Origin of the sequence: Nocardioides sp. GCM10023255 (assembly GCF_042653125.1) — a bacterium.
Lineage (GTDB): Bacteria > Actinomycetota > Actinomycetes > Propionibacteriales > Nocardioidaceae > Nocardioides.
On sequence record NZ_JBHSHU010000009.1, the window covers coordinates 109,636 to 219,476 of the forward strand.

Below are 109,841 nucleotides of genomic sequence, written 5' to 3' on the forward strand. Positions count from 1 at the left end.
CCGGGGATCGACTGCAGGCCGCCGAGCAGCGCCACCATCATGAAGGGGACGCCGAGCCAGACGTTGGTGGTGATGGCGGTGAAGAGCGAGGTCCAGCGGTTGGAGTACCACTCCACGGGGTCCACGCCGAGGTGCGGCAGCACCGCGTTGATCAGGCCGAACTGCTGGTCGAAGAGGAACCGCCAGGCGAACGCCGCGACGAACGCCGGCACCGCCCACGGGACGATCAGCGCCACCCGGTAGAAGGCCCGGCCGCGCATCCTGCGGTTCAGCATCACCGCGAGCCCCAGGCCGATGCCGAAGTGGAGGACCACGCAGCTGACGGTCCACACGAGCGTGTTGGTGAACTGCAGCCAGAACTCCCCGCGCTGGCCGGTCAGGACGTCGACGTAGTTGTCGAGCCCGACGAACTCGGCCGCCTTCGGGTTGGGCTTGCAGGTCTCCTCACCGCCGAGCACCTTGGTGCAGATCTCGCTGCGCTGGTTGGACTCGTTGAGGTTGGTGAACGACTGGTAGACGCCCTGCGCGAGCGGGAACAGGACGAGCACACCGAGCACGGCCACGGTGGGCAGCACCATCGCCCAGGCGTACCAGTACCGGTCGAAGCTGCGGCGCAGCCGGCCGGGCGTCCGGGTCGGGCGTCGCAGGTCGTCGGGTTCCGACGGGGCGGGTGCGGGGCTGACGTCGGTCGCGGACATCGGTCCTCCAGGGGACTGCTGGGTGAAGACGAGCAGGCGCAGGCTACGCCGGCGCCGGGGCGCCGTCCGCGGGGCCGGGTCGAGTGACCCGGCCCCGCGGACGGCGGCGGTGGATCACTCCTGGGAGTAATCCGGGACGACGTCGGACTTGAAGGTGTCGGCAGCCTTGTCGAGCGCCTTCTTCGGGTCCTGGCCCTGCACCATGATCTCGGTGCCCATCACGTCGAGCGGCGTGAAGAACAGGCCACCCTCGGGGATCCACGGACGGGCGTGGGCCACGTTCATGGCGTCCTGCCACATGGAGACCTTCTCGTTCGAGACCTCGTCGTACGCCGAGTCGCGGGTGGGCAGCGTGCCCAGCTTGTCGGCGGTGTAGGCCTGCGACTCCGCGGAGGACATGAACTTCACGAACGCGATGGCCGCCTCCGCCTTGTCGTCGCTCATGCCCGAGTAGATGACGTAGTTGTGGCCGCCGACCGGGGCGCCCTGGCCGGCCGAGCCGGCGGGCACCGGCGCGACGCCGAGGTTGTCGAGACCGCCGAAGTCGGGGCTGCCCTCGACCGCGGAGACGGTCCACGGACCGTTGATCATCATGGCCACCTTGCCCTCCTGGAAGAGGGTCTGGATGGTGGCGTCGGCGTCGTTGGCGACCGGCTTGACCGAGGCACCGCTCTTCACCAGGTCCTGGGCGGTCTGCATGCCCTTGACGTTGGCGTCGCTGTTCACGGTGATCTTCTTCGCGTCGGTGTCGACCAGGTCACCGTCCTCGCCGTAGATGAACGGCAGCAGGTAGTAGCCGCCACTGCCCAGCGCGATCGCGTCGGCGCCGGTCTTCTGCTTGATGGTCGGCGCCACCTCCTTGAGCTCGTCCCACGTGGTGGGGACCTCGACGCCGGCCTCGTCGAGCAGCTTCTTGTTGTACATCAGGCCGAGGGTGTCGGTGACCTGCGGGACGCCGTACGTCTTGCCGTCGAAGACGTTGCTCGAGAGGGGGCTCTCGAGGAAGTCGTTGTCCTCCAGGAGCGGGGTGCCGTCGAGGGCGTAGAGGTAGCCCAGCGAGGCGAACTCCGGGGTCCAGGCGACCTCGGCCCGCAGGATGTCGGGAGCACCGGAGCCGGACTGCGCGGCGGTCTTGAACTTGCTCTGCGCCTCACCGAACGGGACCATCTGGTGGTCGATCTTGACGTTCGGGTACTCCTCGTTGAACTTCTTGATCAGCTCGTCGTAGACCGGGCCCTCGTTGGCCGGGTCCGAGGTGTCCCACCACGTCAGCTCGGCCTTGAGGCTGGCCGGGTCGACGCTGCTCTCGGACGAGTTCTTGGGGGTCTCCGCCGAGCTCTTGCTGTCCCCGCCGCCGCAGGCGGTCAGGGTCAGGGCGAGCGCGGCGGCGCCAGCGAGTGCAGGCAGGGTGCGGCGCATGATGCTCCTTGAGGGTTCTCTGTGATGCGGGCCACGGGAGGCTAGCAAGAACCTTGCAAGAATTGAAAGCCCTTGCACAATGCGTGACGATCGCGTTACATACGCCCGTGGCAACCCTGGCCGACATCGCCGCCGAGGCGGGCGTGAGCGAAGCGACCGTGAGCCGTGTCCTCAACGACAAGCCGGGCGTGAGCGACGGCGCACGGCAGTCCGTGCTGGTCGCCCTCGACCTGCTCGGCTACGAGCGCCCGGCCCGGCTGCGCCGGCGCAGCGCGGGCCTGGTGGGCGTGGTCGTCCCCGAGCTGGAGAACCCGATCTTCCCCGCGTTCGCGCAGGTCATCGACGACGCGCTCTCCAGCCGCCGCTACACGCCCGTGCTCTGCACCCAGTCGCCCGGCGGCATCTCCGAGGACGAGTACGTCGAGTCCCTGCTCGACCACGGGGTCGCCGGGATCATCTTCGTGTCCGGACGCCACGCCGACCGGGCCGCCGACCAGGAGCGCTACCGCGCGCTGATCGCCCGTGGGCTCCCCGTGGTGTTCGTCAACGGCTTCGCCCCCGGGCTCGATGCGCCGTTCCTCTCCACCGACGACCACGAGGCGATGACGCTCGCCGTCTCCCACCTCGTGCAGCTCGGCCACACCCGGATCGGGCTGGCCACCGGGCCGAACCGCTACGTCCCGGCGCTGCGCAAGCGTGAGGGGTTCGTGGCCGCGCTCGGTCGGTCGCTGGGCCTCGCGCCCGCGGAGGCGGAGGGCTGGATCGTGGAGGCGCTCTACACCCTCGAGGGCGGGGCCGCCGCAACCCGGGACCTCCTCGAGCGGGGCGCCACCGCTGTGGTGTGCGGCTCGGACCCGATGGCGCTCGGCGCGGTCCGGGCGGTCCGCGAGGCGGGCCTCGAGGTGCCGGACGACGTCTCGGTGATCGGCTTCGACGACTCCCGGCTCACCCAGTTCTTCGACCCGCCGCTCACCACCGTGCGCCAGCCGGTGCAGACGATGGGCCTGGCCGCCGTGGCGGCGCTCGCGGACGCCATCGAGGGCGAGCCGAGCCCCCCGCACGAGTACCTCTTCCGCCCCGAGCTGGTCCTGCGCTCCTCCACCGGCCCCGCGCCCACCCGGTGAGCCGGGCCCGGGGTCGGCGGGGTCAGCCGATCTGGGTGCCGAGCGCCGCGCCGATCACGTAGGTGACCGCCATGGCGAACAGGCCGCCGCCCACGTTGCGGTAGACCGCGCGGCGGGTGGGGCCGTAGCCGAACTTCGCGCTGGCCCACCCGGTGATGCCGAGCGCGATGACGACCGCGACCACCGTGACCGGGACCCGGAGGCCGGCGGTGAAGAGCACGATGGTGAGCAGCGGCAGCAGCGCCCCGACCGTGAACGCGAGCATCGAGGCCCACGCGGCGTGCCAGGGGTTGGTCAGGTCGTCGGGGTCGATGTTGAGCTCGGCCTCGGCGTGCGCTCGGAGCGCGTCGTGCTCGGTGAGCTCCTCGGCGACCCGGAGCGCCAGCTCCTCGCTGAGCCCCTTGTCCCGGTAGATCCCGGCGAGCTCGGCCAGCTCCTCCTCCGGGTCCTGGACCAGCTCGCGACGCTCCTTCTCCAGCAGGGCGTGCTCGGAGTCGCGCTGCGTGCTGACCGAGACGTACTCCCCGGCCGCCATGCTCAGCGCCCCGGCGGCCAGCCCGGCGACGCCCGCGACCAGGATCGCGGTCCGGTCGCTGGTCGCGCCGGCGACACCGACCACGAGGCCAGCGGTCGACACGATGCCGTCGTTGGCGCCGAGGACGCCGGCACGCAGCCAGTTGAGGCGGTTGCTGATCCCGCTGGTGTGCGGCTCGTCCTCGTGCGGTCCCACGGGTACGTCGACATCGCTGGCGTCGGTGCTCATGGTCCGATCGTCATCGTCCGGGGGCGGTTGCTGCAAGGAAGGCAAGGCTGCGCTCACCCCGTGGCCGACCGGGCCCTCACAGGCCGAGGTCGCGGCCGATGAGCATCTTCATGATCTCGTTCGAGCCGGCCCAGATCTTGGTGACCCGGGCGTCGCGCCAGGCGCGGGCCACGCGGTACTCGTTCATGTAGCCGTAGCCGCCGTGCAGCTGCACGCAGTGGTCGAGCACGTCGTTCTGCACCTGGGAGGTCCACCACTTGGCCTTGGCGGCGTCGACCGGCGTGAGCTCGTGGCGGGTGTGCTTCATGATGCACTGGTCGACGTACGCCTGGGTGACCTCGACCTGGGTCACCAGCTCGGCCAGCAGGAACTGGTTGTGCTGGAAGTTGCCGATCGGCTGGCCGAAGGCCTTGCGGTCCTTGGCGTACTGGACCGTCTCCTCGAGGATCTGCGCCGCGTGGGCGAGGTTGGTGATCGCCGAGCCGAGCCGCTCCTGCGGCAGGAACTGCATCATCGAGATGAAGCCGGTGTCGAGCTCGCCGATCAGGTCGTCGTTGCTGACCCGCACGTCCTCGAACGCCAGCTCGGCGGTGTCGGACTCGTCCTGGCCGACCTTGTCGAGCACCCGGCCGACCGAGAAGCCCGGCAGCGAGGTGTCGACGCCGAAGAGCGAGATGCCCTTGGCCTTCTTCTCCGGCGAGGTGCGCGCGGCGACCACGACGAGGTCGGCGCTGCCGCCGTTGGTGATGAAGGTCTTCGAACCGTTGATGACCCAGTGGTCGCCGTCGCGGACGGCGGTGGTCTTCAGGTTGGCCAGGTCCGAGCCGCCACCGGGCTCGGTCATGCCGATGCCGGTGAGCAGCTCGCCGCTGCAGAACCTCGGCAGCCAGCGCCGCTTCTGCTCCTCGGTGGTGAGGTGCACGAGGTACGGCGCCACGATGTCGGCGTGGATCCCGACGCAGCTCGGGAGGGTCATGTTGACCTTGGCCAGCTCCTCGGTGAGGACCGCGTTGAACCGGTAGTCCCCCGCCTCGGAGCCGCCGTACTCCTCAGGGATCTCGAGGCCGAGGAAGCCCTGCTTGCCGGCGGCGGTCCAGAAGTCCCGCGTCAGGCCGTGGTTCTGCTCGTACTCGTCGAGGTGCGGGACGACCTCGCGGTCCAGGAACTCCTTGACGGAGGCCCGGAAGGCCTCGTGGTCCTCGTCGTAGATCTCACGCGTCATGAGCCCGATCCTACTGCCGGGTAACCACGTGGCACAGGACTGGTGGCCGGTCTCACGTCGCACTCCCGGACGGTCAGGCGCGCGGGTCGTCGACCCGGCCGAGGAACAGCGGGGTGCCGTGCTGGACGTCGTGGACGACGAACAGGAACGGTCGGTTCACGTACACCTCCTCGACCGGCACCTGGGCGGAGGTCGCGCCCATGACGATCGCGGTGGCGGCCGCGGCCTCCGTGCCGTGCTCGTCCACGGCCACGAAGGTCTCGTGCAGGACGGCGTCGACGTGCAGGCGCTCGTCGCGGGTCATCCCCGAGAAGTCCGCCCGGCGCGGGTCGAACGCGCTCGGCATGCCCATCCCGGCCAGCACGTCCGTGAGCGGCGTGGTCGACCGGAACGTCCAGCGTGGCAGGCCGAGCTCCAGCGGCTGTTGCTCGACGGAGGCGAGGATGCGGGGCAGGCCGCCGCGGAGGACCAGCTCGGTCACCTCGCCCTTCCGGCCGCGGTCGGGCAGCACGATCGTCATCGCCAGGCCGCCACCGGCGTACAGGAGGCGGATCGCCTGCCAGCCGTCGCCGGCGCCCAGCGCAGCCGAGGTCAGGGCGCCCGACATGGTGGGCACGGCGGTCACGGTGCCGTCGTCGAGCTCGAACGCCCGGTCCCCGGACCGTGCTTCGTTGAAGGGCTCGGCCCACGGCGCCTTGAGGTAGAGGGCGTCGACCAGGACCAGCCGGGTGAGCCTGTCGACGGCGCCGGCGGGGAGGATCTCGGGGATCCGCTCGTGGGTCTGCTCGGCGGTCCAGCCGTTGACCAGGCCCCGCGCCGCCTCGGGGTCGCGCCCGTAGTCGACCAGCCGCACGCCGGCGCCGAACCAGCGGGCCAGCGCGTCGAGGAAGGCCTCCTCCCAGTCGTTGCCGACCTGGGCGAAGAGCTCGTTGGCGGCGGTCAGCTCGATCTCGGGCGGGTGCTCGCTGCCGTCGTCGACCGGGCCGGCCAGGCCCTCCACGTGCTGGGTCAGCGCGGCCAGGCCCTCGTCCAGGCCCTCGATCCCGCCGGAGCCCCTGCCGGACCCGAGCACGTCGAGCATCTCGGCGGCGGTCCGCCCGCGGGCTCCGTTGGCGGTCATGGCCAGCGCGACGGCGACCGAGTAGGGGCTCAGCGCGATGTTGCCCGGGCCGGCGACCACGGCGTCGAACAGGCCTGCGGCGAGGGCGTGCACGGACGCGGCCGCGGCGGGAGCCGCCTCGGGGTCGCCCGGGGAGCGCCCGACGACCGAGCGGGCCAGCTCGAGGCGGACGGGAGCCATCCGCGGCGGGACCGACGGTGGATCGTGGTCGCAGGCCGCGAGCGGGACCAGGGCGCCGAGCAGGGCGGCGAGCCGGAGGGCGTCACGACGACTGAGGTCCACGACGGGTTGGACGTGCCGTCGCCGCACCGGGTTCCCGGGCTCAGCCTGGAGCCACCGATGGCCGCCCTCGCGAGCGTCGCCAGCCGGGGGCGATGGCAAGGCGCCGGCGCGAAGGCATACCGGGCGTCTGATGAGCGTCGGCAACGCCGCCAGCGCGCCCGGATGGTGGCGCGCAGCAGGCGGAGAGCGGTGGATCCAGGCTCAGCCTGGAGCCACCGATGGCCGCCGTCGCGAGCGTCGCCAGCCGGGGGCGATGGCAAGGCGCCGGCGCGAAGGCATACCGGGCGTCTGATGAGCGTCGGCAACGCCGCCAGCGTGCCCGGATGGTGGCGCGCAGCAGGCGGAGAGCGGTGGATCCAGGCTCAGCCGGTCGGCTCCTCCACCCGACGCGGCATCGCGACCCCCACGACGAGGAGCAGCAGCGCGAACACCGCCGAGGCGACGAACACCGCGTGGATCGCCGGGTCGAGGACCGAGCCGGGCAGCTGCTCGAGGTCGGGCACGCCGCCCGCGACCCGGGCCGCGACGACACCGTTGGCGATCGCGCCGAACGCCGCCACGCCGAGCGCGCTGCCGACCGAGCGGGCGAACATGTTCGCGGCGGTCGCGACGCCGCGGTGCTCCCACGTGACGGCCGACTGGGCGGCGACGACGGCCGGGCTGGCGACGTACCCGAAGCCGATGCCCATCACGAAGCACGGGGCGGCGAGGTGCAGCAGCGAGCTGTGCGGGCCGACGGTGAGCAGCAGGGCGCCGCCCGCCACGGCGAACGCGGCGCCCAGCAGCGTGGTCACCCGGAAGCCGAGGGAGAGGTAGAAGCGACCGGAGGTGGTGGCCGCGATCGGCCAGCCGATGGTCATGGCGGCCAGTGCCAGGCCGGAGGTGACCGCGTCGTGGTGGAGCACGGTCTGGGCGTAGAGGGGGACGTACGACGTGAGCCCGAGCATCAGCACGCCGACGACCAGCGACCCGGCCGAGGACGCGTTGAGCACCCGGTTGCGGAAGATCCAGGGCGGGAGCACCGGCTCGGCCGCCCGACGCTCCACGACCGCGAAGGCGACCAGCAGCACGACCGCGGCCCCGAGCACGACGAGGCTGGCCGGCGAGGTCCACGCCCAGCGCACCCCGCCCTCGAGGAGCCCGAGCAGCAGCAGCACCCCGCCGACCGTGAGCAGCGCCGAGCCGGCGTAGTCGATGCAGTGCCGGCGCCGCTCGACGCGCTCGGAGAAGTGGCGCACGAGCATCCAGCCGGCGGCCAGGCCGATGGGGAGGTTGACGAAGAAGATCCAGCGCCACGACAGGTAGTCGGAGAAGACCCCGCCGAGCGTCGGGCCGACGACCGCGGACATCGCCCAGACGCTGGCGATGTAGCCCTGCACCTTGGCCCGCTCCGCCATCGAGTAGATGTCTCCGACGATCGTCATGCCGATCGGCTGGACGGCGCCGGCACCGAGGCCCTGGAGCGCGCGGAACGCGATGAGCGACCCCATCCCCCAGGCGACTCCGCACAGCAGCGAGCCCACCACGAAGAGCCCGACCCCGAGGAGCATCACCGGCTTGCGGCCGAACTGGTCCGCGACCTTGCCGTAGATCGGCACCGCCACCGCCTGGGCCAGCAGGTAGACCGAGAACAGCCACGGGAACTGCGTGAAGCCACCGAGGTCACCGACGATCGCCGGCACGGCGGTGGCCAGGATCGTCGAGTCGATGGCGACCAGCCCGATGCTGAGCATGACCGCCAGCAGCACCGGTCCGCGCTCGCTGCGCAGCCCGACGCTCGCCCGGGAGATCTCGGTCGCGGGCGGGGTCGACGACGGGGAGGAGGTCACGTGTGACCCGAACCCCACGAGGCCGGGGGTTCATTCCCGGGCCCCGCGGGTACAGGCTGTCCAGCGCAGGTCGGCGTACCTCCCGTCCTGTGCTTTGATCGTTCCAATGAGCCTCGCCCCCGGGGCTCCGACGTTCGCGGAGGACCGCATGGAGACCTGGCCCGGGCACGCCTACCCCCTCGGGGCGACGTTCGACGGGAGCGGGACGAACTTCGCGCTCTTCAGCGAGGTCGCCGAGCGCGTGGAGCTGTGCCTCTTCGAGGTGGGCTCGCGCGGGAAGGTCACCGAGACCCGCGTCGAGCTGACCGAGGTCGACGCCTTCGTGTGGCACTGCTACCTGCCGTCCGTGCAGCCCGGCCAGCGCTACGGCTACCGCGTGCACGGCCCGTGGGACCCCGAGAACGGCCTGCGCTGCAACCCGAACAAGCTGCTCCTCGACCCCTACGCCAAGGCCACCACCGGCGAGATCGACTGGGACCAGTCGTTGTTCGGCTACAACTTCGGCGACCCGGACTCGCGCAACGACGACGACTCCGCGGCGCACATGACCCACGGCGTCGTGATCAACCCGTTCTTCGACTGGGAGGGCGACCGCCGCCTCGACATCCCCTACAACGAGTCGGTCATCTACGAGGCGCACGTCAAGGGCCTCACCCAGCTGCACCCCGACATCCCCGAGGAGCAGCGCGGCACCTACGCCGGGCTCTCGCACCCGGCCGTCACCGAGCACCTCACCAAGCTCGGCGTCACCGCCATCGAGCTGATGCCGGTGCACCAGTTCGTGCAGGACAGCACGCTGTTGGAGAAGGGGCTGCGCAACTACTGGGGCTACAACACCCTCGGCTTCTTCGCGCCGCACGCGTCGTACGCCGCCACCGGCGAGCGGGGCCAGCAGGTCCAGGAGTTCAAGTCGATGGTGAAGTCGATGCACGCCGCGGGCATCGAGGTGATCCTCGACGTGGTCTACAACCACACCGCGGAGGGCAACCACCTCGGCCCGACGCTGAGCTTCAAGGGCATCGACAACCCGGCGTACTACCGGCTGGAGGAGAACGACCGCCGCTACTACACCGACTACACCGGCACCGGGAACTCCCTCAACGTCCGGCACCCCCACTCGCTGCAGCTGATCATGGACTCGCTGCGCTACTGGGTCACCGAGATGCACGTCGACGGCTTCCGCTTCGACCTCGCGGCCACCCTGGCCCGCGAGTTCTACGACGTCGACCGGCTCGCGACGTTCTTCGAGCTCGTGCAGCAGGACCCGGTCGTCTCGCAGGTGAAGCTGATCGCCGAGCCCTGGGACATCGGCCCCGGCGGCTACCAGGTCGGCAACTTCCCGCCGCAGTGGACCGAGTGGAACGGCGCCTACCGCGACACCGTCCGCGACTTCTGGCGCGGCGAGCCGTCGCTCGGCGAGTTCGCCTCCCGGCTGGCCGGCTCCTCGGACTTCTACGAGCACTCGGGCCGGCGCCCGGTCGCCAGCATCAACTTCGTCACCGCCCACGACGGCTTCACGCTGCGCGACCTGGTCTCCTACAACGAGAAGCACAACGACGCCAACGGCGAGGACAACAACGACGGCGAGAGCCACAACCGCTCCTGGAACCACGGTGTCGAGGGGCCGACCGACGACCCCGAGATCCTCGCCGCGCGCGCCCGCGAGCAGCGCAACTTCATCGCGACGCTGCTGCTGAGCCAGGGCGTGCCGATGATCCTGCACGGCGACGAGCTCGGCCGGACCCAGGACGGCAACAACAACACCTACGCCCAGGACTCCGAGATCGCCTGGGTGCACTGGGACCGCGCCGACACCCCGCTGGTGGAGTTCACCGCGGCCGTCGCCCGGCTCCGCAAGGACCACCCGACGTTCCGCCGCAAGAGGTTCTTCACCGGCACCACCGTGCGCACCGGCGACGGGGAACGGCTCAACGACATCGTCTGGCTGCACCTCGACGGCCGGCCGATGGAGGACGACGACTGGCAGGGTGGCTCGCAGGCGATCGGCATGTACCTCAACGGGAACGGCATCGCCGGCCTCGACGAGCGCGGCCAGGCCATCACCGACGACCACTTCCTGCTCTACTTCAACGCCGACGGGCCGGCCGAGGTGACGCTCCCGCCGGACGAGTACGCCGAGGCCTGGGACGTCGTCATCGACACCGGCGGCGCCGCGGACGACGAGACCACCCACCGGGCCGGCGGGAAGCTCCACCTCGAGACCCACAGCGTCGTGGTGCTGCAGCAGCACTCGAAGCCCGAGGCCGAGGTCGACCACTCGGTCGCGGCCTCCGTGGCCGCGCAGGCCAAGCAGGGCTGAGGGAACCGCATGCGCACGCCGACCAGCACCTACCGGCTCCAGATCACCCCCGAGCTCGACCTGTTCGCGGCGGCCCGGCGGCTGCCGTACCTCCACGAGCTCGGCGTGGACTGGGTCTACCTGTCGCCGATCCTGGCGGCCGAGCCCGGCAGCGACCACGGGTACGACGTGGTGGCCCACGAGCGGGTCGACCCGGCCCGCGGTGGTGCCGAGGGGCTGGCCGCCCTCTCGGCCGAGGCCAGGCGCCTCGGGATGGGGGTGCTGGTCGACATCGTGCCCAACCACGTCGGCGTCGCCACCCCGGCCGAGTCCGCGTGGTGGTGGGACGTGCTGCGGCTCGGTCGGGAGTCGCCGCACGCGCCGGCGTTCGACGTCGACTGGACGGCCGGCGAGGGGCGGCTGCGGATCCCCGTGGTCGGTGACGACGACCTGCTGCCCGACGGCCGGATCGCCCACCTGGCGGTGGTCGCCACCGACGACGGCCCGGAGCTGCGCTACCACGACAACCGCTTCCCGGTGGCGCCCGGGACCGCCGACGACGGGGCCGACGCGGACGCCGTCCACGCCCGACAGCACTACGAGCTGGTCGGCTGGCGCCGCGCCGACGCCGACCTCAACTACCGCCGCTTCTTCGCGGTCAACACCCTGGCCGGGATCCGGGTCGAGGACCCCGAGGTGCTCGCCCGGTCGCACACCGAGATCCGGCGCTGGTTCGACGAGGGGCTGGTCGACGGGCTCCGGGTGGACCACCCCGACGGCCTGCGGGACCCGAAGGGCTACCTCGACGACCTGGCCGCGATGACCGGCGGCGCCTACGTGCTGGTCGAGAAGATCCTCGAGCCCGGGGAGGAGCTGCCGACCTCCTGGGCCACCGCCGGCACCACCGGCTACGACGTGCTCGCGCACGTCGACCGGCTGCTCACCGACCCCGCCGGGCAGGAGCCGCTCGACGTGCTCGAGGCACGGCTGCGCGGCGGCCCGGTCGACTGGCACGAGATGGTGCACGGGACCAAGCGGGTCGTGGCCGACACGATCCTGCAGTCCGAGGTCCGCCGGATCGTGCGGGAGGTGGTCTCGTCGGGCTCGGTCGCCGACCCCGACGAGGAGGCCCTCCGCGACGCGGTGGCCGAGCTGCTCGCCTGCTTCCCGGTCTACCGCTCCTACCTGCCCGAGGGCCGCGAGCACCTCGAGGCCGCCTTCGCGGCCGCCCGGCAGCACCGTCCGGACCTGGCCGGCACCCTCGCCCTGCTCGAGCCGGTCCTCGGCGACCCGTCCCTGGATCCGGCGAAGCGGTTCCAGCAGACCAGCGGGATGGTGATGGCCAAGGGCGTCGAGGACTGCGCGTTCTACCGGTGGTCCCGCCTCACCTCGCTCAACGAGGTCGGCGGCGACCCGAGCGTGTTCTCGCTCGTTCCGGACGCCTTCCACGAGCAGATGGCCGCCCGCCAGGCCGGCTGGCCGCTCGCGATGACCACCCTGTCCACCCACGACACCAAGCGCGGCGAGGACGTCCGCGCCCGCATCACCGCCCTGGCCGAGGTCCCCGGCGAGTGGGCGGCGACGCTCGAGCGGTTGCTCGATCTCGCCACGGTGCCCGACCCCGGCTTCGGCAGCCTGCTGTGGCAGGCCGCCGTCGGTGCCTGGCCCCTGGACCGCGAGCGGTTGCACGCGTACGCCGAGAAGGCGATGCGCGAGGCCGGCGACCGCACCACGTGGACCGACCCCGACGAGGCGTACGAGAAGGCCGTGCACGCGGCCGTCGACGCGGCGTACGACGACCCGGGCGTCGGCGTCGTCCTGACCGGCATGGTCGACCGGCTGGCAGCGCCCGGCTGGAGCAACGCACTAGCGGCGAAGCTGCTCTCGATCACCGTGCCGGGCGTGCCGGACGTCTACCAGGGCAGCGAGCTGTGGGAGCAGAGCCTGGTCGACCCCGACAACCGGCGCCCGGTCGACTTCGACGACCGCACCGACCGGCTCGGGGCGCTCCGCGAAGGTGCGGGCACCACGCTGACGGGGGCGGCGAGCGACCCGGGGACGGCCAAGCTGCAGCTCGTCCGCACGGCCCTCACGCTGCGCCGGGACCGGCCCGCCCTGTTCACGTCGTACGCCCCGCTGCGCGCGAGCGGACCGGCCGCCGACCACGCGGTCGCCTTCGACCGGGGCGGCGCCGTCACCGTCGTCACCCGGTTGCCGATCGGGCTCGAGGCCCGGGGCGGCTGGGGCGAGACGCTGCTGGACCTGCCCGACGGGACCTGGACCGACGCCCTGTCCGGCCACCGCGCGACGGGCCAGGTGCGCCTGGCCGACCTGCTCGCCGACCTGCCCGTGGCCCTGCTGGTGAGGGAGGACTCCTGATGCGCGGACCCTTCGACGTCTGGGCGCCCACGCCCTCCCGGGTGCGGCTCTCGCTCGGCGGCGAGACCCTCGAGATGGTCCGTGGGGCCGACGACTGGTGGACCCCCGCCGAGCCGGTGCCGGACGTGTGGGACCAGGACGTCGACTACGGCTACCTGCTCGACGACCGGGACACACCGCTGCCCGACCCGAGGTCGCGCCGGCAGCCGGACGGCGTGCACGCGCGGTCGCGCACCTACCGTCCCGACTCTTATCCCTGGACCGACCGCGCCTGGACGGGACGCCAGCTGGCCGGCTCGGTGGTCTACGAGCTGCACGTCGGCACGTTCACCCCCGAGGGCACCCTCGACGCCGCCCTCGACCGGCTGGAGCACCTGCGCTCGATCGGCGTGGACTTCGTCGAGCTGATGCCGGTCAACGCGGTCAACGGCGTGCACAACTGGGGCTACGACGGCGTGCTGTGGTCGTGCGTGCACGAGCCGTACGGCGGCCCCGCGGCGTACCAGCGCTTCGTCGACGGCTGCCACGCGGCGGGGCTCGGCGTGATCCAGGACGTGGTCTACAACCACCTCGGCCCGTCGGGGAACTACCTGCCCCTGTTCGGCCCGTACCTCAAGGAGGGCGCCAACACCTGGGGCGACCTGGTCAACCTCGACGGCGAGGGATCGGCGGAGGTCCGCCGCTACATCCTCGACAACGTCCGGATGTGGCTGTCCGACTACCACGTCGACGGCCTGCGGCTCGACGCCGTGCACGCCCTGTCCGACACCTCCGAGGTCCACCTGCTCGAGGAGATGGCGGTCGAGGTCGCGGCGCTCTCGGCCCACCAGCGGCGGCCGCTGACCCTGATCGCGGAGTCCGACCTGAACGACCCCGTGCTGGTCACGCCGCGCGAGGCGCGGGGCTACGGTCTGGACGCCCAGTGGAGCGACGACTTCCACCACGCCGTGCACGTCGCGCTGACCCGGGAGACGTCGGGCTACTACGCCGACTTCGAGCCGCTCGGCGCGCTGGCCAAGGTCTGCGAGAAGGGGTTCTTCCACGACGGGACGTTCTCCTCCTTCCGCGGCCGCGACCACGGCGTCCCGGTCGACACCGACGCGATGCCCACGTGGCGGCTCGTCGTCTGCAGCCAGAACCACGACCAGATCGGCAACCGGGCGATCGGCGACCGGATCACCGACGCGCTCGACGACCACCAGCTGGCGTGCGCCGCGATGCTGACGCTGGCCGGGCCGTTCACCCCGATGCTGTTCCAGGGCGAGGAGTGGGCGAGCTCGTCGCCGTTCCAGTTCTTCACCTCCCACCCCGAGCCGGAGCTGGGGCGGGCGACCGCGGAGGGCCGGATCAAGGAGTTCGAGCGGATGGGCTGGGACCCCGCCGTCGTGCCCGACCCGCAGGACCCGGCCACGTTCGAGCGCTCCCGTCTGGACTGGTCGGAGCTGTCCCGGGGCCGGCACGCCCGGATGCTCACGGTCTACCGGCAGCTGGCCGAGCTGCGACGCACCCGCGAGGAGCTCACCGACCCCGCCTTCGCCTCGGTTTCGTGCACCGTCGACGAGGACGCCCGGCTGTTCCGGATGCGCCGCGGCGAGCTCGAGGTGGTCGTGAACTTCGCCGACGCGGCCACCGACGTCGACGTACGCACCCCCGCGGACCTGCTGTTCACCACCGGCGACGACGTCTCGCTGGACGGCGGGCGGCTGGTCCTGCCCGCGCACGCCGGCGCCATGGTGGCCCCTGCTCCCTGATTCCACGGATAGTCCGGCACGTTTCGTCACACCGGCGGTGTGAAACGTGCCGGACTATCCCAGGAGCTCGTCCACCCAGGCGGGGACGAGGTCCCCGGCGAGCCCCTGGCGGGACTCGTGGAAGACGTGGCTGAGCTCGCTGGGCTGCAGGTTGAGCTCGAGGGTGCGGGCGCCGTGGGCGAGGGCGTACTGCACGAACCCCGCGGCCGGGTACACGGCGCCCGAGGTCCCGATCGAGACGAACAGGTCGGCCTCCTCGAGCGCGTCCTGGATCTCGTCCATGCCGTAGGGGATCTCGCCGAACCACACCACGTCGGGCCGCAGCGCGCTGACGCCGCACGACGGGCAGGGCGGGAACTCACCGAGGTCCGCGACCCAGCGGACCCGGTCGTCACAGGCCCGGCAGAGCGCCGACAGCAGCTCGCCGTGCATGTGCAGCACGCGTCCGGAGCCGGCGCGCTCGTGGAGGTCGTCGATGTTCTGGGTGACGACGAGCAGGTCGTCACCGAGGTGCTCCTCCAGCCGGGCCAGGGCGTGGTGGGCGGGATTCGGGTCGACCGCGGCCAGGGCGGCACGGCGGGCGTCGTAGAAACGGTGGACGACGTGCGGCTGGGCGACGTACGCCTCCGGGGTCGCGACGTCCTCGACCCGGTGGCCCTCCCACAGCCCGTCGGCGTCGCGGAACGTCGGCACCCCGCTCTCGGCGGAGATGCCGGCTCCGGTCAGCACCACGATCCTCATCGGCCCCAAGGCTAGGACGCGACCGCCCGGTCGCCCATCGGCACCTCGTGGTCGTGGACGCCGCTGCCGCGCGGGCCGGAAATCCGTCTCACATCGCGATACGGGATGCGACAGGCGGCTGCCCCTGTGGGAGAGGGGTACGGACCTGATGAGTCGCGGGGCCTACACAGCATGGTTCCCGCACACCCGTGGACGTTCTCGTGCCCTGCGCACCGTCCACCCCACCCACGACTGACCCGCGCGTCACGTCGAGCCGTGCCCCGAGCCCTTTCGACGACGCACGACCACAGGAGCAGCACATGACTGCAGACCAGCCCTTCCAGACCCCGCCGACCGGCCCCGCCCGCAACGGTCACCCGACGCACACGGCCACCGACACCACCACCAGCGAGCACGCAAAGGCCACGGCCGGAACGGCCGCGGACGAGGGCAAGCACGTCGCCGGCGTCGCCCGCGACGAGGCCCAGCGCGTGGCCTCCGAGGCGAGGTCCCAGGTGACCCAGCTGATGAGCGAGGCGACGACGCAGGTGGAGGAGCAGTCGCGGACGCAGCGCGACCGCCTCGTCGACACCCTGCGCACGTTCAGCGAGGACCTCGACCAGATGGCCTCGCAGCGCGACGGTGGCCTCGCCGTCGACCTCGCCCGCGAGGGTGCCGCCCACGCTCGCTCGCTGTCGTCGCAGCTGGACGGTCGCGAGCCCCGCGACCTGCTCGACGACGTCAGGGGCTTCGCCCGCCGCAAGCCCGGGACCTTCCTCCTCGGCGCGCTCGTCGCGGGCGTGGTCGCGGGACGGCTGACGCGCGGGGCCAAGGACGCCGCCAGCTCCAGCCCGTCCGTCGCGACCACCGGGACCCCGGTCCCCGCCCCGCGCCCCGCCCAGGACCTCGGCGTGCCGATCGACCCGCCGTTCCCCACCCCGGTCACCACCCCCGGTGACCCGAACCTCTCCCCGTCACCGACGAGCGGAGGTCTCTCGTGAGCACGACGGACGGCTACCGCCCCGACACCCCCACCCATGCGGGCGAGACGCGGTCGATAGGCGAGATCGTCGGTGACATCAGCACCGACATGAGCACCCTCATCAAGCAGGAGATGGACCTCGCCAAGTCCGAGCTCAAGCACGAGATCGGCAAGCTCGGCAAGGGCGCGGGCATGCTCGGGGGCGCCGGTCTCGCCGGCCACTTCGCGCTGTTCTTCCTGTCGTTCGCGCTGACCTTCCTGCTGGACGACTGGATGCCCGTCGAGCTCGCCGCCCTGATCGTGGCACTCGTGTGGGGCATCGCCGCCGCCGTCCTGGCGTCGCGCGGCCGCAAGGAGATCAACGAGGCCAACCCGCAGCTGCCCACCACCCAGCAGACCATCAAGGAGGATGTCCGATGGGCAACCACACAGAAGAACTGACCACGACCCCGGCCGACATCGCGGCCACCCGCACCAGTCTCACGCGTGACATCGACGAGCTGACGGACAAGGTCAGCCCGGCGCGCGTGATGGACCGTCGCAAGGAGGCCTCGAGGAGCCGGCTGGGATCGATCCGGGACCGCGTGATGGGCTCCGCCTCCGACGCCGGCGGCACCCTGGGTGACGCCACCTCCGGTGCCTCCGGAGCAGTCTCGGACGCGACCGGTGGCGTTGTCGGCGGCCTCGAGTCGCGCACGCAGGGCAACCCGCTGACCGCCGGTGTCGTGGCGTTCGGCGCAGGCATGCTGCTCTCGGCGCTGATCCCCTCCAGCGACAAGGAGGCCCAGGTGGCGCATCGGTTGACCGAGGTCGCCAAGGAGCAGGGTCAGCCGCTGCTCGACGAAGCGAAGTCGGTGGGCAGCGAGATGGCTGCCGACCTCAAGGAGTCGGCCGGTGACTCGGCCCACCGGGTCCAGGCGACCGCCCAGGAGTCGGTGGACACCGTCAGGACGGAGGGCCAGTCCTCCGCCCGGACCGTGAAGGACGACGCCACCCCCTCCTGACCGCTGATGCCCGGCCGGCCGGCGCGACCAGCCGGCCGGCCATCCGGTCAGGTCACGGTCGACAGGGCGTCGGCGATCACCCCGGCGACCTGGTCGGGGACCTCGTCGGGGAGGAGGAACACCGAGCCCGGGACCGTCACCAGGGTCACGTCGGCCGCCGCGTCGAGCACGGCGCGCTCCCGGTCGGTGAGCCCTCCGTCGCCGTGCTTCTCGGCATGGACGACCCACACCGGGCTGCCCGAGGCAGCGAGCTCGGCGGCGTAGTCCCGGTCGGCGGCGATGTAGTCGAGGTAAGCGCCGCTCACCCGGACCGAGTCGCGGGCCCTGTTCTGCTTGAGGTCCTCGATGAGATCCCGCTTGTGCGGTGCAGGTGCCCCGGCCGACCTCGCCATCAGGGGCAGGAGTCGCAACAGGACGGCGAACGGCCAGCTCCCCACCTTCTGCGACACCCGTACGACGCCACGGAAGAACCCGGCCTCGTCCTCGCTGGTCAGGCTGATGCCCAGCAGCACGACCGGGCCCCGGAACCGACCGGACAGCAGCATCTCCAGCGCCACGGTGGCGCCGTGCGAGAAGCCCACGACCACGTCGCACCGGTGCTCCTCGGCCAGCTCCCCCGCCGCACGCGCGAGTGCCGGGATCGACACGTCGTCGGTCAGCGGGGCACCCGCCATGCCGGGCATGGTGGTGGCGACCAGGCGCACACCGGACAGCACCTCGTCGGCCATCACCAGGTCGAACGACCGGGCCGCATTCGCTCCGCCCGGCAGCAGCAGGACCGCCCGGTCGGCATCCTCGGGTCCGCTGACCAGCACCTCCCAGGCATCCCTCACGGCGACCTCCGACGCAACGGCTCCCCTCGTCCCCACGGTAGGACGCGAGGGTGCTGATGGGAACGCCCCGGGCCGACGCGAGGAATCAGCACGAGCCAGGCCGTACGGTGGTGAGCAGGTGGACTGCTGGAGGTGGTCGTGGAGGTCGCTGGTCTGTGGCGCTACCCCGTGAAGTCGCTGCAGGGCGAGGCGGTCGCGGTCGCCGACGTCGTGGACGACGGCGTCCTCGGCGACCGCCAGTGGGGGATCCGCGACGAAGCCACGGGCCGGATCCTGACCGCGCGCCGCCGGCCCGAGCTGCTCGCCGCGTCCGCCGCGTACGACGACGGCGCACCGGTCGTCACGCTCCCGGACGGGAGGGTCGCCGTCGGGCCGGGCGGGCGGACCGACCGGCTGCTCACGGAGTGGCTGGGCGGCCCGGTCTCCCTCGTGCCGTCCAGCGGGACGGACCCCGGCCGGGCGGAGTACTTCGCCGACGCGACCGACGACACGAGCCAGGCGATCGAGTGGACGATGCCGGAGGGGCGGTACGTCGACGCGGCCCCCGTCCTCGTCCTCACCACGGCGTCGCTGCGCAGCGGTGCCGCACTCCATCCGGACGGCGTGTGGGACCCGCGGCGCTTCCGCCCGAACATCCTGCTCGACGTCGCGGGCGACGGGTGGGTCGAGGACGCGTGGGTCGGGCGGCACCTCGAGGTCGGTGGCGCCGTGCTGCTCCCGATCGAGCCGTGCACCCGCTGCACGATGGTGACCCGGGCCCAGCCCGGTCTCGCCTCCGACGCGGACGTCTTCCGCACGCTGGCGCGCCACCATCGTGCCCACCTCGGCGTGTGGGCGGTCGTCGTCTCCCCCGGGGCCGTCTCGACAGGGGACGGGGCGGCCCCGGCACCGATCAGCCGGCCGGCCGGTGCACCGTGACGACGTACCCCTCGTCCGGGTCGAACGGCGCCCGGTCCCAGCCCGACCAGCGCTGCTCGCGGCGCAGTCCGGCCGCCTCCATCGCGGCCTCGAAGTCGGCCAGCGGGGTCACCGGGCAGCCGGCCGGCAGGTGCGCCTCGTCGAGGCCGAAGCCGCAGGCCACCAGGCCGTCCGCGGTCACGTGGGCCGCCAGCCGCGCGGCCACCGCCTCGAGCGTCCCCGGCTCCAGCAGCGGCACGATGTTGCCGGCGAGCAGCACCAGCTCGAAGGTCACCCCCAGGTCGAGCGTGGCCAGGTCCCCGACCCGCCAGTCGAGGTCCGGCGCCTCGGCGCGGGCGACGGCCAGCATCGCCTCGTCCACGTCGACGCCGACCACGTCGTACCCGAGCCCGGCGAGGCGCACGGCGATCCGGCCGGTGCCGCAACCGGCATCGAGCACCCGGGCCGGCGCCGCCACGAGCCCCGACGCGAACGTCGCCTCGCCGTGCACGTCCTGTCCCCGGGCCGCCATCGCCCGGAACCGCGCGGCGTAGGTGCGCGCGTAGTCCTCGCCCGCCTGCCGGCGGGCGACCTGCTGCCAGCGGGTGCCGCTGCCGTCGCCGCTGGTCAGCTGACGACCTCGTAGTTGAAGTTCACCATCAGCCCGTGCACCTCGGTCACCTTGACCTCGAGGGTCGCGTCGTCACCGCCGTCGGGGCTCGTCGCGGTGCAGGTCGCCTTCTCGTCGAGCTTGCCGATCAGCTCGTCCTCGCAGTCGAGCGAGGCCACCTGGTAGCCCTGGTCGGTCAGCGACTTCTCGATCGAGTCGGCCATCCGGTCCGCGGGGATGAACGGGACGGCGTCGAACTTCGTCGTGCTCCCGTCCACCGAGGTGACCGTCACGCGCACGTCGGCATCCTCGTCGCCGGCCTCGAGGTGGCAGTCCTGGGTGGCGTCCACCTTCGCGGTGAGGTCGCCGTCGCAGGTGGCGTCCACGGGGCCGGTCGTGTCGTCGGACACCAGTCCCTCGACCCGCTTCTCCAAGTCACCTTGGCTGACCGAGGAGGGCCCGGTGGTGACCTCCGCGTTGCAGCCGGACAGCGCGAGCACACAGACGGCCAGGGCCGCGACCTTCTTCATCGTCCTCCTCCGAGATGGGGTGCGAGCGGCCCGGGGAGGCGCCCGCACGGTGCCCCGATCCTCCCCTCCGGGGTTTCCGCGGGCACCGCTGGGGTAGACCTATCCTCGCCTGACGTCACGGGGAAGAGGAACAGGGTGGGCTACGAAGTTCTCGTCGAGAACCTGCACGAAGCGGCCGGCAAGCTGCGCACGATCACCGACCCGCTGGAGGGGTACGAGCTCGCCTCGACGCACAGCTCGGCCGAGGACTTCGGCCACGTGGAGCTGGCCGAGTGGTTCGCCGCCGTCGTCGAGCAGTGCGACGCCGCGGGCCAGGCCCTGCGCGACGGCGCCGAGACCCTGGCGACGTCGCTCGACACCACCGCCCGGGACTACCAGCTGACCGACGAGGGCGTGGCGTCCTCCTTCCGGTCCCCGTTCACGACGCCGGGCTACCCGTTCGCGCCCGCACCGCCGTTCGCGGGACCGACGCCGTGACCGCGCCGGCCTCGATGCAGCTCGGGGAGACCACCGACCCGACCAAGCTGGTTCCCGGCAGCACCGCCCGCGTCGACGCGAACGCCACCGTCCTGAAGCAGGAGTCCACCCGCATCTCCGGGATGTACGACGACCTGCGCGCGGTCCGCATCGAGGGCTGGTCGGGCGGCTACGCCCAGCCCGCGTGGGAGGCCAACTTCGACGGCGAGCAGGCGAAGTGGCTGGCCTACGTCAAGCTCCTCGACACCGCCCGTGAGGCCCTGTCGACGTACTCCTCCGCACTGGCCACGGCGCAGTCACGCGCGCAGGACGCCATCGACAAGTACGCAGAGGGCGAGGCCGCGACGAAGCAGGCGGTCACCGACTACAACACCGCGGTGGCGGCGTACAACGACAGCCTCTGCGCGCCCGCGACCACCACCTCGCCGTTCGGCACGGTGGTGCCGTCGATGCGGCCGGCCCGGCCCGGCCCGTTCGTCGACCCGGGCGAGAAGCTGCGCGAGGAGGCGCAGGAGATCCTCGACCAGGCCCGCGAGGACCTCGACGAGGCCGGTCAGGCGGCCGTCGTGAAGCTCGGCGGCCTCGAGGGCAGCAAGACGTCGGGCGAGGGCGACTGGCTCGGGGCCGACGGCTCCGTCGAGGGACCCTCCTTCAAGTGGGACTGGTGGGAGAAGACGTTCGGCACCGACCCGTCCGACGGTCGCGACCCGAAGTACAAGGACCGCGAGGAGTCCCCCTTCAAGATCAGCCTCGGCAAGGCCGAGGGGTCGGCGTACGTCGGCCAGGCCGAGGGGAAGTGGGAGGACTACTGGGGCCCGGTGAAGATGAACGCCGACGGCTCGGTGACGCTGCTCGGCGCCGACGGGTCCGCCGAGGCGACCATCGACAAGGACGGCGTGCGGATCAACGCCGACGGCACGCTGTCGATCGTCAAGGGCGAGGGCGAGGTGCACGGCGAGTACGGCTACGCCGAGGGCTACCTCAAGGGCGACTTCCTCGTCGGCGCGACCGGTGAGGGCAGCCTCGGCATCGGCTCCGACGGCGCCCACGCCAGCGGCGAGCTCTTCGCCGGCGGCAAGGTCGGCGTCACCGGTGGCGGTGACGTCGGCGGCGTCGGCGGCGAGTTCACCGCCGAGGGCTGGGGCGGCGCCGGCATCGCCGGCGACCTGGAGTTCGGCATGGACGACGGCAAGCTGACCGTCGGGGGCTCCGGCGGCGTGGCCCTCGGCTGGGGCGGCAAGCTCGGCGGCGAGGTGACGCTCGACTTCCCGGAGATCTGGGAGACCGGCGGTGACATCGTCGAGGGGATCGGGAGCATCCTGCCGTGACCCTCCTCCCCACCCCAGCGAACCTCCAGATGCGGAAGGCCCCACGATGACCACGACCCTGCCGGTGCCGATCGAGTTCGAGCTGCCCGGGCCGGAGTGGCAGCCGGTCGTGCCCGAGAGCCTCGGCGTCGAGAACGCCGCGTTCCTGGCGGTGCGCCAGGTCGCGGGCGAGGACTACCGCCCCACGATCACCATCAGTGGCGACTGGCGCGACGACCCGGCCACCCTCACCGACATCGCCGACGAGTCGCTGGCGAAGATCCGGGTCCAGGCCGAGCAGGCCGAGCTGCTCGAGCGCCGGGTGATCGAGTCCGAGCACGCCCCCGCGGTGACCCAGCGGCTGCGCGCGGTGGCCACGACCGAGAGCGGCACCTTCGAGCTTCAGCAGGCGCAGGCCGTGACCGGGCTGGTGGACGTGGCCGACCCGACCCGGCGCGTGGTGGTGATCTACACCCTCACCTGCACCGCGGACCAGATGCCCGTCATCGGCCGGGAGTTCCAGCAGTTCATGGCGACCGTGCACGTGGTCGCGCCGGGCGAGCAGTCCTAGGACCTGCTCCTAGAGCTTGCCCATCAGGGCCAGCACCCCGAGGACGACGAGCGTGAGCAGGGCGCCCACGCCGCCGACGAGCGCGAAGGCGATGCCGACCTTCTCCTCCGTCCCGCGGCGCTGGCGCAGGCCGAGCTCGTCGGCGACGCCCGTGATCAGCTTGCGGCCCTTCTCGGAGCTGAAGCTGTAGTCGACCACCTTGGCCGGCTTCCCCTGCTCGTTGAGGGCCCACGACTTCTGGAAGCTGAGCTCGTAGGACCGGCCCCGCGTCCGCTCCGCGCTCGCCGACAGCCGCGGCACGCCCGCCACCCACTCGACGGTGCGGCTGTCGTCGGTCACCGCGTAGGTGCCGTCGTCGGCGACCGCGACGTGGTGGGTGTAGGCCTTCTTCAGCCCGGCCTTGTTCAGCAGGCCGTACCACTGGGCGTCGGCCACGTCGAGGGCCACGTCGAAGCCGGCCTCGGTCGGCGTCACGACGTACGGCGTGCCCTCCGCGGCCTGCCGCACCCCCGCCAGGAACTGCTCGCGCATCGGCGCTCCTCTGCTCGTCGTCTGATCAGTAGTACCAGGGGAAGGGCGACCAGTCCGGCTCGCGCTTCTCGAGGAACTGGTCGCGCCCCTCCACCGCCTCGTCGGTCATGTAGGCGAGGCGGGTGGTCTCGCCGGCGAACAGCTGCTGGCCGACCAGGCCGTCGTCGATCAGGTTGAAGGAGTACTTCAGCATCCGCTGCGCGGTCGGCGACTTGCCGTTGATCTTCCGGCCCCACTCCAGCGCCTCGCGCTCGAGGTCGGCGTGCGCGACCACCTTGTTGACCGCGCCCATCCGGTGCATGTCGTCGGCGGAGTACTCGTCGCCGAGGAAGAAGATCTCGCGGGCGAACTTCTGGCCCACCTGGCGCGCGAGGTACGCCGACCCGAAGCCGCCGTCGAACGAGCCGACGTCGGCGTCGGTCTGCTTGAACCGCGCGTGCTCCCTGCTGGCCAGGGTCAGGTCGCAGACCACGTGGAGGCTGTGGCCGCCGCCGGCCGCCCAGCCGTTGACCAGGCAGATGACCACCTTGGGCATGAACCGGATCAGCCGCTGGCACTCCAGGATGTGCAGCCGGCCCAGCCGGGCCGCGTCGGCGGGGGTGCGCTCGTCGCGCACGCCGCCCTCGGTGCCGGGCTCGTACTGGTAGCCCGAGCGGCCCCGGATCCGCTGGTCGCCGCCGCTGCAGAACGCCCACTTGCCGTGCTTCTCGCCCGGACCGTTGCCGGTGAGCAGGACGCACCCGACGTCGGCCGAGGTGCGCGCGTGCTCGAGCACCCGCAGCAGCTCGTCGACCGTGTGCGGGCGGAACGCGTTGAGCACGTCGGGCCGGTCGAAGGCGATCCGGACCGTGCCGTGCGCCTTCGCGCGGTGGTAGGTCAGGTCGGTCAGGTCCTCGAAGCCGGGCACCACGTCCCAGGCGTCGGCGTCGAAGATCTCCGACACCCCGTCGATCGCGCTCATGCGGGGTCCCCGCGGAAGTGCGAGCGCAGCGAGCAGTTTCGTGGGGTGTTCATGGGGCCACCGTAGTGAACGTCGACCCGTCGCTGGTTCACGGGTGAGGACGCCGACCCGTCGCAGCTTCACGTGACAGGCACGTCGACCCGTCGCTTCTTCACGCCCACCTCGTTGGTCAGGGCATGCGACGACTCGTCCCGGCCACCGCCGCTCTGCTGACCCTCGCGCTGGGTGGCGCCCCAGCCGCGACCGCAGGCGCGGCACCGCAGCCGGGCGACCCGGCGTACATCACCCGGGACGCGCAGAACGTCGCGGACGCCTACGGTCGGGTGACCGAGGGCCAGCTGCGGAACCCGGCGTACCTCCCTGCGCTGGTGCAGGCGGCGACGCAGACGGGCGTCGGCCAGCTGCTGGCGCAGGCGGCCACGCCCACCCGGCCGGCGCTCACGCCCGGCAACGTCGTCCCGGGCTGGAACGTCGGCAACCCGCTGCGCGCGGGGTGGGAGGAGCGCCGGGGGCGGGTGAGGGCGGTCGCGTTCACCAACAGGTACGGCGCCCTCCTGCGCGGCCACGTCTACCGGCCCGAGCCGGGCGCGGTGGACCCCTACACCGGCCGCGAGCTGCACGGACCGTTCCCCGGAGTCGTGATCACCGAGGGGTCGGTGCAGGGCTCGGAGGGGATGTACGAGTGGCTGGCCCAGGACCTCGCCGAGCGTGGGTACGTCGTGCTCACCTACGACGTGCAGGGGCAGGGCACCAGCGAGACGCTGCCGCACCAGGACTCCCCCGCCGACACCGACGCGCTGCCGTTCTGCAACCCGTTCGCCGAGCCGGGCGACGGCGAGATGTCCGGCTGCCCGGGCGTGCCCTCGCAGCAGCTGTCGAACTTCGTGGTCGGGACCCGCGACGCGCTGGGCTTCTTCACCTCCACGCCGCGGCACCCCTACCGCAACCGCGCCGCGGACGGCACGGGCGCGACGGCGTACAACCCCTACTGGCGGCTCTTCGACCGCTCGCCCGACCGGCGTACGGCGACCCCGGGACGGACCACCCGCATCGCGATCATCGGTCACTCGATGGGCGCCGCGGCGGTCTCGAAGGTGCAGGGCACCGACGACCGGGTCGAGGCCGTCGTCGCCCTGGACAAGCTCACCGGCCCCTCGTCCACGGGGCCCCTGGACGGCAGCGGCAACGAGCCGACCGTGCCGGCGCTGGCGGTGCAGTCGGAGTACGGGTTCACCGTGTCGCCGTGGTTCCTGTCCGGGGGTAGCTCGCTCACGCCGCAGCCCTCGCCCGGCGGGCCCGACCCGAGGCGGGAGCGGCGTACCGGCTTCGACGCGTGGAGACGCGCCGGGGTCGACTCGATGCTGGTGGTGCCGCGCGCCTCCACGCACCTGGAGTACACCGACATCCCGCTGGTGCTCCCCGCCAGCCGCTACGGCCAGGACCTCACCAGCGTCTACGTGCAGCGCTGGCTGGACCGCTACCTCAAGCACCGCGACGTCGATCTCCTCGACACCTCGTTCCGCTACCTGGAGCCCACCGGTGGCGGCCGCTGGAGCCCGGTGCGGCTCGAGCGCGACCGGCTGCTGAGCTTCTACTACTGCTCGGCCTACGCGCTGCGCACCGACGACGGCCCACGCGAGAACGGCGACATCACCCACGCCGGCTGCTGAGGGCCCCACAATGACGGCGTGACCGCCGCCCCGACGCCCGACGCCGTACGACGATCGGCGCTGGCCGAGCCCACGGTGGACCCGCCCGCGCGGTGGGTGGCGTTCCTGACCCTGGCCAGCATCGGGCTGTGGGCCGGGTTCTTCGGCCCGATCCAGGTGCTGCTCGCCCAGCAGGCCGAGTCGATCTCGGCGGCCGACAAGAAGGAGATCCTCTCCCTGGTGCTCGGCCTCGGGGCCCTCACCTCGGTCGTGTGCAACCCGCTCTTCGGTGCCTTCTCCGACCGCACCACGCTCCGCGCCGGGCGGCGACTGCCGTGGGTCGCGGGCGGCGCCGTCGGCGGGGCGTTGTCCCTGCTGCTGCTCTCGGTCGCCGACGACGTGGTCGTCATGGCACTGGGCTGGTGCGGGGTGCAGGCCACGCTGAACGCGATGCTCGCCGCCGTCACCGCGACCGTGCCCGACCAGGTGCCGGTGCACCGACGGGGCCGGGTGGGCGGGATCCTCGCGGTCGCGCAGACGCTCGGCGTCGTGGGCGGCACCGGCATCGCATCGGCCACCGGCAGCATCGCGGCCGGGTACGCCGTGACGGCGGCGGTGCTGGTCGTGCTGGCCCTCCCCTACTGCCTGGACTCCCGCGACGTGCCCCTCGCCGCCGACGAGCGGCCGGACCGCTTCGTGTGGAGCGTCTTCGTGCGTGCCTTCTGGGTCTCCCCGCGCGTGCACCCGGACTTCGCGTGGGCCTGGCTGACCCGGTTCCTGGTCAACCTCGGCAACGCGCTCGGCCTGCTCTACCTGCTCTACTTCATGCAGGACGTCGTCGGCTTCTCGCACGACGAGGCACCCGACCGGGTCTTCCTGCTGACCGCGATCTACGCCGTGTCGCTGGTGCTCACCACCGTGGTCTTCGGGATCTGGAGCGACCGGACCGGGCGGCGCAAGGTCTTCGTGATCTGGTCAGGGGTGGTGGCCGGGTGCGCCGCGCTGGTGCTGGGGGTCGGCCAGAGCTGGCCGACGGCCGTGGTCGCCGCGGCGGTGATGGGCTGCGGGTTCGGGATCTACACCGCCGTCGACTTCGCGCTGATCACCCAGGTCCTCCCGGGCGCCGCGGACCGCGCCAAGGACCTCGGGGTCATCAACATCGCCAACGCGCTGCCCCAGGTGTTCGCGCCGTTCGTCGCCACGATGGTCCTGCAAGTCGTCGAGGCCACGGGCGCCTCCGTCGAGACGGACGGCGCCGCGTTCTCCACGGGCTACTTCGCGCTCTACCTGGCGGCGTTCGTGGTCTCGATCCTGGGCTCGGTGTTCGTCACCCGGATCCGCTCGGTGCCGTGATCGTGAAGCTGCGACAGGTCGGCGCGTTCCTCCGTGAAGCTGCGACGGGTCGGCGCGTTCCTCCGTGAAGCTGCGACAGGTCGGCGCGTTCCCCCGTGAAGCTGCGACGGGTCGGCGTGGGTTGCTCAGCCGGCCTTGGCGATCGACATCGCGAGCGCGACCAGGTGGCCCAGACGGGCGAGCTCGGAGTCGAGGAACTCGGGACCGCCGCGGCGACCGATGACCACGATCTCGTGCTTGTTGAGCCGGGCGCCGACGTGGACGTTGTCGTCGGGGGTCTCCAGCCGGGCGGCCTTGCCGATCGAGGTGAACACGAGGTCCTCCGGCGCGGCGCCGGTGGCATAGACGGTCCCCGCGGAGTCGCTGACCCGGGCCGCCCACTCCGCGCGGAAGGTGACCGGCAGCAGGTCGATCAGCCGGTCCAGCGCCTCGGCCGGGTTCGCGGTCAGCTCCTCGACCGCCTCGAGGTCCAGGAACAGGTTGCCACCGGCGGCGTACCGGCTGATCCACACCACCCGGACGCCGTCGAGCTGGTTGCACGCGGAGACGATCGAGTCCGGCATCACGCCGGGGGCGACCTCGAGGAGCACGTCGTCGACGGCGGTCGAGGCCTCGTGGCGCTTCTCGACGATCTCGATCGCCTCGATGTCGCCGCCGGCCTCACCGATCGCGCTCGCCACACGACCCAGCGAACCGGGCACGTCGGGCAGCTCCACGCGCAGCAGGAAGGGCATCTCAACTCCAGACATCAGGTTCACCGACCCTAGCGGTCGCACGTTGCGCCAGGATTTCGCCGCCCGGTCAGTGAGAGTGGCGGGTCAGGCGTCGGCCGTCATGCTGGGGACAGCCGCAGGCGCAGCCCGCTGGCCCGCAGCGCCCGGCGCTCGACCGCGGCGCGGACCTCGTCGGGTCCGCCGACCACCACGACCTTCTCCCGGGCCCGGGTGATGGCGGTGTAGAAGAGCTCCCTGGTGAGCAGCCGCGACTCCGGGGGCGGCAGCAGCACGACCACCTCGTCGGCCTGGCTGCCCTGGCTCTTGTGGATCGTCATCGCGTGCATGGTCTCGGCCTGGCCGAGCCGGCTGGTCGCGAGGTCGAGGCGGCGGGTGCTGCCGGCGACGTGGGCGCGCAGCATGCCGTCGGCGCGGCGTACGACGACCCCGGTGTCGCCGTTGTGCACGCCGAGCCCGTAGTCGTTGGCGGTCACCAGCAGCGGACGGCCGGCGTACCACGCCGACCAGATCGGCTCGCCGGTCTCGTCGGTCAGCCAGCGCTCGACCTGCCGATTCCAGTGGCGTACGCCGTGGGGCCCCTCGCGGTGGGCACACAGCAGGCGCTGCCGCTCGAGCACCCCCAGGGACGCGTCGACGTCACCGCGCTCGGCGGCCCGGACCAGCTCGAGGGCCCGGGGCACCAGCAGTTCCCGCAGCCGGGGCTCGGGGTCGGGGTCGCTGACCAGCTCGACGTGGCCGCCGCCGGCCTCGAGCAACGCCACGGCCTCGTCGGCGTCGCCGGCGCGCACCGCCTCGGCGAGCCGCCGGATCGACTCGCCGAACCGGTGGGACGTGCGCAGGGCGGCGATCCGCCGGTCGTGGCGGGCACCGAGCCCCTCGACGAGGTCGGCGAGCACCGCGCCGGCCTCCACCGACGCCAGCTGGTCGGGGTCGCCGACGAGCAGCAGCCGAGCCTCGGGCCGGACCGCCTCGAGCAGCCGCGCCATCATGGTGAGCGAGACCATCGAGGTCTCGTCGACGACGACGACGTCGTGGGGCAGGCGGTTCTCGCGGTGGTGGCGGAACCGGGCCGAGGTGTCGGGGCGCGGGCCGAGCAGCCGGTGGAGGGTGACCGCCTTCAGCGCCCCGAGCCGGTCGCGGTCGCTGATGGGCAGCTTGGCGACCTCCTCCTCGACCGCCTGCTGCAACCGGGCCGCGGCCTTGCCGGTGGGCGCGGCCAGGGCGATCCGCGGGGACGCCCCACCGGCCCGCTCGGCCTGCTCGGCGAGCAGGGCCAGCAGCGCGGCCACCGTGGTGGTCTTGCCGGTGCCGGGGCCGCCGGTGAGCACGGTCGTGCCCTGGGCGAGCGCCACCCGCGCGGCGGCGCGTTGCTCGTCGTAGCCCTCGGCGGCGAAGACCCGGTCGAGGGCGGCCTCCAGCGCGTCGGTCTCCGCGGCCGTGAGTGGCGCCGGCGTCGGCCGGGCGAGCAGGTCGGCGCAGACCTGCTCCTCCTCCCGCCAGTAGCGGTCGAGGTAGAGCAGCCGGTCGTCGAGCAGCCGCAGGACCGCGGGGCTGCCCGCGAGCGGGCTGGCCCGGACCGCGGCCAGCCAGTCGGCGGTCCCGGGCCAGGGCAGCTCCTCGGCGCCGGTGTCGGCGGCGACGGTGGTGAGGTCGACGCAGACCGAGCCGCCGCGGACCGCCCGCACCGCCAGCGCCACGGCCAGCGCCACGTTCTCGTCGGTCTCGCCCGCCAGCGCGGTGACCCGCTGCGCGACGTGGACGTCGGCCGCCTCCACGACTCCCGCCTCGTTGAAGGAGCGCAGCAGCCCGGTCGCGCCGAGCGCCAGCCGGTGGTCGCGCGGGTCGTCGGTCTCGAGCAGGGTCATCGGAGCCGCCTTCCGTCGAGGAGGTCGGAGAGCGCGGTGACCAGGGCGGGCGGCGGCGACCAGCTGAACACCCCGGCGGGGTGGCCGTCGACGACCGGGGTCGCCTCGCCGCACATGCCGCGCACGTAGAGGTAGAGCACGCCGCCGAGGTGGGTGGCAGGGTCGTAGCCGGGCTGGCGCCAGCGCAGGTAGCGGTGCACCACGACGACATACAGCAGGGCCTGCAGCGGGTAGTCGCTGTGCAGCATCGCCTCGGTGAGCCGGTCGCGGGTGTAGTCGGCCGCGGTCAGCGGCTGCTCCGGGTCGCCGAGCCGGTTGGTCTTGTAGTCGACGACGAGGTAGCGCGGACCGCCGTCGCCAGGGACCCGCAGCACGACGTCGATGGAGCCCGACAGGTAGCCGCGCAGCGACTGGTCGGCCAGACCGGTGGTCAGCAGGCGGTCGGAGTACGGCGCCAACGGGTCGTCGGCGGACAGGTGCTTGCGCAGGAGGGCACCCACGTCGGCCAGGCGTACGTCGGGGCCGGGATCGCGGTCGCCGCCGCTGAGCGGGATCTCGAAGTCGAGCTCGCGGAGCCGGTCCGTCAACCCGATCTCGCCGAGGGTCAGGCCGGGCGCGAGCGGGCCGAGGGGGGTGCGGTGGAGCGGGACCAGGGCCGCGGCGAGGTCGTCGACCGGGGTGTCGACCGGCCACCAGGCCAGCTGCTCGCGCACCTGCGCGGCGAGCTCGGCGGCGAGGTCGGCCGCGAACGGGTCGGCGTGCTCGAGGACTCCGTGGACGAGCGAGCCGAAGGTCGCCCCGGCGGGCAGGTCGGCCATCGGCGAGGCGACCTCCGCGCCCTGCGCGGGAGCCGGCTCGAGCAGCGGCAGGTCGCCGACCTCGTCGTCGAGCGCGACCACCTCGGGTTCGCTCCCGACCCCGCGGGACTCCTCGGCCGACCGGATCAGCCCGGAGTAGGAGGTGCGGCGCCAGGCGGTGTCGATGGCGCGGTCGAAGGTGCGCACCCCGAGGCCGGTCACCGGCGTCCGGGGCGGGACCGGGCCGGGGGCGGGGATCCGCGACTCCTCGACGACCGGCCCGTCCTGGGCCTCCCAGCCGCGGAAGATGCCCAGCACGTCGGGGTCGGCGACCTTCGGCTCGCAGCGGTCGGGCACCGCCGCCTCGCCGGCCGCGCGTCCCCGCAGCAGTCGGGACAGGCCGCCGTTGGGCTCGTCCCAGGACGGCGCCCACCAGGCCACCACCTGGGACTGGGCCCGGGTCAGCGCGACGTAGGTGAGCCGGATGTCGTCGCCGGCCATCTCCGCACGGCCGCGCGCCTCGATGGCGGCGAAGCCGCGCTGGTCCTTCCCGCCGATGTCGAGGCAGCGCCGGTCGTCCTGGTGGTAGAGCACGATCTCGCGCGGGGGGACGTAGCGGTTGAAGCCGAAGGGCAGGTAGACGAGGGGGTACTGCAGCCCCTTGCTCACCCAGACCGTCATCACCTGCACCGCTGCCGCGTCGCTGTCGAGGCGCCGGTTGCGCTCGGCCGCCCCCTGCCGCTCGCGGCACTGGGTGCGCAGCCAGTCGAGCAGGGCCGGCAGCCCGAGGCGCTCGCGGTGGGCCAGCTCGTGCAGGATCTGGGCGACGTGGGCGAGGTCGGTCATGTCCCGCTCCCCGCCGCGGTGCGAGAGCACCCGGGGCGCCAGTCCCGAGCGCACCGCGGCCTCGTGGACGGCCGCGATCCCGCGCTCCCGGGCGTGATCGGCCCACTCGCGGAGGGTCTCCGCGACCCGGTCGGTCAGCCGGTCGCCCCCGGCCGCGAGGGTGGCGGCCGACTCGCCGAAGAACATCGTGGTCGCGGCCGCGCGCACCAGCCCGCTGCGGTGCGGCTGCTCGAACGCCTCGAGCAGGCACAGCCAGTCGGCGGCCGCGCGGGACGCGAACACGTCGGTGTCGCCGGTGTAGACGGCGGGCACACCGGCCGCCGCCAGCGCGTCGCGGCAGACCCGGGCGTCGCGGTGGGCCTCGACGATCACCGCGATGTCGCCGGCCCCGAGCGGTCGGTCGTCGTACGTCGCGCCGCTGGCCAGCAGCTGCTGGATGTCGGCGGCGAGGTCGGCGGCGACGTGGGCGCGCACGTCGTCCATGGGGACGGTGCGGGTGCCGCGCAGGCCGAACTTCTCGCGGGTCACGACCCGCAGCCGGAACGGGTCGTTGTGGGGCGCCCCGGCCAGCCGGTGGGTGCGGTGCCTGGCCTCCACGTCGCGCACGACGATGTCGGGGTGGCCCAGGGCCGCGCCACGGAGCACCGTCTGGAGCCGGTCGACGAGCGGGGCGTCGCTGCGCCAGTTGGTGCCGAGCGTCCACCGGCGGTCGGCCTTCCGGGCCGCCTCGAGGTAGGTGACGATGTCGCCGCCCCGGAAGGCGTAGATCGCCTGCTTGGGGTCACCGATCAGGACCACGGTGGCGTGCCCCACGAACGCCCGCTCGATCACCTTCCACTGGACCGGGTCGGTGTCCTGGAACTCGTCGACCAGGACGATGCGCCAGCGCCGGCGCATCCGCGCGCGAGCCGGGGCGTCATCGGCCTCCAGCGCGGTGGCCAGCCGGCTCAGCAGGTCGTCGTACCCGAGGATGCCGAGCCGCCGCTTGCGGGTCTCGAGCTCGGCCAGCACGTCGTGGGCGAAGCCGACCCGCACCGCCTCCACCGACCCCTCGGCGGGGTCGCGCGGGGTGAGCCGGGTCTGCGGGTTGGCCACGACCTCGCGGGCCAGCCCCAGCGCCTGCGCACGGGTGAGGACCGGGGCGTCCTTCTGGTGGCCGAACCGGCGCAGGTAGAGGTCGTCGACGACCTCGGTCACCAGGTCGTCGAGGCTCTCCACGAGGGTGACACCGGCGTCGGTGTCGCCGGCGACGCCCAGCGAGCGGAGCACGAGCTGGCAGAACTGGTGGGTGGTGGCGATGGTGGCGGCGTCGAAGGAGGCGAGGGCGTCGCGCAGGTGGTGGCGCCGGCTCGCGAGCTCCTCCTCGCTGCCGGTGACGAGGTGTGCGAGCAGCTCGTTGTCGCCGACGGTGGACGGGTCCTCGAGGGCGTGTGCGGCCTCGACCAGCGCCCCGCGCACCCGCTCGCGCAGCTCCTGGCTGGCGGCCCGGCCGAAGGTGATCAGCAGCATCTCGTCGAGGGTGGCGACGCCCTCGGCGACGTAGCGGGTCACCAGTCCGGCAAGGGTGAAGGTCTTGCCGGTGCCGGCGCTCGCCTCGAGCACCACGGTGGTGGCGCCGGTGGGCAGGTCGCCGAGGAGGTCGAAGGGTTCCATCTACAGGCCCGTCCGTTCGCAGCGCAGCAGCGGCAGCCAGACCCGCGCGGCCAGGGCGCCGAGCCGGGTGTCCTCGCCCTCGACCGCCTCCCCGGGCGGCACCGGGCCGAGCAGGCGGTCCAGCGGCGCCCGCACCCCCCACACCCGCTCGTGGGCGGGGTCGGCGTCCTCGGCGGGGTAGGTGCCGCTCTTCCACTTCCGGCGGGCCGCGTCGACCGGGTCGTCGTGGTGGTGGCGCGCGCTGGCCCACGCGAACGACGTCTTCAGCGGCAGCGGCAGCGGCTCGCGGCGCCCGGCGTCGTAGACCGCGACCAGGTCCTGGAGCAGGCCGAGCGGCTCGTCGTCGGCGGGCCCCAGGAGCCGCTGGGCCGGGGCGGTGCCGCGAGCGGCCCGGCCGATGGTGAGCGCCGTCCAGTTGTGGTCGGGCCGGCCGGCGGCCAGCGCCAGCAGCCGGATCCACGACTCCAGCAGGTGCTTGCCGTCGAGCCGGGAGTAGCCCACGGCGACCAGCCGGTCGGCGTACACCGGGGTGACGGTGCCGGTGAGCCGGCGACCGCCGCCGAGCTCGACGTCGACGTCGTAGGCCTTGGGGGCGACCTGGCGGTGGGTGAGCGCCGCGATGGCCAGCTGCATCGCCTGGTCGCGGACCTGGCCGGCCTTGCGCCAGCCGAGCTGGCCCGGCGGCAGCGCACCCCGGCGCCACTCGGCGGCGAGGGCCTGGTCGGGGTGGAGGCCGCGGAGCATGTCGGCCAGCATCCGGTCGCCGACGCCCCACGTCTCGAGCGCGTCGATCTCGACCGGCATCTGGTCGGAGACGCCGTCGACGTCCCACGGCAGGGTGAGGTCGAGGGCCCGGAAGAACCCCTTGACCGGGTCGCGGAAGAAGGTGAGCAGGTCGGCGAGGGCCACGTCCTCGACCGGCGCCGGTGGGAGCGGCGCGGGCAGGAAGTCGGGGGCCGGCGGGCGATCGCTCTCGAGCGTCTCGGCGGCCACGAGCATCGCCGGGTCGAACGTGAACGGCGCCGCCACGCCGAGGGCGCCGGGAGTCACGTTGCGCACGTCGAACGGCTGGAGGGGGTGCTCGACCACGAGCCGGTCGCGCACCGGTGCGCCGGTGGTGCGGTCGAGGGCGTCGAGCAGCTCGCCGAGAGGCACCGCGGGAGGCCGCGGCTGGCCGCTGTGCTCGTTGGCGCCGGTGTAGGTGACCACGAGCCGCTCGGTCGCCGCGCCGATCGCGTCGAGCAGGAGCTGGCGGTCCTCCGAGCGGACGTCACGCTCCCCGGTCACCGGGTCGCGCGCCAGCGCGTCGTCGCCGTCGACGAGCCCGGCCCGGGGGAAGACCCCGTCGTCGAGGCCGAGCAGGCACACGACCCGGTGCGGGACCGAGCGCATCGGCACCATCGTGCAGACGGTGAGGGTGCCGGTGCGGAAGTTGGCGCGCGTCGGACGGCCGGCGAGGTGGCCGCCGAGGAGTGCCCGGACATCGGTCAGCCGCATCGGGGTGTCCTCGCGCGACGTGGCCTCGACCAGCACCGTGGCGAACTCGCGCTGCACCTGACCGGTCTGCCACTGGTCGGCCCGGTCCACCCGGGTGAGCGCCGCGATCCCGTCGGTCAGCGCAGCGAGCCAGTCGGCCAGCCGACGGGTGCCGGTCAGGGCGTCCGTGGCGACGGTGAGGCGTTCCACGAGCTCGGCGAGCCGACCGGCCAGCTCGACGTGGTTGCTGCCGACGTCGTCGAGGGGCAGCGTCGTGCCGAGCCAGGCCTGCGAGTCCTCGGAGAGGGCCACGCCCGCGAGCACGCGGTCGACGCCGAACTGCCAGGTGTTCTGGAGGAACTGCTCCAGCCCGAACGGCGCCCGGTGCTCCTTGTCGAAGCCCCACCGCACGCCGGACTCCCGCACCCACGCGGTCACGGTGTCGAGGTCGTCGTCGGTGAACCCGAAGCGCCGACGCACCGGCGCGGCCTGGGCCAGGTCGAGCACGGCGCTGGCGGTGGCCCGGCCGCCGGCGAGATCGAGGAGCTGGGCGGCGACGCCGAGCAGCGGGTTGGTCTGGGTGAGCGCGCGGTCGGCCAGCCGGACCCGGAGCCGGTGGGCCGGGTGCCCGTCCTCGACGACGTCACCGAGCCCGAACCCGGCGGTGATCAGCGGCGCGTAGGTCTCGATGTCGGGGCACATCACGAGGATGTCCCGTGGCTCGAGCGTCGGGTCGTCCTCGAGGAGGCCGAGCAGCACCTCGCGGAGCACGTCGACCTGACGGGCGGGGCCGTGGCAGCTGTGCACCTGCACCGACCGGTCGTCCCGCGCGAGCACCCGCCCACCGGGGCGGACCTCGTTGGCCGCCAGGTCGGACTGCAGCCGGCCCAGCAGGGTGTCGGGCGCCGCTGGCCCCTCGTGGTGGTGGTCGACGGCGCCCGTGACCGCGAGGCTGCGCTGCAGCTCGCGCACGTCCCGGCCGAGGGTGGCGAGCAGCGGGTGGTCGACCCGGCGGTGGCCGTGGTCCTCGCGGCGCGGCACCGGGCCAGCACCGGTCGCGCCGTGGTCGGCGGCCAGCGCTCGCCACATGACGTCGCTGGGGTGCGGCAGCCAGACGTGGACGTCGTGGGCCTGCGCCAGGGCGGTGAGCAGCTCGATCTCCGTCACGGGCATCCGCGTGTGGCCGAACAGCGAGAGCCGGGGCGACAGGTCGGGGACCCCGTCGCGCAGCCGGGCGAGGGCGGCGGCGTGCCGCTCGTGCGGCGGGGGCGCACCCACCCGGTCGACCAGCGCCCGCCACAACGGCGGCTGCCAGGCCAGGTCGTCGTCGAGGGCGTTGCCGCAGCCGTCGGTGGCGCGCCCCTCGAGCCAGTCGACCGGCAGCTGCGGGCGCTGCACGGCGTACGACGCGAACAGGCCGGCGATGCGCCGGGCGACGGCGTAGCGCCGGCCGCGCCGGAACTCCCCCTCCGCGCTCGTGTCGCCGTGGCCGAGGTGGCGGGCCAGGGTGTGGTTCCACGGCTGGTCGAGGGTCTCGTCGATGACCTCGAGCAGCGGCCAGGCGAGCGCGTCGGGCGACCACGGGTCGTCGTGCACGGTGCCGGTCAGCTCGGCGACCAGCGATCGCGGCGACCGGAACTCCACCCCCGCGCAGACGCCGTCCAGCGCCTCACCGCGGCCCAGCCGGTGCGAGAGCCGCTGGCTGAGCCACCGCTCGACACCCCGGGCCGGAACCAGCACCAGCTCGGTGGCGAACGGGTCCTCCAGCGGCTGCGCGAGCAGGTCGCCGAGGGCGTCGGCGAGCAGGTCCGTGCGCGGGGCGCGGTGGAGGTGGAGCGTCACGGACGGCACCCTATGCGGGTCCGCCGACGCCGTCGGTGGTCCCGGGGGACGCGCCGTCGTGCCGAGCAGGCAGGATGGCGGTCATGACCGCCTACTGGATCAGCCTCTACAAGGAGATCGTCGACGAGGCCAAGGTCGCGGCCTACGCCGAGCTGGCCCGCCCCGCGCTGCGGGCGGCCGGGGGCACCTTCGTGGCCCGCGGGCTGCCCGAGCAGACCTACGAGTCGGGCGAGCCGACCCGCACGGTCCTCATCGAGTTCGAGTCGGTCGAGGCCGCCCGCGCCGCGCACGACTCCCCCGCCTACCAGGAGGCGCTGGCCGCCCTCGACGGTGGCGCCGTGCGGGACATGCGCATCGTGCCCGGGGTGGCCTGAGCCGTGCCGGCCAGCCGATCTGCGCGGCAGCGGAAGGCCTCCGCCGAGGCCGGTCCGCTCGCGACCGTGCGGATCGACGTCGACGGGGAGCAGCAGCTGGTCTACAAGATCAGCTGCACCGAGTGCGTGGCACGGGGCGACCGACGCTGGTCGGCCTACCGCCCCGGCGGTGACAACGGGTTCATGGCGGCGATGGACCGCTGGATCTTCCACCTCCACGAGAAGCACCCGGGGGCCGAGGCGCCGTGCCTGGCCTTCCTGCCGGCCGCCCAGCAGCGCCTGCACGAACGCCGCACCCGGCAGGAGGCCGCGGCCGCCGACGGCTGACCCGGTGGTGGCACGATGCGGCCGTGAGCGACTTCCGGACCGGGTGGCAGTCCTGGCGCGACGCCCGTGAGCAGCGGCTGCGCGACCCGCAGGGCTGGCTCGCGATCACCGCGATCCACTGGCTGACCGCGACGCCGCAGCGCTTCGACGACGTGCCCGGCGCGTGGTCCGCCGACGAGCGGGGCGCGACGGTCACCCTCCGGCAGGGGGAGTGCCTCACCGCGGGCGACTCCGCCCTCACCCACGGCACCCACCTGCTCGGCCCGCTGGACGAGGTCGGGCTGACGGTGGCGTACGGCGACGCCGTCGCCCAGGTGGCCGGCCGCGACGGGCGCACGATCGTCCGGCCCCGCCACCCCTGCTCCCCGAACCTGCGCGCCTACCACGGCACCCCCTGCTACCCGCCCGACCCCGCGTGGGTCCGCGCGGCCCGCTTCGAGCCGTACGCCGTGCCCGACGGCGACGCCGTGGGCGAGGTGGTCCTCGAGCACGACGACGCGGAGCACCGGCTGGTCGCGTGGGGCGAGGTCGACGGCTCCCTCTGGATCCTCTTCCGCGACGCCACCTCGGGCGTCACGACGTACCCCGCCAACCGCCAGCTCCTGACCGCGCCCCCGGCTCCCGACGGCGCGGTGGACCTCGACTTCAACCGGGCGACGAACATGCCGTGCGCCTACACCGACTTCGCCACCTGTCCGCTCCCACCGGCCGCCAACACGCTGCCGTTCGCGGTCGAGGCGGGCGAGCAGGTGCCCGACCTGGGGCCGTAGCCGGAGGAGCCCGGGGTCAGTCCTCCAGGCGCCGCAGGGGCACGTCGAGCCGCGCTGCGAGGTCGTCGTGGGACATCCCGAACGTCTCGAGCACCGTCACGCCGGCGGAGCCGACCCGGAAGGTGGCGACGTCGGTGTAGACCCGGTCCACGCAGCCGAGGCCCGTGAGCGGGTAGGTGCAGTCGGGGACCAGCTTGGGCGAGCCGTCCTTGGCGAAGAGCGTCATCATCACCAGCACCTGCTTGGCGCCGATGGCGAGGTCCATCGCGCCGCCGACGGCGGGGATCGCGTCCGGCGCACCGGTGTGCCAGTTGGCGAGGTCGCCGGCCGCCGAGACCTGGAACGCGCCGAGCACGCACACGTCGAGGTGGCCGCCGCGCATCATCGCGAAGGAGTCGGCGTGGTGGAAGTACGACGCCCCCGGCAGCTCGGTCACCGGGATCTTGCCGGCGTTGGTGAGGTCGGGGTCGACCTCGTCACCGACCGCGGCGCGGCCCATGTTGAGCATGCCGTTCTCGGTGTGCAGGACCACCCCGGAGTCGGCGGGGAGGTAGTCGGCGACCTTGGTGGGCTGGCCGATGCCGAGGTTCACGAACGAGCCGGGCGCGATGTCGCGGGCGACGATCTCGGCCATCTCGTCGCGGCTCAGCAGGCCGCGGTCGGTGTGCTCGACGGTGCGGTCGCGGGTGTCGGTGCCGGTGGTCACGAGGCCTCCTGCTGGCGGGCGGCGCCGACGGCCACGACGCGGTCGACGTAGATGCTGGGCGTGACGACGGCCTCGGGGTCCAGGGCCCCGGTGTCCACGACGCTCGCGACCTGGACGACGGTCGTGGTCGCGGCGGTCGCCATGACCGGCCCGAAGTTGCGGGCGGTCTTGCGGTAGACGAGGTTGCCCATCCGGTCCGAGACGTGGGCGCCGACAAGGGCGACGTCACCCTTGATGGGGTACTCCAGGACGTAGGTGCGTCCGTCGATCTCGCGCACCTCCTTGCCCTCGGCGAGGGGCGTACCGACGCCGGTCGGGCAGAAGAAGGCGCCGATCCCGGCCCCGGCCGCGCGCATCCGCTCGGCCAGGTTGCCCTGCGGCACCACCTCGAGCTCGATCTTGCCGGCCCGGTAGAGACCGTCGAACACCCAGGAGTCGGACTGGCGCGGGAACGAGCAGACTATCTTGCGCACCCGACCGGCGGCGAGCAGCGCGGCCAGGCCGGTGTCGCCGTTGCCGGCGTTGTTGGAGACCACGGTCAGGTCGGTGGCTCCCTGCCGGATCAGGGCGTCGATCAGGTCGACCGGCATGCCGGCCATCCCGAACCCGCCCACCAGCACGGTCGAGCCGTTGGCCACGTCGGCCACGGCCTCGTCGGCGCTCTCGCAGATCAGCGTCATCGGGTCTCGCCCGCGTTCTCGAGCACGACCGCGAGCGCCTGGCCCACGCCGATGCAGATCGCGGCGACGCCCCAGCGCTCGCCGGACTCGCGGAGCCGGTGCGCGAGGGTGCCGAGGATCCGGCCGCCGGACGCGCCGAGGGGGTGGCCGATCGCGATCGCCCCGCCCTTGGTGTTCACGATGTCGGGGTCGACCTTCCAGGCGTCCACGCACGCCAGCGACTGCACCGCGAAGGCCTCGTTGAGCTCGATCGCGCCCACGTCGGACCAGCCGATGCCGGCCCGGCGCAGCGCCTGCTCGGCGGCCTCGACCGGCGCGAACCCGAAGGCCTGCGGCTCCAGCGCGTGCACCCCGCGGCCCGCGACCCGGGCGAGCGGGTCCAGGCCGATCCGGGCCGCCGCCTCCTCGGAGCCCAGCAGCAGCGCGGAGGCGCCGTCGTTGAGCGGGGAGGCGTTGCCGGCGGTGATGGTGCCGTCGGGGCGGAAGGAGGGCTTGAGGCCGGCGAGCTTCTCGGCGCTGCTGCCGGGTCGGATGCCCTCGTCCCGGCTCAGCTCGATGCCGTCGACGGCGACCACCAGGTCGTCGTAGAAGCCGGCGGTCCAGGCGGCGTCGGCCAGGTTGTGGGACCGCGCCGCGAACTCGTCCTGCCGCTCCCGCGAGATCGAGAAGCGCTCCTGCAGCTGCTCGTTGGCCTCACCCAGGGAGACCGTCCACTCCTTCGGCATCCTGTCGTTGACCAGCCGCCAGCCCAGCGTCGTCGACACGGCGGTGACGTTGCCGGCCGGGAACGCCCGCGACGGCTTCGGGAGCACCCACGGTGCGCGGGTCATCGACTCGACACCGCCGGCGACCACCACGTCGGCGTCGCCGGTCTCGACGACCCGGGAGGCCATCATCGCCGCGTCGAGGGAGGAGCCGCAGAGGCGGTTGACCGTGGTGGCCGACACCGACACCGGTAGCCCGGCGAGCAGGACGGCCATCCGGCCCACGTTGCGGTTGTCCTCTCCGGCGCCGTTGGCGTTGCCCCACACGACGTCGCCGATCACCGCGGGGTCGAGGTCGGGGGCCTTGGCCAGGACCCCGGAGAGCGCGGTCGCGGCGAGGTCGTCGGGGCGGACCTCCGCGAGGGCCCCGTTGAACCGGGCGAATGGGGTGCGGGCGGCGGCGTACACGAAGGACGAGCTCACCGTGGTTCCTCCATATGTTCGTGATGCGAACGCTTGTGCGCTGTACGAACACATCATGCCACGGTCCGGCTGCCCACGGAACCCCTCAGAGCCGGTCGAGCACCTTCGCCATCGCCGCACCGAGGGCCTCGACCTCGGCCGGGGTGAGCGCGTCGAGGAACAGCCCGCGCACCGTCCGCACGTGACCCGGGGCCGCCGCCTCGATGGCCTCGCGACCCGCCGGCGTCAGCACCACGAAGGCGCCACGACCGTCGTCGTCGCAGTCCTCCCGGGCGACCAGTCCGCGGCGCTCCATGCGGGTGACGTGGTGGGAGAGCCGGCTGCGCTCCCAGCCGAGCGCGGCCGCGAGCCCCGAGACACGCACCCGCCCCTCATCGGACTCGGTCAGCTGGACCAGCACGTCGAAGTCCTGCAGCGACAGGTCGGAGTCACGCTGCAGCTGGCGGTTCAGCGCGGCGGGCAGGCGCGAGCCGAGCGCCAGCCAGGCCCGCCAGACCTGCTGCTCCCGGACGTCGAGCCACGGGGTGTCGTCGGTCGCCATGCGACCAGCCTAGCGGGAATGATTGACATGTCACGCATGTTCGGCCATCGTGTAGGTGACACGTCACCGGCACGGCCCCCCGCACCGGACCCGAGGAGAGACCATGGCCACCATCGAGCTGGACCCGACCGTCGACGTACGCCGCGCGGCTGACCGCTTCGCGAGCAACTTCGGGTGGCTGGACTCCAAGCACTCCTTCTCGTTCGGCCACCACCACGACCCGCGGAACACCCACCACGGCCTGCTGCTGGTCAACAACGACGACGTCGTCGACCCCGGCACCGGCTTCGAGACCCACCCGCACCGGGACATGGAGATCGTCACCTGGGTGCTGCAGGGCTCGCTGGTCCACCAGGACTCCACCGGCCACAACGGCGTGATCTACCCCGGCCTGGCGCAGCGGATGAGCGCCGGCACCGGCATCCTGCACTCGGAGAAGAACGACTCCTGGCGCCTCTCGGGCGAGGAGCACCGCGACCCGGTGCACTTCGTGCAGATGTGGGTGGTCCCCGACGAGCAGGGCATCACGCCCGGCTACGAGCAGCTCGAGATCGACGGCGCGCTGCTCTCCGGCGGGCTGGTCCCGGTCGCCTCCGGCATGGACAAGCACGACGGCGAGGCCGCCATCCGCATCCGGAACCGGTACGCCGCGCTGCACGCCGCGCGCCTGCAGCCCGGCCAGTCCGTGGAGCTGCCCGAGGCGCCGTTCCTGCACCTGTTCGTGCCGCGCGGGTCGGTGGCGCTCGAGGGCGCGGGTGCCCTGGCGACCGGCGACGCGGTCCGGTTCACCGCCACAGGCGGCCAGCGCGTGACGGCGACCGAGGCGGCCGAGATCCTGGTGTGGGAGATGCACGCCACGATCGCCGCCTGACACCTGACACCTGTCACCATCGAGGCGAGGAGCGAGGAGAGGGACATGACCGACCACGAGCGGGACCTGACGGCGATCGAGGCCGAGCGCGAGCGGATCCGCGCGGCGTACCTCCGACCCAGCGGCGAGCGGCCCGCGTCGACCGCGCGCGGGCTGCACCACACCGCGCTGATCAGCAGCGACGTGGAGCGGACCGTGCGGTTCTACCAGGACGTGCTCGGCTTCCCGCTGACCGAGCTGATCGAGAACCGCGACTACGCCGGCTCCTCGCACTTCTTCTTCGACATCGGCAACAGCAACCTGCTGGCGTTCTTCGACTTCCCCGGCCTCGACGTGGGGCCGTACGCCGAGGTGCTCGGCGGGCTGCACCACATGGCGATCTCGGTCGACCCGGAGCGCTGGCAGGAGCTGGTGCGCCGGCTCGAGGAGGCGGGGGTCGAGCACGAGGTCCACAGCGGGGTCTCGGTCTACTTCCGCGACCCCGACGGCGCACGCATCGAGCTGATCGCCGACCCGCTCGGGGAGATGTACGGCAACCAGGTGCTCTGAGGGCTGGCGCCCCAGGCCGGACGTCATACGAGGTGGTTGCCGGGGCGACAAGCTCTTATGACCTTCCGCGGGAGGTCATACGAAGCCGCTTCCCTGGCCACCGGAGCGTATGACGTCCGATGTCGCCCGGGGCCGAGGGCGCGCTAGCCCCGCAGCCCGGCCGAGGCCAGGTCGGCGCTGATCGCGGCGGCGGCGACGACCACGGCGTCGACGTACTCCTGCGGCAGCTCGGGCCGGGCCTGCGCGGAGGTGGAGACGTTGATCGCGGCGACGACCCGGCCGTCCGCGTCGCGCAACGGTGCTGCGACCGACCGCAGCCCGGCCTCCAGCTCCTGGTCGACCAGCGCCCAGCCCTGCTCGCGCACCCGGTCGATCTCGGCGCGCAGCGAGGCGGCGTCGTGCAGGGTCCGGGAGGTGAGCGCGGCGAGGTCGGCGTGCGCGAGGTGGTCGTCGAGCCCGGAGGCGGGCAGGCCGGCGAGGAGGACGCGGCCCATCGAGGTGGCGTACGCCGGGAAGCGGGTCCCGACCGTGATCCCGACCGTCATGATCCGCCGGGTCGCGACGCGCGCGACGTAGACGATGTCGTCGCCGTCGAGCACCGCGGCCGAGGTCGACTCCCCCAGCCGGGCCGACAGCTGCTCGAGGTGCGGCTGGACGAGCTGGGGCAGGCCGAGGCCGGAGAGGTACGCCGTGCCGAGCCGGAGCACCTGCGGGGTGAGCGCGAACTGCTTGCCGTCGAAGCGGACGTAGCCGAGCTCCACCAGGGTGTGCAGGAACCGTCGCGCCGTCGCCCGGCTCAGCCCGGTCCGGCCCGCGATGTCGCTCAGCGTCATCGCCGGGTGGTCGGCGTCGAACGCGGTGATCACCGAGAGCCCGCGCGCCAGCGACTGGACGAACTGGTCGCCGGGCGCTGGGCTGGGGTCGGTCATGCGCGTGAGCATAGGGGCGCAGGACTCCCCGGCTGGCCGGTGACTCCTGTGGTTGTCAGCCGTTGCACCGGCCGACAACCACAGGACTTGCCTGACAACCCCCGCCGACCACGGCTACAGCTCCCCCATCTCGTCGAGCACCCGCTGCGCGATCCGGAACGCCGTGTTCGCGTCCGGCACGCCGCAGTAGATCGCGGACTGCAGCAGGCACTCCTTGATCTCCTCGACGGTGAGCCCGTTGGTGCGCGCGGCGCGCACGTGCATCGCGAGCTCCTCGTGGTGCCCGCGCGCGACCAGCGCGGTGAGCGTGATCAGCGAGCGGCTGCGACGGTCGAGCCCGGGCCGGGTCCAGATCGAGCCCCAGGCGTACTGCGTGATCAGCTCCTGGAAGTCGCGGGTGAAGTCGGTGGTCGCCGCGCTCGCCCGGTCCACGTGCGCGTCGCCGAGCACCGCGCGACGCACCACCATCCCGGCGTCGCGCACCTCCTGGACGGTGCGGTCATCGAGCGGGTCGGGCTCACCGAGGAAGAACCGGCGGAGCAGCCCGGCCACCGCCGCGGGCGCCTCGGCGGGAGCCAGGTGCGCCACCCCGTCGAGCACGACCAGCTCCCCGTCCTTCACGCCGGACGCGATCTCACGGAGGCCGTCGACGGGCGTGACGCCGTCCTCGGCCCCGGCCACGGCCAGCACCGGTGCCGCGATCTCGGCCAGCCGGTCGCGCACGTCGAACGCCGCGAGCGCGCCGCACACCGCGACGTACCCCTCGTCGACGACGTCGGCCAGCGCGTGCAGCAGCGCCGACCCGCGCGCGGGCTCGCGCTCCAGGAAGCCGGTGCCGAACCAGCGCTCGGCCGACCCCGACACCATCACCGGCGTGCCGGACATGCTGACCTGGGCCATCCGCCCCGACCACATCTCCTCCGAGCCGATCCTCGCCCCGGTGCACAGCAGCACCGCGGCGTCGACCCGACCGGGCGCGTCGACCAGCAGCTGCAGGCCGACCGCGCCGCCGACCGAGTCACCCGCGTAGAAGAACGAGGAGTCACCCCGCGCGGCGAGGACGTCGTCCACGACGTGCAGCACGCCCGCGGCCAGCTCGGCCATCGTGAAGGGCTCCTCCGGCACCGACCGGTTGTGGCCGTGCCCGGGCAGGTCCCACGCGAGGACGTCGAAGGCGTCGGTGAGCCCGGCCGCCGCGCAGTCGGTCCACAGCGTCGAGGCGGTGGTGCCGAGCGACGGTCCGAGCACCAGCAGCGGAAGCTCGGCTCGGTGGCGGGCGCCGGACAGGCGTACGGCGGTGATGGCGGGGGTCACGCGTTCTCCTCGGAGTCGGGTCGGTCGGTCACGGGCTCGGCCAGCACTCCCGCCGCACGGGCCAGCGGCGCCTCGAGGAACGCCGCGGTCGCGCCGAGGTACTCCTCCTGCGCGACCGAACCCGTCAGCGCGGCCATCCCGCGCTGCTCGGCGCGCAGGTCGTCGCGGGCCGCCAGGACGGTCGCGAGCATCCGCTCGGGGTGGACCTGCAGGCCGTCGAGCAGGTCGCTGGCCTGCTCGGCCGCGACGACGGTGCGCCGCAGCAGCGTGCGCAGCGTCGCCCACTCGGTGTGCCAGGCGCCGGCCGAGCGCTCGTCGACCGACTCGGCGGCGGCGAGGTGGAGGGTGGCGCCGAGCTGGGGCGCGGCCAGGGCCGCGCGCCGGACCAGGGTCGAGAGGACCGGGTTCGACTTGTGGGGCATCGTCGAGGACCCCCCACCGGACCCCTCGGAGAGCTCGCCGACCTCGGGGCGGCCCAGGACCAGCACGTCGTTGGCGATCCGCCCCCAGGCGTCGGTGCACCGCACCGCGGCGTCGCCGAGCCGGGTGACCGTGGCCCGCGAGGTGTGCCAGGGGGTCGACGGCGCGAGTCCCAGCCGGGTGGCCAGCTCGAGGCCCAGGCCGGCGACCGTCCCGACCGGGTCGCTGAGGTCGCCCGCGAGCTCGACGGTGGCGGCCATGGTGCCCGCCGCCCCGCCGAGCTGGACCGGCAGGACGAGTGCGGCCACGTCGTCGTAGGCGTCGAGGACGCCGGTCAACCACTGCGCAGCCTTCAGGCCGAAGGTCGTGGGCACGGCGTGCTGGGTCAGGGTGCGGGCGGCCATCGGCGTGGACCGGTGCGCCTCGACGAGCGCGGACAGCCGGGCCACCTGGTGGCGCAGCGCGGCGAGGGTGCGGTCGACGGCCTCCCGGGCGCACATCATCAGCGCGGTGTCGACGACGTCCTGGCTGGTCAGGCCGCGGTGCAGCCAGCGGGCGGCCTCGGGGTTGCGGTCGCGCAGGCCGTCGCGCAGCAGGGCGACCAGCGCCATCGCCGGGTTGCCACCCGCCTCCGACTCGTGGGCCAGCCACTCGTCGTGGGCGGGCCACACCAGCCCGAGCAGGTCCTCCTTGGCCGCGGCGGCCGGCGCGACACCGGTGCCGACGAGGACGTCCAGCCAGGCCTCCTCGACGGCCACCATGGCCGCGAGGAGCTCCGCGTCCGAGAACAGGTCGCCCGCGCGCTCGTCGCCGGGCCAGAAGAGGTCCGTCATGTCCTCAGTGTCGCGGATGGGTGAGGAAGACCGTCTCGTCCTCGCCCTGGAGCCGGATGTCGAACACGAACCCGTGCTCGTCCGTCCCGGCCACGAGCGTGCCCCGGCGGGCGGGGTCGAGCGAGGTCAGCAGCGGGTCAGCCGCGAGCGCGGCCTCCCCCTCGGGGGTGTCGCCGGGCAGGTAGGCACGGGTCTGCAGCCGGTTGAGCAGGCCGCGCGCGAACACGGTCACCGCGAAGTACGCCGCCCGCCCCGGCGCGGTCGGCCCCGGACGCAGCGTAGAGAACGAGTAGCGGCCGGTGTTGTCGGTGCCGCAGCGACCCCAGCCGGTGAACGTGAAGCCGTCGCGGTGCAGCGACCCCGGCTCGCGCACGATCCGCCCGGACGGGTCGGCCTGCCACAGCTCGAGCAGCGCGTCCGGCACCGGCTGGCCGGCCCCGTCGAGGACCCGGCCGTGCAGCCGGACCGCCTCGGGCAGGCTGGGCGGGGCCAGCGTCGAGTCGCCGTCGTACGGCAGCGCGTAGCCGTAGAAGGGGCCGACCGTCTGGCCGGGCGTGGGCGCGAGGTCGCCGGGGACCCTGCCGGTGCTGGCGGTGCTCACTGCTCGGTCTCCTCTTCCATGGGGGTGCGGTGGTTGCCGGTCAGGACGATGTCCCAGCGGTAGCCGGTGCACCACTCGTGCTGCGTCACGTCGTGGTCGTACGCCGCGACCAGCCGGCCTCGGGCGGCGGGGTCGACGATCGCCTGGTAGATCGGGTCGAGCGCGAAGAGGGGGTCGCCCGGGAAGTACATCTGGGTGACCATCCGCTGGGTGAACTCGGTGCCGAACAGCGAGAAGTGGATGTGCGCCGGCCGCCACGCGTTGCGGTGGTTCTTCCACGGGTAGGGGCCGGGCCTGATCGTCGTGAACGAGTAGCTGCCGTCCGCGTCGGTCAGGCAGCGGCCCACCCCGGTGAAGTTCGGGTCGATCGCCGCCGGGTGCTGGTCGCGCTTGTGGATGTAGCGCCCCCCGGCGTTGGCCTGCCAGATCTCGACGAGCTGGTGGCGCACCGGGCGACCGTCGCCGTCGAGCACCCGACCGGTCACGACCATCCGCTCGCCCACGGGCTCGCCGCGGTGCTGGATGGTCAGGTCGGCCTCGAGCGGGTCGACGTCCTGGTGCCCGAAGACCGGCGACCACAGCTCGATCCCCTCGGGATCGGCGTGGTGCAGGTCCTTGGTCGGGTGGCGCAGCACGCTGGAGCGGTACGGCGGGTAGTCCAGCCGCGGCTGGGTCTCCTCACCACCCGGCACGAGGTCGCGCTCGTAGGCCTTGGCGATCTGCTGGATCTCCTCGCTCACCTCGGCCTGCGTCGAGGCGGCCGCGTCGGAGGACGCTCGGTTGTCGGTCACGTCACAGAAGGTACGGCGGCCGCACGGATGCCGACGAGACGCCATTTCCGCCCAGTGGAACACTGGGGAGATGGCCGGCAACTCCTCGACCCCGGGCACCAGCGTCACCTCGCGGGCGCTGGCGCTGCTCGGCGCCTTCGACGAGCAGCACCGCCGGCTGACCCTGACCGAGCTGGCCGAGCGCGCCGGCCTGCCGGTCGCGACCGCGCACCGGCTGGTCGGCGAGCTGGTCGGCTGGGGCGCGCTGGCCCGCACCCCCACCGGGGAGTACGTCGTGGGCCGCCGGCTGTGGGACATCGGGCTGCTCGCGCCGGTGCAGACCGGGCTGCGACAGCTCGCCTCGCCGTACCTCCACGACCTGTACGCCGCGACGCTCGCCACCGTCCACCTCGCGGTGCGGGACGGGGTCGAGGTGCTCTACCTCGACCGGCTGGCCGGGCGCGCCTCGGTGCCGGTGGTGAGCACGATCGGCTCGCGGCTGCCGATGCACTCCACGGGTGTCGGCAAGGTGCTGCTCGCGCACGCCCCGCCCGAGGTGCAGGCCGAGGCGCTGACCCGACTGGTCCGGGTCACGCCGTACACCGTGACCCAGCCGGGGCTGCTGCGCCGTCAGCTGGCCCGGGTGGTGCGCGACGGCTACGCGACCACGGTCGAGGAGATGAGCCTCGGCGCGTGCTCCGTGGCGGTGCCGGTGCGGCGCGACCGCGACGTCGTGGCGGCGCTCGGACTGGTGGTGCCCGGCCTGAAGAAGGACCGACCGCGGCTGGTCGCGGCGCTCCAGGTGGCCGCGCAGAGCATCGGCCGCCAGCTCACGTCGGGGCAGCCGCCGGTCGGGCCCTGACCCGACCGTCAGCGGTCCGGCAGCAGGCCCTCGCGGACCGCGATCGAGAGCGCCTCCAGCTTGGAGTGCGCGCCGAGCTTGGCGGAGAGGTTGGCGATGTGGTTGCGCACGGTGTGGACGCTCACGACCAGCCGCTCGGCGATCGCCGCGTTGGTCAGCCCGTCGGCGACCAGCGCGAGCACCTCGCGCTCGCGCTCGGTCAGCTCCTCGTGGCGGGGCCGGCCGCCGCGCTGGATGCGGGGCAGCAGCCGCGCCAGCATCTCCGGCGAGATCACCGCCTCCCCGGTCGCCGCGGCGCGGACGGCCGAGGTCACCTCGGCCAGGCTGCGGGTCTTGGACAGGAAGCCCGACGCCCCCGCCTCGATGGCGGACACGAGCACGTGGTCGGCCGCGCTCGCGGTCAGCACCACGACGCTCATGCTCGGCCGCAGCTGCCGCAGCTCGTCGATCGCGTCGACGCCGTCGCCGTCGGGCAGCCGGTGGTCGAGCAGCACCACGTCGGGCGCCGCCGTGCGGATCAGGCTCCGGGCCCGTTCCAGCGTGGGAGCGACGCCCACGCTGACCAGGTCCGGCTCCTGGTCGAGCACCGACGCCAGGCTGGTCGCGAGCACGTCGTGGTCGTCGACGACGAGCACCCGGATGGGGTGGTGGACCGTCTGCTGGAGGTCGGCCTGGACGGTCATCGCCGCCTCCGGCACCGCGTCATGAGTACGTTCACGAGCTCCCCCGGCGTCCCGGCGGCCGCTGCTTCGACCGCGTCGTAGTACCAACGTACTAGACGAGGTGGTGCCTGCACGGCGTCTCGCGCGACCGGTTCCGGGCGCAGGATGGGAGGACCCGTGAGGAAGGAGGCGCCCGGATGCCCGCGATCCGCGTGCTCGTCGCCGACGACGACGCCGACTTCCGCGGTGCCCTCGCGGAGGTGCTCGAGGCGGACCGCCGCTTCAGCGTGGTGGGCAAGGCCGCCTGCGGCGACGAGGCGATCGCGCTCGCCCGCGAGCTCCGCCCCGACGTCGTGCTGCTCGACGTCCGGATGCCCGGCGGGGGCCCCGAGGCCGCCCGCAGCCTCACGACCGGCGGGGCGCCGTACCCCACCGTGGTCGCGGTGTCGGCGCAGACCGGGGCGAGCGGCGTCGTCGACATGCTGCGCGCCGGCGCCGTGGGATACCTCGCGAAGGGGCGGCTCGGCGCCCAGCTGCCCGATCTGGTGGCACGCGCGGCCGGCGGCGAGGTCGTGCTCGCGGTCCCCGGCGCGGTCGAGGCGCTGCGGCAGATGCTCCAGCCCATGTCGCAGCCCGCACCCGTGGCCTGACCCGAGTGCCCTTCCGCCCAGCGGAAGACGTCGCTGGCGGCGCACGACGTGACCGGATTCACTCGCCTCCATGAGCTCCCCTGCCAACGGCGACCTGCGCACGCGGGTCGCGATCATCGGTGCCGGCCCCGCCGGCCTGCTCCTGGCCCACCTGCTCGCCGGCGACGGCGTCGAGTCCGTCGTGGTCGAATCGCGCTCGCAGGAGTACGTCGCCGGCCGCATCCGTGCGGGCATCCTCGAGCAGTCGACGGTGGACCTGCTGCGCTCGGCGGGCCTCGCCGACCGGCTGGCCCGGGAGGGGCAGGAGCACCGTGGCATCTACCTCCAGTGGCCGCACGAGCGGCACCACCTCGACTTCGTCGACCTGACCGGTCGCTCCGTCTTCGTCTACGGCCAGACCGAAGTGCAGAAGGACCTCGTCGCCGCGCGCACGGCCGCCGGCCAGGAGGTGCACTACGAGGTCTCCGACACCGCGCTGCACGACCTCGACACCGACCTCCCGTCGGTGACGTTCACCGACGTCGAGGGCCGACCCCGCCGGATCACCGCCGACGTGGTGGTCGGGTGCGACGGGTCGTTCGGCCCGAGCCGGGCCTCGGTCCCGGACGGCGTACGGCGGACCTGGGAGAAGACCTACCCGTACTCCTGGCTCGGGATCCTCGCCGACGTGGCCCCGTCCACCGACGAGCTCATCTACGCCTGGCACCCCGACGGGTTCGCGATGCACTCGATGCGGTCCTCGACGGTCTCGCGGCTCTACCTCCAGGTGCCGAACGGCACCGACGCCCAGGGCTGGTCCGACGACCGGATCTGGGAGGCCCTCGCCACCCGGCTCGGGCACGGCCAGGACGGGTGGGAGCTCACGTCCGGGCCGGTGACCGAGAAGAGCGTCCTGCCGATGCGGTCCTACGTGCAGACGCCGATGCGGCACGGGCGGCTCTTCCTGGCCGGCGACGCCGCCCACATCGTGCCGCCGACCGGCGCCAAGGGCCTCAACCTCGCGGTCGCCGACGTCGGCCTGCTCGCGCCGGCGCTCGTGGACCTGCTCGTCAAGGGCGACCCGCGCCGGGCCGAGGAGTACTCCGACACCGCGCTGCGGCGGGTCTGGCGGTGCACCCACTTCTCCTGGTGGATGACCACGATGCTGCACACCAGCGGCGACCCGTTCGACGAGCAGCTGCAGCTCTCGCAGCTGCGGTGGGTCACCTCCAGCGAGGCCGGGGCGACCGGCCTGGCGGAGAACTACGCGGGGCTGCCGATCGGGTTCTGACCGGGCGGAGGCCGCTCGGCCGTGGGCCGGTCAGGCGTTGGCGGGCTCCTGGTCGTGGAAGCGGCGGTAGCTGTAGACGATCATGCCGATCGCGAACAGCCCCGAGGCGACCTGGGTGACCCCGGTGCCCCAGCCGCCCACGAGCCACCACTGCTCGTCGATCGGCCACCAGGACGGGGCCGGCGGGTGCCAGATCCACACGACGCCAGCGACGATGATCGCCACGGCGATCAGGGTCGAGAACGCGATCCTGGGCCAAGTCTCGACGCTCTCCTCGGCCGCCTTGAGCGCCTTCTTCTTCACCGGCTCGACGCGCTTCTCGGCCCAGTCGTACTGCTGGGAGAGCAGGACGAGCCCGGCAAAGATCCCGAGCAGACCGGGGCCGGGCAGCACCAGCGCGGCGATGCCCGCGACGACCAGCACCCAGCCGACGGTTTCCAGCACGACCCGACGGGCGGCACTCTTCATGGGAGCAGCCTGACAGATGGGTGGTCGCCCGGCGAGCCCTTTGCGGGGCGGAGGGCCCGGCCCGGCGGTTTCCGCTGACGGGGGCTCGCGGAACGACGCCGGGCCGGGCGTCTCTCAGCCGGCAGGTCCGCGACGTGCGGTGCAGGGGGTCACTGCACGTCCCGGTGCCGTCCGGCACGCCCTCATTCTCGACACCGTCTCGCCGCTGCACCTGCGTCGAGGGAGGGGTCTGGACTGGCACCGAGGTACTACACGCAGATGGCCCGGCCTGTGGCCCCGCCGGTGGCCCGCCGGCAGCGTCGGGCTGGCCCGCCTGTGGCATCCTTCGGCCATGACCGAGCCGGCGAGCGGGGTGTCGGGCGAGACCGGCGACACGGGCGGACCCCGGCGCGGCCGCCCCGGCCACGACCAGGAGACGGTGCTGCGGCGTGCCGTCGAGCTGTTCAACCGGCGCGGGTACGACGGCACCAGCATGGGCGACCTGGCCCGCGAGCTGGGGCTCACCAAGTCGGCGATCTACCACCACGTGCCCAGCAAGTCCCACCTGCTCGAGCAGGCCCTCGACGAGGCGCTGGACGGGCTGACCGCGGTCATCGCCGCCGCCGAGGAGAACGACTCCGCCAGCGCCTACGAGCGGCTGCGCCAGGTGGTGCGGCAGAGCGTCGAGGTGCTCGTCGCACACCAGCCGGCGGTCACCCTGCTGCTGCGGGTGCGCGGCAACAGCGACGTCGAGCTGGCCGCGCTGCGTCGTCGCCGCGAGATCGACGCCCGCCTGGCCGCGCTGGTGCGGGCCGCGATCGACGAGGGGTCGCTGCGCGACGACGTGGCCCCCGACCTGGTCAGCCGGCTGCTGTTCGGCATGGTGAACTCGCTGGTCGAGTGGTACCGCCCCGGCGGCCCGGTCGACGCCGAGTCCGTCTCCGCCGCCATCGCCACGATCGCGTTCGACGGGCTGCACGCGGACTGAGGCCTGCTGCAGGAATCACCGGCTGGCCGGCAAAACTGGCGCTTGTCGACCATTGTTTCGGCCGACAAGCACAGGAGTCACCGGCCAGCCGGTGACTCCTGCAGGCGCCTCAGGCCCCGATCGAGCGCCCCAGCGACCGGCTCCGGCCGCGGAACTCCGCGACCACGGTGCCGTCGCCGCGGCGCACGGTGACGTCGTACAGCCCCGAGCGGCCGCGCAGGGCGCGCTCCTCGGCGGTGGCCTCGAGCACGTCGCCGAGCCGCCCGGACTCGAGGAACGTCACGTCGAAGCCAGCGGCCACGGTGACCTGGCCGCGCGAGTTGCAGGCGACCGCGAAGGCGCTGTCGGCGAGCGAGGCGATCAGCCCGCCGTGGCAGACGTCCCAGCCGTTGACCATGTCCTCGCGCACGGTCATCGTCACGACCGCGCGCCCGGGCGCCGCCGAGGCCAGCTCCATGCCCAGCCCCCGGGACGCGGCGTCGTTGTCCCACATCACCTTCGCGCTGTGCTCCGCGAGCTGCTGGGCGGCGGCCGCGTCGTCGCTCACCACGTGTAGAAACCCTCGCCGGTCTTGCGCCCGAGCTTGCCGGCGGCGACCAGGTCGCGCAGCAGCTGCGGCGGCTCGAAGCGGGGCCCGAGCTCGCGGGCGAGGTGCTCGGCGATCGCGAGGCGTACGTCGAGCCCGACCAGGTCGGTGGTGCGCAGCGGACCCACCGGGTGGCGGTAGCCGAGCGTCATCGCGGTGTCGATGTCGGCGGCCGACGCGACCCCCTCCTCGAGCATCCGCATCGCCTCCAGGGCGATCGCGACGCCGAGCCGGCTGCTGGCGAAGCCCGGCGAGTCGGTGACGGTGATGGCGGTCTTGCCGAGGTCGGCGACCCAGCCCTGGGCCCGGGTGACGAGCTCGGCGCCGGTCTTCGAGCCGACCACGATCTCGACCAGGTCGCTGGCCGGCACCGGGTTGAAGAAGTGCAGCCCCACGAAGCGCTCGGGGTCGGCCAGCCCGGCCGCGAGGTCGGAGACCGACAGCGAGCTGGTGTTGGTGGCGAGCACGGCGTCGGGCGCGGTCGCCTCGACGGTCGCGAGCACCCGCGCCTTGAGTGCCGGGTCCTCCGGCACGGCCTCCACGACCAGGCCGGCGTCGGCCAGGTCGGCCGCGGCCGTGGTCACCGAGAGCCGCTCGAGGTGCTCGGCGAGCGGGCCGTCGAGCTTCCCGCGCTCCTCGGCCCGGGTGAGGCTCGCGGCCACCCGGTCGCGGGCCGCGTCGGCGGCCGCGTCGTCGTTCTCGACCACGGTCACGACGCAGCCGGCGGTCAGGAACGCGTGCGCGATCCCGGCGCCCATCCGTCCGCCGCCGTAGACGCCCACGACCTCGGGCAGGCTGGTGCTCATCACTTCTCCTTCGACTTCTTGCGCTCCAGGAACGCCGTCATCCGCTGCTGCTTTTCCTCGGTCTCGAAGAGCACGGCCTGGGCCACGTCGTCGATGAGCGGGTGCGCCTCGCGGGGCGCGTGGAAGACGGACTTGGTGAGGCGTACGGCGAGCGGCGCCTGCCGGGTGATCCGATCGGCCAGCCGGTGCCCGGCCGTGAGCAGCTCGTCGGGCTCGACCACCTCGGTGAGCAGGTGCACGCCCAGCGCCTCGGCCGCGTCGAGGACCCGGCCGGCGAGCAGGATCTCCTTGGCGACCGGCTCGCCCACCAGCTCGGCGAGCCGCCAGGACGCGCCGGCCGCGGCCAGGATCCCCAGCCCGGGCTCGGGATTGCCGATCCTCGTGCGCGTGGTGCCGATCCGGAAGTCGCAGGCGTAGGCGAGCTCGGCCCCGCCCCCGAGGGCGTGGCCGTCGAGCAGGCCGATCACGGGCATCGGGAGCCGGCGTACCCGGTCGAAGATCGTCGAGTTGATGCCGCGCAGGGCGTCGTCGCGGCGGCGCTCGCGCAGCTGGGCGATGTCGGCGCCGGCCGCGAACGTGCCGCCCTCGCCGACCAGCAGCGCCACCCGGGGCCGCTCCTCGAGCAGCGCGCAGGCCTCGTGCAGCTCGGCGACCATCTGCCGGTCGATGGCGTTGCGGACCTCGGGGCGGTTCAGCCGCAGGACCACGCGGTCCTCGGCCTCCTCGACGACGACGGCGCGGCTCATGGGTCTCCTCGGGTACGACGGGGGGCGGGGTGGTCGGTCGGGCGACGGGAGGGGTCAGGCGTCGAAGTCGACGGTCACGCAGTCGCTGACCGGGTAGCTCTGGCAGGTCAGCACGAACCCGGCCTCCACCTCGGCCTCCTCGAGCGCGTAGTTGCGGCGCATGTCTACCTCGCCGTCGCGCACCAGCGCCCGGCAGGTGCCGCAGACGCCGCCCTTGCAGGCGAACGGCAGGTCGGATCGGGCCGCCTGCGCGGCGTCGAGGATCGTCTGGTCGCGCGGCATCGGGGAGGTCGCGGACAGCCCGTCGAGGACGACGGTCACGTCGCTGGTCTCGCCGCTGACGACCGGCCCGGCCCGGTGCAGCTCCGGCGGCGGCTCGTCGACGTAGAACAGCTCGAAGTGCACGCGCTCGGCGGGCACGCCCAGCTCCTCGAGGACGGCCCGCGCGTCGTTGATCATCGCGAAGGGGCCGCACAGCCAGACGTGGTCCATCGACCCGACCGGGACGAGGACCGAGAGCAGGCGGCGCAGCCGGTCGGCGTCGAGCCGGCCGGAGAACAGCTCGACCTCCCGCGGCTCGCGGGAGAGGACGTGCACCATCGAGAACCGCGGCCCGTAGCGGTTCTTGAGGTCGCCGAGCTCCTCGGCGAACATCACCGAGCCGCTGGTGCGGTTGCCGTAGAGCAGCGTCACCTCGGCGTCGGGGTGGCCCAGGACGGTGCTCGCGATCGAGAGCATCGGCGTGATGCCCGAGCCGGCGGCGATGCACAGGTGCCGCCCGCCGGTGGCCGGGTCGGCGCGGAAGCTGCCGGCGGGGGTCTGCACCTCGATCTCCGTGCCGGGCGTCACCTCGTGGACCAGCCAGCGGGAGAAGAGCCCGTCGGGGATCTCGCGCACGCCGATCCGCGGCCGGGCGCCTGCCGGGGCGCAGATGGAGTAGGAGCGCCGGTGCTCCTGCCCGTCGATGGTGCGGCGCAGGGTCAGCGACTGGCCGGCCTCGAAGGCGAACGCCTCGGCCAGCTCCTCGGGCACCTCGAACGTGACGGCGACCGCGTCGTCGGTCAGCCGCTCCACCGCGGCGACGGTGAGGGTGTGGAAGGCGGCGGTGCGGCTGTTCGCCCGCTCCACGGTCGGGGAGACGGTCATCAGATCTCCTTCACGTGCTCGAACGGCTCGAGGCAGTCCGTGCACCGGTAGAGCGCCTTGCAGGCGGTCGGGCCGAACTCCGAGGTCAGCTCGACGGCGTCGGACCCGCACCGCGGGCAGCCGACCGCGCGGCGGGTGGGGAGCAGGTTGAGCGCGACCGGGCCGTCTGACCGCGGGGCCGGCCCGGGCGCGGACAGCCCGGCCTCGGTCAGCGCCCGGCGGCCGCGCTCGGTGATCCAGTCGCTGGACCACGCCGGTGAGAGCTCGACCTTGACCCGGACCTCGTCGAACCCGGCGTCGGTGAGCCGGTGCACCAGGTCGTCGCGCATGGTGGCCATGGCGGGGCAGCCGGAGTACGTCGGCGTGATCGCCACGACGACCTCGCCCCCGCCGGTGACGTCGACGCCGCGCAGCACGCCGAGGTCCTCGAGCGTGAGCATCGGCATCTCGGGGTCGGTGACGGTGGAGGCGACGGCGTGCGCGCGCTCGCGCAGCGCCGTCCGGTCCACCGTGGCCACCGGCATCACCACTGCCCCCTCGGGTGGGCGCGGGCGACCACCTGCATCTCGGCGAGCAGCCGGCTGAGCGCCTCGGTGTGCAGGCCGTCGCGGCCGGCGCGGCCCGAGACCCCGGCGAGCGGGGCCTTCTCGGGGCGGGCGACCCCGCTCATCGCGAAGACCTGCTCCAGCACGACGTCGACCTCGTCGGCGACGGTGGAGGGGTCCACCCCGACCCCGGCCGCGGCGACCGCCGCCTCGACCGGGTGCGCGGTGAGCAGCTCGGCGTACAGCGGCCAGACCTGCTCGAGCGCGGCCAGCAGCCGGCGCCGCGACTCGTCGGTGCCCTGGGCGAGGGTGAGGAACCAGCGGCCGGCGTAGTCGCGGTGGTAGGCCAGCTCCTTGACGCCCTTCGCCGCCACGGCGGCGAGCACCGTGTCGCGGCTGGTGACGAGGCGCTCGAGGACGGCGAGCCGGGCCGCGGAGAGCAGCAGCAGCCGCACGGTCGTGTGCGCGAAGTCGCCGTTCGGGATCTCGGCCAGCCGCACGTTGCGGAACTCCTCGGCGTCACGGAAGAACGCCAGCGCGTCCTCCGGCGGGACCGGGGAGCCCTCGGGCAGGGAGGGCACGACGGACGGGTCGGCCGCCGCGGCGCGCGCGAGCAGCAGCCGGGCCTGGCCGAGGAGGTCGAGCGCGACGTTGGCCAGCGCGATGTCCTCCTCGAGGTCGGGGGCGTTGCTGCACCACTCCGAGAGCCGGTGGGAGGCGATCAGCGCGTCGTCGGCGAGCATCAGGCAGTACGCCGCGAGCGCGGGCCCGTCGACGCCGTCCGGGATCGTGGTGTCGACGCCGGCCAGCGGGTCCTCGAAGTCGGTGCCGAAGGCCCACTGCGAGGAGTCGCTGCCCAGCAGGCCGTCGAAGATGCTGCCGTGGGCGTCGTTCGGGTCCGGCGCGGGGTGCGAGGGCGCGTGCGCAGGGTCGTGGGTGTCAGTCATCTGAGTCCTTGGTGGTCGAGCCTGTCGAGACTCACATGTGGGGGACGTTGTCGGGGATCGAGTAGAACGTCGGGTGCCGGTAGACCTTGTCGCCGCTCGGCGCGAACATCGGGTCCTTCTCGTCCGGGCTGGACGCGGTGATCGCGTCCGAGCGGACCACCCAGATGCTCACGCCCTCGTTGCGGCGGGTGTAGACGTCGCGGGCGTGCCGGACGGCCATCTCGTCGTCGGCGGCGTGCAGCGACCCGACGTGCACGTGGTTGAGGCCGCGCTTGCCGCGCACGAACACCTCGTAGAGCGGCCACTCGGCGCTCGACCGGCCGTGGTCCTCCGTGGAGGTCGGCACGCCGGACAGGGGCACGGCGCCGTGGCCGCCCTCGGCGGTGAAGTCCTTCTCGGTCATCGGTTCGTCTCCTGCTGCTCGTCGCGGGCCGCGGCCGTCCTGGCGGCGAACGCGGTGGCGGCCTCCCGGACCCAGGCGCCGTCCTCGTGGGCCTTGCGGCGGTGGGCGATGCGCTGGGCGTTGCAGGGCCCGTTGCCCTTCACGACCTGCATGAACTCGTCCCAGTCGGGCTGGCCGAAGTCGTGCGCCTGGCGCTCCTCGTTCCACACCAGCTCGGGGTCCGGCAGCGTGACGCCGAGCGCCTCGGCCTGCGGCACGGTCATGTCCACGAAGCGCTGGCGCAGGTCGTCGTTGGTGTTGCGCTTGATGCCCCACGCCATCGACTGGGCGGTGTTGGGCGACTCGGCGTCCGGCGGTCCGAACATCATCAGCGCCGGCCACCAGAAGCGGTTGACCGACTCCTGGACCATTTCGCGCTGCTCGTCGGTGCCGCGCATCATCGTCATCAGGAGCTCGTAGCCCTGCCGCTGGTGGAAGGACTCCTCCTTGCAGATGCGGATCATCGCGCGCCCGTAGGGGCCGAAGGAGGTGCGGCACAGCGGCACCTGGTTGCAGATCGCGGCGCCGTCGACCAGCCAGCCGATGGTGCCGACGTCGGCGTACGACAGCGTCGGGTAGTTGAAGATCGAGGAGTACTTCTGGCGGCCCTCGATGAGCATCTCGGTGAGCTCGGCGCGGGAGGTGCCGAGGGTCTCGCAGGCGGAGTAGAGGTAGAGCCCGTGGCCCGCCTCGTCCTGGACCTTGGCGAGCAGGATCGCCTTGCGGCGCAACGACGGCGCGCGGGTGATCCAGTTGCCCTCGGGCTGCATGCCGATGATCTCGGAGTGGGCGTGCTGGGCGATCTGGCGCACCAGCGTCTTGCGGTAGCCCTCCGGCATCCAGTCGCGCGGCTCGATCCGGTCGTTGCGCGCGATGGTCGCGTCGAAGCCGGCCTGCAGCTCCGGCTCGTCGTACGTCGTCGTCATGGCGTCTCCGGTGGACTCGCGTCGAGTATTTACTGACCGAACGGTCTGTAATACTGTGGCACGGCCGACCACCGCCGCGCAAGGGAGAGACCGCCGATGAGTGCACTGCTGGAGAGCTACGCCGCCGGACGGTGGTTCCGCGCCGACGACGAGGGGGCGCCGCTGCTCGACGCCGCTACCGGCGAGGAGGTCGCCCGGATCTCCAGCAAGGGGCTCGACCTCGGGGAGATGACGGCGTACGCCCGTCGCGTCGGCGGGCCCGCGATCCGCGAGCTGACCTTCCACCAGCGCGCGGCGCTGCTCAAGGAGGTCGCCGCCCACCTGAACGAGGACAAGGACGAGCTCTACGCGCTGTCCTACCGCACCGGCGCGACCAAGCGGGACTCCTTCGTCGACATCGACGGCGGCATCGGCACCATGTTCTCGGTCTCGAGCAAGGGCCGGCGGGAGCTGCCCAACGACACCGTCGTCCTCGACGGCGGGCTCGAGCTGCTCGGCCGCGGCGGCACGTTCGTCGGCCAGCACGTCTACACCTCGCGCCCCGGCGTCGCGGTGCAGATCAACGCCTTCAACTTCCCCGTCTGGGGCATGCTCGAGAAGCTCGCCCCGGCGTTCCTCGCCGGGCTGCCGAGCATCGTCAAGCCCGCCAGCCAGACGGCGTACCTCACCGAGCGGGTCGTCCGCCGGATCATCGAGTCCGGCATCCTGCCCGAGGGCTCGCTGCAGCTGCTCGCCGGCAGCGCCGGCACCCTCCTCGACGAGCTGCAGGTGCAGGACTCGGTGGCGTTCACCGGCTCCGCGCACACCGCCGGGATGCTGCGTACCCACACCAACGTCCTGCACGGCGGCGTGCAGCTCGGCGTCGAGGCCGACTCGCTGAACTGCTCGGTCCTCGGCCCCGACGTGACCACCGACGACCCGGAGTTCGACCTCTTCGTCAAGGGCGTCGTCACCGAGATGACCGTCAAGGCCGGCCAGAAGTGCACCGCGATCCGCCGGGTGATCGTGCCCGACGCGATCGCCGGGGACGTGGTCGAGGCGATCTCCGCGCGGCTCGCGACGACCACCGTCGGCAACCCGGCCGACGAGACCGTCCGGATGGGCGCGCTGGCCAGCCTCGAGCAGCGCGAGGAGGTGCGCAAGGCGATCCAGGCGCTGCGCAGCTCCGCCGAGATCGTGTACGGCGACCCCGACCGCGTGGACGTGGTCGACGCCGACGCCGAGCGCGGTGCCTTCCTGTCCCCGGTCCTGCTACGTGCCCAGAAGGGCGCCGTCGAGCCGCACGACGTCGAGCCGTTCGGACCGGTGAGCACGGTCCTGTCCTACTCCTCGCTGGACGAGGCGATCGAGCTCGCGGCCCGCGGCAAGGGCAGCCTCGTCGGCTCGGTGGTCACCCACGACCGCGACGTGGCCCGCTCGGTCGTCCTCGGGCTCGCGCCGTGGCACGGCCGGATCCTGGTCCTCGACCGCGACGACGCCAAGGAGTCCACCGGCCACGGCTCCCCGCTGCCCGTGCTCGTGCACGGCGGCCCCGGCCGGGCCGGCGGCGGCGAGGAGCTCGGCGGCATCCGCGGGGTGCTCCACCACATGCAGCGCACTGCGCTCCAGGGCTCGCCCGACATGCTCACCGCGATCACCGGTCGCTGGACCACCGGTTCGGAGCGCCGCGTCGAGGACGTGCACCCCTTCCGCAAGAGCCTGGCCGAGCTGCGGATCGGCGACACGATCGCCTCCGCGCCGCGCACCGTGACGCTGGCCGACATCGAGCACTTCGCGGAGTTCACCGGCGACACGTTCTACGCCCACACCGACCGCGAGGCGGCGGAGAGGAACCCGCTCTTCGGCGGCATCGTCGCCCACGGCTACCTGGTCGTCTCACTGGCGGCCGGCCTGTTCGTCGACCCCGACCCGGGCCCGGTGCTGGCCAACTTCGGCGTCGACAACCTGCGCTTCCTGACGCCCGTGAAGGCCGACGACACGATCGCGGTCACGCTGACGGTCAAGCAGATCACGCCGCGCACCAACGCGGAGTACGGCGAGGTCCGCTGGGACGCGGTCGTCACCAACGCCGAGGGCGAGGTCGCCGCGACCTACGACGTGCTCACGCTGGTGGCCAAGACCTGGCCGCGGGAGGGCTGACCCCGTGCACCGCATCACGATCCAGTACGCCGCGCCCGCGGACGCCGCCGGCTTCGACGCGCACTACCGCGACGTGCACGTGCCGCTCGCCTCGACGCTGCCCGGGCTGCGCCGGTTCGCGCTGAGCCACCCCCGGGCGCTCGGCCGCGGCGACGCGCCGTACCTCGTGGCCGAGCTGTGGTTCGCCGACGCCGACGCCCTCAAGGCGGCCCTGAGGTCGCCCGAGATGGCCGCCACCGGCGCCGACGCCGAGCAGATGCGCGAGACCTTCGGCGTCCCGGCGGTGACGATGTTCACCGGCGCCGTCGAGGAGTCCGTGGCCTGACCGTCGCCCCCGCGGACGTCGGACGAACCGGTCGCCGAGGCAGCCGGACCGTCCGACGTCCCGGGGGCTGTCCCTACCGCTTCGGGCGCTCGTCCAAGATCCGCCGCATCTTGCCGACCGACCGCTCGATCCCCGCGGGCGCGACCACGTCCACCGCGACCGAGACGCCGATGGTGCTCTTCACCATGTGCCGCAGCTGCTGACCGGCAGCGCGGGCCACGTCCGGGGCGACTCCCTCGCGCGACTCCACCCGCACGGTCATCTCGTCGAGGGTGCCGGAGCGCGAGAGCACGCACTGGAAGTGCGGCGAGAGGTCGGTGATCTGGAGCAGCAGCTCCTCGATCTGGGTCGGGAAGAGGTTCACGCCGCGCAGGATGATCATGTCGTCGGTGCGGCCGGTGATCTTCTCCATCCGACGCATCGTGCGCGCGGTGCCGGGCAGCAGCCGGGTCAGGTCGCGGGTGCGGTAGCGGATCACCGGCATCGCCTGCTTGGTCAGCGAGGTGAAGACCAGCTCGCCCTCCTCGCCGTCGGGCAGCACCTCGCCGGTCACCGGGTCGATGATCTCCGGGTAGAAGTGGTCCTCCCAGATGTGCAGGCCGTCCTTGGTCTCCACGCACTCCTGCGCGACGCCCGGCCCCATCACCTCGGAGAGCCCGTAGACGTCGACCGCGTCGATGCCGAGCACGTCCTCCATCTCGCGGCGCATCTCGTTGGTCCACGGCTCCGCGCCGAAGATCCCGATCTGCAGTGAGGTGGAGCGCGGGTCGACGCCCTGGCGGCGCATCTCGTCGACGATCGCGAGCATGTACGACGGCGTCACCATGATGATCCGCGGCTCGAAGTCGACGATCAGCCGGACCTGCCGCTCGGTCATCCCGCCCGAGACCGGCACCACCGTGCAGCCCAGCTTCTCCGCGCCCGCGTGCGCGCCGAGGCCGCCGGTGAAGAGGCCGTAGCCGTAGGCGTTGTGCAGGATGTCGCCCGGCCGGCCACCGGCCGCACGGATCGAGCGCGCCATCACGGTCGCCCAGGTGTCGAGGTCCTCGGCGGTGTAGCCGACGACGGTCGGCTGGCCGGTCGTACCGGACGAGGCGTGCACGCGCGAGACCTGCTCGCGCGGGACCGCGAACATCCCGAACGGGTAGTTGGCGCGCAGGTCGGCCTTCGACGTGAACGGCAGCCTCGCGAGGTCGGCCAGCTCGCGCACGTCGTCGGGGTGCACGCCCGCCTCGTCGAACGCGGCGCGGTAGTGCGGGACGTTGTCGTAGGCGTGCCGGACCGTCCAGCGCAGGCGCTCGAGCTGCAGCGCCCGCAGCTCGTCGACCGAGGCACTCTCGATCGGCTCCAGCTCACCCATCCCCGACGTCGACCCGGCCATGGCAACCCTCACTCCGCAACATTACTGACCTTTCGGTCAGTAAAGCAGACGTGTGACGGGCGGCACCAGACCGGGTCCGACCGCCGGACTCCCCCGGGACGTCATACGAGCCGGTCGCCGGGACAGCCAGGTCGTACGACGTCCCACGGGACGTCGTACGAACCGGTCGCCCGCGCGACCGGGACGTACGACGCTTCGTGTGCCCGCGTCAGAGCCGGGCGATCGCCGAAGCGGGGTTCTCGATCGCGTCGGCCACGCTGCGCATGAACCCCGCGGCGGTCCCGCCGTCGCAGACCCGGTGGTCGAAGACGAAGGACATCTGGGTGATCTTGCGGACGCACAGCTCGCCGTCCACGACCCACGGGCGGTCGATGATCCGGCCGAAGCCGAGGATCGCCACCTGCGGGTGGTTGATGATCGCGGCGCTGCCGTCGACGTTGAAGCTGCCGTAGTTGTTGAGCGTGAACGTGCCGGCGGTCAGCTCCTCGGTGGTCGCGCGCCCCTCGCGGGCCCGTCCGGTGAGGTCCCGGATCGCCTCGTCGAGGCGTGCGGTGGTCATCCGCTCGGCCCCGAGGACGGCGGGTACGACGAGCCCCCGCTCGGTCTGCACGGCGAGCCCGAGGTTGATCGCGTCGAGCTGGACGATCTCCTGGCGCTCGACGTCGAGGCGGGCGTTGAGCACCGGGCGCTCGCGCAGCGCGGCCACCACGAAGCGGGCGATGTAGGCCATCAGGCCGGGGCCGGCCGAGGTCGCGGTGCGCGCGCTCTCACGCAGCTCCCACAGCGCGGTCGCGTCCACGTCGACCCACACCGTGGCCTCCGGGATCTCGGCGCGGCTGCGGGAGAGCGCCTCGGACACGGTGCGCCGGAAGCCGTTGAGGGGAATGCGGTGCTCGCCGGCGACAGCGGCCGCAGGGGCGGTCGGCGCGGCCCGGTCGGCCGGCGCGGACACCGGCTCCGGGCGCGAGATGGCGGCCTCGACGTCGGCCCGGACGATCAGGCCGCCGAGGCCGGTGCCCTCGAGCGAGCGCAGGTCGACGCCGTTCTCGTGCGCGAGCCGGCGCACCAGCGGCGAGATCACCCGCGGAACCCGGGCGGTGGTCGCGGCCGTCGAGATCGACGTCGAGGCGACGGCGGGCAGCGCCGGGGCCGCCAGGCGGGGACGCCGGCGCCGCCCGGAGCCGGAACCGGCCGCGGTGCCGTAGCCGATCAGCACGTTGCCCGAGCCGGCCTTCTCCTCCTCCCGGTAGGCCTCTCCCTCGACCGATCCGGCCTCGACCGGGGTCGGGGCGTCGTCCGTCGGGGAAGGCTCCGAGGCAGCCGTCACGGTGATCAGCGGCTTGCCGACGTCGAGGGTCTGCCCCTCGCCGGCGTGCAGGGTGGCGACCCGGCCGGCGTACGGCGAGGGCACCTCCACGATCGACTTCGCGGTCTCGACCTCGACCACGGCCTGGTCGACGGCGACGACGTCGCCCTCGGCGACCAGCCAGCGCACGATCTCGGCCTCGGTCAGCCCCTCGCCGAGGTCCGGCAGGAGGAAGGTCTGTCCGGCCATCAGGACCACTCCCACTGCAGGTCGTCGACGGCGTCGAGGACCCGGTCCACGCCGGGCAGCTGGAAGTGCTCGAGCTTCGGGGGCGGGAACGGGATGTCGAAGCCGGTAACCCGGCGGATCGGCGCGGCCAGCGAGTGGAAGCAGCGCTCGGTGACCCGGGCGACGATCTCGGAGGAGACCGACGCGAAGCCGGTCGCCTCGGCGACGACCACGGCGCGGCCGGTCGAGCGGACGGCGGCGCACACGGTCTCGTCGTCGAAGGGCACGATCGAGCGCAGGTCCACGACCTGCAGCGACCGGCCCTCGGTCGCGGCCACCTCGGCGGCCTCGAGGGCGACCGGCACCGACGGGCCGTAGGCGATCAGGGTGGCGTCGGTGCCCTCGCGCACGACCCGGGCGGTCCCGATGCCCGGCACGGGGGCCGACAGGTCGACCTCCTCCTTGCTCCAGTAGAGCTTCTTGGGCTCGAGGAACACGACCGGGTCCGGCGAGGCGATCGCCTCGCGCAGCAGGCCGTAGGCGTCGGCGGCGTTCGCCGGCGCCACGACGTGCAGGCCCGGCGTGTGGGCGTAGTAGGACTCCGAGGAGTCGCAGTGGTGCTCGACCCCGCCGATGCCACCGGCGTACGGCACCCGGATCACCATCGGCACCGTGACCTTGCCGCGGGTGCGGTTCCGCATCTTCGCGACGTGGCTGACGATCTGCTCGAACGCCGGGTAGGCGAACGCGTCGAACTGCATCTCCACGACCGGGCGCATGCCGTTCATCGCCAGGCCGACGGCGAGCCCGACGATGCCGGACTCGGCCAGCGGGGTGTCGAAGCAGCGGTCGTCGCCGAACTCCGCGGTCAGGCCGTCGGTGATCCGGAAGACCCCGCCCAGCGCGCCGACGTCCTCGCCGAACATCAGCACCGTCGGGTCCTCGGCCATGGCGTCGCGCAACGCCCGGTTGAGCGCCTGCGCCATGGTCAGCTTCTCGTGCGTCATCGGGCGCCTCCCTCGTGGGCCGAGCCCTCGCGGCTCAGCTCGTCGCGGCTCAGCTCGTCGCGCAGCTGGGCGGCCTGCTCGGCCAGCTGCGGCGTCGGCACGGCGTACACGTGCCGGAACAGGTCGTCAGGGTCCGGCACCACGTCGCGGTTGAGCCCGTCGCGGGTGTGCGCGGCGAGACGCTCGGCGTCCTCGGCGTACGCCGCGACGGCCGCGTCGTCGAGCAGGCCCCGCTCGCGCAGGTGCGCCTCGAGCCGGGTGATCGGGTCGCGCTCGACCCAGGCGGCGACCTCGGTGTCCTGCCGGTAGCGGGTGGCGTCGTCGGCGTTGGTGTGCGCCTGCATCCGGTAGGTGTGCGCCTCGACCAGCTGCGGCCCCTCACCGGCGCGCGCCCGGGCGACGGCCGTGCCCAGCACCGCCAGGAGCGCCGCGGCGTCGTTGCCGTCCACGCGCTCGCCCGGCACGCCGTACCCCACGCCCTTGTGCGCCAGCGAGGGCGCGACCGACTGCCGCGCGAGCGGCACCGAGATGGCGTACTCGTTGTTCTGCACGAAGAACACGACGGGCGCCTTGAAGACCGCGGCGAAGTTCAGCGCCTCGTGGAAGTCGCCCTCGCTGGTGGCGCCGTCGCCGCACATCGCCATCACGACGGTGTCCTCGCCCTTGAGCCGGGCAGCGTGCGCGACGCCCACGGCGTGCAGCAGCTGGGTGGCCAGCGGCGTCGCCTGCGGGGCGACCTTGTGCTCGTGGGGGTCGTAGCCGGAGTGCCAGTCGCCCTTGAGCAGCACCAGCACCTCGACCGGGTCGACCCCGCGTGCCACCGACGCGACCGTGTCACGGTAGGTCGGGAACAGCCAGTCATCCTTGGCCAGGACCTGCGCGGCCACGACCTGGCAGGCCTCCTGGCCGTGGGACGACGGGTAGACCGCGAGCCGGCCCTGGCGCACCAGCGCGTACGCCTGGTCGTTGAGGCGCCTGCCCGCCACCAGGGCGGCGTAGGCCCGGACCAGCGCCTCGCCGGCGGGCATCTCGTACGCCGTGTCCGGCCGCGCGACCTGCCGGCCCTGCGGGTCGACGAGCATCACGGGTTCGGGTGCCGGGAGGAGGAGATCCGGGTCACGTGTCATGGCACGATGGTCGTGGAGTTGCCATTCGCGTTCCACTCGGGCGGACAATCCGAGAAGATGGCGTCCGGATCGGCCCGATCGGGAGCCGAACGTCCAGACCCAGACGCCCCGAGGCAGGGAGACCGAGACACGTGGCCACCGCCCTCGACGCCACCGACCGGCGCATCCTGGCCGAGCTGCACGCCGACGGCCGGATGTCGATGCGCACCCTCGCCGAGCGACTGCACATCTCGCGGGCGAACGCCTACGCGCGGGTCGAGCGGCTGCGCGAGTCCGGGGTGATCCGCGGCTTCCGCGCGGAGATCGACCCGGTCGCCAGCGGCCTCGGCACGTCGGCGTACGTCACCCTCAACGTCCAGCAGGCCGACTGGCGGGCGGTCCGCGAGTCGCTGCGGGCACTGCCCGGGATCGCGCACATCGGGCTGGTGGGCGGTGAGTTCGACGTCATCCTGCTGGTCCGGGCCCGCGACAACGCCGACCTGCGCCGCCTCGTGCTCGACGAGATCCAGGGCATGCCCGGGGTCGTCAACACGCGCACCCTGCTGGTCTTCGAGGAGCCCGAGCCGCTGGGCCGCACCGGGCTCCTCCCCGAGGGCTGACCACCGCTCAGAGGCTGACCCTGCCGACGCAGACCTCGCCGCTGGCGGGATTGACCGCCCGGAACCGGAAGGAGTCGGTCCCGGCGTGGTCCGTCGTCCGCCGGCTCACCTCGAAGGAGCCGCTCGGCGCCCTGGTCGTGGACGTGCCGCGGGCGACGACGTCGCCGTCGTGGCGCAGCACCCAGCGCCAGGTCTGGCCGTTGCGGTTGCTGTCGACCTCCGACTCGACCTCGATCCGGCCGTCGTCGGGCTTGGCCTTCATCTTCCAGTCCGTGCTGCCCGTGCACGAGCCGCGTCGTACGACGTCGTCCGAGGCGTGCGCGGTGCCGGCGCCGATGACCGGCAGTGCGCTGGCGATCAGCACGACGGCGGCGAGTCCGGTGGTCTTGTCCATGGCTGGCTCCTCTGGTCGGGTCCGGCCGGGTGGCCGGGCGATGACCCGAGGGTGGCGAGCCGGCGTGTGGCTCTCATGAGCCGGCGGTGAGAGCCCTCTCATCGACTCGTGCGGCCCCTCGTGCGCCGGAGCGCACCCTGGCCCGCACGACCGGGTCAGGCGCCCTCGGACTGCTTGATCCGCTCGTGGTTGCGGATGACCTCGCTGATGACCAGGGTCAGGAACTTCTCCGCGAAGTGCGGGTCGAGCCCCGAGTCGTGGGCGAGCGTGCGCAGCCGCTCGATCTGGAAGGCCTCGCGGGCCGGGTCGGCGGGCGGCATCGCGGCGCGGGCCTTGAGCCGCCCCACCTCCTGGGTGCACTTGAACCGCTCGGCGAGCAGGTGCACCAGCGCCGCGTCGAGGTTGTCGATGCTGGCGCGCAGGCGCTGCAGCTCGGCGGTCGCGTCCTCGTCCGTCACGAGGTCGATCCAAGCACGGCGCGGGTGGGTCGACGGCCCGCGTCTCAGCCTGGATCCGCGATCAGAGGTGGTCGGGCACGATCAGCGCGTCCGGGTCGCTGCGCGGGGGCACGCTCGCGAGCGCGGCCTGCACCAGCGCGACCCGCGCCTTGACGACCACGGCCCGCTTGAGCCGGCCGACGTCGTCGCCCACCTGCTCCTCGACCGCCGCGGTCACCTGCTCGTCGGTGAAGGTGGGCCGGGTCCCGGTCTCGACCTCGATGTCGGGCAGCGCCACGAGGACGGGGAGCACCTGGCTGCCGAGCGAGTCGAGCAGCACGTAGCGCTGGTAGCGGTCCATCTCGTCCCAGACGGCGTCGATGTCCTGCTTGCCGCGGCGCACGTCCTTGATCTGCGAGGTCAGGACCGCCTTCGCGGCACCGGTCAGGGCGGCCGTCATCTCGTGCTCGGTGAATCGCATGGGTCCAGCATGCCGCCCGGTGCGCTGAGCAGAGTCGGCGGACCGACAGCCACCGGGCTGTCACCCCGTCCGCGACAGGGAGGTGCGTCGATGGCCGTCGGGGACGACGGCCTCGACCGGGGCACACGAACCACGAAGCAGAGCTGGAAGGCCCCCCTTGGTGGGCACTTCGACACCACCAGCAGCTGCCAGGGAGCCTCCATGAGGACGAAGGCCACCAGGTAGCCGTCACCGACCCACAGCAACCAGCTACCGGCGAGGGACCGCCCGTGCCCCAGCTCCCACCTCCGCACATGCAAGGAGCCGCCGGTCAGCGGTGCTGACCGGCGGCTCCTGGTGCTGCGCGCCTGTAGGGATTCGAACCCCAAACCTTCTGATCCGTAGTCAGATGCTCTATCCGTTGAGCTACAGGCGCCCGTCGCCCGGTCTCGCCGAACGACTGGTCGAGAATAGCGGACCTGCCCGGTGATGCCTAAATCCAGGGGTCCCTCGACAGCGTGGGGTGCGCCACGCATCATTCGGCACATGGGCGGACCCGTGCGTACGACGCGTGCCCTCGTCGCGATCGCCTGCCTGGTGGTGGGGCCGGCCACGGGGCTGGCCGGCTGTTCCGGTTCGGGCGAGGACTCCGCCCCGGCACCCACCCCCTCGGAGAGCAGCATCGCGGCGTACCCCGAGCAGCCACACGTCACGACGCGGGTCGCCGTGACCGTCCGGGCCGCGCTGACGGTGATGACCGACGACGAGTGCAGCCCCGAGGACGAGCGACGAGTCTGCTCCGTCGACGGCACCCAGTCCTGGGCGCCGATCGAGCAGCCCGCCCGAGCCACCCTGGTGGAGGCGCGGACCCGGCTGGTGCGCGGGCACACCTCGTGGACGACCCTGCTCCGCTTCTCCCCCGGCTCGGCGCCCGCCCTGCGGGCCGCGGCCCGGGAGGCGGGTGCGAGCGGGGGCGTCGTGGTGGTGATGGCGCACGACCGCGTGCTGACCGCCGTGCCCGCCGCCGACGTCGCGGGCCGCACCGTCGTCCTGCGCGACCTCGACAAGCCGACCGCCTGGCAGGTGGTCCGGTCGTTCGGGTGACCTGGCCGGGTGCTCCTCACCAGCGTCGATGGGCCGTGTGACCGTTTGCACCGAGCGTTGAACGATCCAATAGGAGGGGTCCGGGGGCGGCGGTACCCTCGGCCCATCCCGGGCGCGGGGCACTGCGTCTCGGGGCACCATGTCGCCGACAACGACGCCGAGCGATCCACCACTACTCCACGACACACCGTCGATACGCTCGACGGCCGGCGGCGCCTTCCCGCAGCGGAGGCGACCACCGCGAATGCGCGAGAGGGAACCCCAGATGACCGCCGAGACGCAGGCACCCACCACCCATCAGGGCATCCTCGACTTCGTCAACGAAGTCGCGGCGATGACCCGACCCGACTCCATCCACTGGTGCACGGGATCCGACGAGGAGTGGACCGAGCTCACCGACGCTCTGGTCTCGACCGGCACCTTCACGCGGCTCAACCCCGCGATCAAGCCGAACTCCTTCTACGCCGCCTCCGACCCCATCGACGTCGCGCGCGTCGAGGACCGGACCTACATCTGCTCGGTCGACGAGAAGGACTGCGGGCCCACCAACAACTGGATGGACCCGAACGAGATGAAGGCCATCATGCGCGACCTCTACGAGGGCTGCATGCGGGGCCGGACGATGTACGTCATCCCGTTCGTGATGGGCCACCTCGACGCGGAGAAGCCGATGTTCGGCGTCGAGATCACCGACTCCGCCTACGTCACCGCCTCGATGCGCGTGATGGCCCGCATGGGCAGCCACGTCCTGGCCCGCATGGAGGAGCTGGACGCCGAGTTCGTCCCGGCCCTGCACTCCGTGGGCATGCCGCTCGAGCCGGGTCAGGCCGACGTCGCCTGGCCCTGCAACGACACCAAGTACATCGTGCAGTTCCCCGAGGAGCGCGCGATCTGGTCCTTCGGCTCCGGGTACGGCGGCAACGCGTTGCTCGGCAAGAAGTGCTACGCCCTGCGCATCGCCTCGGTCATGGCCCGCGACGAGGGCTGGCTCGCCGAGCACATGCTGATCCTCAAGCTCACCTCGCCCGAGGGCACGGTCAAGTACATCGCCGCGGCGTTCCCGTCCGCGTGCGGCAAGACCAATCTGGCCATGCTGGCCCCGACCATCCCGGGCTGGAAGGTCGAGACCCTCGGCGACGACATCGCCTGGATGCGGGTCGGCGAGGACGGCCGCCTGTGGGCGGTCAACCCGGAGTACGGCTTCTTCGGCGTCGCGCCGGGCACCAACGAGCACACGAACCCCAACGCGATGAAGACCATCAACAAGGGCAACTCGGTCTTCACCAACGTGGCGCTCACCGAGGACGGCGACATCTGGTGGGAGGGCCTCGAGAACCCGCCCGCCAAGGCGACCAGCTGGAAGGGCGAGCCCTGGACCCCCGAGTCCGAGGAGCTCTCCAGTCACCCCAACAGCCGCTACTGCACGCCGATCAAGCAGTGCGACATCCTCGCGCCGGAGTACGACGACCCGCGCGGTGTCCCGATCGACGCGATCCTGTTCGGCGGCCGCCGCAAGACCACCGTCCCGCTGGTCTTCGAGGCCCGCGACTGGACGCACGGCACCTTCCTCGGCGCGACGCTCTCCTCGGAGACCACCGCCGCCGCGGTCGGGGCGGTCGGCGTGGTGCGCCGCGACCCGATGGCGATGCTGCCGTTCATCGGCTACAACGCCGGCGACTACTTCAACCACTGGATCACGGTGGGCAAGGACAACGACGCCGCCAAGCTGCCGAAGATCTTCTACGTCAACTGGTTCCGCCGCGACGACGAGGGCGGCTTCCTGTGGCCGGGCTTCGGCGAGAACAGTCGCGTGCTGAAGTGGGTCGTGGAGCGCATCGACGGCCAGGCCGCCGCGGTCGAGACCCCGATCGGCCACGTGCCGGCGCCGGGCTCCCTCGACGTGGACGGGCTCGACATGACCGAGGAGGCCCTCGCGGCCGCCCTCGACGTCGACGTCGACGAGTGGAAGGCCGAGATCCCGCAGATCCAGAAGTGGTTCGAGAAGTTCGGCGACGACCTCCCGGCCGTCCTCTGGACCGAGCTCGACGGTCTCAAGCAGCGCCTGGGGAGCTGACCCACCTCCCCCCACGCCACGAGGGCCCCATCCGTTTCCGGATGGGGCCCTCGACGCGTGTGGCCTGTGGGATCATGGCGACGTCTGGGATCGGGGGGCCGAGTGGAAGGGACACCTGTGGAGACCTACGGCCCCGAGGACCGTGCGCTCTTCGAGACCGCCGCAACCCAGCTCTTCGAGGAGATCATCGCCAAGGGCGGCATCTCCACCCAGGACCCCCGCATCGTGGCCGGCGGCGACCTGGAGGAGGCGTTCGCCCTGCTCCGCCGGCTGAACCTCGTCAACCGCGACCCCGCCGCCGACACCTGGCAGGGCGTCGACCCCACCACCGTCCAGTCCCGCGTCGTCGCCCCGCTCGGGCAGCGCGGAGCGGACCTGCTCGTGGAGTCCTCCAGCTGGGCGAAGGCGTTCGGCGTGCTCGACCATGCCTGGCGCCGGGCCACGCACTCCCCCTCGCACGGGCCCTTCACCTACGTCCACGCCGAGGCCATCGACCCGTTCCTCGCCGGCCTGGTGGCCGACTGCGAGGAGGAGATGCTGACCGCGCAGCCCCAGGCCGGCCGGGACCCGCGCAAGCTCGCCCTTGCCGCGCTGCGCGACACCAACCTGCTCGAGCGCGGCGCGACCATCCGCACGCTCTACCAGCACAGCGCGCGGCGCAGCTCGGTCACCAGGAAGTACGTCGCCGCGGTCACCGACCGCGGCGCCGAGGTGCGCACCCTCGACGAGTTCTTCAACCGGATGATCGTGATCGACCGCCGGGTCGCGGTGATCCCGAGCGGCGAGGACCTCAGCGTGGCCCTGGCGGTGCGGGAACCCTCGGTGGTCGCCTACCTCGTCGACGTCTTCGAGCGCTCCTGGGAGCGGGCCCGCCCCTTCACCAGCAGCGAGACCACCCTGATGAAGGACATCGCCGCCGAGCAGCGCGCGATGACGCTGCGGATGCTGATCGAGGGTCACTCCGACCCGGTCTCGGCCAAGCGGCTCGGCGTCAGCCCGCGCACCTACGCGGGCTACGTCGCCGACCTCAAGGCGGAGTTCGAGGCGGAGACCAGGTTCCAGCTCGGCTACGTGATCGGCCAGCAGGGGATCTCGGGCTCGGAGTCCACGGACCCGGGCGACGGCTGAGCGCCGCCTCCGCGAGGCGGTCGACGAACGCTGGGCGGCGTCCGGACGCACAAATGTCGCGAGGGCAACGACCGGGTGGTCGTTGCCCTCGCGCTGATGAGACGGGCCGGGGGGGTGGCACTGGGACCGAACAAGGTGGGGGGTGAGTTGGGTCCCCGTCTCACGTCTTTGCGGAGCTGCCGCCTACGTCACTTCTGGACGTGGACGTAACCCCAGCTGCTGTCAGCCTGCGCCGGGGCGCTGATCCCGAGAAGCCCGAGGCTGAGGCCGGCGGTGGCTACTGCGATGGCCGCCTTGCGTGCGATGTTCATGAATCCCTCCAGCTTCGATTTCCAGGCCCACGGAACGGCCATGAGTGAAGTGTGTTGCAGTTCCGCAGTCCGAGGGGGCTGAACGTTCCCTCAGATTTCTGCATTGCACATTCATGCAAACGGCGGCAGGGATTGCACGTTCCCGCACAACGGCTCGGCCCCCTCCGGAGGAGCTCCGAAGGGGGCCGATGCACTGGCGGAGGCGGCGGGATTTGAACCCGCGAGAGGGGTTTGCCCTCAACCCGCTTAGCAGGCGGGCGCCATAGACCGGACTAGGCGACGCCTCCCGACAGCCAGCACAGGCTACAAGGAGGCCCCGGCCGGGGACGAATCAGGGGGCGGAGCGTCGCGCCCGGCGTCCGGCCTCACAGCGGACGCAGGCCCTGACCCCGCTGCACGTGGTCGCGCACGTCGCGGGCGAGCTCCTCGCGGTCGGCCGCGACCGCGGCCACGGGGATCGTGGTGCTCCGCCCGCCACGCAGGCGCAGCACGAGGCAGTCGATACCGCGCGGGGAGGCCGCGACCACCTCCTCGACGTCCTTCCACCGGGCCTCGGTGACGCCGGCACCCCGGATCAGCCGGACCCGGTAGCCGTCCTCGTCGAGGTGGACGACGTACGTCCGGCGGGTCAGCACCCAGCCGCCCCCGAGAACCACGACCAGGCCGAGCACGGCCAGCAGCACGATCAGGTCCAGCGACAGGTGCAGGACCGCCACGAGCGCGGTGGCGGCGAACAACAGGAGGGCCAGGACGACCAGGAGCGTGCCCATCAACCGGGCGCCGAGAGCGGGCGAGAGTCGATAGTCGGACGAGGTGGGACCGGGCATGAGGATGATTGAACAAGACACCGGAACTCGAGGGCCAACCGGCCTTGTCGAGGGCCTGCGACGCGGGTCACACTCGAACCCCCACCCCCACTCCTGCTCCCCCCGGGAGGCAGCCATGGTCGCACCCACTCCCCTCGCGAGCACGCCGCCGGACGGCCGCCCCGCAGCCGCCGGGGCCGGCGGCCTGTCGGAGGCGCTGAGCCGGCTGCAGCAGGCGCTGGACGCCCCTCGCGGCGCCGCGGTCGACCGGGGGAGCTGGCGCTGGACCGTGCGCCAGCGGATGGCCGCCGTCCGCGACGCGCTGGTCGCCGAGGTCGACCCGGTCGACGACGGCTGGCTCGCCGCCCGCAGCGGCGGCCTGCTGCGTGAGCGCCAGGCCCTGGTCTCCCGGCTCGCCGCCGCCGGGCCGGCCGTGCTCGAGAGCCCCGACGTGGAGCGGGTGCGCGCCGAGGTCCACCGGCTGGTCGTCGACGTCGGCCACCACCTGCAGCGCCGCCACGACCTGGCCTACGACGCCGTCGAGCTCGAGCTGGGCGGCGAGGAGTAGGTCCGCGGACCGCCACCCGGCGCCTCTAGACTGCTCCGGTGCCCGCCCTCGGGCGGCACGGAGGGGTGCCGGAGTGGCCGATCGGAACCGCCTTGAAAGCGGTCGCTGGCAGAGATGTCAGCCGCGGGTTCGAATCCCGCCCCCTCTGCCGGGCACCGGCGCCGGTCCTCCCGTCGCCGGGCAGGTCACTGCAGCGCGGCCGTCCGCGGCGGTTCGGGCCGCGCCGCGGCGGCCTCCTCGGCCCGGCGGGCACGGCTGCCGCGCGGGCCGGTCAGCGCCAGGTCCACGCGGATCAGGAGGAAGCCCAGCAGCAGGCCGCCCACGACGCCGTACGCCACCGAGAGCCCGCTCTCGGCGAGGGAGACCGCCGGGTTGAGCAGCGCCTGCGTCACCGGCGCGGTCGCGGCCACGCCGAAGGCGCACACCCACCAGCCCTGGCGACGGCGGGCCCGCATGTGACAGCCCCACGCGAGAGCCGGGATCCCGAGCACCGTCTCGATCGGGCGCGGGAACGCCCCCAGCGTGTCCCTGCTCCACACGACGCCGTCGAGCAGGGAGGACACGAGGCTCGGCGTGCCGTAGCGGCGCAGCAGCTCGGCGTACGCGAGCGTGAGCCCGAGCACGGCGGTGCCGACCAGCACCGTGAGGATGCCGCGCCGGCCCAGGCCGTGCAGGCCGGCGCCGAGGCGGTAGACGACCCCGAAGGCCCCGAGGATCGCCAGCGCGAGCGTGGCGTACTCGAAGCGGGCCAGCGTGATGACTGGCTCGAAGCCCACCGTGGCCAGCGCGCCCACCGCGGCGATCAGCACCGCGATCACCGCCTCCCTGGCGGCGCCGAAGAAGCGGACCGCCGGCACCGTGGCCATCACCGCGAGCACCGCGGAGACCACGCAGGTCATCACCGCCGCGCCGGTCCGCAGGAAGGGCGCGTCCGCGGCGAGGACCAGCACCCCGAGCGCCAGCGCGAGGGAGCCGAAGATGACGGGGCGACCACCCGTGCGGGCGGCGAGCGCCCACGAGTAGACGCTCACGACCGCGACCGCGCCGGCCCTGCCCAGCCAGGCCGGGCCGACCGGCACCATCGCGGCGACCAGCGCCGCGAGCCCGGCCAGCAGGCCGAGGCACCCCGCCGCGAGCGGCAGCCGCGAGTCCGCCAGCCCGCCGATGGTGTCGCGACCCCGGCCCAGCGCCCGGCTCGACCGCGACGGCGGGCGGCTGGCACGACGACGCGGGGCGGGCGAGGACACGACGTGGAAGGTTACATTCGCCGGTTCGCGAGCGAGGGGTTGGTACGCCGTGCCTCCTCCAGCCGCGCACGGTCGAGCGTGGCAGTGAGCAGATCGGGGCCGTCGCCGGCCTCGGCCAGCACGTCGCCGAGCGGGTCGACGACCAGCGAGTGGCCGCTGTAGCGCGGGGCGGGCTGGCCCACGGCGACCACGTACACGGTGTTCTCGACGGCCCGGGCCCGAGCCAGCGTGCGCCAGTGCTCGACCTTGCGCAGGCCGGCCACCCACGCGGCGGGGACGACCAGCACCTCGGCACCGGCGTCGACGAGTGCCCGGGCGAGCTCGGGGAAGCGCAGGTCGTAGCAGGTCATCAGGCCGACGGCGAAGCCGCCGACCTCGACCACCACGGGCCGCACCGGCCCGGCACCGAGCCGGTCGGACTCGCGGTAGCCGAAGGAGTCGTAGAGGTGGATCTTGCGGTAGTCCGCGCTGGCGGCACCGCGCACCACCAGCGTGTTGAACGGCCGGGCCGGGTCCTCCCCGGACTCGAACATCCCCGCCACCACGGTCGTGCCCCGCTCCTTCGCGACCCGGGCCACCTCGGCGGCGAACGGCCCGTCCGTCGTCTCGGCGAACCGGCTCACGTCGGAGCCGGCCTCGCCGAAGTCGCGCGCCCAGGCCTCCGGCAGGACGACGAGGTCCGCGCCCTCCGGCACCAGCTCGGCGAGCCGGGCGCGGTTCACCTCCGGGTCGAGGTCGGCGGCCTGCTGGACGAGGGCGACGCGCAGCTGCATGGGATCCGTCACGGGTCCAGACTGCCACCGGCCGCACGGCCGGTGGGAGACTGCGGGCGTGGATCTCGCTCCCGGAACCACCGGTTTCTCCGCCGTCGTGCTCGCCGGCGGCACGGCCGCCCGCCTCGACGGGGCCGACAAGGCTTCCCTCGAGCACGCCGGCCGCACGCTGCTCGAGTGGGCCATCGACGCGCTCCTCGACGCCGCCGAGGTCGTGGTGGTGGGCGACCCGGTCCCGACCACCCGGCCGGTGACCTTCGTCCGCGAGGACCCGAGGTACGGCGGACCCGTGGCGGCCCTGCTCACCGGGCGGGACGCCCTGGCCCGGAGCGCGGGCACCCTCGGCGTCCTGGCCGTGGACATGCCCCGGGTGACGGCGTACACCTTCCGCCGGCTGCACGAGGCCGCCGCCGACCGGGACGGCGCCTTCCTCACCGACGACGCCGGGCGCCGCCAGCTCGCCGGCGTCCTGGACCTCGCCCGGCTCGACGCGGTGCGCCCCGACCACGAGGGGCAGCACGGCATGGCCATGCGCCGGCTGCTCGCCGACCTCGACCTCGCGGAGGTGCCGCCGCGGGGCGACGAGGGCCGGGACGTCGACACCTGGGCCGACGTGCGGGACCTGCAGGAGCAGAATCGCGGCGTGTCAGGGGTTGCGGCACCCGCCCGGATCTGGGAAACCTGAGAACGTGAACCTGCACGACTGGATCGACGAGCTGAGCGACGTCCTCGACATCGAAGCCGAGATCGACGAGGGGCTGGTCCTCGACCTCGCTCGCACGGTCGCGCACACCGTGGAACGTCCGGCCGCCCCGGTGACGGCGTACCTCCTCGGCCTGGCGGCCGGATCCAGCGGCGCCGACCCGGAGAAGGTCGAGGCGCTCGCCGCCCGGGCCCAGCGCCTCGCCGAGGGCTGGGACCGCCCGGCCGACGCCCCCGATCCCGACGACGTCGACGACCCGATCCCCGACGACACCGGGGTCGACCACACCGCCGACACGTTCGACGACTGAGCCGGACCGCGCGGAGCCGGCCGGCGGCGCGCGGGGTCCTCGGGGCGGGTCCTAGGGTGGCGGGCATGCGCGCCGTCATCGCCTCCGGGGCCGGAGGGCCCGACGTCCTGTCCGTCGCCGAGCTGCCCGACCCCGAGCCGGGCCCCGGCGAGGTGGCCATCTCGATCGCCGCGACCGCGATCAACCGGGCCGACCTGCTGCAGCGGCAGGGGCACTACCCGCCCCCGCCCGGCTCCTCGGGGATCATCGGCCTCGAGTGCAGCGGCACCGTCGACGCGGTGGGGCCCGACGTCACCGACTGGGCGGTCGGCGACGAGGTGTGCGCGCTGCTCGCGGGCGGCGGCTACGCGACCCGGGTGGTGGTCCCGGCCGGCCAGGTCATGCCGGTGCCGGACGGCATCGACCTGGTGACCGCGGCCGCGCTGCCGGAGGTCGCGTGCACGGTCTGGTCCAACGTCTTCATGATCGCCGCGCTCCAGCCGGGCGAGAACCTCCTCGTGCACGGCGGCGCCGGCGGCATCGGCACCTTCGCGATCCAGCTCGCCGCGGCGAACGGGTCCCGGGTGTTCACGACGGGGGGTACGCCGGAGAAGCTCGCCGCGTGCGCGGAGCTCGGCGCCGACGTCACCATCAACTACCGCGACGAGGACTTCGTCGAGGTCGTCCGGGAGAAGACCGACGGCCACGGCGCCGACGTGATCCTGGACAACATGGGCGCGAAGTACCTCGGTCGCAACGTGGACGCGCTCGCCAAGGAGGGCCGGCTCGTCATCATCGGGATGCAGGGCGGCACCAAGGGCGAGCTCGACATCGCCAAGCTGCTGAACAAGCGCGGCGCGGTCGTCGCCACGTCCCTGCGCTCGCGCCCCGTCGCCGACAAGTCCGCGATCTGCGCCTCCGTCGTCGAGCACGTGTGGCCGCTGGTCTCCGAGGGCCGGGTCCGCCCGATCGTGCACGGCACCATGCCGCTCGAGGGGGCCGCCGCCGCCCACGCCCTGATGGAGTCCGGCGAGCACATGGGCAAGATCCTCCTCACCACCTGAGCTCCATCGGATAGTCCGGCACGTTTTCGTCCCCCACCGGGTAGTCCGGCACGTTCCCGACGTTCCCGGGGTGGTTCGGCCCGAACCCGAGGGGCCGTGACGACCGAAACGTGCCGGACTATCCCTTCGGAAGGCTCTTCAGCCACCGCCTAGGCTGGGGCGCATGACTGAGAACCCCGGCGAGCAGGAGCAGCAGGTCGTGATCATCGGGCCCGACGGGCAGCCGATGGGGTCGGTCCCGGCCTCGGCGATCGCGCAGATGAACACTGCCTCGGAGTCCGGGGACGACGACGGGGAGGGCGAGGAGCGGGCCCTGACCGACCTGGTCGAGCAGCCGGCCAAGGTGATGCGGATCGGCAGCATGATCCGTCAGCTCCTCGAGGAGGTGAAGGCGGCTCCGCTGGACGAGGCCAGCCGCAACCGGCTCAAGGAGATCCACCAGGCCTCCATCAAGGAGCTCGAGGCCGGGCTCGCGCCCGAGCTGGTCGAGGAGCTCGAGCGGCTGACCCTCCCCTTCACCGAGGACCAGACCCCGTCCGAGGGCGAGCTGCGGATCGCGCAGGCCCAGCTGGTGGGCTGGCTCGAGGGGCTCTTCCACGGCATCCAGACCGCGATCTACGCCCAGCAGATGGCGGCCCGGGCGCAGTTCGAGCAGATCCGCCGCGCGCTCCCGCAGGGGATGGTGCCGCCGCAGGACGGACAGCCCGACCAGCAGGCGCCGCACCGGCCCGGCGAGTCCGGCGGCATGTATCTCTGACGTCGAGGGTCAGGCGCGCTTGCCGAGGCGGCGTACGACGACCAGCCCGAGCAGGCCCACCAGCACGAGGGCGACCCCGGGGGCGGCCAGCCGCGGCAGGCTCGTCGGCTCGGCGTCGACGACCCGGGTGAACTCCGCCTGCGCCGGGGCCGGCGGCACCGCCGCGTGGCCGTCACCGAGCAGCTTCTCGACCTGGGTGACCACCGCGTCCTTCGCCGGCGCAGTGCCGCTGCAGCGGTCCGTCGTCAGCGCCGCGCCGTCGGCCTTGACGAAGAAGACGTACTTCTTGTCGGCCACCAGGTCGTCGAGCCCGCACGAGGGACCCGAGCCCTCGGAGGTCACGTCGACCGTCCTGGTCGTGATGTCGCCCTTGTAGACCCGGTCGACCTCGACGGCGTACGTCGTCGTCGCGCTGGTGGCCTTGCCCTTGCTGGTCACGTCGGTGACCGTGCCGGTGAAGACGTCGTCGGCCCTGCTGGCCTGCGTCTGCGGCTTCGTGGTCGCGCAGGTGCACGCGTGGGCCGGCAGCTGGCCCAGCACCACGCCGGAACCGGCGAGCAGCAAGGCGGCCAGGAGGCGGGGGCCGGCGAACGACAGGGGAGCTGGCACGCGCCCATCGAAACAGATCACAGGTCGAACACACCAGCCAGCACCCGCGCGACGCCGTCCTCGTCGTGCCCGGGGGCGACGTGGTGCGCGGTCTCGGTGACCGTGGGGTGCGCGTCGGCCATCGCGTAGGCGGTGCCGGCCCACGCGAGCATCGGCAGGTCGTTGGGCATGTCCCCGAACGCGATGACGTCGGCCGGTTCGACCCCGAGGTCGTCGCAGAGCATCGCCAGCGTGGACGCCTTGGTGACCCCGGGGGCACTGATCTCCAGCAGCGAGGTCGCCGACGACCAAGTGATGACGAGCCGGCCGAGCACGACCTCCTCGGCGACGTCCCAGAACTCCTGCGGCGCCAGCTCCTCGTGCCGCGCCAGCAGCTTGAGCGCCGGTCGGGTGAACAGCTCCTCGACGGGGGCCCGGCGCGCCGCGTCGGGCACCGGGTGCCGCTCCTGGAAGGCGGGCTCCAGGCCGATCCCCTCCAGCGTCTCGACGGCGTACGCCGTCCCGGGCACCGCCTCGCGCAGCAGGGTGCAGACCTCCAGCCCGAGCGTGGGGTCGATCGGTCGCTCGAGGTGCGGACGGGACCGGGCGACGTCCCAGACCAGGGCGCCGTTGGAGACCACGGCCAGGCCGTGCTCCCCGACCAGCTCGAAGACCTCCTCGGTCCAGCGCAGCGGCCGACCGGTCACGAACACGACGGGGACGCCGCGCCGCTCGATCTCGGCGAGCACCTCGCGGGTGTAGTCGGAGACGGTCCCGTCGGAGCGGACCAGGGTGCCGTCGAGGTCGGTGGCGACCAGCCGGGGCAGGCTCACGGGAGCGGGCGGGCCATGACCAGCTCGCCGTCGTCGTTCGCGCCGCGCAGCTCGGTGAAGCCGCACTTGGCGAGGACGCGGATGCTGGCGGTGTTGTCGGGCCGCACGCTGGCCCGGATCCGGACGCCGCTCTGGTCGGCCTCCGTGAGGAGGCCGCGCAGCGCCTCGGTCGCGGCGCCGTGACCGCGGGCGTCCGCCACCAGGCCGTAGCCCACCTCGGTCTCGGGGATGCCGTCGACGTCCGACGGCGGGCCGAAGAACCCGATCGACCCGACGACCAGGCCGTCGAAGGCGCGCACGATGTGGCGCGGTCCCCACGGGTCGACCTCGCCGCGCAGCATCGAGACGGCGTCGCGGTCGTCCTCGCGGGGGTAGTCGGGATGCCACTGGGGCCGCCGGCGCCCGGACAGCATGTCGTCGCGCTCGTCGAGGGTCACCAGGGGCAGGCGCAGGCGCAGGGTGGACACCTCGGCGGGCAGGCTCACGGTCGGCCGTCCCTGAACCAGCGGTCGAGCTCCACGGCGACGCCGTCGTCGTACACGCTCGCCGTGACGGCGTGGGCCGCGGCGCGGACCTCGTCGATGGCCTGGCCCATGGCGACGCCTCGACGCACCCACTGCAGCATCTCGATGTCGTTGCGGCCGTCGCCGATGGCCAGGGCGTGCTCGGGCCCCAGGCCGAGCTCGCCGGCGACCCGCTCCAGGCCCGAGGCCTTGGAGACCCCCACCGGCGCCAGGTCCAGCCAGGCGGTCCAGCCGACGACGTAGTTGATGCCGTGCAGCCCCAGCTTGTCGGCCAGCGCGACGAACTCGTCGACCGTCGCCTCGGGGTCGCGGATGATCACACGGCTGACCGGGCCGGCGACGATCTCCTCGACCTCGGCGATGGTCATCTCGCCGGAGAGCTCACCGTCGGGGAAGTGCCGGTTGACCCGGTAGCCCACGCCGCGCTCCTCGACCGCGACCAGCGCGTTGGGGTGGTGCTCCAGCACCGCCTCGACCGCAGGGCGGGCGTCGAAGGTCTCCTCGTGCACGACCTCGACCGGTGGGTAGCGGAAGACCACGGCCCCGTTGGACGCGACCACCCACAGGCGCTCGCGCTCGCCGCCGTGCAGGTCGAGCAGGTCCGCGATCCGGGTCATGCCGTGGGGGGAGCGGCCGCTGGCCAGCACGACGTGCGCCCCGCCGTCCAGGGCGCGGTGCACCGCGTCGTAGACCGCGGGCGCGATCTCCTCGTGCGTCGTCCCGGAGCCCTCGACCCACTTGAGCAGGGTGCCGTCGATGTCGAGGGCGACCAGCCGTGGCTGCCAGTCGTTCACTGGGCGACCGGCTCCAGGACCTCGCGGCCACCGAGCCAGGGCTGCAGCGCCTTGGGCACCCGCACCGAGCCGTCCGCCTGCTGGTGGGTCTCGAGGATCGCCACGATCGCGCGCGGGATGGCGCACAGCGTGCCGTTGAGGGTGGCGAGCGGCCGGACCTCGCTGCCCCCGTCCGCGGCGAACCGGCCGCGGATGTCGAGGCGGCGGGTCTGGAACTCGGTGCAGTTGGAGGTAGAGGTGAGCTCGCGGTACTTGCCCTGGGTGGGGATCCACGCCTCGCAGTCGAACTTCCGCTGCGCGGAGAGCCCGAGGTCGCCGGCGGCGGTGTCGATCACCTGGTAGGCGAGCTCGAGCTTGTCGAGGAAGGCCTTCTCGATCTCGAGCAGCCGCTGGTGCTCGGCGTAGGAGTCCTCGAGCGTCGTGTAGACGAACATCTCGACCTTGTCGAACCAGTGCACCCGGATGATGCCCTTGGTGTCCTTGCCGTGCGAGCCGGCCTCCTTGCGGAAGCAGGGGCTGAACGCGGCGTACCGCAGCGGCAGCGAGTCGCCGTCGAGGATCTCGTCGGAGTGGTACGCCGCCATCGGGACCTCCGAGGTCCCGACGAGGTACATGTCCTGACCCTCGATCCGGTAGACGTCGTCGGCGGCCTGGCCGAGGAAGCCGGTGCCGTCCATCGCGCGCGGCTTGACCATCGACGGGGCGATCACCTGTGTGAAGCCGAAGTCGCGGGCCGTCTCGTTGGCCAGGTTGATGAGCGCGAACTCCAGCTCCGCACCGACGCCGGTGAGGAAGTAGAACCGCGAGCCCGAGACCTTCGCACCGCGCTCGAGGTCGATCGCGCCGAGCAGCCGGCCCAGCTCGACGTGGTCGCGGGGCTCGAAGTCGAACTGCCGGGGCGTGCCCACGGTCTCGAGGACCACGAAGTCGTCCTCGCCGCCCGCGGGCGCCTCGTCGGCCGCGAGGTTGGGGATGCTCATCAGGGCCGCCTGCCACGCCTCCTCGGCGGCGGCCTGGGCGGCCTCGGCGACCTTGACGTCGGCGGCCAGGGTCTTGGTGCGGGCCAGCAGCTCGGCCTTCTCCTCGCCCTGGGCCTTCGGGATCAGCTTGCCGAGCTGCTTCTGCTCGGCACGCTTGGCCTCGAAGTCCGCGATCGCGGCCCGGCGGGCGGAGTCCGCGGCGAGCGCACTGTCCACGACGTCGGCGGACAGGCCGCGCTTGGCCTGGGCCGCGCGGACGCGGTCGGGGTCGTCTCGGAGCACTCGCGGGTCGATCATGGGTGAAGGCTATCCGTCGTACGTGGGAAGGCTCACGCGAGATACGCGCCGCCCCCGGGTACGGGCCCGGTGCCCCGGCATACTTGGCCCCGCCCCAGCCACCCGAAGGGACCCGCGTGCTCGACCGTTCTCGCCTGACCACCCTGAGCTGGGCACTGATCTGCTTCGCGCTGTTCGCGGTGATCGGGGTCCTCGTCACCCACGACTGGGGTCCGTTGACGTCGATCGACAACCGGGGCGACCCGGCCGAGCAGTGGGCGGTGGACGCGCACTGGCTCCGGCAGCCGCTGAAGGGGATCGAGGCGGCGTTCGCCACCATCGGGATGACGGTCCTGACCGTGATCCTCGCCGCCGGGCTGCTGGTCAAGAAGCACCGGCGGGCGGCGATCCTCGCGGTGGTGGTGATGGTGGTGACCTCGCTGGTCACCACGTTGATCAAGGTCCAGATCGGTCGAGGCCGTCCGCCGTGGCAGAACCAGAACGGGCTGCTGACCACGCAGTCCTTCCCCTCCGGGCACGCCTCGTCGGTGACGGCGTTCGCGGGGATCTGCGTCGTGCTGGCGATCATGCTCGTCCGCCGGGCGAGCACCCGCCGCACGATCTACGTCGTCCTCGCGGTGTGGGTCCTCGTGGTCTGCGCCGACCGGGTGCTGCTCGGTCGCCACTACATCAGCGACGTGACCGCGGGCGCGCTGCTCGGCGCCGGCATGGTGCTGCTCGGCCTGACGGTCTACAGCCCCCTGCCGCGCAGCCTGGCCATCGGCTCCGAGCCGCTGCCCGAGGTGCTGCCGTCCGCGAAGAAGCTGGCGGTGGTGCTCAACCCGATCAAGGTCGAGGACCCCGGGCAGTTCCGGGCGATCGTCTCCGCGATGGCCGTCGAGGCCGGCTGGTCGGAGCCGACCTGGCACTACACGACCGTCGAGGACCCGGGCACCGGCATGGCCGAGGCGGCCGCGGTGGCGGGGGCCGACCTGGTGCTGGTCTGTGGTGGCGACGGCACCGTGCGCGAGGTCTGCGCCGAGCTCGCCGGCACCGGCATCCCCGTCGGCATCGTGCCTGCCGGGACCGGGAACCTGCTGGCCCGCAACCTGCAGATCCCGCTCTACATCCGCGCCGCCATCGACGTGGCGCTCAACGGCCAGGACCGCGCCATCGACCTGGTGAAGGTCGGCGGCGACGGCATCGAGGACACCCACTTCATGGTGATGGCGGGGATGGGCTTCGACGCCGCGATCATGGAGGGCGTCAACGAGGACCTGAAGAAGCGGGTGGGCTGGGTCGCCTACGTGCTCTCGGCCCTGAAGTCGCTGATGTTCCCGGCCGTCAAGATCGAGGTCTCCGTCGACGGCGGGGAGTTCACCCGGCACCGGGCGCGCACCGTCGTGGTCGGCAACGTCGGGTTCCTGCAGGCCGGCCTGCCGCTGCTGCCGGACGCCGCCATCGACGACGGGCTGCTGGACGTGGTGATCCTGCACCCGCGCAACTTCTTCTCGTGGATCCCGCTGGCCTGGCGGGTGCTGCTCAAGCTCAAGCACACCGACGACCTGGTGAACCGGATGACCGGCGCCTCCGTGGTCATCCGCTCCTCGACCGACACCCCGCGCCAGCTCGACGGCGACTCGATCGGGCCCGGCCGGGAGCTGCGGATGGAGTGCATCCACGGACGGCTGCTGGTGCGCGTCCCCCGCTGACGGACGACGCCGACCCGTCGCGGCTTCACCGCGTACGACGCCGACCCGTCGCTCTTCCTCGGTCGAGCCGCAGTCCCATGACCTGCCGGTCCAGTCCGAGCAGCCCCAGGCACCGCCAGCCCCGCGACCGGTAGAGCCGGACCGCCGGGTCCTCGGGGTCGGCCGCCGTGGACAGCAGCGCCCGGTCGTGCGGCAGCCCCTCGAGGAGCAGGTCGTGAAGTCGCCGCCCGGCGCCGCGGCCGCGCCACTCGGGCAGCACCGCCAGCTCGACCAGCTCGAAGTGGCCGCCCACCCACGCGTCGAGGCCCGGGAGTGCCTCCGCCACGAGGTCGGGCCAGTACTCGCCCCGATGACCGGTGTAGCCCCACCCGAACCCGACGAGCCGATCCCCGTCCCGAACCGTGGCGAGGCGGAAGTCCGGCCGGGACCGATGACGCCCCCACGGTGACTGCCGCCAGTCCTCGAAGCCGCCGTCGGCCCCGAAGACGTGGGCGTACACCTCGAAGACCTCGCGCGTGAGGTCGTGGGCGCTCGCGGCGTCGAGGACGGCGTGGTCCATGAGCCCATCCTGGTGCGTGTCCGGGCCACGCACCGTCAACACGCGACGGGTCGACGTCGGGATCACGTCGACGAGCGACGGGTCGACCATCAAGGAACCGTCAAGATCTGCCCCCGACACCCGAAAGCGGTCACCGCCGTGCTGCCGCCGAGACACCGAGCAGGCAGGCTGGTCGCATGACCACCAGCGCGTCGCCACCCCGCGACTCCCGCCCTGCGGAGGACCGGCGTGTGCGTCGCGGATTCCGGGCCTGGCTGCTGGCCGACATCGCCGAGACCGGTCACCGCGGGCAGGGCCCGCACGGGGTGCCGGCTCCCGAGCAGCAGCGCCACGCCTGGTGGCGGGTCATGTGCCTGACCGGCCTCGACTACTTCTCCACGCTGGGCTACCAGCCGGGCATCGCGGCCCTGGCGGCCGGGCTGCTCTCACCGCTCGCCACCGTCGTGCTGGTGGGCCTGACGCTCCTCGGTGCGCTCCCCGTCTACCGCCGGGTCGCCGAGGAGTCGCCGCACGGCGAGGGGTCCATCGCGATGCTCGAGCGGCTCCTCTCCTTCTGGCAGGGGAAGCTGTTCGTCCTGGTGCTGCTCGGCTTCGCCGCGACCGACTTCCTCATCACGATGACGCTGTCGGCCGCCGATGCCACCGCGCACGTGGTCGAGAACCCGCACGTCCCCTCGGCCCTGCACGGGCAGGAGCTGCTCATCACGCTGGTGCTGCTGGGAGGTCTCGGGGCTGTGTTCCTGCGCGGCTTCACCGAGGCGATCGGCATCGCGGTCGCCCTCGTGGCGACCTACCTCGCGCTGAACGCGGTCGTCGTCGTGGACTCGCTCTACGAGGTCGCGACCTCTCCCTCGGTCGTCTCGGACTGGCGGCACGCGTTGACCCAGGAGCACGGCAACCCGCTGGCCATGGTCGGGATCGCGCTGCTGGTGTTCCCGAAGCTGGCACTGGGCCTCTCCGGCTTCGAGACCGGGGTCGCGGTGATGCCGCAGATCGAGGGCGACCCGACCGACACCGAGGACCGCCCGGAGGGCCGGATCCGGGGCGCCAAGCGCCTCCTCACCACCGCGGCCGTCATCATGAGCATCTTCCTGGTCACCAGCAGCATCGTGACCACGCTGCTGATCCCCGAGAAGGAGTTCGAGGTCGGCGGGGAGGCCAACGGCAGGGCTCTGGCCTACCTCGCCCACGAGCAGCTCGGCAGCACCTTCGGCACGGTGTACGACGTCTCGACGATCGCGATCCTGTGGTTCGCCGGGGCGTCGGCCATGGCGGGCATGCTGAACCTGATCCCCCGCTACCTGCCGCGGTACGGCATGGCCCCGGACTGGGCCCGCGCGGTTCGACCGCTGGTCCTGGTGCTCACCGCCGTGGCGTTCTTCGTGACCTGGATCTTCGACGCGAGCGTCGACGCCCAGGGAGGGGCCTACGCCACGGGCGTCCTGGTGCTGATGACCTCGGCCGCCGTCGCGGTCACGCTGGCCGCCCGCCGAGCCGGGCAGCGCAAGCGGTTCGTCGGGTTCGCGGCCATCGCGGCCGTGTTCGTCTACACCACGATCGACAACGTCATCGAGCGGCCCGACGGCGTCAAGATCGGCGCCTGCTTCATCGCCGCCATCATCGCGGTGTCGTTCTGGTCCCGGGTCAGCCGCGCGTTCGAGCCCCGGGTGACCGCGGTCCGGCTCGACGCCACCGCCGAGCGCTTCATGCGTGACTGCGCTCGGCGCAGCATCCGACTGATCGCCAACGAACCGGACGCCGGCGACGCCGAGGAGTACGTCAACAAGACCCGCCAGGTGGTCGCGGACAACGACCTGCGCGACGAGGGCGACATCATCTTCGTCGAGGTGATCGTCACCGACCCCTCGGAGTTCGAGACCACCCTGACGGTGCACGGCCAGGTCCGCCACGGCACCCGGCGGGTGCTGACCTTCGAGTCCTCGACCGTGCCGAACGCACTGGCCGCCCTGCTCCTGCACATGCGCGACCGCACCCGGGTCAATCCCCACATCTACTTCGAGTGGACCGAGGGCAACCCGGTCACCCAGATCCTCCGGTTCCTCTTCTTCGGGGTGGGAGAGGTGGCTCCGGTGACCCGCGAGGTGCTCCGGCGTGCCGAGCCGGACCGCGCCCGTCGACCGCACGTGCACGTCGGCTGAGCCTCAGCGTCGCGAGCCGGCGACCAGGTCGCCCTCGCGCGTCCCGTCGAGCCGGGGCGCGGCCCGAACCGCAGCGGACGTCGCTGTCGCGGCCAGGCAGAGGAGCAGCAGCAGGCCGAGTCGGTCCAGGTCGGCGGTCCGGAAGGTCAGCTGGCCGCCCGCGTGCACCAGGAAGCCGGTGAGGAAGGCCCAGGCACTCAGCGCGACGCCCACCGTGAACCGCGCGGGCAGGGTCAGGCAGGAGGCCACTGCCACCACGGCGAGGGCCACCGTGCCGGTCCGGGCATCGGCGCCCACCCGGTGGCAGACGGTCGCGGTCACGACGACGGCCGCCTCGGCGAGGCCGAAGCGCACCTCGGGGAGTCCAGTCAGGCGGGGCCCGCGCACCGGTCCGGTCATGTCTCGAGTGAAGTGCGCGGAGCCTCGCCCCGGGCGTTCGTTGACGGAACCCTGACGGCCCCGGGGCCGGGCCTGACGGATCCCTGACCCCTGACGCCGCGTCGAGCGGCGGCCACGTGCGCCGAGGGTCCCAGCACCCGCGTCACCGTCGCGACCAGCCCGGTCAGGGCGGCCGCGGCACCCACCAGCAGCACGCCTCCCTCGCTGCGGAGCCGGTCCCTGGCCCCCGGGGCCGGGGACGTCGGTCGACGAGGGTCGTCGGTGTCTCGGGGCACGACCCGACGGTAGGCACGCCGGGGTCCGGGACACGGCGGCTCGACGGGTTCCAGACGTCGTGGGCCCGGACCTTGACGGCTCCTCGAGGCGAGGCGTCGAGAAGTTCACCAGCCATCCGGGTGAGCCGGCTCACCGCCCCGTGCTGATCCCGTCAACAAGCGACGGGTCGGCGTCAGGGAACCGTCAAGAAGCGACGGGTCGGCGGGTGTGCGGGACTGGGATAAAGACGTGGCTGATCTCGTCTACGTACTCCTGACCCTGGCGTTCTTCGCCCTCGCCGCCGTCCTGGTCGGCGTCATCGACCGGCGGTGGAGCCGGTGAGCGAGACCCTTCCCGCGCTGGGGCAGGTCCTGGCGCTCGTCGTGCTGCTCGCCGTCACGGTGCCGTTCCTGGGTCGCTTCCTCGCGGGCGTCTACACCAGCGACCGGCACCTCGCGCTCGAGCGGGCGTCGTACCGGCTCCTGCGCGTCGACCCCGACGCCGACCAGCACTGGCGGACCTACTCGCTCTCCGTCCTCGGCTTCTCCCTGGTGGGCATCCTGGCGCTGTTCGGGTTGGGCCGCCTGCAGCAGCACCTGCCCCTCTCGCTGGGCTTCGGCGCGCTGCCCAGCGACGGCGCGTGGAACACCGCCGTCTCGTTCGTGACCAACACGAACTGGCAGTGGTACTCCGGGGAGACCGCCGTCGGCCACCTGTTCCAGATGTCCGGCCTGACCGTGCAGAACTTCGTCTCCGCGGCGGTCGGCATGGCGGTGGCGGCCGCCTTCGCGCGCGGCCTGGCCAGCACCGCCCAGGACGGCCGGGTCGGCAACTTCTGGGCCGACCTCGTGCGCACCGTCCTGCGGGTGCTGCTCCCGATCTCGGTCGTCGGGGCGCTCGTCCTGGTCGTCTTCGGAGCCGTGCAGAACCTGGCGGACCCGCAGGCCGTGCACACGCTGACCGGCGGCGTCCAGCACGTCACCGGTGGGCCGGTCGCCAGCCAGGAGGTCATCAAGGAGCTCGGCACCAACGGGGGTGGCTTCTACAACGCCAACTCGTCGCACCCGTTCGAGAACCCGACCCCCTTCACCAACCTCATCGAGATCTTCCTGATCCTGCTCATCCCGTTCGCGATGGCGTGGGCCTTCGGCATCATCGTCGGCGACCGCCGTCAGGGGATCGCGATCCTGTCGGTGATGGCGATCCTGCTGGGCATCTCGATCGCCCTGCTCACCTGGGCCGAGATGGCCGGCCACGGCGCGGCGCCGGCTGCCGCGGGCGGCGCGCTCGAGGGCAAGGAGGTGCGCTTCGGCACCGCCGCCTCGGCCCTCTTCGGCGCCGCCACGACGGGCACGTCGACCGGTGCGGTCAACGCGATGCACGACTCGTTCACCGCGCCCGGCGGGGGCGTGGCCATGTTCAACATGATGCTCGGCGAGGTGGCGCCCGGCGGCGTCGGCTCGGGCCTGTACGGCATGCTGATGCTCGCCGTCGTCACGGTCTTCCTGGCGGGCCTGATGGTCGGCCGCACCCCGGAGTACCTCGGCAAGAAGATCGGCCAGTCCGAGATCGTGCTGGTCGCGTCCTACGTGCTGACCACGCCCTTCCTGGTGCTCGCCGGCGTCGCCGTCGCGCTGTCCACCGACGCCGGGCTCGCGGGCCTCCAGGCGTCCGGGCCGCACGGGCTGTCCGAGGCGTTGTACGCGACCACGTCGGCGTCCAACAACAACGGCAGCGCCTTCGCCGGCCTCACCAGCGGTACGCCGTTCTGGAACACCCTGCTCGGAGTCTGCATGCTCGCCGGCCGGTTCCTGCCGATGATCTTCGTCCTGGCCCTCGCCGGGCGCTTCGCGACCCGTCAGCAGCTGCCCGGGAGCGCCGGCACCCTCCCCACCACCAAGCCACTCTTCGTGGTCCTCCTCACCGGCGTCGCGCTGATCGTGGTCGGACTGACCTACGTCCCCGCGCTCGTCCTCGGTCCGATCGTGGAGTCCCTCTCATGAACTCGCAGAGCACCAGCACCGTCACCTCCCGGGACACCACGTCGCCGATCCCGGAGGACCACCACCACAAGCCGGCGGCCGTCCGGCGCCCGGTGGCCGAGCAGCTCGTCTCGGCGCTGCCCGGCGCCTTCCGCAAGCTCGACCCGCGCGAGCTGCTCGGCGCCCCGGTCATGCTGGTCGTCGAGGTCGGCGCCGTGGCCACCACGGTGATGGCCGTGGTCGACCCCAGCGCGATGGCCTGGCTGGTCACCGTCTGGCTGTGGCTGACCGTCGTGTTCGCCACCCTGGCCGAGTCGGTGGCCGAGGGCCGCGGCAAGGCGCAGGCGGCGAGCCTGCGCGCCCTGCAGTCGGAGACCCTGGCGCGCCGCGTGCGCGGCAGCCGCGACCAGCTGGACCACACCGGCGACCTGGCCGCCCTCCCCACCGACGAGGTGCCGAGCACCCGGCTCCGGGCCGGTGACGTGGTGGTCGTCGAGGCCGGCGAACGGATCCCCGGCGACGGGGACGTCATCGAGGGCGTGGCCAGCGTGGACGAGTCGGCCGTGACCGGCGAGTCGGCCCCGGTGATCCGGGAGTCCGGTGGCGACCGGAGCGCGGTCACCGGCGGCACCGTGGTGCTGTCCGACCGGATCGTCGTGCGGATCACCTCCGAGCCGGGTCACTCCTTCGTGGACCGGATGATCGCGCTGGTGGAGGGCTCCGAGCGCCAGCGCACCCCGAACGAGGTCGCGCTCAACGTGCTGCTGACCGCGCTGACCGCCGTCTTCGTGGCGGTGGTGGTGACGCTCTACCCGTTGGCTGACTACAGCCACGCCCACCAGTCGCTCGTGGTGCTCACCGCCCTCCTGGTCTGCCTGATCCCCACCACCATCGGGGCGCTGCTCTCGGCGATCGGCATCGCGGGGATGGACCGGCTGGTGCGTCGCAACGTGCTGGCGATGTCCGGGCGCGCGGTCGAGGCAGCGGGCGACGTCGACGTGCTGCTGCTCGACAAGACCGGGACCATCACCTACGGCAACCGGCGGGCCACCGGGCTGCTGCCGCTCGAGGGCGTGGACGCAGAGCTGATCGCGGACGCGACCCTGCTCTCGTCGCTCGCCGACGAGACACCGGAGGGCCGCAGCATCGTGGACCTCATCCGCGCGCAGAGCGAGGACCGGTACGCCGGCCGGGTGCCCGACGGCGCGACCCTGGTGGAGTTCACCGCGACCACCCGGATGAGCGGGATCGACCTGCCCGGGCGGGTGATCCGCAAGGGCGCCGGCTCGGCCGTGACCTCGTGGGTGCACAGCACCGGTGGCAACCTCTCCGCCGAGCTCGACGCGCTCGTCGAGCAGGTGAGCGCCAGCGGCGGCACCCCCCTGGTGGTCGCGGAGCAGGTCGGTGGGCGGCCGGCGCGGCTGCTCGGCGTCATCCACCTCAAGGACGTGGTCAAGGAAGGGATCCGCGAGCGCTTCGACGAGATGCGCGCGATGGGCATCCGCACCGTGATGATCACGGGCGACAACGCGACCACCGCGCGGGTCATCGCCGAGGAGGCCGGCGTCGACGACTTCCTCGCCGAGGCCACGCCCGAGGACAAGATGGCCCTGATCCGCAAGGAGCAGGCGGGCGGCCGGATGGTCGCCATGTGCGGGGACGGCACCAACGACGCCCCTGCCCTGGCCCAGGCCGACGTCGGCGTCGCCATGAACACCGGGACCATGGCCGCCAAGGAGGCCGGCAACATGGTCGACCTCGACTCCGACCCGACGAAGCTGATCGATGTCGTCGAGATCGGCAAGCAGCTGCTCATCACCCGGGGCGCCCTGACGACCTTCTCGATCGCCAACGACGTCGCGAAGTACTTCGCGATCCTGCCGGCGATGTTCGTCGTGGCCTTCCCCGACCTCGACGTCCTCAACGTCATGCAGCTGTCCAGCCCCGAGTCCGCGATCGTCTCCGCGGTCGTGTTCAACGCGCTGATCATCGTCGGGCTGATCCCCCTGTCGCTGCGCGGCGTGCGCTACCGGCCGTCGTCCGCGTCCGACCTGCTGCGTCGCAACCTGCTCGTCTACGGCGTCGGTGGCCTCGTCGCACCCTTCGTGGGCATCAAGCTGCTCGACCTCGTCATCTCGCTGATCCCCGGCCTCTGAAAGGCACACGACCATGAACGACCTCTACGCCCTGTTCCGGCACAGCCTCGCGGGGTTGCGCGCGCTGGTGCTGATGACGCTGGTCCTGGGCCTCGCCTACCCGCTGGCAGTCACGGGAGTCGCGCAGGTGGCCCTGCCCTGGCAGGCCAACGGCTCGCTCGTCGACGCCTCCGGCAACCGCGTCACTGACGCGGGATCCGCGGTCGGGTCGGCCCTCCTCGGCCAGCGGACCGACGGCACGGACCTGTTCCACCCCCGGCCCTCGGCCGCCGGGGACGGGTGGGACCCGCTCAACACCTATGGCTCCAACCTCGGCCCCGAGAGCCCCGACCTGGTCGCGAGCATCGAGGAGCGGCGCGCGCAGGTCGCCGAGCGGGACGGCGTCGCACCCGGCGCCGTACCCCCCGACGCGGTCACGGCGTCCGGCTCCGGGCTGGACCCCGACATCTCGCCGGCGTACGCCGACCAGCAGGTCGCCCGGGTCGCGAGGGCCAACGGGCTCAGCGTCAGGGAGGTGCAGCGACTGGTCGAGGACAACACCTCGGGCCGGACGCTGGGCTTCCTGGGGGAGCCGCGCGTCAACGTGCTGGAGCTGAACATCGACGTGCTCCGCGCCTCGTCGGTCTCCGCCCAGGGCTGACGGACTGGCAGGATCGAGACATGGAGGAGCGGCGCCGCGGCAGGCTGACGGTGTACCTCGGCGCCGCCCCCGGCGTGGGCAAGACCTACGCGATGCTCGACGAGGCCCGGCGCCGCTGCGAGCGCGGCACCGACGTGGTCGTGGGGTACGTCGAGACCCACGGGCGTGCCCGGACCCTGGCGCAGCTCGACGGTCTCGAGGTCGTGCCGCGCCGGGAGATCGAGTACCGCGGCACGACGTTCACCGAGATGGACACCGACGCGATCATGGCCCGCAAGCCGGCCGTGGTCCTCGTCGACGAGCTGGCGCACACCAACGTTCCGGGCAGCCGGCACGAGAAACGCGCCCAGGACGTCGAGGACCTGCGGGCCGCGGGCATCGACGTGATCACCACGGTCAACATCCAGCACCTGGAGTCGATCAACGACGAGGTGGAGCGCATCACCGGGGTCCGGCAGCGCGAGACCGTGCCCGACGATGTGGTCCGCACCGCCGACCAGATCCAGCTGGTCGACATGGCCCCGGACGCGCTGCGGCGGCGGATGGCGCACGGCAACATCTACCGTCCCGAGCAGATCGACGCCTCGCTGGCGTCGTACTTCCGGGTCGGCAACCTCACCGCCCTGCGCGAGCTCGCCCTGCTCTGGCTGGCCGACCGCGTGGACGACGCCCTCGACGACTACCGGCGGGCGCACGACATCGCGGCCCCCTGGCCGACCAAGGAGCGCATCGTCGTCGCGGTCACCGGAGGCGACGAGAGCGAGACGCTGCTGCGTCGCGGCGCCCGGCTCGCGCAACGGGCCGCCGGCTCGGAGCTGCTGGCGGTGCACGTGATCGCCACCGACGGCCTGCGCAGCACCGACGACGCGCGGATCGCCCGGTCCCAGCAGCTGGTCGAGTCCCTGGGCGGCTCCTTCCACACGGTGGTCGGGGAGGAGGTCTCGGACTCCGTCGTCGACTTCGCCTCCGGCGCCAACGCGACCATGATCGTGGTGGGTGTCTCGCGGCACGGGAGGCTGCGCCGACTCTTCACCGGCTCCACGGGGGACCGGATCGCGTCGTTGGCGGGGTCGATCGACGTCCACCTGGTCACCCACGAGCAGGTGGCGGGGGCGGTGCGGACCAGGGTGCCCCTGTCCCCGCTCAGCCGTCGCCGCCAGCTCCTGGGCTGGCTGTTCGCGGTGGCGCTGCCCGTCGTGCTCACCGCCGGGCTGCAGTCGCTCGACGAGACCCACCAGCTGCCGCTGGCGGTGCTGCTGTTCCTCGCCGGGACGGTGCTGGTCGCCCTCGTGGGCGGCACCCTGCCGGCCCTGGTCGCCGCGCTGGTCGGCTTCCTGGCCCTGAACTGGTTCTTCACCCCGCCGGTGGGACGGCTCACGATCGCCGAGCCGACCAACCTGGTCGCGCTGATGGTCTACGTCGCGGTCGCCGCCGGGGTGGCGACCGTCGTCGACCGGGCCTCCCGCCGCGCCTCCGAGGCGGCCCGGGCCCGCGCGGAGGCCGCGACCCTCGCGTCCCTCTCGCAGTCGGTGCTCACCGGTCAGGACACCGCCGAGGCGATCGTGGAGCGGCTGCGCGAGACCTTCGCGCAGGACTCCGTCGCGCTGCTCGTGCGGACTCCGGCGGGCAGCTGGCAGCAGGTGGCGGCCAGCGGCCCGGACTCGGCGACCGTGCCGGACCAGGCGGACTCCCGGGTCACCGTGGACGAGACCCACGTGCTCGCGCTCCGCGGTGCCACCCTGCGGGCCTCCGACCAGCGGGTGCTCGAGGGCTTCGCCGTCCAGACCGGCCTGGTGCTGGAGTACCGCCGCCTGCGCGAGCGCGAGAACCGGGCCGCGGCCCTGGAACGGGCCGACGCGACCAGCACCGCCATCCTGCGGGCGGTGTCGCACGACCTGCGCACCCCGCTGGCGACCATGCGCACCGCCGTCGACGGACTCGTCTCGGGGGGCGCCGCCCTCGACGACGCCGACCGACGCACCCTGGTCGAGGCCGTCGACTCGGCGACCGACCAGCTCGAGCACCTCATCGACAACCTGCTCGACCTGTCCCGGCTGCAGACGGGGCTCCTGCACCCCGTCCTGCGAGCGCGCAGCCTCGAGGAGATCCTGCCGATCGCGGTGGCCGGTCACCCCGCGGGCAGTGTCGTCCTCGAGCTGGAGGAGTCGGCACCGTTCGTGCGCACCGATGCCGGGCTGCTCGAGCGGGTCGTGGCCAACCTGGTCGCCAACGCGGTCCGGGTCTCCCGGGGGAAGCCGGTCCGGGTGGTCGCCCAGGTGCTCGACCGGGAGGTGTCGGTCCTGGTCGTCGACCGCGGGCCGGGCGTGCCCCAGGAGCAGCGCGAGCGGATGTTCGAGCCGTTCCAGCGGCTCGGCGACACCGGGACCGGAGGTCTCGGCCTCGGGCTCGCGGTGGCCCGGGGCCTCGCCGAGGCCATGGGCGGGACGCTGACGGCCGAGGACACCCCAGGTGGTGGACTGACGATGGTGCTCTCCGTCCCGCGGGTGGCGCCCCAGGACGGAGACTCATGAGCTACCGGGTTCTCGTCGTCGACGACGAGCCGGCACTGGCCCGCGCACTCGCGATCAACCTGCGGGCGCACGGCTGGGAGGTCGTCACGGCGGCCGACGGGCACGGCGCCCTGGCGGCAGCGGCCGAGCGGCACCCGGACGTGGTGGTCCTCGACCTGGGCCTGCCGGACATGGACGGCACCGAGGTCATCTCCGGCCTGCGGGGCTGGACGAGCGTGCCGATCGTGGTGCTGTCCGCCCGCCAGCACGGCGAGGACAAGGTGGAGGCTCTGGACCTCGGCGCCGACGACTACGTCACCAAGCCCTTCGCGATGAACGAGCTGATGGCCCGGCTGCGGGCCGCGGTGCGGCGCAGCCAGGAGTCGGCGCCGGCCACCTCGGTCGTGGAGGTCGGGGAGCTCGTCATCGACCTGGCCCGCAAGAGGGTGACCCGCGCCGGCAGCGACGTACGCCTCACCCCCACGGAGTGGGCCTTCCTCGAGCTGCTCGCCCGCAACCTCGGCAAGCTGGTCTCGCGGCAGCAGATCCTGCGCGAGGTGTGGGGACCGGCCTACGAGCACGAGAGCCACTACCTGCGGGTGTACGCCGCACAGCTGCGGCGCAAGCTGGAGGACGACCCCGCGCACCCGCGCCACCTGGTGACCACCAGCGGGCTGGGCTACACGCTGGAGCCGTGAACCCGCCGCGCGCCGCTCAGGGCCGAGCGCCCTCGATCGCCTCCTGCTCCTCCGGCGAGAGCTGCTGCTCGCACGACCACGCCGAGATGCTCTTGGCGTAGGTGCGCGAGTCGCTGCGGCCGTGGATCGAGGTCAGCACGACCCCGTGGCCGCTGTCGTCGAGGAGCGCGAGCGACCAGGAGAGGTGGCCGCCCATGTCGCCGAAGGCGTCGTATCGGACCACCGCGAGGTGGCGCAGCGCGTCGCGGGCCTCGGCGCGCAGCGCCGCGACCTCCTGGCGCAGGCCGTAGACGTCCTGCGGCAGCGCCTCGGCGCCGACCTTGCGCCGGGCCGCGCTCTGCCGGCGCAGGGCGAGGAACGAGAGGACCAGGGCGGCGAGGGCGACCAGCAGGGCGATCGAGACGAGGAACGGCACGGTGCGAAGCCTAGGGAGCGAACGCCGCCAACCCGCGGCGCCCCGCCCGGCCGACGGCCAACGGGTGGTCACACCCCCGGAACGACGCGGGAGCCGTGGAAGCATGAGGAGCGTGACCGACCGACGCATCGCCTACCAGGGAGAGCCAGGGGCCAACTCGCACCTGGTGTGCAGGGAGCACTACCCGGACTGGGAGGCACTCCCCTGCGCGTCGTTCGAGGACGTCTTCGCCGCGGTCGAGTCGGGCGAGGCGGACCTGGCGATGATCCCGATCGACAACTCGATCGCCGGCCGGGTCGCCGACATCCACCACTTCCTCCCGGCGTCCGACCTGCACATCATCGCCGAGCACTTCCTGCGGATCCGGTTCAGCCTGATGGGGATCCCGGGCTCGTCGCTGGACACCATCCGCACCGTGCACAGCCACGTCCACGCGCTCGGCCAGTGCCGCAAGGCGATCCGCGAGCACGGCCTGACGCCGGTCATCTCCGGCGACACCGCGGGAGCGGCCCGCGAGGTCGCGGAGGCGGGGGACCCGACCCAGGCCGCGATCTCGCCTCCGCTGGCCGCCGACATCTACGGCCTGCAGATCCTGGCCGACGACGTGGAGGACGAGGAGCACAACACCACCCGGTTCGTGGTCCTCTCCCGCGAGCTGGTCGAGGCGCCCGCCGGCGACGGCCCGGTGGTGACCAGCTTCATCTTCAACGTCCGCAACCTGCCCGCCGCGCTCTACAAGGCCCTCGGCGGCTTCGCCACGAACGGCGTCAACATGACCAAGCTGGAGAGCTACATGGTCGGCGGGGAGTTCACCGCCACCCAGTTCCTCGCCGAGGTCGACGGCCACCCCGACGACGTCCCGGTGCACAACGCCCTCGAGGAGCTCGCGTTCTTCACCACCGACGTGAAGATCCTCGGCGTCTACCCCGCCGACCCGTTCCGCGCGGGCTGAGCGACGTCGGGACGGCTCAGGCCGCCGTCTGGGACTGCATCAGGTTGAACGTCGCCCCCTGGGGGTCGGCCAGCACGGCCATCCGGCCCACGCCGGGGAGGTCGAAGGCGGGCGCCAGGACGGTCGCGCCGAGGTGCTGGGCCCAGGCCACCGCGTCGTCCACGCTCTCCACGTCGAAGTAGACCGACCAGCACGGCGGGATCCCGGGCCGTGGCGGCGCCATCGCGCCGGCCACCTGCCGCCCCTCGACGACGAGGCAGGAGTAGTCGCTGCCGTCCGCCGGCATCGTCTCCCAGCCCACTCCGAGGACGTCGCTGTAGAAGCGGGTGGCCCGCTCGACATCGGGGGTCATCAGCTCGTGCCACACCGGGGTGCCGGGCTCGTTGGCGCGGACCGTGCCCACGTGGGTGCGCGCCTGCCACAGGTGGACGCGCGCGCCTGTGGGGTCCTCCACGGCCGCCGTCCGGCCGAGCCCCATCACGTCGAACGGCCCCGCCAGGACCTTGCCGCCGGCCGCCGCCACCCGGGCCGTGGCGGACTCGACGTCCTCCACCGCGAGGTAGACCGCCCAGGACGCCGGCCGGCCGGCCTGGTCCGGCCCCTGGCCGGCGACGCCGGCGACGGCGTCCCCCTCCAGGGCCGCGGTCAGGTAGCGGGCACCCTGGTCGTCGACGGGGACCTCCTCGAGCTCCCAGCCGAACAGGCCGGTGTAGAAGGCCCGCGCCGCCGCCTGGTCGGGCGTCGTCAGCTCCACGTAGCAGGGCGTCCCCTGCGGGTAGGACTCGAACCTCGCCATGACGGCCTCCTCGTCGCCCCGGGGGTGTCGGCGCCCGGACGACCGACCCACCGGGAGCCAACACCCGGGGCCCGGCCGGGGGACAGGGTCGTTGGGCCCGGGCGGGAGCCGGCGTCGGGCGCGGCGCCGGGTAGGTTCCTCTGCGTGGACCAGCCCGACCACCCCGACCGCGCGGCGGCCGACCCGCGCATCGCTGACCTCGGCTTCGCGCGCGTGGACGTCGACCGCGCCGCCCGCACCGGCGACCCCGAGGTCGTCTACGGCGCCGGCAAGACGCCCCACCAGGTCGTCGAGATCCTGCGCACCCTGCAGGAGCGCCACCCCGACCGCGCCGTGCTCGCGACCCGGCTCTCCGACGAGGCGCTCGCGCTCGTCTCCGACGCCCTGCCCGGTGCGACGCTCGACCCGGTCGCCCGGGCCGTCACCCTCGGCCCGCTGCCGGCGGCGCGCGGCACGGTGGCCGTCGTCAGCGCCGGCACCTCCGACGCCTCGGTGGCGGCCGAGGCGGCCCTCACGGTCCGGGTGCACGGCGCCGGCGTGGACCGCATCGAGGACGTCGGGGTCGCCGGGCTGCACCGGGTTCTCGGCGTCCGGGAGCGGCTCGCCGCCGCCGACTGCCTGGTCGTGGTCGCCGGCATGGAGGGCGCGCTGCCGTCCGTCGTCGGCGGGCTGACCGGCGTGCCGCTCGTCGCGGTCCCCACCTCCGTCGGGTACGGCGCCTCGTTCGGCGGGCTCGCCGCCCTCCTGGGCATGCTCAACTCGTGCGCCCCGGGCGTGACGGTCGTCAACATCGACAACGGCTACGGCGCCGGGGTGTTCGCGGCCCGGGTCGCGCGCAACGCGGCCCCGCGGCCGGGTGCCTCGTGACGATCTGGGTCGACGCCTCCTCGGGTGCCAGCGGCGACATGCTGCTGGGCGCGCTCGTGGGCGCGGGCGTCCCGGTCGCAGTGCTGCAGGCCGCGGTCGACGCGATCGCGCCCGAGCCGGTCATCCTCCACGTGGAGCCGGTCACCCGCAACGGCTTCGCCGCCACCCGCTGCCACGTGGAGGTCGCGGACTCCGTCCACCACCGGACCTGGCGCGACATCCGCACGCTGCTGGCCGGCGCCGAGATCGACGACGAGGTGCGCGACCTCGCCACCCGGACGTTCGAGCGCCTCGCCGCCGCCGAGGGCGCGGTCCACGGCCACGACCCGGACGAGGTGCACTTCCACGAGGTGGGTGCGCTCGACGCGATCGCCGACGTGGTGGGGGTGTGCGCAGGCTTCGCCCACCTCGGGCCCGCCGAGGTCGTCGTCTCCCCCGTGGCCGTCGGCTCGGGGACCGTCCGGGGCGCCCACGGCACCCTCCCCGTGCCCCCGCCCGCGGTGGCCGAGCTGCTGCGCGGCGTGCCGTCGTACGCCGGTCCCCCCGGTGCCCCCGCCACCGAGCTGTGCACCCCCACCGGCGCCGCGCTGCTGACCACGCTGGCGACCGGCTGGGGTCCGCAGCCCGCGATGACGACCGGAGCGATCGGCGTCGGGGCGGGCGGGCGCGACCCCGAGGGACACGCGAACGTGCTGCGGCTGCTGGTCGGCGCACCCGCCGCGAGCACACCCGCCGCGGCGCCGCCGCTGCTCGTCGAGACCAACGTCGACGACCTGGACCCCCGGGTCTGGCCGGCCGTGATCGCCGCGCTGCTCGAGGCGGGCGCCTCGGACGCCTGGCTGACGCCGATCCTGATGAAGAAGGGGCGCCCGGCCCACACCCTCAGCGTCCTGGTCGCCGCCGACCGGGCCGCGGCCGTCCGCGCCGAGATCTTCCGGCAGACGTCCACGATCGGCCTTCGCGAGCAGCCGCTCGGCAAGCACGCCCTGGACCGCGAGATGGTCTCCGTCGACATCGACGGCCAGACCGTGGCGGTCAAGCTGGCCCGGCACGACGGCGTGCTGGTCAACGCCCAACCGGAGTACGACGACGTGGCGCGCGCCGCCGCGGCCCTCGGGCGCCCGGTGCTCGACGTGCTCAACGACGCCGTGGCCGCGAGCCGCGCCTTCCTCCGACAGGAGCCCTGATCCCCAGATGGACCTCGTGGTCATCGCCCTCACCTTCGTCGCGATCTTCGTGGTGGAGCTGCCCGACAAGACCTTCGTCGCCACCCTCGTGCTGGCCACGAAGTACCGCCCGCTGCTCGTCTGGATCGGCGTCGGCCTGGCGTTCCTGGTGCAGACCGTGGTCGCGGTGCTGCTGGGCCACGCGGTGACCTTCCTGCCCGAGGACCTGGTCCGCGCGGTCGCGGGCGCGATCTTCCTCATCGGGGCGGTGCTGCTCTTCCGGGAGGGCCGCAGCCACCACCAGGCCAGCGAGGACGAGGAGGAGTACGCCGCCAAGGCGACCGCCGCGACCGGCTGGAAGGCCGTCGTGACCTGCTTCCTGATCCTGTTCGCCGCCGAGTGGGGCGACCTGTCCCAGCTGCTGACGATCTCGCTGGTGGCGAAGTACGAGGACCCGGTCAGCGTCTTCATCGGTGCGCTGGGCGCCCTGCTCGTGGTCAGCGGCCTCGCCGCGATCGCCGGGCGGACCCTGCTGAAGTTCATCTCGCTGCACACGCTGCACTACCTCGGCTCGGCGGTCTGCCTCGTGCTCGCCGGCCTCACGGCGTACGAGCTCCTCGCCTGAGAGGCAGCACGGGGTCCTGCAACCCACCCCCACGCCACTAGAGTGCTGCGCATGACCCAGCACGGCGCCGACAGCGAGGTCGGCAGGCTCCAGACCGTCATGCTCCACCGCCCCGGGCCGGAGCTGAAGCGGTTGACGCCGCGCAACAACGACAAGCTGCTCTTCGACGGCATCCCGTGGGTGGCCCGCGCCCAGGACGAGCACGACGCCTTCGCCGAGGCGCTGCGGGACCGCGGTGTCGAGGTGCTCTACCTGACCGACCTGATCGCCGAGACGCTGGAGAGCGAGGCAGCCCGCAACCACGCGATCACCACCGCGCTCTCGGGGCTGCACCTCGGCGACACCATGCGCACCTACCTCGCGCACGCGCTGCGCGACGCCTCCCCCGAGGAGCTCACCGGCTACCTCACCGCCGGCATTCGCAACGACGAGGTGCGCGGCGGCTTCGGGCTGGTCACCTCGCTGCTCGCCAGCGACGACTTCCTCATCGACCCGCTGCCCAACCTGCTGTTCACGCGCGACTCCAGCGTGTGGGTGCGCGACCGGGTCGCGGTCACCTCGCTGGCCATGCCTGCCCGCGCCCGGGAGACCCAGCTGACCGAGCTGATCTACACCGAGCACCCGCGCTTCCGTGGCACCCGCAAGATCCACGGCTGGCACCACGAGCACGTGGAGGGTGGCGACGTGCTGCTGCTCGCGCCCGGGGTGATCGCCGTCGGGGTCGGGGAGCGCACCACGCCCGCCGGCGTCGAGCGGTTCGCCCGCCAGGTCTTCCACGCCGACCTCGCGCACACCGTGCTGGCGGTCCCGATCGCCCAGGAGCGGGCGACCATGCACCTCGACACGGTCGCGACCATGGTCGACGTCGACAAGATCGTGATGTACCCCAACGTCGCCGACTCCCTGCAGGCCTACGCCGTCACCACCGCCGACGGCTCGGCCGCCGAGGGCGACCTGGTGCTGCGCATCGCCGAGGCCGAGCCGTTCCTGGTGGCGGCCGCCAAGGCGATGCAGATCGACACCCTGCACCAGATCGACACCGGTCTGGACCCGGTCACCGCCGAGCGCGAGCAGTGGGACGACGGCAACAACACCCTGGCCCTCGCGCCGCGGGTGGCCGTGGCCTACGAGCGCAACGACGAGACCAACGCCCGCCTCGAGGAGGCCGGCATCGAGGTCGTCCGGATCGCCGGGTCGGAGCTGGGCTCCGGCCGTGGCGGCCCGCGCTGCATGAGCTGCCCGATCTCGCGGGAGCCGCTTCCCGAGGCGTGACGAAGGGTACGTCCCGGGGCGCTGGACACCCCGGCCCCGGTCGGCGAGGATCCGGCCGGGGAGGACCGTCTGCGAAAGGCACGGCCATGTCAGTCTCGTTCTTCGACTCGTTCACGCCGCAGGAGGTCGCGCGCATCAGCGCGGCCGGCACCCGGGTGAAGGTGCCCGCCGGCTGGTCTCCCATCTGGGAGCGGACCCCGGCCGACAAGGCCTACATCCTGCTCGAGGGCACCGTGTCGGTACGCCGCCACGGCGACGAGATCGCCCAGCTCGGTCCCGGCGAGATCATGGGCGAGGCCGCGATCGTCAACCACTCGCTGCGGACCGCCTCGATCGTGGCGCTGACCCCGCTCGAGCTGATCCACTTCACCGACGAGGCGGTCCGCGGCCTGTGCGAGGAGATCCCGGCGTTCGCCGACGCCCTGCGCGCGGCGGCGGACCAGCGCCTCAGCCGGACTGAGTGAACGCACCCGACGAGCACCCGGAGCCGGACGCCGGCGCGGTCGGGCTGCCCGACCTCGCCGAGGCGCTCGAGGTGGTCGAGACCTTCCTGCTGGGCGAGCAGCCCGGCCTGACCCGGGTCGAGGTGGCCGAGCGGGCCGGCGTACCCCTCGAGGTGGCCGAGCAGCTGTGGCGGCTGCTGGGCTTCCCCCACCAGACCGACGACGCCCTGGCCTTCACCGAGGCCGACGTGCAGGCCCTGGTCCTCACCCGCGACCTGATGGACCTGGGCATCCTCGGCCCCGACTCGCAGGCCGCCCTGGTGCGGACGTGGGGGCGCAGCTACGCCCGGCTGGCCGAGTGGCAGACCGACCTGCTGACCGACGTCGCCGTCGAGGGGCCCGACCCGCAGCAGCGGCTGACCGAGCTCGCCGCCTCGGTGCTCCCGCGGGTGGAGAAGCTGCAGAGCTACATCTGGCGACGGCACCTCGCCAGCGCCACCAGCCGGCTGCTCACCGTCGAGTCCCCCGGGGCGGCCGCGACGCCGCAGAGCGTGTGCTTCGTCGACATCGTGGGCTACACCTCGCAGAGCAAGAACCTCGCCGAGGGCGAGCTGGTCGACTGGCTCGAGCACTTCGAGGACGAGGCGACCGGGCTGGTGGTCGACCACGGCGGCCGGATGATCAAGACCATCGGCGACGAGGTGCTCTTCGTGGCCGACGACGCGACGGCTGCCGCCGAGGTGGCGCTGAGGATGACCGAGCGGGGCGCCGACGACCAGGACCGGTTCCCCCAGGTCCGCGCCGGCCTGGCCCACGGCCCCGTGGTCAGCCGCCTCGGCGACGTCTTCGGGCCGGTCGTCAACATCGCCGCCCGGCTCACCTCGGTCGCCCGTCCCGGGACGGTGCTGGTCGACCGTGGTGCCTACGAGGCCCTGTCGGGGCGCTCGCCGGACGACGCGCCGGAGCCGGCCGCGGACGCGGCGTACACCTTCCGCCGGATGCGGCGGACGCCGGTGAAGGGCTACGCGCGGCTGCAGCCGCACGTGCTGCGCCGGGCCCGCTCCGAGGGCTGACGAGGGCCTCGGGCCGCCCGGATCCGGGCATTGAAAAGCCCGGCCGTTGTCGACGGGGGACACAACAACGACCGGGCAGTTGAAAATCTACGGGACTCGGGTTTGTCACACAATGGCTGGCCCCGAGAAATTCGGGGTGATCTACACCAAGTTCGGCACACCGATCCGGTGTAGGCCTCCCCAGGTCAGCGGATGGTGACCTGACGGTTGGCCAGGCCCGAGCGGGCGGACCGCTGCTCACCGGTGAGCGGGGAGGTGTCGGCGAGCGCCTCGGCGAGGTCGGCCGCGAACCGCTCGGCAGGCTCCTCGAGGGGCTCGGGACCGGTGCCGACCGGGAGGTCCCAGACCGGGGCGAGCAGGCCGTGGGCCCGGAACATGCCCACGAAGCGCGACCCCGGGGCGATGTCGTCCTTGCCGGCCGCGTGCAGCCGGGCGAGCGCGTCGAGCAGCTGGTCCTCGGGCTCGGGCATCACCCAGCGCAGGTGCTCCTTGGAGCCGACGTTGGTCCAGTACGCCGCCTCGACCGAGGTCAGCCGTGCGGTGGGGCTGGCCGCCGCGTTCGCCTGCTCGAGGGCCGCCGCCATGCCGGACTGGTCCTCCACGTCGGCGATCCAGTACTCGAACCCGTCGTGGACGGTCACGTCGAGCCGGTCCCCGTTGATCAGGTCCTGCAGGCGCGGACCCTCGCCGGGCGGGTCGGTCAGGCCGACGATGCCGGGCTCCTCGGTCGCGAGGGCCTTCTGCAGCACCGCGCCGAGGTCGCGGGCCGGGTCGCCGAAGTTGTGCTGGACCTGCAGCCCCAGCCAGATCTGGCCGCTCTCCCGCACCATCGCGGGTGCGGCCATCGGCAGCAGCGAGCAGAGCTGGACGCTGCGGCCCGCGCTGTCGGGCTCCTTCAGCGTCAGCGGCGCCGTCGCGGCCGGGACCAGCTCGCGCAGCGCGACCACGTCGCACTCCGAGGGCATGCCCTCGAACGGACGGCTGACGAACACGCTCGGGGCACCGCCCGCGGCGCCGTGACAGGCCTTGTAGCGCTTGCCCGAGCCGCACGGGCAGGGCTGGCGGGGGCCGACCTCGCCGTCGGCGGGCTGGGTGTCACGGGCTTTGGTGCGGGAACGCTTGGCCATGGGCGCGAACCTATACGGCGCGGGCGGCGACCCGGCAACCGGCTCAGCGCTCGCCCAGCAGCTCGAGCATGTACGCCGGACGGTCGCTGATCACCGCGGTGACCCCGAGGTCGAGGCACAGCTGCAGCTCGGCGGGCGTGTTGACGGTCCATACGTGCATCTGGTGGCCTGCCTTGGCGATCCGGCGGCCGAGCTTGGGGTGGTCCTGGAGCTCCTTGATGCCCGGGCCGACGATCCAGTTCTCGCCGATGACACCGCGCAGCATCGGCCAGTACTGCGCCCGCTCGAGCAGCTGGACCAGCTGGATGCCCGGCGCGAGCCGCTCGATGCGCTGGAGGGCGGTCCAGGAGAAGCTCATCACCCGGACCGGGGCGCCGGGGACGTCCCAGCCGAAGTCGCGCAACAGGTCGACGACGCGGCGCTCGACCAGGCCGGCGTAGCGGGTGGGGTGCTTGGTCTCGATGGCCACCTCGACCGGGCGGTCGTAGTCGGCCACGGTCTCGAGGAGCTTGCGCAGGGTCAGCACCCGGTCCAGGTCCTCGTCGCGCTCCGGCGCCTCGTCGTCGAGGTCGGTCCACGGGTTCTTCCACGACGCGAAGTCGAGCTCGTCGAGGTCGGCGAGCTCCATGGTCGAGACGATGGCGCGGGTGGCGGCCGTGCGTCGCAGGTTGCGGTCGTGCACGCAGACCAGGTGTCCGTCGGCCGTGAGCCGCACGTCGCACTCGAGCGCCTCGGCGCCGTCGTCGAGGGCGGCGAGGTAGGCCCCGAGGGTGTGCTCGGCCTTGTCGTGGCTGGCGCCCCGGTGGGCGACGACCTGCGGCCTCATGGGCGTCATTGTGTCGGGTCCGGTCGCACGATCCGCGACAGGATCGCGGAGAGGGGTCTTCGGTCCCTGTGCGCCGGGGCCGGGGAGCCCTACGTTCACGCTGTGACCATCCAGCCGGTGACGCCCATGCTGTCGGTGCACCTGCGGCGCGCCACCGCGCACGACATCGCCTTCCTCACCGACGTGGTGCTGGTGGCGACCCGGGCCCAGGGGCGGCACCCCCGGGGATTCGACGAAGCGGGCTTCCGCACCGGTCTGGTGGCCCTGACCGCCGAGCAGGTCGCCGCCGACGCCCCGGCCGAGCCGCGGCACAGCACGACGTACGTCGTCGAGATCCACGGCGAGCGGGCCGGCCGGCTGCGGGTCGTGAGGACCCCGGACTTCGTCGAGATCGCCGGCATCCAGCTGCTTCCCGCCCACCAGGGCCAGGGCATCGGCACACACCTGATCGAGCAGCTCGTCGTCGAGGCGCACCAGGCGGGTCTGCCGGCGCGCGCCACGGTGCAGCACGACAACCCGCGCGCCCGCGCCTTCTACGAGCGCCTCGGCTTCGTGGCGATCGGGGAGGAGGGCGGCGAGGCGCTGCTCGAGGCCCGCTGACCGGTGGTGCGGCTCAAGCGTGCTGGCGGAGGTAGCGCCCGAAGTGGGGCACCGTGAAGGCGATCCGCCCGCGTTCCCCCGAGTAGATCAGCCCCTTCTTCAGCAGCGCGTCGCGCGCCGGGGAGAGCGACTGCGGTTTCTTGCCGAGCGCGGTCGCGACGTCGGCCGTCGGCACGCTCTGGATCTCGTCGAGCTCCTCATCGCCGCGCTCGGCGATCGCGACGGCGGCGTCGGCCATCGCCCGGAGGTACTCCCGCTCCCCCGGCGTGGCCCGTTCGTACCGGCTGCCGAAGAACCCGACCGCCAGCTCCCGCTCGGCCTCCGGCGCGGCCACCGCGACGTCCTCGGCCGTGATCGGCGAGCGGGGCGCGAGGTCCCAGACGACCTTGCCGTAGGCCTGGATGAAGTAGGGGTAGCCCCCGGTCGCGGCGTACATCGCGGCCAGCGCGTCCTCGGCGTACGCCGCGTCCTCGTCCTCGGCAGGTGCGCTGAGGGCGCGGTCCGCGGCCTCGCGGGCGAGCCGGTCGATGCGCTGGTAGCGGAAGAGGCGCTCGGAGTAGGACTTGCTGGCCGAGAGGACGGCGGGCAGGTGCGGCAGGCCGGCGCCGACCACGATCACGGGCAGCCCGGACTGGCTGATCTCGTGGCAGGCCGCGCACAGGGCCGACACGTCGTCAGGTCCGAGGTCCTGCATCTCGTCGATGAAGACGCCGATCCCCTTGCCGACGTCGCTGGCGAGGCCGCCGAGCTCGGTGAACAGCTCGACGAGGTCGATCTCGATGTCACCGGAGTCGGCGCGGCCCTTCACCGCGGGCACGTCGATCCCCGGGCTCCACTGGTCGCGCAGCTTGGCCGCCGGGCCGGCATCGCGCTGGGCGAAGGACTTGATCACCCCGAGGACGTGGTCGACGTCGTCGGCCTGCGGGTGGCCGAGCTCGCGGACCGCCTGGTGCAGCGCGCTCGACAGCGGCCGCCGCAGCCCCTGGTCGGGTCGGGCCTCGAGCTTGCCGGTGCCCCAGCGGCGGCGTACGGCCGCGGAGCGCAGCGCGTTGAGCAGCACGGTCTTGCCGACGCCGCGCAGCCCGGTCAGCACCAGGCTGCGCTCGGGACGCCCCTTGGCGACCCGCTCCAGCACGATGTCGAACGCCTGCAGCTGCTCGTCGCGGCCGGCGAGCTCGGGCGGGCGCTGGCCGGCGCCGGGCGCGTAGGGGTTCCGGATCGGGTCCACGGCTAGAAAGGTATCGGCGTCTCTAGCGTGAGCCGTAGATTTCGCTCGCGTGGCGTAGACCCGGCGATAGTCCGGCACCTCTGCGTGACCGGCGGCCGGCGACGCGACCAGAACGTGCCGGACTGTCCCGCCGCACGCCCAGGAACGTGCCGGACTATCCGTGGAGGAAGGTCAGGCCGGGTGCGAGATGCGCGGGATCGCGCGGGTGTCGTGGGGGCCGCGGCTGCGATGGCCCAGGGAGACGTCGTACGCCGAGTCCAGACCGGCGCGGAGCAGGTCGATCAGATCGGGCACCTCGTCGACGGCGAGCCGGAAGGAGCCCGAGCACACGTTGTCGCGCCACAGCGAGAGCACGACCAGCCCCGACTCGTGGTGCCAGGAGACCCGGAGCGCACGGTCACCGCCACGGGCGTCGAGGAAGATCGACCCCGTCTCCGGCAGTGGTCGCGCGGTGGCCATGGCTCCATGATGCCCCGTGCCGGGGAGCCGGACCAGAGAATCGGGAGGTCCGCTGCCCGCTGCCCGGCCTACACTGGCGCGCGTGCCCGAGCTGCCCGAGGTGGAAGCGCTGGCCCTGGACCTGGGGAGCCGGCTGCGGGACCGTGCGATCGTCAAGGTCCACGTCGCCGCGTTCAGCGCGTTGAAGACGTTCGACCCGCCGCTCTCCGCCCTCGAGGGCACGCTCGTGGAGGGCGTCACCCGGCACGGCAAGTACCTCGACATCCAGGCCTCCGGCCTGCACCTGGTGCTCCACCTGGCCCGCGCCGGCTGGGTCCGCTGGCGCGACGAGGTCCCCACGATCCCGCCCAAGCCGAGCAACAAGTCCCCGCTCGCCGTCCGCATCGTGCTCGACGACGGCGCCGGGCTCGACGTCACCGAGGCCGGCACCCGCAAGAGCCTGGCGATGTACGTCGTGCGCGAGCCCACCGACGTGCCCGGCCTGGCCAGCCTCGGCCCCGACCCGCTCGCTGACGAGTTCACCATCGACGTGTTCCGCGCCATCCTCGAGCGCGAGGGCCGCAAGCAGATCAAGGGCGTGCTGCGCCACCAGGGCACCATCGCGGGGATCGGCAACGCCTACTCCGACGAGCTGCTGCACGCCGCCCGCATGTCGCCGTTCAAGCCGGCGAACAGCCTGGACGACACCGAGCTGCAGACGTTGTACGACGCCGTACGCACCGTGCTCGGCGACGCGGTCGAGCGGTCCCGCGGACTGGCGGCCAGCGAGCTGAAGGGCGAGAAGAAGTCCCACCTCGCCGTGCACGGGCGCACCGGCCAGCCCTGCCCCGTCTGCGGCGACACGGTTCGCGAGGTCTCGTTCGCCGACTCCAGCCTGCAGTACTGCCCCACCTGCCAGACCGGCGGCAAGCCCCTCGCCGACCGCCGGATGTCCAAGCTCCTCAAGTGACCGGAGACGCCTCATGCACCACCAGATCCCGACCGTGACCGTCGAGGGTGTCCCCGACCCGATCCCGGACGGGCTGGTGGTGCTCGACGTGCGGGAGCCGGTGGAGTGGCAGCACGGGCACATCGAGGGCGCGGTGCACATCCCCCTCATGCAGCTGCCACAGCGACTGGCCGAGGTGCCCGTCGGGCAGACGCTCGTGGTGTGCAAGATCGGGGGCCGCTCCGCCCAGGCCGTGGGCTACCTCGTGCAGCAGGGGATCGACGCGGTCAACCTCGAGGGCGGCATGGTCGAGTGGGCCGACGCCGGCCGCCCCATGGTCAACGAGACCGGCGGGCACCCGCACGTCGTCTGACCCCGGACGCGCCGAGGGCGGGCGGCCTGCCGGCCACCCGCCCCGCGCCTGTCCCACGCAGCCCGTCGGACCCCGGTCCTACTGCTCGGAGTCGGAGTCGGAGCTGCCGCAGGTCTTGGTGACGTAGTCGTCGAACGCGTCGACCTGCTTCTGCTCGTCGTCGCTCAGGTCGGAGTCGAGCTTCTCGATGTCGTCCTGGGACGCGTCGTCGTCGAGGTCGCCGATCTGCTCGATCTCGAGCTCGAAGCCCTTGCGGGCGTCGTCCGGGATCCCCTCGGGGGTCCCGGTCTCCTCGAGCTTGTCCCCCGCGGACTTGATCGCCTTCACGATGTCGGCGTCCTTGGCGTCCTGCCCCATCTCACCGAGGTCCTTGACGATGTCGTCGAAGGTGCCGCAGAAGTCGGCCTTCGAGGCGTCCTCCGGCGGCCCGCCACCACAACCCGCGGTGGTGCCCGCGGTCAGCACCAGGCAGGCGGCGATCAGTGCGTGCTTCATGCGTTCTCCTTTGTCGGTCCGTCTCGGAGGACACCCTCCCCCGTCCGGCCCGATTCATGCGCACCGGGCGGGACCCGGTCGCAGACGTGCCGCAGGGCCACCGCCCGGGGAGGGCGGTGGCCCTGCGGCTCACCAGGAGAGGCGGGGGTCAGCTGGCCCCGTCGGACGGCGACCCGCTGCCCTGCGACGGGCTCGCGGCGCCCGCGGCGCACGCCTGCCCGGCGTACTGCAGGAACGACTGGACGCTGAGCTGCTGCGCCTTGCTCAGGTCGGGGTCCTTCATCGTCTGCAGCTGCTTGGCCGTCAGCTTCGGGTCGATGTCCTCGAGGACGGAGACGTAGGTCTCGAAGCCCTTGCGGGCGTCGGCCGGGATGTCCGAGGGCGTGCCGGCCTGCTCCAGGCCCTTGGCGAACGCGACCACGTCGGCGCCGGTCTTGATCGAGGAGCCCGAGGTGAGCGCCGAGCAGAGCTCGGTCGCCGAGGCG

General features: G+C 73.0%; 111 protein-coding genes, 3 tRNA genes and 1 pseudogene (2 of these 115 only partly in view). 51 read left to right on the plus strand and 64 right to left on the minus strand.

Annotated features, from left to right (window positions below; genetic code table 11):
* Positions 1-698 carry the 5' portion of a carbohydrate ABC transporter permease gene (locus tag ACFO9I_RS14315; protein WP_379181961.1) on the minus strand. The gene continues 331 nt to the left of window position 1, outside the view, so only the first 698 of its 1,029 coding nucleotides appear in the window; it begins with the start codon at positions 696-698; its stop codon lies off the left edge, out of view.
* Positions 699-812: 114 nt separating this feature from the next.
* Positions 813-2,117 (minus strand): extracellular solute-binding protein, encoded by a 1,305-nt coding sequence (locus tag ACFO9I_RS14320; RefSeq protein ID WP_379181963.1) that lies wholly within the window; start codon positions 2,115-2,117, stop codon positions 813-815.
* A 107-nt stretch (positions 2,118-2,224) separates the two neighbouring features.
* On the opposite strand from ACFO9I_RS14320, the gene ACFO9I_RS14325 reads away from it, so the two are divergent.
* Positions 2,225-3,241, plus strand: a complete 1,017-nt coding sequence (locus ACFO9I_RS14325; protein WP_379181965.1) for a LacI family DNA-binding transcriptional regulator — start codon at positions 2,225-2,227, stop codon at positions 3,239-3,241.
* 22 nt (positions 3,242-3,263) lie between these two features.
* On the opposite strand, the gene ACFO9I_RS14330 is transcribed toward ACFO9I_RS14325, so the two are convergent.
* From ACFO9I_RS14330 to ACFO9I_RS14345, 4 genes are all read right to left on the minus strand, one after another.
* Positions 3,264-4,004 carry a VIT1/CCC1 transporter family protein gene (locus tag ACFO9I_RS14330; RefSeq protein WP_379181967.1) on the minus strand — a complete coding sequence of 247 codons (741 nt, stop codon included), beginning with the start codon at positions 4,002-4,004 and terminating at the stop codon, positions 3,264-3,266.
* Positions 4,005-4,080: 76 nt separating this feature from the next.
* The gene (locus tag ACFO9I_RS14335; RefSeq protein WP_379181969.1) at positions 4,081-5,226 is read right to left on the minus strand and encodes an acyl-CoA dehydrogenase family protein; all 1,146 of its coding nucleotides are present in this window, start codon (positions 5,224-5,226) and stop codon (positions 4,081-4,083) included.
* Positions 5,227-5,299: 73 nt separating this feature from the next.
* A complete protein-coding gene (locus tag ACFO9I_RS14340; protein ID WP_379181971.1) occupies positions 5,300-6,628 on the minus strand; it encodes a serpin family protein in 1,329 nt (442 codons plus the stop codon).
* A 362-nt stretch (positions 6,629-6,990) separates the two neighbouring features.
* Complete coding sequence (locus tag ACFO9I_RS14345; protein ID WP_379181973.1) at positions 6,991-8,457, minus strand: MDR family MFS transporter; 1,467 nt, start codon at positions 8,455-8,457, stop codon at positions 6,991-6,993.
* 148 nt (positions 8,458-8,605) lie between these two features.
* On the opposite strand from ACFO9I_RS14345, the gene glgX reads away from it, so the two are divergent.
* From glgX to treZ, 3 genes are read left to right on the plus strand one after another with little or no spacing between them, the layout of a single operon-like run.
* Positions 8,606-10,777 (plus strand): glycogen debranching protein GlgX, encoded by a 2,172-nt coding sequence (gene glgX, locus ACFO9I_RS14350; RefSeq protein WP_379182784.1) that lies wholly within the window; start codon positions 8,606-8,608, stop codon positions 10,775-10,777.
* Between the two features lie 9 nt (positions 10,778-10,786).
* Positions 10,787-13,135 (plus strand): malto-oligosyltrehalose synthase, encoded by a 2,349-nt coding sequence (gene treY / locus ACFO9I_RS14355; protein ID WP_379181975.1) that lies wholly within the window; start codon positions 10,787-10,789, stop codon positions 13,133-13,135.
* Entirely contained in the window at positions 13,135-14,886 is a 1,752-nt protein-coding gene (gene treZ / locus ACFO9I_RS14360) for a malto-oligosyltrehalose trehalohydrolase (RefSeq protein WP_379181976.1), read from the plus strand. Before treY ends, treZ begins: the two co-directional genes overlap by 1 nt.
* Before the next feature lie 54 nt (positions 14,887-14,940).
* On the opposite strand, the gene ACFO9I_RS14365 is transcribed toward treZ, so the two are convergent.
* Complete coding sequence (locus ACFO9I_RS14365; protein WP_379181978.1) at positions 14,941-15,627, minus strand: NAD-dependent deacylase; 687 nt, start codon at positions 15,625-15,627, stop codon at positions 14,941-14,943.
* Positions 15,628-15,926: 299 nt separating this feature from the next.
* Here ACFO9I_RS14365 and ACFO9I_RS14370 point away from each other — a divergent pair, with 299 nt between their 5' ends.
* The 3 genes from ACFO9I_RS14370 to ACFO9I_RS14380 are packed head-to-tail and all read left to right on the plus strand — an operon-like array spanning position 15,927 to position 17,592.
* Complete coding sequence (locus ACFO9I_RS14370; protein ID WP_379181980.1) at positions 15,927-16,607, plus strand: hypothetical protein; 681 nt, start codon at positions 15,927-15,929, stop codon at positions 16,605-16,607.
* Positions 16,604-17,029 (plus strand): phage holin family protein, encoded by a 426-nt coding sequence (locus ACFO9I_RS14375; protein WP_379181982.1) that lies wholly within the window; start codon positions 16,604-16,606, stop codon positions 17,027-17,029. Before ACFO9I_RS14370 ends, ACFO9I_RS14375 begins: the two co-directional genes overlap by 4 nt.
* A complete protein-coding gene (locus ACFO9I_RS14380; RefSeq protein WP_379181984.1) occupies positions 17,005-17,592 on the plus strand; it encodes a DUF3618 domain-containing protein in 588 nt (195 codons plus the stop codon). Before ACFO9I_RS14375 ends, ACFO9I_RS14380 begins: the two co-directional genes overlap by 25 nt.
* 47 nt (positions 17,593-17,639) lie before the next feature.
* On the opposite strand, the gene ACFO9I_RS14385 is transcribed toward ACFO9I_RS14380, so the two are convergent.
* Positions 17,640-18,425 (minus strand): alpha/beta fold hydrolase, encoded by a 786-nt coding sequence (locus ACFO9I_RS14385; protein ID WP_379181986.1) that lies wholly within the window; start codon positions 18,423-18,425, stop codon positions 17,640-17,642.
* A gap of 138 nt (positions 18,426-18,563) precedes the next feature.
* Between ACFO9I_RS14385 and ACFO9I_RS14390 the strand changes: the two genes are divergently transcribed.
* On the plus strand, positions 18,564-19,343 hold the full coding sequence (locus ACFO9I_RS14390; RefSeq protein ID WP_379181988.1) for an MOSC domain-containing protein: 780 nt from the start codon (positions 18,564-18,566) through the stop codon (positions 19,341-19,343).
* Here the strand turns inward: ACFO9I_RS14390 and ACFO9I_RS14395 are convergent.
* Positions 19,318-19,854, minus strand: coding sequence for a class I SAM-dependent methyltransferase (locus ACFO9I_RS14395; protein WP_379181990.1), 537 nt, complete (start codon positions 19,852-19,854; stop codon positions 19,318-19,320). The genes ACFO9I_RS14390 and ACFO9I_RS14395 overlap by 26 nt on opposite strands.
* 95 nt (positions 19,855-19,949) lie before the next feature.
* Positions 19,950-20,462, minus strand: a complete 513-nt coding sequence (locus ACFO9I_RS14400) for a DUF4333 domain-containing protein (RefSeq protein ID WP_379181992.1) — start codon at positions 20,460-20,462, stop codon at positions 19,950-19,952.
* A 135-nt stretch (positions 20,463-20,597) separates the two neighbouring features.
* On the opposite strand from ACFO9I_RS14400, the gene ACFO9I_RS14405 reads away from it, so the two are divergent.
* From ACFO9I_RS14405 to ACFO9I_RS14415, 3 genes are read left to right on the plus strand one after another with little or no spacing between them, the layout of a single operon-like run.
* Positions 20,598-20,939, plus strand: a complete 342-nt coding sequence (locus ACFO9I_RS14405) for a WXG100 family type VII secretion target (RefSeq protein WP_379181993.1) — start codon at positions 20,598-20,600, stop codon at positions 20,937-20,939.
* Positions 20,936-22,267, plus strand: a complete 1,332-nt coding sequence (locus tag ACFO9I_RS14410) for a putative T7SS-secreted protein (protein WP_379181995.1) — start codon at positions 20,936-20,938, stop codon at positions 22,265-22,267. The genes ACFO9I_RS14405 and ACFO9I_RS14410 overlap by 4 nt, the downstream gene beginning before the upstream one ends.
* Positions 22,268-22,313: 46 nt before the next feature.
* Complete coding sequence (locus ACFO9I_RS14415; protein ID WP_379181997.1) at positions 22,314-22,817, plus strand: hypothetical protein; 504 nt, start codon at positions 22,314-22,316, stop codon at positions 22,815-22,817.
* A gap of 9 nt (positions 22,818-22,826) precedes the next feature.
* Here the strand turns inward: ACFO9I_RS14415 and ACFO9I_RS14420 are convergent, their stop codons facing one another.
* A complete protein-coding gene (locus tag ACFO9I_RS14420; protein WP_379181999.1) occupies positions 22,827-23,348 on the minus strand; it encodes a hypothetical protein in 522 nt (173 codons plus the stop codon).
* Positions 23,349-23,373: 25 nt separating this feature from the next.
* The gene (locus tag ACFO9I_RS14425) at positions 23,374-24,309 is read right to left on the minus strand and encodes a 1,4-dihydroxy-2-naphthoyl-CoA synthase (protein WP_379182001.1); all 936 of its coding nucleotides are present in this window, start codon (positions 24,307-24,309) and stop codon (positions 23,374-23,376) included.
* Positions 24,310-24,485: 176 nt separating this feature from the next.
* Between ACFO9I_RS14425 and ACFO9I_RS14430 the strand changes: the two genes are divergently transcribed.
* On the plus strand, positions 24,486-25,979 hold the full coding sequence (locus tag ACFO9I_RS14430) for an alpha/beta hydrolase (protein WP_379182003.1): 1,494 nt from the start codon (positions 24,486-24,488) through the stop codon (positions 25,977-25,979).
* 18 nt (positions 25,980-25,997) lie between these two features.
* Positions 25,998-27,311, plus strand: coding sequence for an MFS transporter (locus ACFO9I_RS14435; RefSeq protein ID WP_379182005.1), 1,314 nt, complete (start codon positions 25,998-26,000; stop codon positions 27,309-27,311).
* 125 nt (positions 27,312-27,436) lie between these two features.
* Here the strand turns inward: ACFO9I_RS14435 and ACFO9I_RS14440 are convergent, their stop codons facing one another.
* From ACFO9I_RS14440 to recC, 4 genes are all read right to left on the minus strand, one after another.
* Positions 27,437-28,060: an ACT domain-containing protein gene (locus ACFO9I_RS14440; protein WP_379182007.1), complete on the minus strand. Its 624-nt coding sequence runs from the start codon at positions 28,058-28,060 to the stop codon at positions 27,437-27,439.
* A gap of 83 nt (positions 28,061-28,143) precedes the next feature.
* Positions 28,144-29,910, minus strand: a complete 1,767-nt coding sequence (recD, locus tag ACFO9I_RS14445; RefSeq protein ID WP_379182009.1) for an exodeoxyribonuclease V subunit alpha — start codon at positions 29,908-29,910, stop codon at positions 28,144-28,146.
* Positions 29,907-33,206, minus strand: a complete 3,300-nt coding sequence (recB, locus tag ACFO9I_RS14450; RefSeq protein ID WP_379182011.1) for an exodeoxyribonuclease V subunit beta — start codon at positions 33,204-33,206, stop codon at positions 29,907-29,909. The genes recD and recB overlap by 4 nt, the downstream gene beginning before the upstream one ends.
* Positions 33,207-36,524 carry an exodeoxyribonuclease V subunit gamma gene (gene recC, locus ACFO9I_RS14455; RefSeq protein ID WP_379182013.1) on the minus strand — a complete coding sequence of 1,106 codons (3,318 nt, stop codon included), beginning with the start codon at positions 36,522-36,524 and terminating at the stop codon, positions 33,207-33,209. It lies immediately after the preceding gene.
* Between the two features lie 83 nt (positions 36,525-36,607).
* Between recC and ACFO9I_RS14460 the strand changes: the two genes are divergently transcribed.
* The 3 genes from ACFO9I_RS14460 to ACFO9I_RS14470 all read left to right on the plus strand — a co-directional run bounded on the left by ACFO9I_RS14460 (position 36,608) and on the right by ACFO9I_RS14470 (position 37,995).
* Positions 36,608-36,898: a DUF1330 domain-containing protein gene (locus tag ACFO9I_RS14460; RefSeq protein ID WP_379182015.1), complete on the plus strand. Its 291-nt coding sequence runs from the start codon at positions 36,608-36,610 to the stop codon at positions 36,896-36,898.
* A 66-nt stretch (positions 36,899-36,964) separates the two neighbouring features.
* A complete protein-coding gene (locus tag ACFO9I_RS14465; RefSeq protein ID WP_379182017.1) occupies positions 36,965-37,225 on the plus strand; it encodes a hypothetical protein in 261 nt (86 codons plus the stop codon).
* 23 nt (positions 37,226-37,248) lie between these two features.
* A complete protein-coding gene (locus ACFO9I_RS14470; RefSeq protein WP_379182019.1) occupies positions 37,249-37,995 on the plus strand; it encodes a DUF1684 domain-containing protein in 747 nt (248 codons plus the stop codon).
* A 16-nt stretch (positions 37,996-38,011) separates the two neighbouring features.
* Here ACFO9I_RS14470 and ACFO9I_RS14475 read toward each other — a convergent pair whose 3' ends face one another.
* From ACFO9I_RS14475 to ACFO9I_RS14490, 4 genes are all read right to left on the minus strand, one after another.
* On the minus strand, positions 38,012-38,629 hold the full coding sequence (locus tag ACFO9I_RS14475; protein WP_379182785.1) for a 3-oxoacid CoA-transferase subunit B: 618 nt from the start codon (positions 38,627-38,629) through the stop codon (positions 38,012-38,014).
* A 68-nt stretch (positions 38,630-38,697) separates the two neighbouring features.
* On the minus strand, positions 38,698-39,381 hold the full coding sequence (locus ACFO9I_RS14480; RefSeq protein ID WP_379182021.1) for a 3-oxoacid CoA-transferase subunit A: 684 nt from the start codon (positions 39,379-39,381) through the stop codon (positions 38,698-38,700).
* Entirely contained in the window at positions 39,378-40,568 is a 1,191-nt protein-coding gene (locus ACFO9I_RS14485) for a thiolase family protein (protein ID WP_379182023.1), read from the minus strand. Before ACFO9I_RS14485 ends, ACFO9I_RS14480 begins: the two co-directional genes overlap by 4 nt.
* 85 nt (positions 40,569-40,653) lie before the next feature.
* Positions 40,654-41,109: a MarR family winged helix-turn-helix transcriptional regulator gene (locus ACFO9I_RS14490; RefSeq protein ID WP_379182025.1), complete on the minus strand. Its 456-nt coding sequence runs from the start codon at positions 41,107-41,109 to the stop codon at positions 40,654-40,656.
* A 103-nt stretch (positions 41,110-41,212) separates the two neighbouring features.
* Here ACFO9I_RS14490 and ACFO9I_RS14495 point away from each other — a divergent pair, with 103 nt between their 5' ends.
* A complete protein-coding gene (locus ACFO9I_RS14495) occupies positions 41,213-41,980 on the plus strand; it encodes a pirin family protein (RefSeq protein WP_379182027.1) in 768 nt (255 codons plus the stop codon).
* A 45-nt stretch (positions 41,981-42,025) separates the two neighbouring features.
* On the plus strand, positions 42,026-42,529 hold the full coding sequence (locus ACFO9I_RS14500; protein ID WP_379182029.1) for a VOC family protein: 504 nt from the start codon (positions 42,026-42,028) through the stop codon (positions 42,527-42,529).
* A 143-nt stretch (positions 42,530-42,672) separates the two neighbouring features.
* On the opposite strand, the gene ACFO9I_RS14505 is transcribed toward ACFO9I_RS14500, so the two are convergent.
* The 6 genes and pseudogenes from ACFO9I_RS14505 to pcaH form a co-directional block, all read right to left on the minus strand.
* Positions 42,673-43,458: an IclR family transcriptional regulator domain-containing protein gene (locus tag ACFO9I_RS14505; RefSeq protein WP_379182031.1), complete on the minus strand. Its 786-nt coding sequence runs from the start codon at positions 43,456-43,458 to the stop codon at positions 42,673-42,675.
* Positions 43,459-43,572: 114 nt separating this feature from the next.
* Complete coding sequence (gene pcaC, locus ACFO9I_RS14510) at positions 43,573-43,941, minus strand: 4-carboxymuconolactone decarboxylase (protein WP_379182786.1); 369 nt, start codon at positions 43,939-43,941, stop codon at positions 43,573-43,575.
* Positions 43,942-44,046: 105 nt separating this feature from the next.
* Positions 44,047-44,772: pseudogene (locus ACFO9I_RS14515) on the minus strand (alpha/beta fold hydrolase); the annotation flags it as partial.
* Positions 44,769-46,025 (minus strand): lyase family protein, encoded by a 1,257-nt coding sequence (locus ACFO9I_RS14520; RefSeq protein WP_379182033.1) that lies wholly within the window; start codon positions 46,023-46,025, stop codon positions 44,769-44,771. The pseudogene ACFO9I_RS14515 and the gene ACFO9I_RS14520, both read right to left, overlap by 4 nt.
* A gap of 4 nt (positions 46,026-46,029) precedes the next feature.
* Positions 46,030-46,626, minus strand: coding sequence for a protocatechuate 3,4-dioxygenase subunit alpha (gene pcaG / locus ACFO9I_RS14525; protein WP_379182035.1), 597 nt, complete (start codon positions 46,624-46,626; stop codon positions 46,030-46,032).
* Positions 46,623-47,417: a protocatechuate 3,4-dioxygenase subunit beta gene (gene pcaH / locus ACFO9I_RS14530; RefSeq protein ID WP_379182037.1), complete on the minus strand. Its 795-nt coding sequence runs from the start codon at positions 47,415-47,417 to the stop codon at positions 46,623-46,625. Before pcaH ends, pcaG begins: the two co-directional genes overlap by 4 nt.
* A gap of 70 nt (positions 47,418-47,487) precedes the next feature.
* On the opposite strand from pcaH, the gene ACFO9I_RS14535 reads away from it, so the two are divergent.
* Positions 47,488-48,258 carry an IclR family transcriptional regulator gene (locus tag ACFO9I_RS14535; protein WP_379182039.1) on the plus strand — a complete coding sequence of 257 codons (771 nt, stop codon included), beginning with the start codon at positions 47,488-47,490 and terminating at the stop codon, positions 48,256-48,258.
* Between the two features lie 8 nt (positions 48,259-48,266).
* Here ACFO9I_RS14535 and ACFO9I_RS14540 read toward each other — a convergent pair whose 3' ends face one another.
* Complete coding sequence (locus tag ACFO9I_RS14540; RefSeq protein ID WP_379182041.1) at positions 48,267-48,941, minus strand: response regulator; 675 nt, start codon at positions 48,939-48,941, stop codon at positions 48,267-48,269.
* 176 nt (positions 48,942-49,117) lie between these two features.
* Here ACFO9I_RS14540 and ACFO9I_RS14545 point away from each other — a divergent pair, with 176 nt between their 5' ends.
* Both ACFO9I_RS14545 and ACFO9I_RS14550 read left to right on the plus strand, forming a co-directional pair.
* Positions 49,118-49,570 (plus strand): response regulator, encoded by a 453-nt coding sequence (locus ACFO9I_RS14545; RefSeq protein ID WP_379182043.1) that lies wholly within the window; start codon positions 49,118-49,120, stop codon positions 49,568-49,570.
* A 70-nt stretch (positions 49,571-49,640) separates the two neighbouring features.
* Positions 49,641-50,840, plus strand: a complete 1,200-nt coding sequence (locus tag ACFO9I_RS14550; RefSeq protein WP_379182045.1) for a 4-hydroxybenzoate 3-monooxygenase — start codon at positions 49,641-49,643, stop codon at positions 50,838-50,840.
* A gap of 30 nt (positions 50,841-50,870) precedes the next feature.
* On the opposite strand, the gene ACFO9I_RS14555 is transcribed toward ACFO9I_RS14550, so the two are convergent.
* Positions 50,871-51,308, minus strand: coding sequence for a PGPGW domain-containing protein (locus tag ACFO9I_RS14555; RefSeq protein WP_379182047.1), 438 nt, complete (start codon positions 51,306-51,308; stop codon positions 50,871-50,873).
* A 331-nt stretch (positions 51,309-51,639) separates the two neighbouring features.
* On the opposite strand from ACFO9I_RS14555, the gene ACFO9I_RS14560 reads away from it, so the two are divergent.
* Positions 51,640-52,275, plus strand: a complete 636-nt coding sequence (locus ACFO9I_RS14560) for a TetR/AcrR family transcriptional regulator (RefSeq protein WP_379182049.1) — start codon at positions 51,640-51,642, stop codon at positions 52,273-52,275.
* A 109-nt stretch (positions 52,276-52,384) separates the two neighbouring features.
* Here ACFO9I_RS14560 and paaI read toward each other — a convergent pair whose 3' ends face one another.
* Genes paaI through paaA form a run of 8 tightly spaced genes read right to left on the minus strand, consistent with a single transcriptional unit; the run spans position 52,385 to position 58,419 of the window.
* Complete coding sequence (gene paaI / locus ACFO9I_RS14565) at positions 52,385-52,822, minus strand: hydroxyphenylacetyl-CoA thioesterase PaaI (RefSeq protein ID WP_379182051.1); 438 nt, start codon at positions 52,820-52,822, stop codon at positions 52,385-52,387.
* Complete coding sequence (locus ACFO9I_RS14570) at positions 52,819-53,667, minus strand: 3-hydroxyacyl-CoA dehydrogenase family protein (protein WP_379182053.1); 849 nt, start codon at positions 53,665-53,667, stop codon at positions 52,819-52,821. The genes paaI and ACFO9I_RS14570 overlap by 4 nt, the downstream gene beginning before the upstream one ends.
* The gene (locus ACFO9I_RS14575; protein ID WP_379182055.1) at positions 53,667-54,413 is read right to left on the minus strand and encodes an enoyl-CoA hydratase/isomerase family protein; all 747 of its coding nucleotides are present in this window, start codon (positions 54,411-54,413) and stop codon (positions 53,667-53,669) included. The genes ACFO9I_RS14570 and ACFO9I_RS14575 overlap by 1 nt, the downstream gene beginning before the upstream one ends.
* A 54-nt stretch (positions 54,414-54,467) precedes the next feature.
* Positions 54,468-55,559 carry a 1,2-phenylacetyl-CoA epoxidase subunit PaaE gene (paaE, locus tag ACFO9I_RS14580; RefSeq protein ID WP_379182057.1) on the minus strand — a complete coding sequence of 364 codons (1,092 nt, stop codon included), beginning with the start codon at positions 55,557-55,559 and terminating at the stop codon, positions 54,468-54,470.
* Positions 55,559-56,083 carry a 1,2-phenylacetyl-CoA epoxidase subunit PaaD gene (gene paaD, locus ACFO9I_RS14585; protein ID WP_379182059.1) on the minus strand — a complete coding sequence of 175 codons (525 nt, stop codon included), beginning with the start codon at positions 56,081-56,083 and terminating at the stop codon, positions 55,559-55,561. The genes paaE and paaD overlap by 1 nt, the downstream gene beginning before the upstream one ends.
* Positions 56,083-57,051 carry a 1,2-phenylacetyl-CoA epoxidase subunit PaaC gene (gene paaC / locus ACFO9I_RS14590; protein WP_379182061.1) on the minus strand — a complete coding sequence of 323 codons (969 nt, stop codon included), beginning with the start codon at positions 57,049-57,051 and terminating at the stop codon, positions 56,083-56,085. The genes paaD and paaC overlap by 1 nt, the downstream gene beginning before the upstream one ends.
* A gap of 31 nt (positions 57,052-57,082) precedes the next feature.
* On the minus strand, positions 57,083-57,397 hold the full coding sequence (gene paaB / locus ACFO9I_RS14595) for a 1,2-phenylacetyl-CoA epoxidase subunit PaaB (protein ID WP_379182787.1): 315 nt from the start codon (positions 57,395-57,397) through the stop codon (positions 57,083-57,085).
* Between the two features lie 53 nt (positions 57,398-57,450).
* Positions 57,451-58,419: a 1,2-phenylacetyl-CoA epoxidase subunit PaaA gene (paaA, locus tag ACFO9I_RS14600; protein WP_379182063.1), complete on the minus strand. Its 969-nt coding sequence runs from the start codon at positions 58,417-58,419 to the stop codon at positions 57,451-57,453.
* A 96-nt stretch (positions 58,420-58,515) separates the two neighbouring features.
* Here paaA and paaZ point away from each other — a divergent pair, with 96 nt between their 5' ends.
* Positions 58,516-60,558 (plus strand): phenylacetic acid degradation bifunctional protein PaaZ, encoded by a 2,043-nt coding sequence (paaZ, locus tag ACFO9I_RS14605; RefSeq protein WP_379182065.1) that lies wholly within the window; start codon positions 58,516-58,518, stop codon positions 60,556-60,558.
* A 4-nt stretch (positions 60,559-60,562) separates the two neighbouring features.
* Positions 60,563-60,883: an EthD family reductase gene (locus tag ACFO9I_RS14610; RefSeq protein ID WP_379182067.1), complete on the plus strand. Its 321-nt coding sequence runs from the start codon at positions 60,563-60,565 to the stop codon at positions 60,881-60,883.
* Between the two features lie 73 nt (positions 60,884-60,956).
* Here ACFO9I_RS14610 and paaK read toward each other — a convergent pair whose 3' ends face one another.
* The 4 genes from paaK to pdhA form a co-directional block, all read right to left on the minus strand.
* Positions 60,957-62,264, minus strand: a complete 1,308-nt coding sequence (gene paaK, locus ACFO9I_RS14615) for a phenylacetate--CoA ligase PaaK (RefSeq protein ID WP_379182069.1) — start codon at positions 62,262-62,264, stop codon at positions 60,957-60,959.
* Between the two features lie 208 nt (positions 62,265-62,472).
* A complete protein-coding gene (locus ACFO9I_RS14620) occupies positions 62,473-63,819 on the minus strand; it encodes a dihydrolipoamide acetyltransferase family protein (protein ID WP_379182071.1) in 1,347 nt (448 codons plus the stop codon).
* Positions 63,819-64,805: an alpha-ketoacid dehydrogenase subunit beta gene (locus tag ACFO9I_RS14625; protein WP_379182073.1), complete on the minus strand. Its 987-nt coding sequence runs from the start codon at positions 64,803-64,805 to the stop codon at positions 63,819-63,821. Before ACFO9I_RS14625 ends, ACFO9I_RS14620 begins: the two co-directional genes overlap by 1 nt.
* A complete protein-coding gene (gene pdhA, locus ACFO9I_RS14630; protein ID WP_379182075.1) occupies positions 64,802-65,932 on the minus strand; it encodes a pyruvate dehydrogenase (acetyl-transferring) E1 component subunit alpha in 1,131 nt (376 codons plus the stop codon). The genes ACFO9I_RS14625 and pdhA overlap by 4 nt, the downstream gene beginning before the upstream one ends.
* Before the next feature lie 131 nt (positions 65,933-66,063).
* Here pdhA and ACFO9I_RS14635 point away from each other — a divergent pair, with 131 nt between their 5' ends.
* Entirely contained in the window at positions 66,064-66,531 is a 468-nt protein-coding gene (locus tag ACFO9I_RS14635) for an Lrp/AsnC family transcriptional regulator (protein ID WP_379182077.1), read from the plus strand.
* A 7-nt stretch (positions 66,532-66,538) separates the two neighbouring features.
* Here the strand turns inward: ACFO9I_RS14635 and ACFO9I_RS14640 are convergent, their stop codons facing one another.
* The 4 genes from ACFO9I_RS14640 to ACFO9I_RS14655 form a co-directional block, all read right to left on the minus strand.
* Positions 66,539-66,925: a hypothetical protein gene (locus ACFO9I_RS14640; RefSeq protein ID WP_379182079.1), complete on the minus strand. Its 387-nt coding sequence runs from the start codon at positions 66,923-66,925 to the stop codon at positions 66,539-66,541.
* Between the two features lie 155 nt (positions 66,926-67,080).
* Complete coding sequence (locus ACFO9I_RS14645) at positions 67,081-67,383, minus strand: chorismate mutase (protein WP_379182080.1); 303 nt, start codon at positions 67,381-67,383, stop codon at positions 67,081-67,083.
* Positions 67,384-67,444: 61 nt separating this feature from the next.
* Positions 67,445-67,843 carry a hypothetical protein gene (locus ACFO9I_RS14650; protein ID WP_379182082.1) on the minus strand — a complete coding sequence of 133 codons (399 nt, stop codon included), beginning with the start codon at positions 67,841-67,843 and terminating at the stop codon, positions 67,445-67,447.
* 342 nt (positions 67,844-68,185) lie between these two features.
* Positions 68,186-68,258: transfer RNA gene (locus tag ACFO9I_RS14655), tRNA-Arg, on the minus strand.
* Positions 68,259-68,368: 110 nt separating this feature from the next.
* Between ACFO9I_RS14655 and ACFO9I_RS14660 the strand changes: the two genes are divergently transcribed.
* From ACFO9I_RS14660 to ACFO9I_RS14670, 3 genes are all read left to right on the plus strand, one after another.
* A complete protein-coding gene (locus ACFO9I_RS14660) occupies positions 68,369-68,926 on the plus strand; it encodes a hypothetical protein (protein WP_379182083.1) in 558 nt (185 codons plus the stop codon).
* A 265-nt stretch (positions 68,927-69,191) separates the two neighbouring features.
* Complete coding sequence (locus tag ACFO9I_RS14665; RefSeq protein WP_379182085.1) at positions 69,192-71,000, plus strand: phosphoenolpyruvate carboxykinase (GTP); 1,809 nt, start codon at positions 69,192-69,194, stop codon at positions 70,998-71,000.
* Positions 71,001-71,102: 102 nt separating this feature from the next.
* The gene (locus tag ACFO9I_RS14670) at positions 71,103-72,128 is read left to right on the plus strand and encodes a LuxR family transcriptional regulator (protein ID WP_379182086.1); all 1,026 of its coding nucleotides are present in this window, start codon (positions 71,103-71,105) and stop codon (positions 72,126-72,128) included.
* Positions 72,129-72,316: 188 nt separating this feature from the next.
* Here the strand turns inward: ACFO9I_RS14670 and ACFO9I_RS14675 are convergent, their stop codons facing one another.
* From ACFO9I_RS14675 to ACFO9I_RS14685, 3 genes are all read right to left on the minus strand, one after another.
* Positions 72,317-72,481 carry a hypothetical protein gene (locus ACFO9I_RS14675; protein ID WP_379182088.1) on the minus strand — a complete coding sequence of 55 codons (165 nt, stop codon included), beginning with the start codon at positions 72,479-72,481 and terminating at the stop codon, positions 72,317-72,319.
* A 152-nt stretch (positions 72,482-72,633) separates the two neighbouring features.
* Positions 72,634-72,726 (minus strand) — tRNA-Ser (locus ACFO9I_RS14680).
* Positions 72,727-72,804: 78 nt separating this feature from the next.
* Positions 72,805-73,266 carry a hypothetical protein gene (locus ACFO9I_RS14685; protein ID WP_379182090.1) on the minus strand — a complete coding sequence of 154 codons (462 nt, stop codon included), beginning with the start codon at positions 73,264-73,266 and terminating at the stop codon, positions 72,805-72,807.
* 115 nt (positions 73,267-73,381) lie between these two features.
* On the opposite strand from ACFO9I_RS14685, the gene ACFO9I_RS14690 reads away from it, so the two are divergent.
* Positions 73,382-73,813 carry a hypothetical protein gene (locus ACFO9I_RS14690; RefSeq protein ID WP_379182092.1) on the plus strand — a complete coding sequence of 144 codons (432 nt, stop codon included), beginning with the start codon at positions 73,382-73,384 and terminating at the stop codon, positions 73,811-73,813.
* A gap of 59 nt (positions 73,814-73,872) precedes the next feature.
* Positions 73,873-73,961, plus strand: a tRNA-Ser gene (locus tag ACFO9I_RS14695).
* 37 nt (positions 73,962-73,998) lie between these two features.
* On the opposite strand, the gene ACFO9I_RS14700 is transcribed toward ACFO9I_RS14695, so the two are convergent.
* A complete protein-coding gene (locus ACFO9I_RS14700) occupies positions 73,999-75,060 on the minus strand; it encodes a hypothetical protein (protein WP_379182094.1) in 1,062 nt (353 codons plus the stop codon).
* An 11-nt stretch (positions 75,061-75,071) separates the two neighbouring features.
* Entirely contained in the window at positions 75,072-75,845 is a 774-nt protein-coding gene (locus tag ACFO9I_RS14705; protein ID WP_379182096.1) for a carbon-nitrogen hydrolase family protein, read from the minus strand.
* 46 nt (positions 75,846-75,891) lie between these two features.
* Between ACFO9I_RS14705 and mobA the strand changes: the two genes are divergently transcribed.
* The 4 genes from mobA to ACFO9I_RS14725 all read left to right on the plus strand — a co-directional run bounded on the left by mobA (position 75,892) and on the right by ACFO9I_RS14725 (position 78,646).
* Entirely contained in the window at positions 75,892-76,518 is a 627-nt protein-coding gene (gene mobA, locus ACFO9I_RS14710) for a molybdenum cofactor guanylyltransferase (protein ID WP_379182097.1), read from the plus strand.
* Positions 76,519-76,522: 4 nt separating this feature from the next.
* On the plus strand, positions 76,523-76,846 hold the full coding sequence (locus tag ACFO9I_RS14715) for a DUF6457 domain-containing protein (protein WP_379182099.1): 324 nt from the start codon (positions 76,523-76,525) through the stop codon (positions 76,844-76,846).
* A gap of 65 nt (positions 76,847-76,911) precedes the next feature.
* A complete protein-coding gene (locus ACFO9I_RS14720; RefSeq protein ID WP_379182101.1) occupies positions 76,912-77,889 on the plus strand; it encodes an NAD(P)H-quinone oxidoreductase in 978 nt (325 codons plus the stop codon).
* Positions 77,890-78,052: 163 nt separating this feature from the next.
* Positions 78,053-78,646: a bacterial proteasome activator family protein gene (locus ACFO9I_RS14725; RefSeq protein WP_379182103.1), complete on the plus strand. Its 594-nt coding sequence runs from the start codon at positions 78,053-78,055 to the stop codon at positions 78,644-78,646.
* Positions 78,647-78,655: 9 nt separating this feature from the next.
* On the opposite strand, the gene ACFO9I_RS14730 is transcribed toward ACFO9I_RS14725, so the two are convergent.
* From ACFO9I_RS14730 to serS, 5 genes are read right to left on the minus strand one after another with little or no spacing between them, the layout of a single operon-like run.
* The gene (locus tag ACFO9I_RS14730) at positions 78,656-79,255 is read right to left on the minus strand and encodes a hypothetical protein (protein WP_379182104.1); all 600 of its coding nucleotides are present in this window, start codon (positions 79,253-79,255) and stop codon (positions 78,656-78,658) included.
* Positions 79,256-79,272: 17 nt separating this feature from the next.
* Positions 79,273-80,067 carry an HAD family hydrolase gene (locus tag ACFO9I_RS14735; RefSeq protein ID WP_379182106.1) on the minus strand — a complete coding sequence of 265 codons (795 nt, stop codon included), beginning with the start codon at positions 80,065-80,067 and terminating at the stop codon, positions 79,273-79,275.
* Positions 80,064-80,552, minus strand: a complete 489-nt coding sequence (locus tag ACFO9I_RS14740) for a GNAT family N-acetyltransferase (RefSeq protein WP_379182108.1) — start codon at positions 80,550-80,552, stop codon at positions 80,064-80,066. The genes ACFO9I_RS14735 and ACFO9I_RS14740 overlap by 4 nt, the downstream gene beginning before the upstream one ends.
* Positions 80,549-81,385, minus strand: a complete 837-nt coding sequence (locus tag ACFO9I_RS14745; protein ID WP_379182110.1) for an HAD family hydrolase — start codon at positions 81,383-81,385, stop codon at positions 80,549-80,551. Before ACFO9I_RS14745 ends, ACFO9I_RS14740 begins: the two co-directional genes overlap by 4 nt.
* Positions 81,382-82,662, minus strand: a complete 1,281-nt coding sequence (gene serS / locus ACFO9I_RS14750; protein WP_379182112.1) for a serine--tRNA ligase — start codon at positions 82,660-82,662, stop codon at positions 81,382-81,384. Before serS ends, ACFO9I_RS14745 begins: the two co-directional genes overlap by 4 nt.
* A gap of 116 nt (positions 82,663-82,778) precedes the next feature.
* Here serS and ACFO9I_RS14755 point away from each other — a divergent pair, with 116 nt between their 5' ends.
* Positions 82,779-84,353, plus strand: coding sequence for a diacylglycerol kinase family protein (locus ACFO9I_RS14755; protein ID WP_379182114.1), 1,575 nt, complete (start codon positions 82,779-82,781; stop codon positions 84,351-84,353).
* Positions 84,354-84,378: 25 nt separating this feature from the next.
* Here ACFO9I_RS14755 and ACFO9I_RS14760 read toward each other — a convergent pair whose 3' ends face one another.
* Positions 84,379-84,912, minus strand: a complete 534-nt coding sequence (locus tag ACFO9I_RS14760; protein WP_379182116.1) for a GNAT family N-acetyltransferase — start codon at positions 84,910-84,912, stop codon at positions 84,379-84,381.
* A 176-nt stretch (positions 84,913-85,088) separates the two neighbouring features.
* On the opposite strand from ACFO9I_RS14760, the gene ACFO9I_RS14765 reads away from it, so the two are divergent.
* A complete protein-coding gene (locus ACFO9I_RS14765; protein WP_417607892.1) occupies positions 85,089-87,071 on the plus strand; it encodes an amino acid transporter in 1,983 nt (660 codons plus the stop codon).
* A gap of 3 nt (positions 87,072-87,074) precedes the next feature.
* On the opposite strand, the gene ACFO9I_RS14770 is transcribed toward ACFO9I_RS14765, so the two are convergent.
* Positions 87,075-87,470, minus strand: coding sequence for a hypothetical protein (locus ACFO9I_RS14770; protein WP_379182118.1), 396 nt, complete (start codon positions 87,468-87,470; stop codon positions 87,075-87,077).
* Positions 87,471-88,063: 593 nt separating this feature from the next.
* Here ACFO9I_RS14770 and kdpA point away from each other — a divergent pair.
* The 5 genes from kdpA to ACFO9I_RS14795 are packed head-to-tail and all read left to right on the plus strand — an operon-like array spanning position 88,064 to position 95,711.
* Positions 88,064-89,728, plus strand: coding sequence for a potassium-transporting ATPase subunit KdpA (gene kdpA, locus ACFO9I_RS14775; protein WP_379182120.1), 1,665 nt, complete (start codon positions 88,064-88,066; stop codon positions 89,726-89,728).
* Positions 89,725-91,863 carry a potassium-transporting ATPase subunit KdpB gene (gene kdpB / locus ACFO9I_RS14780; protein WP_379182122.1) on the plus strand — a complete coding sequence of 713 codons (2,139 nt, stop codon included), beginning with the start codon at positions 89,725-89,727 and terminating at the stop codon, positions 91,861-91,863. The genes kdpA and kdpB overlap by 4 nt, the downstream gene beginning before the upstream one ends.
* Before the next feature lie 13 nt (positions 91,864-91,876).
* Positions 91,877-92,503, plus strand: coding sequence for a potassium-transporting ATPase subunit KdpC (gene kdpC, locus ACFO9I_RS14785; RefSeq protein ID WP_379182124.1), 627 nt, complete (start codon positions 91,877-91,879; stop codon positions 92,501-92,503).
* 20 nt (positions 92,504-92,523) lie between these two features.
* Positions 92,524-95,034 (plus strand): DUF4118 domain-containing protein, encoded by a 2,511-nt coding sequence (locus ACFO9I_RS14790; RefSeq protein WP_379182125.1) that lies wholly within the window; start codon positions 92,524-92,526, stop codon positions 95,032-95,034.
* Entirely contained in the window at positions 95,031-95,711 is a 681-nt protein-coding gene (locus ACFO9I_RS14795) for a response regulator (protein ID WP_379182127.1), read from the plus strand. The genes ACFO9I_RS14790 and ACFO9I_RS14795 overlap by 4 nt, the downstream gene beginning before the upstream one ends.
* A gap of 16 nt (positions 95,712-95,727) precedes the next feature.
* Here the strand turns inward: ACFO9I_RS14795 and ACFO9I_RS14800 are convergent, their stop codons facing one another.
* Positions 95,728-96,126, minus strand: coding sequence for a DUF4446 family protein (locus tag ACFO9I_RS14800; protein ID WP_379182129.1), 399 nt, complete (start codon positions 96,124-96,126; stop codon positions 95,728-95,730).
* A 103-nt stretch (positions 96,127-96,229) separates the two neighbouring features.
* Here ACFO9I_RS14800 and ACFO9I_RS14805 point away from each other — a divergent pair, with 103 nt between their 5' ends.
* The gene (locus tag ACFO9I_RS14805) at positions 96,230-97,078 is read left to right on the plus strand and encodes a prephenate dehydratase (RefSeq protein ID WP_379182131.1); all 849 of its coding nucleotides are present in this window, start codon (positions 96,230-96,232) and stop codon (positions 97,076-97,078) included.
* Positions 97,079-97,094: 16 nt separating this feature from the next.
* Here the strand turns inward: ACFO9I_RS14805 and ACFO9I_RS14810 are convergent, their stop codons facing one another.
* Positions 97,095-97,874, minus strand: coding sequence for a VOC family protein (locus ACFO9I_RS14810; RefSeq protein ID WP_379182133.1), 780 nt, complete (start codon positions 97,872-97,874; stop codon positions 97,095-97,097).
* Positions 97,875-98,018: 144 nt separating this feature from the next.
* On the opposite strand from ACFO9I_RS14810, the gene larB reads away from it, so the two are divergent.
* The 6 genes from larB (at position 98,019) to ACFO9I_RS14840 (ending at position 103,320) form a co-directional block, all read left to right on the plus strand.
* Entirely contained in the window at positions 98,019-98,741 is a 723-nt protein-coding gene (gene larB, locus ACFO9I_RS14815; RefSeq protein WP_379182134.1) for a nickel pincer cofactor biosynthesis protein LarB, read from the plus strand.
* The gene (larC, locus tag ACFO9I_RS14820; RefSeq protein WP_379182136.1) at positions 98,738-99,928 is read left to right on the plus strand and encodes a nickel pincer cofactor biosynthesis protein LarC; all 1,191 of its coding nucleotides are present in this window, start codon (positions 98,738-98,740) and stop codon (positions 99,926-99,928) included. The genes larB and larC overlap by 4 nt, the downstream gene beginning before the upstream one ends.
* Before the next feature lie 7 nt (positions 99,929-99,935).
* Complete coding sequence (locus ACFO9I_RS14825; protein WP_379182138.1) at positions 99,936-100,532, plus strand: TMEM165/GDT1 family protein; 597 nt, start codon at positions 99,936-99,938, stop codon at positions 100,530-100,532.
* Positions 100,533-100,583: 51 nt separating this feature from the next.
* Entirely contained in the window at positions 100,584-101,804 is a 1,221-nt protein-coding gene (locus ACFO9I_RS14830) for an arginine deiminase (RefSeq protein WP_379182140.1), read from the plus strand.
* An 86-nt stretch (positions 101,805-101,890) separates the two neighbouring features.
* The gene (locus ACFO9I_RS14835) at positions 101,891-102,268 is read left to right on the plus strand and encodes a Crp/Fnr family transcriptional regulator (protein WP_379182142.1); all 378 of its coding nucleotides are present in this window, start codon (positions 101,891-101,893) and stop codon (positions 102,266-102,268) included.
* Positions 102,265-103,320 carry an adenylate/guanylate cyclase domain-containing protein gene (locus tag ACFO9I_RS14840; RefSeq protein ID WP_379182144.1) on the plus strand — a complete coding sequence of 352 codons (1,056 nt, stop codon included), beginning with the start codon at positions 102,265-102,267 and terminating at the stop codon, positions 103,318-103,320. Before ACFO9I_RS14835 ends, ACFO9I_RS14840 begins: the two co-directional genes overlap by 4 nt.
* Before the next feature lie 185 nt (positions 103,321-103,505).
* Here ACFO9I_RS14840 and ACFO9I_RS14845 read toward each other — a convergent pair whose 3' ends face one another.
* Positions 103,506-104,447, minus strand: a complete 942-nt coding sequence (locus ACFO9I_RS14845) for a DUF5926 family protein (protein WP_379182145.1) — start codon at positions 104,445-104,447, stop codon at positions 103,506-103,508.
* Positions 104,448-104,490: 43 nt separating this feature from the next.
* Positions 104,491-105,273 carry a glycerophosphodiester phosphodiesterase gene (locus ACFO9I_RS14850; protein ID WP_379182147.1) on the minus strand — a complete coding sequence of 261 codons (783 nt, stop codon included), beginning with the start codon at positions 105,271-105,273 and terminating at the stop codon, positions 104,491-104,493.
* A gap of 102 nt (positions 105,274-105,375) precedes the next feature.
* On the opposite strand from ACFO9I_RS14850, the gene ACFO9I_RS14855 reads away from it, so the two are divergent.
* Positions 105,376-105,873: a GNAT family N-acetyltransferase gene (locus ACFO9I_RS14855; RefSeq protein WP_379182149.1), complete on the plus strand. Its 498-nt coding sequence runs from the start codon at positions 105,376-105,378 to the stop codon at positions 105,871-105,873.
* A gap of 13 nt (positions 105,874-105,886) precedes the next feature.
* Here ACFO9I_RS14855 and ACFO9I_RS14860 read toward each other — a convergent pair whose 3' ends face one another.
* Positions 105,887-107,101 (minus strand): ATP-binding protein, encoded by a 1,215-nt coding sequence (locus ACFO9I_RS14860; RefSeq protein WP_379182151.1) that lies wholly within the window; start codon positions 107,099-107,101, stop codon positions 105,887-105,889.
* A gap of 171 nt (positions 107,102-107,272) precedes the next feature.
* Positions 107,273-107,560 (minus strand): hypothetical protein, encoded by a 288-nt coding sequence (locus ACFO9I_RS14865; RefSeq protein WP_379182153.1) that lies wholly within the window; start codon positions 107,558-107,560, stop codon positions 107,273-107,275.
* Positions 107,561-107,642: 82 nt separating this feature from the next.
* Here ACFO9I_RS14865 and ACFO9I_RS14870 point away from each other — a divergent pair, with 82 nt between their 5' ends.
* Positions 107,643-108,509: an Fpg/Nei family DNA glycosylase gene (locus ACFO9I_RS14870; protein WP_379182155.1), complete on the plus strand. Its 867-nt coding sequence runs from the start codon at positions 107,643-107,645 to the stop codon at positions 108,507-108,509.
* Positions 108,510-108,522: 13 nt separating this feature from the next.
* Positions 108,523-108,861 (plus strand): rhodanese-like domain-containing protein, encoded by a 339-nt coding sequence (locus ACFO9I_RS14875; protein ID WP_379182157.1) that lies wholly within the window; start codon positions 108,523-108,525, stop codon positions 108,859-108,861.
* A gap of 78 nt (positions 108,862-108,939) precedes the next feature.
* Here ACFO9I_RS14875 and ACFO9I_RS14880 read toward each other — a convergent pair whose 3' ends face one another.
* Complete coding sequence (locus ACFO9I_RS14880; RefSeq protein WP_379182158.1) at positions 108,940-109,356, minus strand: hypothetical protein; 417 nt, start codon at positions 109,354-109,356, stop codon at positions 108,940-108,942.
* Positions 109,357-109,504: 148 nt separating this feature from the next.
* Positions 109,505-109,841 carry the 3' portion of a hypothetical protein gene (locus ACFO9I_RS14885; RefSeq protein WP_379182160.1) on the minus strand. It continues 137 nt past the right edge of the window, so only the last 337 of its 474 coding nucleotides appear in the window; its start codon lies beyond the right edge, outside the window — the gene reads right to left on this strand; the stop codon is at positions 109,505-109,507.

Excerpts from the sequence above, each read along its gene's own strand:
- ACFO9I_RS14460 (WP_379182015.1), top strand. The coding sequence starts at position 36,608 with ATGACCGCCTACTGGATCAGCCTCTACAAGGAGATCGTCGACGAGGCC.
- glgX (WP_379182784.1), top strand. The coding sequence starts at position 8,606 with ATGGAGACCTGGCCCGGGCACGCCTACCCCCTCGGGGCGACGTTCGAC.
- ACFO9I_RS14430 (WP_379182003.1), top strand. The coding sequence starts at position 24,486 with ATGCGACGACTCGTCCCGGCCACCGCCGCTCTGCTGACCCTCGCGCTG.
- recD (WP_379182009.1), bottom strand. The coding sequence starts at position 29,910 with ATGACCCTGCTCGAGACCGACGACCCGCGCGACCACCGGCTGGCGCTC.
- ACFO9I_RS14810 (WP_379182133.1), bottom strand. The coding sequence starts at position 97,874 with ATGGCGAGGTTCGAGTCCTACCCGCAGGGGACGCCCTGCTACGTGGAG.
- kdpC (WP_379182124.1), top strand. The coding sequence starts at position 91,877 with ATGAACGACCTCTACGCCCTGTTCCGGCACAGCCTCGCGGGGTTGCGC.
- paaE (WP_379182057.1), bottom strand. The coding sequence starts at position 55,559 with ATGACCGTCTCCCCGACCGTGGAGCGGGCGAACAGCCGCACCGCCGCC.
- ACFO9I_RS14495 (WP_379182027.1), top strand. The coding sequence starts at position 41,213 with ATGGCCACCATCGAGCTGGACCCGACCGTCGACGTACGCCGCGCGGCT.
- ACFO9I_RS14880 (WP_379182158.1), bottom strand. The coding sequence starts at position 109,356 with ATGAAGCACGCACTGATCGCCGCCTGCCTGGTGCTGACCGCGGGCACC.
- ACFO9I_RS14620 (WP_379182071.1), bottom strand. The coding sequence starts at position 63,819 with ATGGCCGGACAGACCTTCCTCCTGCCGGACCTCGGCGAGGGGCTGACC.
- recB (WP_379182011.1), bottom strand. The coding sequence starts at position 33,206 with ATGGAACCCTTCGACCTCCTCGGCGACCTGCCCACCGGCGCCACCACC.
- paaC (WP_379182061.1), bottom strand. The coding sequence starts at position 57,051 with ATGACTGACACCCACGACCCTGCGCACGCGCCCTCGCACCCCGCGCCG.
- ACFO9I_RS14640 (WP_379182079.1), bottom strand. The coding sequence starts at position 66,925 with ATGGACAAGACCACCGGACTCGCCGCCGTCGTGCTGATCGCCAGCGCA.
- paaA (WP_379182063.1), bottom strand. The coding sequence starts at position 58,419 with ATGACGACGACGTACGACGAGCCGGAGCTGCAGGCCGGCTTCGACGCG.
- ACFO9I_RS14875 (WP_379182157.1), top strand. The coding sequence starts at position 108,523 with ATGCACCACCAGATCCCGACCGTGACCGTCGAGGGTGTCCCCGACCCG.
- ACFO9I_RS14415 (WP_379181997.1), top strand. The coding sequence starts at position 22,314 with ATGACCACGACCCTGCCGGTGCCGATCGAGTTCGAGCTGCCCGGGCCG.
- ACFO9I_RS14570 (WP_379182053.1), bottom strand. The coding sequence starts at position 53,667 with ATGAGCACCAGCCTGCCCGAGGTCGTGGGCGTCTACGGCGGCGGACGG.
- ACFO9I_RS14830 (WP_379182140.1), top strand. The coding sequence starts at position 100,584 with ATGACCCAGCACGGCGCCGACAGCGAGGTCGGCAGGCTCCAGACCGTC.
- paaD (WP_379182059.1), bottom strand. The coding sequence starts at position 56,083 with ATGCCGGTGGCCACGGTGGACCGGACGGCGCTGCGCGAGCGCGCGCAC.
- ACFO9I_RS14505 (WP_379182031.1), bottom strand. The coding sequence starts at position 43,458 with ATGACCGACCCCAGCCCAGCGCCCGGCGACCAGTTCGTCCAGTCGCTG.
- ACFO9I_RS14500 (WP_379182029.1), top strand. The coding sequence starts at position 42,026 with ATGACCGACCACGAGCGGGACCTGACGGCGATCGAGGCCGAGCGCGAG.
- serS (WP_379182112.1), bottom strand. The coding sequence starts at position 82,662 with ATGATCGACCCGCGAGTGCTCCGAGACGACCCCGACCGCGTCCGCGCG.
- ACFO9I_RS14690 (WP_379182092.1), top strand. The coding sequence starts at position 73,382 with ATGGTCGCACCCACTCCCCTCGCGAGCACGCCGCCGGACGGCCGCCCC.
- ACFO9I_RS14825 (WP_379182138.1), top strand. The coding sequence starts at position 99,936 with ATGGACCTCGTGGTCATCGCCCTCACCTTCGTCGCGATCTTCGTGGTG.
- paaK (WP_379182069.1), bottom strand. The coding sequence starts at position 62,264 with ATGGCCGGGTCGACGTCGGGGATGGGTGAGCTGGAGCCGATCGAGAGT.
- ACFO9I_RS14660 (WP_379182083.1), top strand. The coding sequence starts at position 68,369 with ATGGGCGGACCCGTGCGTACGACGCGTGCCCTCGTCGCGATCGCCTGC.
- pdhA (WP_379182075.1), bottom strand. The coding sequence starts at position 65,932 with ATGACACGTGACCCGGATCTCCTCCTCCCGGCACCCGAACCCGTGATG.
- ACFO9I_RS14765 (WP_417607892.1), top strand. The coding sequence starts at position 85,089 with ATGACCACCAGCGCGTCGCCACCCCGCGACTCCCGCCCTGCGGAGGAC.
- ACFO9I_RS14420 (WP_379181999.1), bottom strand. The coding sequence starts at position 23,348 with ATGCGCGAGCAGTTCCTGGCGGGGGTGCGGCAGGCCGCGGAGGGCACG.
- ACFO9I_RS14400 (WP_379181992.1), bottom strand. The coding sequence starts at position 20,462 with ATGAAGAAGGTCGCGGCCCTGGCCGTCTGTGTGCTCGCGCTGTCCGGC.
- ACFO9I_RS14835 (WP_379182142.1), top strand. The coding sequence starts at position 101,891 with ATGTCAGTCTCGTTCTTCGACTCGTTCACGCCGCAGGAGGTCGCGCGC.
- ACFO9I_RS14845 (WP_379182145.1), bottom strand. The coding sequence starts at position 104,447 with ATGGCCAAGCGTTCCCGCACCAAAGCCCGTGACACCCAGCCCGCCGAC.
- ACFO9I_RS14675 (WP_379182088.1), bottom strand. The coding sequence starts at position 72,481 with ATGGCCGTTCCGTGGGCCTGGAAATCGAAGCTGGAGGGATTCATGAAC.
- ACFO9I_RS14560 (WP_379182049.1), top strand. The coding sequence starts at position 51,640 with ATGACCGAGCCGGCGAGCGGGGTGTCGGGCGAGACCGGCGACACGGGC.
- ACFO9I_RS14440 (WP_379182007.1), bottom strand. The coding sequence starts at position 28,060 with ATGTCTGGAGTTGAGATGCCCTTCCTGCTGCGCGTGGAGCTGCCCGAC.
- kdpB (WP_379182122.1), top strand. The coding sequence starts at position 89,725 with ATGAACTCGCAGAGCACCAGCACCGTCACCTCCCGGGACACCACGTCG.
- ACFO9I_RS14790 (WP_379182125.1), top strand. The coding sequence starts at position 92,524 with ATGGAGGAGCGGCGCCGCGGCAGGCTGACGGTGTACCTCGGCGCCGCC.
- ACFO9I_RS14330 (WP_379181967.1), bottom strand. The coding sequence starts at position 4,004 with ATGAGCACCGACGCCAGCGATGTCGACGTACCCGTGGGACCGCACGAG.
- ACFO9I_RS14475 (WP_379182785.1), bottom strand. The coding sequence starts at position 38,629 with ATGGCCGAGATCGTCGCCCGCGACATCGCGCCCGGCTCGTTCGTGAAC.
- ACFO9I_RS14365 (WP_379181978.1), bottom strand. The coding sequence starts at position 15,627 with ATGAGGATCGTGGTGCTGACCGGAGCCGGCATCTCCGCCGAGAGCGGG.
- paaZ (WP_379182065.1), top strand. The coding sequence starts at position 58,516 with ATGAGTGCACTGCTGGAGAGCTACGCCGCCGGACGGTGGTTCCGCGCC.
- treZ (WP_379181976.1), top strand. The coding sequence starts at position 13,135 with ATGCGCGGACCCTTCGACGTCTGGGCGCCCACGCCCTCCCGGGTGCGG.
- ACFO9I_RS14545 (WP_379182043.1), top strand. The coding sequence starts at position 49,118 with ATGCCCGCGATCCGCGTGCTCGTCGCCGACGACGACGCCGACTTCCGC.
- ACFO9I_RS14865 (WP_379182153.1), bottom strand. The coding sequence starts at position 107,560 with ATGGCCACCGCGCGACCACTGCCGGAGACGGGGTCGATCTTCCTCGAC.
- ACFO9I_RS14555 (WP_379182047.1), bottom strand. The coding sequence starts at position 51,308 with ATGAAGAGTGCCGCCCGTCGGGTCGTGCTGGAAACCGTCGGCTGGGTG.
- ACFO9I_RS14575 (WP_379182055.1), bottom strand. The coding sequence starts at position 54,413 with ATGAGCCGCGCCGTCGTCGTCGAGGAGGCCGAGGACCGCGTGGTCCTG.
- ACFO9I_RS14805 (WP_379182131.1), top strand. The coding sequence starts at position 96,230 with ATGAGGAGCGTGACCGACCGACGCATCGCCTACCAGGGAGAGCCAGGG.
- ACFO9I_RS14685 (WP_379182090.1), bottom strand. The coding sequence starts at position 73,266 with ATGCCCGGTCCCACCTCGTCCGACTATCGACTCTCGCCCGCTCTCGGC.
- ACFO9I_RS14540 (WP_379182041.1), bottom strand. The coding sequence starts at position 48,941 with ATGACCGTCCAGGCCGACCTCCAGCAGACGGTCCACCACCCCATCCGG.
- ACFO9I_RS14520 (WP_379182033.1), bottom strand. The coding sequence starts at position 46,025 with ATGACGGACCTCTTCTGGCCCGGCGACGAGCGCGCGGGCGACCTGTTC.
- treY (WP_379181975.1), top strand. The coding sequence starts at position 10,787 with ATGCGCACGCCGACCAGCACCTACCGGCTCCAGATCACCCCCGAGCTC.
- ACFO9I_RS14395 (WP_379181990.1), bottom strand. The coding sequence starts at position 19,854 with ATGGCGGCCCGGGGACAGGACGTGCACGGCGAGGCGACGTTCGCGTCG.
- ACFO9I_RS14770 (WP_379182118.1), bottom strand. The coding sequence starts at position 87,470 with ATGACCGGACCGGTGCGCGGGCCCCGCCTGACTGGACTCCCCGAGGTG.
- ACFO9I_RS14335 (WP_379181969.1), bottom strand. The coding sequence starts at position 5,226 with ATGACGCGTGAGATCTACGACGAGGACCACGAGGCCTTCCGGGCCTCC.
- ACFO9I_RS14380 (WP_379181984.1), top strand. The coding sequence starts at position 17,005 with ATGGGCAACCACACAGAAGAACTGACCACGACCCCGGCCGACATCGCG.
- ACFO9I_RS14480 (WP_379182021.1), bottom strand. The coding sequence starts at position 39,381 with ATGACGCTGATCTGCGAGAGCGCCGACGAGGCCGTGGCCGACGTGGCC.
- ACFO9I_RS14795 (WP_379182127.1), top strand. The coding sequence starts at position 95,031 with ATGAGCTACCGGGTTCTCGTCGTCGACGACGAGCCGGCACTGGCCCGC.
- ACFO9I_RS14850 (WP_379182147.1), bottom strand. The coding sequence starts at position 105,273 with ATGAGGCCGCAGGTCGTCGCCCACCGGGGCGCCAGCCACGACAAGGCC.
- ACFO9I_RS14760 (WP_379182116.1), bottom strand. The coding sequence starts at position 84,912 with ATGGACCACGCCGTCCTCGACGCCGCGAGCGCCCACGACCTCACGCGC.
- ACFO9I_RS14425 (WP_379182001.1), bottom strand. The coding sequence starts at position 24,309 with ATGAGCGCGATCGACGGGGTGTCGGAGATCTTCGACGCCGACGCCTGG.
- ACFO9I_RS14490 (WP_379182025.1), bottom strand. The coding sequence starts at position 41,109 with ATGGCGACCGACGACACCCCGTGGCTCGACGTCCGGGAGCAGCAGGTC.
- ACFO9I_RS14665 (WP_379182085.1), top strand. The coding sequence starts at position 69,192 with ATGACCGCCGAGACGCAGGCACCCACCACCCATCAGGGCATCCTCGAC.
- ACFO9I_RS14650 (WP_379182082.1), bottom strand. The coding sequence starts at position 67,843 with ATGCGATTCACCGAGCACGAGATGACGGCCGCCCTGACCGGTGCCGCG.
- ACFO9I_RS14720 (WP_379182101.1), top strand. The coding sequence starts at position 76,912 with ATGCGCGCCGTCATCGCCTCCGGGGCCGGAGGGCCCGACGTCCTGTCC.
- ACFO9I_RS14550 (WP_379182045.1), top strand. The coding sequence starts at position 49,641 with ATGAGCTCCCCTGCCAACGGCGACCTGCGCACGCGGGTCGCGATCATC.
- ACFO9I_RS14625 (WP_379182073.1), bottom strand. The coding sequence starts at position 64,805 with ATGACGCACGAGAAGCTGACCATGGCGCAGGCGCTCAACCGGGCGTTG.
- ACFO9I_RS14535 (WP_379182039.1), top strand. The coding sequence starts at position 47,488 with ATGGCCGGCAACTCCTCGACCCCGGGCACCAGCGTCACCTCGCGGGCG.
- ACFO9I_RS14370 (WP_379181980.1), top strand. The coding sequence starts at position 15,927 with ATGACTGCAGACCAGCCCTTCCAGACCCCGCCGACCGGCCCCGCCCGC.
- ACFO9I_RS14320 (WP_379181963.1), bottom strand. The coding sequence starts at position 2,117 with ATGCGCCGCACCCTGCCTGCACTCGCTGGCGCCGCCGCGCTCGCCCTG.
- ACFO9I_RS14725 (WP_379182103.1), top strand. The coding sequence starts at position 78,053 with ATGACTGAGAACCCCGGCGAGCAGGAGCAGCAGGTCGTGATCATCGGG.